83 protein-coding genes, 1 tRNA gene and 13 pseudogenes (2 of these 97 cut by a window edge) are annotated in these 115,343 nt (G+C 69.2%); 35 read left to right on the forward strand and 62 right to left on the reverse strand.

What is annotated here, in order from left to right; translation table 11 throughout:
- The 3 genes from ACN27D_RS02000 to hydA all read right to left on the reverse strand — a co-directional run.
- Positions 1-1,518, reverse strand: the 5' portion of a protein-coding gene (locus tag ACN27D_RS02000) for a hydantoinase/oxoprolinase family protein (RefSeq protein ID WP_421498384.1). 543 nt of this gene lie to the left of the window's left edge; only the first 1,518 of its 2,061 coding nucleotides appear in the window; it begins with the start codon at positions 1,516-1,518; the stop codon falls past the left edge of the window.
- 129 nt (positions 1,519-1,647) lie between these two features.
- Positions 1,648-3,261 (reverse strand): ABC transporter substrate-binding protein, encoded by a 1,614-nt coding sequence (locus ACN27D_RS02005; protein ID WP_421498385.1) that lies wholly within the window; start codon positions 3,259-3,261, stop codon positions 1,648-1,650.
- A 145-nt stretch (positions 3,262-3,406) separates the two neighbouring features.
- Positions 3,407-4,945, reverse strand: coding sequence for a dihydropyrimidinase (gene hydA, locus ACN27D_RS02010; protein ID WP_421498386.1), 1,539 nt, complete (start codon positions 4,943-4,945; stop codon positions 3,407-3,409).
- A 48-nt stretch (positions 4,946-4,993) separates the two neighbouring features.
- Between hydA and ACN27D_RS02015 the strand changes: the two genes are divergently transcribed.
- From ACN27D_RS02015 to ACN27D_RS02025, 3 genes and pseudogenes are all read left to right on the forward strand, one after another.
- Positions 4,994-5,866: a cupin domain-containing protein gene (locus ACN27D_RS02015; protein ID WP_421498387.1), complete on the forward strand. Its 873-nt coding sequence runs from the start codon at positions 4,994-4,996 to the stop codon at positions 5,864-5,866.
- 5 nt (positions 5,867-5,871) lie between these two features.
- Positions 5,872-6,321, forward strand: a complete 450-nt coding sequence (locus ACN27D_RS02020; protein ID WP_421498388.1) for a dimethylsulfonioproprionate lyase family protein — start codon at positions 5,872-5,874, stop codon at positions 6,319-6,321.
- Between the two features lie 203 nt (positions 6,322-6,524).
- Positions 6,525-7,513: pseudogene (locus ACN27D_RS02025) on the forward strand (IS481 family transposase).
- Between the two features lie 23 nt (positions 7,514-7,536).
- Here the strand turns inward: ACN27D_RS02025 and ACN27D_RS02030 are convergent.
- The 3 genes and pseudogenes from ACN27D_RS02030 to ACN27D_RS02040 form a co-directional block, all read right to left on the reverse strand.
- Positions 7,537-8,371: pseudogene (locus ACN27D_RS02030) on the reverse strand (IS5 family transposase).
- A 62-nt stretch (positions 8,372-8,433) separates the two neighbouring features.
- On the reverse strand, positions 8,434-9,435 hold the full coding sequence (locus ACN27D_RS02035; protein ID WP_421498389.1) for a DUF2637 domain-containing protein: 1,002 nt from the start codon (positions 9,433-9,435) through the stop codon (positions 8,434-8,436).
- Positions 9,432-12,485, reverse strand: coding sequence for a BTAD domain-containing putative transcriptional regulator (locus ACN27D_RS02040; RefSeq protein WP_421498390.1), 3,054 nt, complete (start codon positions 12,483-12,485; stop codon positions 9,432-9,434). The genes ACN27D_RS02035 and ACN27D_RS02040 overlap by 4 nt, the downstream gene beginning before the upstream one ends.
- A gap of 681 nt (positions 12,486-13,166) precedes the next feature.
- Between ACN27D_RS02040 and ACN27D_RS02045 the strand changes: the two genes are divergently transcribed.
- The gene (locus tag ACN27D_RS02045) at positions 13,167-13,391 is read left to right on the forward strand and encodes a hypothetical protein (protein ID WP_421498391.1); all 225 of its coding nucleotides are present in this window, start codon (positions 13,167-13,169) and stop codon (positions 13,389-13,391) included.
- Here ACN27D_RS02045 and ACN27D_RS02050 read toward each other — a convergent pair.
- The 4 genes from ACN27D_RS02050 to ACN27D_RS02065 all read right to left on the reverse strand — a co-directional run bounded on the left by ACN27D_RS02050 (position 13,370) and on the right by ACN27D_RS02065 (position 18,976).
- Positions 13,370-14,089, reverse strand: a complete 720-nt coding sequence (locus ACN27D_RS02050) for a hypothetical protein (RefSeq protein ID WP_421498392.1) — start codon at positions 14,087-14,089, stop codon at positions 13,370-13,372. The two genes, ACN27D_RS02045 and ACN27D_RS02050, sit on opposite strands and share 22 nt — an antisense overlap.
- A gap of 255 nt (positions 14,090-14,344) precedes the next feature.
- Positions 14,345-14,974, reverse strand: coding sequence for a hypothetical protein (locus tag ACN27D_RS02055; protein ID WP_421498393.1), 630 nt, complete (start codon positions 14,972-14,974; stop codon positions 14,345-14,347).
- A gap of 167 nt (positions 14,975-15,141) precedes the next feature.
- Positions 15,142-17,088, reverse strand: coding sequence for an AfsR/SARP family transcriptional regulator (locus tag ACN27D_RS02060; RefSeq protein ID WP_421498394.1), 1,947 nt, complete (start codon positions 17,086-17,088; stop codon positions 15,142-15,144).
- A gap of 46 nt (positions 17,089-17,134) precedes the next feature.
- Entirely contained in the window at positions 17,135-18,976 is a 1,842-nt protein-coding gene (locus ACN27D_RS02065; protein ID WP_421498395.1) for an Hsp70 family protein, read from the reverse strand.
- Positions 18,977-19,221: 245 nt separating this feature from the next.
- On the opposite strand from ACN27D_RS02065, the gene ACN27D_RS02070 reads away from it, so the two are divergent.
- Positions 19,222-20,130, forward strand: coding sequence for a DUF6745 domain-containing protein (locus tag ACN27D_RS02070; protein ID WP_421498396.1), 909 nt, complete (start codon positions 19,222-19,224; stop codon positions 20,128-20,130).
- A gap of 192 nt (positions 20,131-20,322) precedes the next feature.
- On the opposite strand, the pseudogene ACN27D_RS02075 reads toward ACN27D_RS02070, so the two are convergent.
- The 15 genes and pseudogenes from ACN27D_RS02075 to ACN27D_RS02145 form a co-directional block, all read right to left on the reverse strand.
- Positions 20,323-20,927, reverse strand: a pseudogene (locus ACN27D_RS02075) (GmrSD restriction endonuclease domain-containing protein).
- Positions 20,928-22,815: 1,888 nt separating this feature from the next.
- The gene (locus ACN27D_RS02080) at positions 22,816-23,295 is read right to left on the reverse strand and encodes a hypothetical protein (RefSeq protein WP_421498397.1); all 480 of its coding nucleotides are present in this window, start codon (positions 23,293-23,295) and stop codon (positions 22,816-22,818) included.
- A 3-nt stretch (positions 23,296-23,298) separates the two neighbouring features.
- Entirely contained in the window at positions 23,299-27,555 is a 4,257-nt protein-coding gene (locus ACN27D_RS02085) for a polymorphic toxin-type HINT domain-containing protein (protein WP_421498398.1), read from the reverse strand.
- Between the two features lie 54 nt (positions 27,556-27,609).
- Positions 27,610-28,116, reverse strand: a complete 507-nt coding sequence (locus tag ACN27D_RS02090) for a LamG domain-containing protein (RefSeq protein WP_421498399.1) — start codon at positions 28,114-28,116, stop codon at positions 27,610-27,612.
- Positions 28,113-28,589, reverse strand: a complete 477-nt coding sequence (locus ACN27D_RS02095; protein ID WP_421498400.1) for a hypothetical protein — start codon at positions 28,587-28,589, stop codon at positions 28,113-28,115. Before ACN27D_RS02095 ends, ACN27D_RS02090 begins: the two co-directional genes overlap by 4 nt.
- Positions 28,590-29,271: 682 nt before the next feature.
- The gene (locus tag ACN27D_RS02100) at positions 29,272-30,105 is read right to left on the reverse strand and encodes a DUF4240 domain-containing protein (RefSeq protein ID WP_421498401.1); all 834 of its coding nucleotides are present in this window, start codon (positions 30,103-30,105) and stop codon (positions 29,272-29,274) included.
- 609 nt (positions 30,106-30,714) lie between these two features.
- A complete protein-coding gene (locus ACN27D_RS02105) occupies positions 30,715-30,960 on the reverse strand; it encodes a hypothetical protein (RefSeq protein WP_421498402.1) in 246 nt (81 codons plus the stop codon).
- A gap of 237 nt (positions 30,961-31,197) precedes the next feature.
- Positions 31,198-32,193, reverse strand: a complete 996-nt coding sequence (locus tag ACN27D_RS02110) for an RICIN domain-containing protein (RefSeq protein WP_421498403.1) — start codon at positions 32,191-32,193, stop codon at positions 31,198-31,200.
- Between the two features lie 2,239 nt (positions 32,194-34,432).
- Positions 34,433-35,605 (reverse strand): annotated as a pseudogene (locus ACN27D_RS02115) (NF041680 family putative transposase); the annotation flags it as partial.
- Between the two features lie 685 nt (positions 35,606-36,290).
- Positions 36,291-37,652 (reverse strand): MFS transporter, encoded by a 1,362-nt coding sequence (locus ACN27D_RS02120; protein ID WP_421498404.1) that lies wholly within the window; start codon positions 37,650-37,652, stop codon positions 36,291-36,293.
- A 41-nt stretch (positions 37,653-37,693) separates the two neighbouring features.
- Positions 37,694-38,248, reverse strand: a complete 555-nt coding sequence (locus tag ACN27D_RS02125; RefSeq protein ID WP_421498405.1) for a phosphoribosyltransferase family protein — start codon at positions 38,246-38,248, stop codon at positions 37,694-37,696.
- Positions 38,245-38,985 carry a ribulose-phosphate 3-epimerase gene (locus tag ACN27D_RS02130; protein ID WP_421498406.1) on the reverse strand — a complete coding sequence of 247 codons (741 nt, stop codon included), beginning with the start codon at positions 38,983-38,985 and terminating at the stop codon, positions 38,245-38,247. The genes ACN27D_RS02125 and ACN27D_RS02130 overlap by 4 nt, the downstream gene beginning before the upstream one ends.
- Positions 38,969-39,982, reverse strand: a complete 1,014-nt coding sequence (locus ACN27D_RS02135) for a ribose-phosphate pyrophosphokinase-like domain-containing protein (protein ID WP_421498407.1) — start codon at positions 39,980-39,982, stop codon at positions 38,969-38,971. The genes ACN27D_RS02130 and ACN27D_RS02135 overlap by 17 nt, the downstream gene beginning before the upstream one ends.
- Entirely contained in the window at positions 39,979-40,614 is a 636-nt protein-coding gene (locus tag ACN27D_RS02140) for an HAD family hydrolase (RefSeq protein WP_120569097.1), read from the reverse strand. The genes ACN27D_RS02135 and ACN27D_RS02140 overlap by 4 nt, the downstream gene beginning before the upstream one ends.
- Positions 40,611-41,261 carry a TIGR00730 family Rossman fold protein gene (locus ACN27D_RS02145; RefSeq protein WP_421498408.1) on the reverse strand — a complete coding sequence of 217 codons (651 nt, stop codon included), beginning with the start codon at positions 41,259-41,261 and terminating at the stop codon, positions 40,611-40,613. Before ACN27D_RS02145 ends, ACN27D_RS02140 begins: the two co-directional genes overlap by 4 nt.
- 119 nt (positions 41,262-41,380) lie before the next feature.
- On the opposite strand from ACN27D_RS02145, the gene ACN27D_RS02150 reads away from it, so the two are divergent.
- Together ACN27D_RS02150 and ACN27D_RS02155 are read left to right on the forward strand one after the other, a co-directional pair.
- The gene (locus ACN27D_RS02150) at positions 41,381-42,358 is read left to right on the forward strand and encodes a LacI family DNA-binding transcriptional regulator (protein ID WP_421498409.1); all 978 of its coding nucleotides are present in this window, start codon (positions 41,381-41,383) and stop codon (positions 42,356-42,358) included.
- A gap of 70 nt (positions 42,359-42,428) precedes the next feature.
- Positions 42,429-43,296: pseudogene (locus ACN27D_RS02155) on the forward strand (IS5 family transposase).
- A 56-nt stretch (positions 43,297-43,352) separates the two neighbouring features.
- On the opposite strand, the gene ACN27D_RS02160 reads toward ACN27D_RS02155, so the two are convergent.
- Genes ACN27D_RS02160 through ACN27D_RS02175 form a run of 4 tightly spaced genes read right to left on the reverse strand, consistent with a single transcriptional unit; the run spans position 43,353 to position 54,454 of the window.
- On the reverse strand, positions 43,353-43,886 hold the full coding sequence (locus ACN27D_RS02160; RefSeq protein WP_421498410.1) for a hypothetical protein: 534 nt from the start codon (positions 43,884-43,886) through the stop codon (positions 43,353-43,355).
- Between the two features lie 6 nt (positions 43,887-43,892).
- Positions 43,893-50,873 (reverse strand): polymorphic toxin-type HINT domain-containing protein, encoded by a 6,981-nt coding sequence (locus ACN27D_RS02165; protein ID WP_421498411.1) that lies wholly within the window; start codon positions 50,871-50,873, stop codon positions 43,893-43,895.
- A 2-nt stretch (positions 50,874-50,875) separates the two neighbouring features.
- Entirely contained in the window at positions 50,876-53,578 is a 2,703-nt protein-coding gene (locus tag ACN27D_RS02170) for a LamG domain-containing protein (protein WP_421498412.1), read from the reverse strand.
- Between the two features lie 33 nt (positions 53,579-53,611).
- Complete coding sequence (locus ACN27D_RS02175) at positions 53,612-54,454, reverse strand: hypothetical protein (protein ID WP_421498413.1); 843 nt, start codon at positions 54,452-54,454, stop codon at positions 53,612-53,614.
- A gap of 1,138 nt (positions 54,455-55,592) precedes the next feature.
- On the opposite strand from ACN27D_RS02175, the gene ACN27D_RS02180 reads away from it, so the two are divergent.
- Entirely contained in the window at positions 55,593-55,973 is a 381-nt protein-coding gene (locus ACN27D_RS02180; RefSeq protein WP_421498414.1) for a hypothetical protein, read from the forward strand.
- 49 nt (positions 55,974-56,022) lie between these two features.
- Here the strand turns inward: ACN27D_RS02180 and ACN27D_RS02185 are convergent, their stop codons facing one another.
- The 3 genes from ACN27D_RS02185 to ACN27D_RS02195 form a co-directional block, all read right to left on the reverse strand.
- Positions 56,023-56,373, reverse strand: coding sequence for a hypothetical protein (locus tag ACN27D_RS02185; RefSeq protein ID WP_421498415.1), 351 nt, complete (start codon positions 56,371-56,373; stop codon positions 56,023-56,025).
- Between the two features lie 239 nt (positions 56,374-56,612).
- Positions 56,613-57,089, reverse strand: a complete 477-nt coding sequence (locus ACN27D_RS02190) for an integrase core domain-containing protein (RefSeq protein ID WP_421498416.1) — start codon at positions 57,087-57,089, stop codon at positions 56,613-56,615.
- Positions 57,043-57,357 (reverse strand): IS3 family transposase, encoded by a 315-nt coding sequence (locus ACN27D_RS02195; protein WP_421498417.1) that lies wholly within the window; start codon positions 57,355-57,357, stop codon positions 57,043-57,045. Before ACN27D_RS02195 ends, ACN27D_RS02190 begins: the two co-directional genes overlap by 47 nt.
- Between ACN27D_RS02195 and ACN27D_RS02200 the strand changes: the two genes are divergently transcribed.
- The gene (locus ACN27D_RS02200) at positions 57,358-57,495 is read left to right on the forward strand and encodes a hypothetical protein (protein ID WP_421498418.1); all 138 of its coding nucleotides are present in this window, start codon (positions 57,358-57,360) and stop codon (positions 57,493-57,495) included.
- Entirely contained in the window at positions 57,489-57,722 is a 234-nt protein-coding gene (locus ACN27D_RS02205) for a hypothetical protein (RefSeq protein WP_421498419.1), read from the forward strand. Before ACN27D_RS02200 ends, ACN27D_RS02205 begins: the two co-directional genes overlap by 7 nt.
- Before the next feature lie 132 nt (positions 57,723-57,854).
- Here ACN27D_RS02205 and ACN27D_RS02210 read toward each other — a convergent pair whose 3' ends face one another.
- The 7 genes and pseudogenes from ACN27D_RS02210 to ACN27D_RS02240 form a co-directional block, all read right to left on the reverse strand.
- Positions 57,855-58,484 carry a 3'-5' exonuclease gene (locus tag ACN27D_RS02210; protein WP_421498420.1) on the reverse strand — a complete coding sequence of 210 codons (630 nt, stop codon included), beginning with the start codon at positions 58,482-58,484 and terminating at the stop codon, positions 57,855-57,857.
- 12 nt (positions 58,485-58,496) lie between these two features.
- Positions 58,497-59,195, reverse strand: a complete 699-nt coding sequence (locus ACN27D_RS02215) for a hypothetical protein (protein WP_421498421.1) — start codon at positions 59,193-59,195, stop codon at positions 58,497-58,499.
- A 544-nt stretch (positions 59,196-59,739) separates the two neighbouring features.
- On the reverse strand, positions 59,740-60,258 hold the full coding sequence (locus tag ACN27D_RS02220) for a nucleoside-diphosphate kinase (protein ID WP_421498422.1): 519 nt from the start codon (positions 60,256-60,258) through the stop codon (positions 59,740-59,742).
- Positions 60,258-61,283: a thymidylate synthase gene (locus tag ACN27D_RS02225; protein WP_421498423.1), complete on the reverse strand. Its 1,026-nt coding sequence runs from the start codon at positions 61,281-61,283 to the stop codon at positions 60,258-60,260. Before ACN27D_RS02225 ends, ACN27D_RS02220 begins: the two co-directional genes overlap by 1 nt.
- A gap of 11 nt (positions 61,284-61,294) precedes the next feature.
- Positions 61,295-62,340: pseudogene (locus ACN27D_RS02230) on the reverse strand (hypothetical protein).
- 190 nt (positions 62,341-62,530) lie between these two features.
- Positions 62,531-63,148 carry a GNAT family N-acetyltransferase gene (locus tag ACN27D_RS02235; protein ID WP_421498424.1) on the reverse strand — a complete coding sequence of 206 codons (618 nt, stop codon included), beginning with the start codon at positions 63,146-63,148 and terminating at the stop codon, positions 62,531-62,533.
- Positions 63,149-63,162: 14 nt separating this feature from the next.
- Positions 63,163-64,379, reverse strand: a pseudogene (locus tag ACN27D_RS02240) (APC family permease); the annotation flags it as partial.
- 170 nt (positions 64,380-64,549) lie between these two features.
- On the opposite strand from ACN27D_RS02240, the gene ACN27D_RS02245 reads away from it, so the two are divergent.
- Both ACN27D_RS02245 and ACN27D_RS02250 read left to right on the forward strand, forming a co-directional pair.
- Complete coding sequence (locus ACN27D_RS02245) at positions 64,550-64,813, forward strand: barstar family protein (RefSeq protein WP_421498425.1); 264 nt, start codon at positions 64,550-64,552, stop codon at positions 64,811-64,813.
- Positions 64,814-64,991: 178 nt separating this feature from the next.
- Positions 64,992-65,348, forward strand: coding sequence for a hypothetical protein (locus ACN27D_RS02250; RefSeq protein ID WP_421498426.1), 357 nt, complete (start codon positions 64,992-64,994; stop codon positions 65,346-65,348).
- Positions 65,349-65,661: 313 nt separating this feature from the next.
- Here ACN27D_RS02250 and ACN27D_RS02255 read toward each other — a convergent pair whose 3' ends face one another.
- The 9 genes from ACN27D_RS02255 to ACN27D_RS02295 form a co-directional block, all read right to left on the reverse strand.
- Entirely contained in the window at positions 65,662-66,333 is a 672-nt protein-coding gene (locus tag ACN27D_RS02255; protein WP_421498427.1) for an N-acetyltransferase, read from the reverse strand.
- A 161-nt stretch (positions 66,334-66,494) separates the two neighbouring features.
- Entirely contained in the window at positions 66,495-67,385 is an 891-nt protein-coding gene (locus ACN27D_RS02260; RefSeq protein WP_421498428.1) for a hypothetical protein, read from the reverse strand.
- Between the two features lie 119 nt (positions 67,386-67,504).
- Positions 67,505-68,146: a class I SAM-dependent methyltransferase gene (locus ACN27D_RS02265; protein WP_421498429.1), complete on the reverse strand. Its 642-nt coding sequence runs from the start codon at positions 68,144-68,146 to the stop codon at positions 67,505-67,507.
- A 61-nt stretch (positions 68,147-68,207) separates the two neighbouring features.
- The gene (locus ACN27D_RS02270) at positions 68,208-69,353 is read right to left on the reverse strand and encodes a class II histone deacetylase (protein WP_421498430.1); all 1,146 of its coding nucleotides are present in this window, start codon (positions 69,351-69,353) and stop codon (positions 68,208-68,210) included.
- A 42-nt stretch (positions 69,354-69,395) separates the two neighbouring features.
- On the reverse strand, positions 69,396-70,604 hold the full coding sequence (locus ACN27D_RS02275) for a histidine decarboxylase (RefSeq protein WP_421498431.1): 1,209 nt from the start codon (positions 70,602-70,604) through the stop codon (positions 69,396-69,398).
- Entirely contained in the window at positions 70,601-71,371 is a 771-nt protein-coding gene (locus tag ACN27D_RS02280; RefSeq protein WP_363732204.1) for a hypothetical protein, read from the reverse strand. Before ACN27D_RS02280 ends, ACN27D_RS02275 begins: the two co-directional genes overlap by 4 nt.
- A 232-nt stretch (positions 71,372-71,603) precedes the next feature.
- Positions 71,604-73,049: an APC family permease gene (locus ACN27D_RS02285; RefSeq protein ID WP_421501097.1), complete on the reverse strand. Its 1,446-nt coding sequence runs from the start codon at positions 73,047-73,049 to the stop codon at positions 71,604-71,606.
- Positions 73,050-73,060: 11 nt separating this feature from the next.
- Positions 73,061-73,348 carry a hypothetical protein gene (locus ACN27D_RS02290; protein ID WP_421498432.1) on the reverse strand — a complete coding sequence of 96 codons (288 nt, stop codon included), beginning with the start codon at positions 73,346-73,348 and terminating at the stop codon, positions 73,061-73,063.
- A 212-nt stretch (positions 73,349-73,560) separates the two neighbouring features.
- A complete protein-coding gene (locus ACN27D_RS02295) occupies positions 73,561-74,439 on the reverse strand; it encodes an N-acetyltransferase (RefSeq protein ID WP_421498433.1) in 879 nt (292 codons plus the stop codon).
- A gap of 339 nt (positions 74,440-74,778) precedes the next feature.
- Between ACN27D_RS02295 and ACN27D_RS02300 the strand changes: the two genes are divergently transcribed.
- Positions 74,779-75,381: a hypothetical protein gene (locus tag ACN27D_RS02300; protein WP_421498434.1), complete on the forward strand. Its 603-nt coding sequence runs from the start codon at positions 74,779-74,781 to the stop codon at positions 75,379-75,381.
- On the opposite strand, the gene ACN27D_RS02305 is transcribed toward ACN27D_RS02300, so the two are convergent.
- Positions 75,371-75,817 carry a hypothetical protein gene (locus ACN27D_RS02305; protein ID WP_166457771.1) on the reverse strand — a complete coding sequence of 149 codons (447 nt, stop codon included), beginning with the start codon at positions 75,815-75,817 and terminating at the stop codon, positions 75,371-75,373. The genes ACN27D_RS02300 and ACN27D_RS02305 overlap by 11 nt on opposite strands.
- 36 nt (positions 75,818-75,853) lie before the next feature.
- On the opposite strand from ACN27D_RS02305, the gene ACN27D_RS02310 reads away from it, so the two are divergent.
- Positions 75,854-76,438 (forward strand): metal-dependent phosphohydrolase, encoded by a 585-nt coding sequence (locus ACN27D_RS02310; protein ID WP_421498435.1) that lies wholly within the window; start codon positions 75,854-75,856, stop codon positions 76,436-76,438.
- A complete protein-coding gene (locus ACN27D_RS02315) occupies positions 76,435-77,406 on the forward strand; it encodes an aminoglycoside phosphotransferase (RefSeq protein ID WP_421498436.1) in 972 nt (323 codons plus the stop codon). The genes ACN27D_RS02310 and ACN27D_RS02315 overlap by 4 nt, the downstream gene beginning before the upstream one ends.
- Positions 77,407-77,477: 71 nt before the next feature.
- Here ACN27D_RS02315 and ACN27D_RS02320 read toward each other — a convergent pair whose 3' ends face one another.
- Positions 77,478-77,732, reverse strand: coding sequence for a hypothetical protein (locus ACN27D_RS02320; RefSeq protein ID WP_421498437.1), 255 nt, complete (start codon positions 77,730-77,732; stop codon positions 77,478-77,480).
- Between the two features lie 106 nt (positions 77,733-77,838).
- On the opposite strand from ACN27D_RS02320, the pseudogene ACN27D_RS02325 reads away from it, so the two are divergent.
- Both ACN27D_RS02325 and ACN27D_RS02330 read left to right on the forward strand, forming a co-directional pair.
- Positions 77,839-78,097: pseudogene (locus ACN27D_RS02325) on the forward strand (helix-turn-helix domain-containing protein); the annotation flags it as partial.
- A gap of 1,111 nt (positions 78,098-79,208) precedes the next feature.
- Positions 79,209-79,877, forward strand: a complete 669-nt coding sequence (locus ACN27D_RS02330; protein ID WP_400324206.1) for a 2'-5' RNA ligase family protein — start codon at positions 79,209-79,211, stop codon at positions 79,875-79,877.
- Positions 79,878-79,951: 74 nt separating this feature from the next.
- On the opposite strand, the pseudogene ACN27D_RS02335 reads toward ACN27D_RS02330, so the two are convergent.
- Positions 79,952-80,135: pseudogene (locus ACN27D_RS02335) on the reverse strand (XRE family transcriptional regulator); the annotation flags it as partial.
- A 630-nt stretch (positions 80,136-80,765) separates the two neighbouring features.
- Here ACN27D_RS02335 and ACN27D_RS02340 point away from each other — a divergent pair.
- The 3 genes from ACN27D_RS02340 (at position 80,766) to ACN27D_RS02350 (ending at position 83,432) form a co-directional block, all read left to right on the forward strand.
- Positions 80,766-81,170 carry a hypothetical protein gene (locus ACN27D_RS02340; protein ID WP_421498438.1) on the forward strand — a complete coding sequence of 135 codons (405 nt, stop codon included), beginning with the start codon at positions 80,766-80,768 and terminating at the stop codon, positions 81,168-81,170.
- Positions 81,171-81,300: 130 nt separating this feature from the next.
- Complete coding sequence (locus ACN27D_RS02345) at positions 81,301-81,984, forward strand: hypothetical protein (RefSeq protein ID WP_421498439.1); 684 nt, start codon at positions 81,301-81,303, stop codon at positions 81,982-81,984.
- Complete coding sequence (locus ACN27D_RS02350) at positions 81,981-83,432, forward strand: hypothetical protein (RefSeq protein ID WP_421498440.1); 1,452 nt, start codon at positions 81,981-81,983, stop codon at positions 83,430-83,432. Before ACN27D_RS02345 ends, ACN27D_RS02350 begins: the two co-directional genes overlap by 4 nt.
- A 68-nt stretch (positions 83,433-83,500) precedes the next feature.
- Here ACN27D_RS02350 and ACN27D_RS02355 read toward each other — a convergent pair.
- Positions 83,501-83,832, reverse strand: a pseudogene (locus ACN27D_RS02355) (thiopeptide-type bacteriocin biosynthesis protein); the annotation flags it as partial.
- Positions 83,833-84,669: 837 nt separating this feature from the next.
- Here ACN27D_RS02355 and ACN27D_RS02360 point away from each other — a divergent pair.
- The 3 genes and pseudogenes from ACN27D_RS02360 (at position 84,670) to ACN27D_RS02370 (ending at position 88,931) form a co-directional block, all read left to right on the forward strand.
- Complete coding sequence (locus ACN27D_RS02360) at positions 84,670-87,132, forward strand: DEAD/DEAH box helicase (protein ID WP_421498441.1); 2,463 nt, start codon at positions 84,670-84,672, stop codon at positions 87,130-87,132.
- A 329-nt stretch (positions 87,133-87,461) separates the two neighbouring features.
- A pseudogene (locus ACN27D_RS02365) lies at positions 87,462-88,520 on the forward strand (IS701 family transposase); the annotation flags it as partial.
- Between the two features lie 261 nt (positions 88,521-88,781).
- Positions 88,782-88,931, forward strand: coding sequence for a hypothetical protein (locus ACN27D_RS02370; RefSeq protein WP_186466469.1), 150 nt, complete (start codon positions 88,782-88,784; stop codon positions 88,929-88,931).
- A gap of 24 nt (positions 88,932-88,955) precedes the next feature.
- On the opposite strand, the gene ACN27D_RS02375 is transcribed toward ACN27D_RS02370, so the two are convergent.
- The 5 genes and pseudogenes from ACN27D_RS02375 to ACN27D_RS02395 all read right to left on the reverse strand — a co-directional run bounded on the left by ACN27D_RS02375 (position 88,956) and on the right by ACN27D_RS02395 (position 94,140).
- Positions 88,956-89,675, reverse strand: coding sequence for a PaeR7I family type II restriction endonuclease (locus ACN27D_RS02375; RefSeq protein WP_145755568.1), 720 nt, complete (start codon positions 89,673-89,675; stop codon positions 88,956-88,958).
- A 3-nt stretch (positions 89,676-89,678) separates the two neighbouring features.
- Complete coding sequence (locus ACN27D_RS02380; RefSeq protein WP_145755569.1) at positions 89,679-91,355, reverse strand: Eco57I restriction-modification methylase domain-containing protein; 1,677 nt, start codon at positions 91,353-91,355, stop codon at positions 89,679-89,681.
- Positions 91,356-91,586: 231 nt separating this feature from the next.
- Positions 91,587-92,169: pseudogene (locus ACN27D_RS02385) on the reverse strand (TRM11 family SAM-dependent methyltransferase); the annotation flags it as partial.
- A 124-nt stretch (positions 92,170-92,293) separates the two neighbouring features.
- Entirely contained in the window at positions 92,294-93,793 is a 1,500-nt protein-coding gene (locus tag ACN27D_RS02390) for a hypothetical protein (RefSeq protein ID WP_421498442.1), read from the reverse strand.
- A 170-nt stretch (positions 93,794-93,963) separates the two neighbouring features.
- Positions 93,964-94,140 carry a hypothetical protein gene (locus ACN27D_RS02395; protein ID WP_186466470.1) on the reverse strand — a complete coding sequence of 59 codons (177 nt, stop codon included), beginning with the start codon at positions 94,138-94,140 and terminating at the stop codon, positions 93,964-93,966.
- A gap of 844 nt (positions 94,141-94,984) precedes the next feature.
- On the opposite strand from ACN27D_RS02395, the gene ACN27D_RS02400 reads away from it, so the two are divergent.
- Both ACN27D_RS02400 and ACN27D_RS02405 read left to right on the forward strand, forming a co-directional pair.
- Positions 94,985-95,251 carry a hypothetical protein gene (locus ACN27D_RS02400; protein WP_421498443.1) on the forward strand — a complete coding sequence of 89 codons (267 nt, stop codon included), beginning with the start codon at positions 94,985-94,987 and terminating at the stop codon, positions 95,249-95,251.
- A complete protein-coding gene (locus tag ACN27D_RS02405; RefSeq protein ID WP_421498444.1) occupies positions 95,248-96,930 on the forward strand; it encodes a recombinase family protein in 1,683 nt (560 codons plus the stop codon). Before ACN27D_RS02400 ends, ACN27D_RS02405 begins: the two co-directional genes overlap by 4 nt.
- Here ACN27D_RS02405 and ACN27D_RS02410 read toward each other — a convergent pair.
- Positions 96,912-96,995: transfer RNA gene (locus tag ACN27D_RS02410), tRNA-Leu, on the reverse strand. The genes ACN27D_RS02405 and ACN27D_RS02410 overlap by 19 nt on opposite strands.
- Positions 96,996-97,195: 200 nt before the next feature.
- Here ACN27D_RS02410 and ACN27D_RS02415 point away from each other — a divergent pair.
- From ACN27D_RS02415 to ACN27D_RS02445, 7 genes and pseudogenes are all read left to right on the forward strand, one after another.
- Positions 97,196-97,369, forward strand: a pseudogene (locus tag ACN27D_RS02415) (hypothetical protein); the annotation flags it as partial.
- A 2,280-nt stretch (positions 97,370-99,649) separates the two neighbouring features.
- Positions 99,650-101,044 carry a hypothetical protein gene (locus ACN27D_RS02420; protein WP_421501098.1) on the forward strand — a complete coding sequence of 465 codons (1,395 nt, stop codon included), beginning with the start codon at positions 99,650-99,652 and terminating at the stop codon, positions 101,042-101,044.
- Between the two features lie 197 nt (positions 101,045-101,241).
- Complete coding sequence (locus ACN27D_RS02425; RefSeq protein WP_364809165.1) at positions 101,242-103,806, forward strand: fibronectin type III domain-containing protein; 2,565 nt, start codon at positions 101,242-101,244, stop codon at positions 103,804-103,806.
- A gap of 21 nt (positions 103,807-103,827) precedes the next feature.
- A complete protein-coding gene (locus tag ACN27D_RS02430) occupies positions 103,828-104,823 on the forward strand; it encodes an AAA family ATPase (protein WP_013287288.1) in 996 nt (331 codons plus the stop codon).
- A gap of 2 nt (positions 104,824-104,825) precedes the next feature.
- On the forward strand, positions 104,826-105,980 hold the full coding sequence (locus ACN27D_RS02435) for a DUF58 domain-containing protein (protein WP_421498445.1): 1,155 nt from the start codon (positions 104,826-104,828) through the stop codon (positions 105,978-105,980).
- Entirely contained in the window at positions 105,974-108,265 is a 2,292-nt protein-coding gene (locus ACN27D_RS02440; protein WP_421498446.1) for a transglutaminaseTgpA domain-containing protein, read from the forward strand. Before ACN27D_RS02435 ends, ACN27D_RS02440 begins: the two co-directional genes overlap by 7 nt.
- A gap of 91 nt (positions 108,266-108,356) precedes the next feature.
- A complete protein-coding gene (locus ACN27D_RS02445; RefSeq protein ID WP_030500373.1) occupies positions 108,357-109,631 on the forward strand; it encodes an MFS transporter in 1,275 nt (424 codons plus the stop codon).
- 15 nt (positions 109,632-109,646) lie between these two features.
- Here the strand turns inward: ACN27D_RS02445 and ACN27D_RS02450 are convergent, their stop codons facing one another.
- Both ACN27D_RS02450 and ACN27D_RS02455 read right to left on the reverse strand, forming a co-directional pair.
- Entirely contained in the window at positions 109,647-110,453 is an 807-nt protein-coding gene (locus ACN27D_RS02450; protein ID WP_421498447.1) for an SDR family oxidoreductase, read from the reverse strand.
- A gap of 1 nt (position 110,454) precedes the next feature.
- Positions 110,455-111,429, reverse strand: a complete 975-nt coding sequence (locus tag ACN27D_RS02455) for an LLM class F420-dependent oxidoreductase (protein ID WP_114920899.1) — start codon at positions 111,427-111,429, stop codon at positions 110,455-110,457.
- Between the two features lie 144 nt (positions 111,430-111,573).
- On the opposite strand from ACN27D_RS02455, the gene ACN27D_RS02460 reads away from it, so the two are divergent.
- A complete protein-coding gene (locus tag ACN27D_RS02460; protein WP_120569061.1) occupies positions 111,574-112,785 on the forward strand; it encodes a low temperature requirement protein A in 1,212 nt (403 codons plus the stop codon).
- Positions 112,786-112,832: 47 nt separating this feature from the next.
- Positions 112,833-113,672 (forward strand): DUF1028 domain-containing protein, encoded by an 840-nt coding sequence (locus ACN27D_RS02465; RefSeq protein WP_252447707.1) that lies wholly within the window; start codon positions 112,833-112,835, stop codon positions 113,670-113,672.
- Positions 113,673-113,679: 7 nt separating this feature from the next.
- Here the strand turns inward: ACN27D_RS02465 and ACN27D_RS02470 are convergent, their stop codons facing one another.
- The gene (locus ACN27D_RS02470) at positions 113,680-114,351 is read right to left on the reverse strand and encodes a maleylpyruvate isomerase N-terminal domain-containing protein (RefSeq protein ID WP_421498448.1); all 672 of its coding nucleotides are present in this window, start codon (positions 114,349-114,351) and stop codon (positions 113,680-113,682) included.
- 6 nt (positions 114,352-114,357) lie between these two features.
- On the reverse strand, positions 114,358-115,239 hold the full coding sequence (locus tag ACN27D_RS02475) for a phosphatase PAP2 family protein (RefSeq protein WP_252447705.1): 882 nt from the start codon (positions 115,237-115,239) through the stop codon (positions 114,358-114,360).
- Between the two features lie 93 nt (positions 115,240-115,332).
- On the opposite strand from ACN27D_RS02475, the gene ACN27D_RS02480 reads away from it, so the two are divergent.
- Positions 115,333-115,343 carry the start of a DUF3159 domain-containing protein gene (locus ACN27D_RS02480; RefSeq protein ID WP_421498449.1) on the forward strand. 679 nt of this gene lie beyond the right edge of the window, so the window shows 11 of its 690 coding nt (coding positions 1-11); the start codon lies at positions 115,333-115,335; the stop codon falls past the right edge of the window.

The following is a 115,343-nucleotide window of genomic DNA, read 5'->3' on the forward strand; positions in this document are numbered from 1 at the left end:
CAGTTCCTCGTCGACGTCGTCGAGAGGGCGCACCAGCGACCGGTTGGCCTCGGCCCGCACACCTGTCGAAGCGTCACCGTAGGCGCAGAGCACCCCGGGCGACTGCGGGATCACCACCGGCCAGGAGCCGAGAAGCTTGGCGAGCGCGTTGACGTGCAACGGGCCGGCGCCACCGAAGCCGAATAGCGCGAAGCGCCGGGGGTCGTAGCCGCGCTGCACCGAGACCAGCCGCAGCGCGCCGAGCATGTTCTCGTTGACGATGTCGATGATCGCGGCGGCGGCGGCCTCCACCGATACCCCTAGCCTGCTCGCAACGGTGCCGACCGCCGTGCGGGCCTTCTCCACGTCCAGCGGCATGGCGCCGCCGAGCAGGGCGTGCGGCAGGTAGCCGAGCACGACGTTGGCGTCGGTGACGGTGGGCAGTTCGCCGCCGCGTCCGTAGGTCGCCGGACCGGGCAGGGCACCCGCGCTGGCCGGGCCGACCCGCAACGCACCGGTCAGCTCGGGGACGTGGGCGATGGAGCCGCCGCCGGCGCCCACGGTCTGTACGTCGATCGACGGGGCGCGGACGGCGAGGTCGGCAACGGTCGTCTCGCGCCGGATGGCCGGGGTGCCGTTCTCGATCAGCGCTACGTCGGTGGAGGTACCCCCCATGTCCAGGGTGAGCAGGTCCGGGTGGCCGGCGGCCGGGCCCAGTGCCACGGCGGCGGCGACCCCGCCGGCGGGTCCGCTCATCAGCAGACTGACCGGGATGTCCTCGGCCCGCTCGAAGGTCATCAGTCCGCCGTCGGAGCGCAGCACGCGGCGCTCGCCCAGGAGTCCCTCGGCGACCAGTTTCGCGCTGAGGTTGCTCAGGTAGGAGCTGACGCCGGGGCGGACGTAGGCGTTGGCGACGGTGGTCAGGGTCCGCTCGTACTCCCCGAGCTCGGGCAGGACCCCGGCGGAGGTGGAGACCGGCACGCCGGGGGCCTCGGCGGCGGCGATCTCGGCGGCCCGCTGTTCGTGGGCGGGGTTGGCGTAGGAGTTGACGAAACCGATGGCGAGGGCGTCCACGCCCTGGTCGACCAGCTGGCGGACCGCGGCCCGCACGGCCGCCTCGTCGAGGGGCTCGACCTGCTCGCCCCGAGCGTCGATGCGGCCCCGGACCTCGCGGACGTCTTCGAGCGCGACCATCTCGGCCGGCCGGTCCCAGACGATCCAGCCGCCCAGGCCGCCGGGAACGAACGAGCGGGCGATGTGCAGGACCTGCCGGTAGCCGACGGTCACCACCAGGCCCACCCGGGCGCCCCGGCGTTCCAGGACAGCGTTGGTGGCCACCGTCGTGCCGTGCAGGAATTGGCGGACGTCCGCCGCACGGGCGCGGGCGTCGGTCAGCACCCGGGTGACGCCCTCGATGACGCCGACGGACTGGTCCTGAGGCGTCGAGGGCACCTTGGTCCGTCGGGTCTTCCCGGTCGCCTCCTCGATCAGAAGAACGTCCGTGAACGTGCCACCGACATCGACTCCTAGGCGGTACATCAGTGCACATCCTGCTTTCTCGAGTGCCAGCTCTTCTCGGGTTGCCGTTCTGCGTCGTCGCGGCGTGGTCCCCCGGCTCGGGGGTGCCCACCGCGCCGGGATCACGGCGCTGGTGGAACGCCGGCGAGGTCAGGAGCCGCTGATGTCGTAATAGTTGACGTGGCCCTGGGAACGGCTGACGAACCCGGTCACGCCCTTCTTGAAGACGTAGTACTTCTGGGAATCGACCAGCGGGATGGCTGGCATGTCACCCACCAGGAAGTCGTTGACCTGCTTGATCAACGCGTTGCGGTCCGGACCCGGCTGGGTCTCCAGGATCCTCCGGGACAGGTCGTCGAGGGTCGGCGAGCTGTAGTTCTGCAGATTGGTGAGCCCACCTGTGGAGTAGAAGACCTGCAGGTAGTAGGCGGGGTCGGGCACCAGCGGGGTGCTGGTGGCCAGCCAGCTCTGCAGCTTGCCTTCACGCTTGGCGGTGTCGAAGTCCGCGCCGGAGGCGACGTTGTTGAGCTTGACCTGGATGCCCACCCTGGCCAGTTGGGAGCGCAGCAGGACGGCGACCTGCTCGCTGTGCGCTCCGACGTTGGCCGCGTTGTAGGCCAGCTCCATCGGGAAGCCGTTGGGCAGGCCGGCTTCGGCCAGCAGTTGCTTGGCCCGGTCGAGGTTCTGCGCGAAGGGCTGGCTGGCCGCCGGAGCACCGAAGTCGTCGTGGATGAAGTCGTTCGAGGGCACCGAATAGCCCTGGTACGCGGAGTCGACGATCGCTTTGCGGTCGACGGCGTAGGAGATGGCCTCGCGGACCCGCTTGTCGTCGAAGGGCTTGGCCTTGAGGTTGGGCACCAGCACGTCGATGTTCGGGTAGAGCACACGCTCCAGCCGGGCCTGGTCGCTCTCCTCCAGCGAGGAGAGCTGGTCGAACGTCATCGCGGTGGCGACGTCGACCTGCCCGCTCTGGGCCAGCTGGAGCCGGTTGGAGGTGTCGGGGACGGCGCGGACCACCACGTCGGTGACCTTGGGCTTCCCGCGGAAGTAGTTCTCATTGGCGGTGAGCCGGACCTCCTTGCCAGGGTCGAACGAGCGCACCTGGTACGCCCCGAAGGTGGCGGTGTTTTCCCCGAGCCACTTGTAGGCGTACGGATCGTCGGCGGTGGCGTGCTTCTTGGCCTCCACCGAGTCGTAGATGGTCATGAAGAAGGTGCTCAGGATCGACACGCTCACCGCGTTGGGCTTGGCGACGTTGATCGTGAACTTCTTGTCGTCCGTGACGGTGATCGGGTTGGCGGTGTCCCAGCCGCCGACGCCCATCAGGATCTTGGCGATCGGCACGCCGGTGCTGTTGACCATCCGGTCCACCGACCACTTCACGTCTTGCGAGGTGATCGGGTTGCCGAACTGGCTCTTGGCCTCGCGCAGCGTGAACGACATCTTCCTGCCGCCGTCGTCAAGCGTCCAGGACTCGGCGAGCTCGGGCTCGATCTGGTCCGGCGTCTGAAGTTTGGTAGCGCCGGCCTCGGGCTTCTTGAAGCGCACCAGGGTCCCGGCGGTGTTGGGGAGCAGGTCGATCGAGATGAAGCCCTGGTAGCGCTCGGAGTCGAGACTCGACAGCACCCCGGGCGCGGCGATGGTCAGTGCCTGGCCGGTGCCGGCGTCAGACTTCCCTGCATCGTCGGCGCCGCAGGCCGCGAGCGCCACGCTCGCCACGGCGAGCACTGCCACGGCTCGCACCTGCACGGAACGTATTCCCATGCCAACACCTCCAAATTGTGTGCAAGCTTGAATAGTTCTAGCGCAGCAACCCCGGCGGGGCGGCCAACACGAGCGATGCTTGTATACAAGTCTGGCCCTGTCAAGGCTCCAAGCAGCCATATCCCGCAGTCAGCCGCGTCGACGCTCACGCCCGGCGACGGACCAGAAACCGACCGGCGTCATGCCGACCGACAAATCGTCCACGCCGGGCGATCAGCTCCCCGCGCAGATAGACCGCTTCGATCCGGCCGGGCACGTGCCACCGCTCGAACGGCGTGTAGTCACAGTTCTGCGTCATCGTCCGGGCGAGCACCACGGAGGCCGCCTCCGGGTCGAGCACGACCAGGTCGGCGTCGGCGCCCCGCCTGATGACCCCTTTTGTCGGATACAGCCCGAACCGGCGGGCCGGCTCGGTGCAGGCCACCTCGACGAACCGCGACAGGCTCAGCCGCCCGGGGCGTACACCGTGGCCGTAGAGCAGGGGAACCCGGTGTTCGATGCCCGGCGCTCCGTTGGGGATCCGGCGAAAGTCCTCGGCCCCCAGGCTCTTCTGCCCGGACATGCAGAACGGGCAGTGATCCGAGCTGACGACACCGAGGATGCCTTCCCGCAGCCCTTGCCAGAGCGCCTCCCGGTGCTCGGCGGTGCGCAGCGGCGGGCTGACGACGTACTTGGCCGCCTCGAACCCGGGCTGGTGGTAGAGGTCGGCGTCGAGCAGAAGGTAGTGGGTGCACGTCTCGCCCGCGACCGGGCGGCCGGCCCGCTGGGCCTCGGCCACGGCGGCGACCGCGCCGGCGGTGGACAGGTGCACGAAATACAGCGGGGCGTCGGCCAGGTCGGCGAGCGTGATCGCGCGGCGTACCGCCTCCACCTCGGTCTCGGGTGGCCGCGACAGCAGGTGCGCCAGCGGTCCGGTGCGGCCGGCCCGAACCAGCCTCTCGGCGAGGACGTCGATGACGTGACCGTTCTCGGCGTGCACGCAGAGTGTGGCGCCCAGGCGGGACGACTCGGTGAGGATGGAGAAGAGCTCTCCGTCGTCGAGCATGGCCAGCCCCTTGTAGGCCATGAACACCTTGAAGCTGGTCACGCCGTCGGCCACCACAAGCGCCATGTCAGCCACCATGCCCGGGTAGGGCGAGGTGACAGCCAGGTGGAAGCTGAAGTCGATGGCGGAACGACCGTTCGCTCGCCCGGCCCACCGGGCCAGCACCTCCGGCAGACGCTCACCGGCGCGCTGAAAGGCGTAGTCGACATACGTCGTGGTGCCGCCGACAGCAGCGGCCCGGCTGGCCGAGGCGTGGTCGTCGGAGGTGACCGTCCCCATGAAGGGCGTATCCATATGTGTATGCACGTCGACGCCACCGGGAATGATGATCTTTCCTCGGGCGTCGACCTTCTCGACATCAGCCGATGGCGGAATCCGGCCGACACTCTCGATGCGGCCGGAGTCAACGAGCACGTCAGCGCGGTGGACGCCATCCTCGGCGACCACCGTGCCTCCGACAAGACCAAACCTTCGGGGCATCTCTTCCCCGTTCGCTGCAGATGGAGAAACGCGAATGACAGGCGGGCTAGGCAGTGGACCGTATACAACTCGACGGGATGGCACAAGGAGTCGACTCAACCCCCGACCCGACGCCGACCACGGGGGCACGACTCCCGTCGCCAACCCAACCATGGCCATTTTGCATACACTGGATCTCGCTGAAGTCAGCGGTGGTGGCGGACGTAAGTGCTCAAGGCCGAACGTCCGCGACGACACCTAGACGAGCTGCGCCAGATTACATACAGTCTGGCGCAACCGAAGGAGGTCGCCATGGCTCATTCCGGCAAGCGACGGGTTACCATCGAGCAGGTATCCCAGCGGGTGTGGCGGGCATCGGGCCTGCCGTTCGGCCTACTCGTGCGGCAGATCAACTCCGACCCTCAGACCGGCGCACAGACGCTCGTCGTCGACGTTCCACCCGGCTGGCAGATGCCCGAGCACTGGAACAGCGCCGACATCGAGCTCCTGGTCCGCGACGGCGACCTGAGCATTGCCGGACGCCAATGCCGGCGCGGGCACTACCTCTTCCTGCCCTCCGGCACCGAGATCGGCCCGGTCTCCTCGACCCAAGGCGCGACGTTGATCTTCTGGACGGACTCGCCGTTCGAGGTCCGCACTGACGAACGACCCCCGCCGTCGAAACCGCTCGGCGAGACCGTCGACCTGTTCGACGCGGCCAACTGGCGACCCGTCCAGGAGGCTTTCGCGGGAGTGACCGACACCAGCAGCCACGGTGACCTCGATGTGCCCACGCAGTGCATCCGGTTGCGCAAGGTGGAGGAGACCGGCAAGGACACCATCCTGTTTGTCCTGCCACGCAACTTCGCCAAGACCGCGTTGGAGTTCCACCACAGCACGGAGGAGATCTTCTTCCTCGGCGGCTGGTGCGCCACCGACCCGGAGAACGTCTACCGTGCCGGGGAGTACCTGTGCTGGGAGCCGGGCGTCATCCACGGCGTGGTGACCGGCTGGGAGGCCATCTGCCTGTCCAAGCATCACGGACCGCTGACCAGCCCACAGATCCCCCTCGGGGCGACAAGCGTGGACGCCGAGCGGTGACGGCATTGCCCGTCCGTGGACGCCGGATCGCCGCCGGGGACGCCGGGGCGGGCGCCGTACGCCCGGCCTTCGTCGTGCACCGCAACGAACTCGCCTACGAGCTGATCTCCAGCCTCAACCACAACACCGACGACGAAGGGCTGGTGCACCGCCTCGTCGACCAGCAGCTCACCGGCGACCCGGACTGCGAGTTCCTCACCGGGATCTACCGCATGGAGCCCGGGATGACCCACCCGCTGCACCTGCACGCCGACTCGGCCGAGTTCTACTACGTGCTGTCCGGCACCGCGCTGTTCCGGGTAGCCGACGAGGAATTCGAGGCGGGCCCGGGCACCGCGATGTACATCCCCGCCGGCGTCACCCACGCCATCACCACCGGCGTCGGGCACGCCATGGAGCTGCTCTACTCCTTCAGCACCCCGGACCTCAAGGAGATCGGCACCCGGTGGCTGTAGCCGCCGGCTGCGGATCGGCTCCCCCTGCCCACGTTCACCACCGCCTTCCACTCGGCCGCCACCGTCATCGTGCCCCTAGGTGTACTGCCCAGACAGGTTGGTTGAGGTCGTGTGACGACACGGCGTAGATAGACGTGATGACGAAGGCCTCCGGTTGTGGAGTGGAGCTGTCTAGGAACCGCTCCGGCAACCAGGAGGCCTTCGTGTCCCACGCTAACGCCGCTTTGACTCCTCGTGCACGTCTTCGCCTCGCGCGTCTGATCGTGGAGCAGGGGTGGCCGGTCGCTCGCGCGGCGGAACGCTATGACGTGTCCTGGCCGACGGCGAAACGGTGGGCGGTGCGCTACGCCGACCTCGGCGCCGACGCGATGGTTGACCGGTCGTCCCGGCCGCACCGCAGCCCCACTCGCACGCCGCAACCGGTCGTTCGCAAGGTCGTGCACCTGCGATGGAAACACCGCCTCGGGCCGGTGCAGATCGCCGGCCGCCTCGGCATGCCCGCCTCAACGGTGCATGCGGTGCTGACCCGCTGCGGGGTGAACCGGCTGTCACACATCGATCGGCGCACCGGCGAACCGGTGCGCCGATACGAACACGACCACCCGGGCGCGATGCTGCACGTCGACGTCAAGAAGCTCGGCCAGATTCCCGACGGCGGCGGGTGGCGCTACGTCGGTCGGGTCCAGGGCGAGCGCAACCGGGAGGCCACCGCCCGCCGCACCGGCACCCGTAACTACCGCTGGGAACCGCGGGTCGGGACCGCGTTCGTGCACACCGTCGTCGATGACCACTCACGGGTGGCTTACGCCGAGATCTGCGACGACGAGAAAGCCGCCACCGCTATCGCCGTGCTGTCGGCTGGTTCGCCGACCGAGGCGTGGTCGTCGAGCGGGTGTTGACCGACAACGGCTCCGCCTACAAGTCCTACGCCTGGCGCGACGCCTGCACCGAACTCGGGGTCACCCCGAAGAAGACCCGCCCCTACCGGCCCCAGACCAACGGCAAGGTCGAACGCTTCCACCGGACCCTGACCGACGGCTGGGCCTTCGGCCGGTTCTACTCATCCGAAGCAGCCCGGCGGAAGGCCCTGCCCGCCTGGCTGCATCACTACAATCACCACCGGCCCCACACTGCTACCGGCGGCAATCCGCCCATCACCAGGTTGACCAACGTCCCTGGGCAGTACACCTAGGGCGTGTCTTCAAAGGTTCACAGTCATTGGAGTAGCGCGGCGATGGTGACGGTGGCCTGGTATGACGTTGCAGTCGTATCGGGTGGCGACGCTGCGGCACTGCTTGAGCCGGTTGAAGCAGCGCTCCACGACGTTGCGCCGCTTGTAGAGCTGCTTGTCGAACGCCGGTGGCCGGCCGCCTCGGCAGCCTCGCCTGCGGCGGTTCGCCTGCTGGTCGGCGCGTTCGGGGATCGTGTGTGCGATGCCGCGTCGGCGCAGGTCGGTGCGGATGGCCTTGGAGCTGTAGCCCTTGTTGGCGATGACGTGGTCCGGGCGGACCCGAGGTCTTCCGGGGCCCGTCCGCTCGACGCGGATCGCGGCCATCACCTGGGCGAATCGGGTGCAGTCGTTGACGTTGCCGCCGGAGAGCACGAACGCCAAAGTTCGCCCGAGGCCGTCGCAGGCGAGGTGAATCTTGGTGGTCAGTCCACCTCGACTTCGACCGATGGCGTGATCTTGTGGTTCGTCCGATTCTCGCCGCCCCCCTTTAGCGCCAGCGGCATGCTGGTGGGCGCGCACGATCGTGGAGTCGACCGACACCAGCCAGTCGATGTCCCCGGCCGCGTCGGCCTGAACCCCAGCGAGCATCCGCTCGAACGTGCCATCCAGGGCCCACCTGCGGAAACGGGTATAGATCGACTGCCACGACCCGTAGCGGGCAGGCATGCCCCGCCACGCTGCTCCAGCCCGGATCTTCCACACGATCCCGTTGAGCACCCGCCGGTCATCGACCCGCGGCCGACCACCGGTCACCGCCGACGGCAGGTACCTCGATAGGGCTTCCCACTCGACGTCAGACAACTCGTAGCGACGACCCACGCCCTAGATCATCCGACACCAAGATTCTTTGAAGACACCGCCTAGGCGCATTCCCCTCAGGTTTACGGCGCCCGAGGATGGTCGGCATGCGGGCCGCGATGGTGAGCGTTGGACCGCTGCAGTTTTGCCGGCGGCCAGTACCGGCGCACGGTGCGCTCGGATCTGCCGATCCGCTCAGCGACCTGGGCGGGGTGCATCGACGGATCCCGCTGGTACCAGTACGCCACGGCCGCCGGAGTGGCCGCGGCGATCTGAGCGGCGCTCTCGTGGCCGGAAGGGATCGTTGCAGCAGTCTTCGCATCGTCGTCCCGCGCCCCGCCTACCGGACGGGACCCCTCGGAATCGTCACGGGCGTCATCGCGGTCAGGCTCGGGTGGGTGGCCTGGTGGCCCGGCGCCTTGTGTGCTCGCGGCCTGTACTCGCAACGAAGCCCGGGTAGACACGGCGGTAGGCGACGCGGAGGTGGCAGTTGGCTCGACCTCGGTGACCGCCTTGGTGAGGCGGGGTGTTCGCCGCTTGGTCGTCGGGTCGGCGCCGGTCCTTGGGGCAGGGTGTCCTGGTCGGTCCTGAGGGGCCGTTGGTTGCTGTGTGGGCGTGGGCCGGCTGGTGCTGGCGCGGATCCTTCCGGTGATCTCGACGAGGCTGATGCTGGCGACGACGACGAGGCCGTCCACGGAGATCGGCAGCAGGTAGGAGGCGCCGGCGTCGATCTCGCCGTAGCGGGCGGCGACGCCGACCATGTGCCAGTAGCTGACCCAGCCGGCGATGCCGGCGATCGCGGCGGTGGCCAGCAGCCGTAGGGCGGCCAGGGACCTGCGGTGGCTGGGCACCCTGGAGATCAGTTCCACGGTGAGTAGCAGCGCCAGCGGCGGCCAGGCAGCGATCAGCTGGCTGATGAGGTTCGGTCGGGCGTGCAGCACGTTCGCCGCGATCGACGCGGCGACGCCGAGGGTGAGCACGGCACGCACCGCCCACCGCAGCGGCCGTAAACCGGTCAGCTGGTCACGGGTGGCCGCGTTCGGATGGTCAAGGTGCGAGGACGGCGAGGTGGAGATGCCGGTCATGCGGTGGCTCCGTCCTCGTCGCGGGTGTGACGGTGCGCTGGCGGGCGGGGGCGGGGGTGCTGCTGGGCGGCGATGAGCTCGTTCGCGAGGGCGAGGGTGTCCTCGTGGGGTTCGGCGTCGATCTCTGCGAGAGCCCGTGTCAGTGCTCGGCGCAAGGATCGGATCGCGTCTGTCTGGCCGAGGGCGGCGCGGGCGCGCATGGCGTGCTGGTAGAGCTCCTCGGTGTAGGGGCTGTGGCGGATCGCCTCGTCGAGCACTGTCAGCTGTTGGGCGGGATGGTCGGCGAGGGCGTCGGCGAGCGCGAGATAGGTGTCGAGGGCTTGCTGCCGTACGGCCTCGCGGTAGGGCTCGATCCACTCGTAGTCGACGCCGTCGGCGAGGTGCCCGCGGTAGGTGTTGACGGCGCGCCGTAACGCGGCGACCCGCACTTGCGGGTCGGTGGCGCGTTCGGCGTCGCGGACCGCCGCGCGCATCCGCCACAGGTCGACGTCGACGATCGCGGGGTTGAGCGTGTAGCGGTTCTGGGGGTGGGTGAGGTAGTCGCCGGGGCCTCCCGTGTGCCGCATGACGGCGCGGAGGTTCGACACGTAGGTGTACAGCCGGCCTGGTGCCTTGCTGGTCGGGGCGTCGGGCAGGAGGTCATCCAGAATGGCGTCCACGGTTGCTTCCCCGTCGTGGACTGCCAGGTACACGAGCACCTCGAGGGCCTTGGCGCGCAGCGGCGGATGGGACGCGGCGTCGGTGATGCTGGGCAGGCCGAGCACCGATACCTGCACGCGGCTGGGCTGCCGCTGCTCGCCGTCCACGGCGGGGGGCACGGTTTCCCGCTCTGCGGAGGGTGCGGCGTCGTGACCACCGGCGTCGGCCCCGGTGTGCGCGATGGCGACCGGATGGGGCCGGGTGTCGACGATGTCGGTCAACCCGGCCGACGCGTCGGGGTGGGCGGTAGCCGGGTTGTGGCCGGTGGCCTCGACGGGGGCGGGTGACGTGCTGGCAGTCGTCGGGGTGGGCGTCGCGGCCGTTCCTGGCGTCTCGTCTGGAGTCCTGCGGCATGCCTTGGTCGAGTTCGCGGTGGCCGGTGGCCGGTCGGCTGACTGCGGCGCGGCGTCAAAGGGCGCCGGTGGTTGGCCGGTATGTGACTCGGCGAGGACGCCGAGCAGGGCGAGGGTATCGGCCGAGGTGAGCACGGCCAGACGCTCCACTGGGACGCGGTGCTCGCTCTGGTCGGTGCGGGCGTCGGCGAGGGCTGTGGTGCCGTCAGCGGCGACTGCGACGGTGTCACCGTCGGGCCAGGCGCCGAGCAGCACCCCGTGGATGTCCAGGCGTGTGCCTTGGGTGAGCAGCGCGGCGATGCGGGTGTCCTGCCGGGCTGCGGTGGCGTGGGTCAGCAGCAGCACAGGCGGCAGCGGCTCCCCCGCAGGGTCGAGTGTCCGCAGGTCGGCCACCGTGTCAGCGTCGCTTGCGTCAACGAGACGGCTGCGATGGAGGATCTGCGCTTCGATGAGGTCGAGGGCCTCCTCGGCGGTCGTGGTGACCGTCAGGCGCGGGGTGTGGGGCAGTGTCGTGGTGTCCGTGTCGAGGAGGGTCGTCGCGGTTGTCGCTGGCATCACCACCTGGGTGCGTTCGTGTGGGGCGTCGAGGCCGCCGGCGGCGAGCGCGGCGGTCAGGAAGCCGCGGGCAGCGGCGTCGGCGCCGGGGCCGGTGAGCCCGAGGCCTGCGGGCGGCCAGTTCTCGGCCAGTGGGTGCGCCAGGGACGGCACGGCCGGGCGCGGCACAGGTGTCGGGTCGCCGTCGGTGTGGTCTTCACCGTCGAGGGCGGACGCGTCTGGGCCGGTGTTCCCGTCGCTTGGGTCTGGGGACGCGTGGAGGTCGTGGCGTTGGTGGCCGGTGGTGGGGGGTGTGGCGGTGCGTGGTGCGGTGCCGCGCAGACGGCGGCGGATGTGCGTGACCACGGTCGGCATCGGTGCGGTGTCGGGGTCCTCGACGTTGGTAGCCGTCGAGGGCGGGCGCGGGCTGTAGCGGCGACGCCGGTGCGCCCAGACCAGCGCGGCGGCTGCGGCGATCGCCGCAGCCAGGCCGATGTCCACCCAGCTCCCGCCCGGCACGTCGATGCCCGGGGACCGATGGGGTGTGGGCAAGGGATCGCGGGCCGGCGGCTGCGAGGCGCCGCGGGATGGCGGAGTCACACGGGCGGTGCCCGGTGCGCTCGCGGCGACGTCGGGGCCAATTGAAGGTGGTTCGGTCGCGAGTGCTGTCGGGCCTGTCGTGGTGGTCGTGGGTGTCGGTGTTCCGGCCGACGAGTCATGGTTCGTGGGTGGTGCCGGGGCGTCCGGGCGTCCGGGATCGGTACGGGGCTGCTGATCGTGGCGCCGCGGCGGAGCATGGTCGCTCCGGTATGTGGCGTCGGCTGGCAGGCGGAGAACCCAGCCTGGGTAGATGAGGTCGGGGCTGCGCAGGGCGCCGCCGACGTGGGGGAAGCGGGCGCCCCGGTTGAGAGCGAAGATTTCCGGCCACCGGTCGGCGTCGCCGAGGGTTCGGGCAGCGATCTCGCACAGGCTGTCGCCGCGGCGCACGGTGTAGGTGGGCGGCGGCGCGGCCGGCTGATGGCTCGCAGCGGGGCGGTGGGAGGCGGGTGAGGCGGTCGCTTGTCCGGCCACGGCGGGTTCATCGGACGTGGTGGTCGCGGGAGTGGCGTGTGCGACCGCGCCGGTGGCGGTGGTGACGGCGGTCGCGCCGAGCAGCGCCGCGGTGAGGCCCTGGACCGGGCCGGGAAGGCGTAGGGCGGGTGCCCGGCGCCGCCGGCGGGCCAGCGCCGCATACGCATGGGTAAGGACGGCAGTGGCTAGCAGCAGCCAGAGCGTCACTGCCGCGGCTGCGGCGAGGACGGCGATGACGCCGCTGGTCATCGGGGCGGCTATCCACTGCCGCATGGTGGTCGGCGCCGGCAGGTGCGGAGTCCAACCGCTGTGCATCACCATGACGACCGTGATGGCGGCGGTGGACAGGACGCTGGTGGTGACTGCGGCGGTGCGGGCTCCTGGGGATGTCACCTTCCTCCTCCTGCTCGCCGTCCACACCCAACAGGGCTGCTGGTGGGGGCGATGCCGTGACGCTATGACCCCAGCACGGCACGGAGGGCAGGCCCGCAGCTCACGGCACCTCACGGCACCTGACACGGCCTCACAACAGCAGGTCAGCGACGGTTGACGGATACTGGGCCTATCAACCACCGGGCTTGGAAGCTGGGCGTCGATACCGGTTCTGGCGCGCACGCCTGACGCTGCCGCGCCGCCCAACGCCGTGACCAGCGTTACGCGGCTACCAGCTGCCGAGACCTGACTGGCTGAGGCCCTCTGCCCAGGTGGGGAGAGGGCCTCAGCCAGTTGGGGTTTCGCGTTAGACGCGCTGGGTGATGGTCGTGCCCGGGTGACGGGCGGCAGTGGCCGCGGTGACGAACCGGCCGGTGCTAGCGCTGCGGTTGACGGTCTGGTTGTTTCTGGTGCCACGACCGACGCGCTCGGTTGTGGTGGTCCGCGGCGAGCGAGCCGCGGTGCGGCTGCTGACGAACCGGCCGGTGCCGGCGCTGCGGGACACGCTGCGGGAGCCGCCTCGAGCCATGTGGATCATCTCCTTCGGTTCGGCGGTCTCGGTTGGACCGCTCTTGCCGTAGGCGTATGTGCTGGTGGGCTGATTACCCGCCACTCTTTCTACCGGTTTTTCGGCTGAGGCTGGTGCTGGTGGTCCGGGCCGTGGTGCCGGCTGCCCGGGCGACGATGGCGCGGGCGGTCGCGGTGGAGGTGCGGGCGCGCATTGCGCGGGCGTCGGCGGTGCCGAGCGAGGATCGCTCGATCTTGGCTTGGATGGTCGACTTCGCTGACCTGGCGGTTGCTGAGGATGATTGCGGGTTGTTCGGGGCGGGCTGTGGCATGGGCGGTCATGCCCCCCTTCGGGTCTGAGCGGGTTGGCGGTCGGGCAGGCGGGTCAGTCGGGTGCGGTAGTAGGACAGCGCCTTCTGGACGGCATTCTCGGTGAGGTTCAGCAGGTCGGCGACCTCGGCCTGGGTGTAGCCGGCCCCGATGAGCGCCATCATGGTGCGGGTGCGCGGCGGAGCGTCGGCGAGCAGGACGTCGACCTCTTGGCGCAGCGCGACGAGCTGAGCCGGGTCAACGGGCCCTCCGCCGGTGGCGGGCTGATCGAAGACGGCGAGTTCATCGACGAGCAGCTCCTGGTGGTGCACCTCGGTACGTAGCCATGCGCGGTAGATGTTCGGGAAGCGGAATAGACATTGGCCGATGAAGAACGTCTTCAGTGAAGCGCCGCGGGCGGGGTTCCAGCGGTCGGGGATCAGCACCGTGTTGCGGAAGGACCTCAGCGCGGTGGCCACGGTCTCGTTGGCGAGTTCCTCGGCGGCGTCGGGACGGTTGAGCGCTCCGGGCGGCGGCTCGGGCAGCCCGGCGCCGCGTTCGCGGCACTTGCCGAAGATGGCGCCCTTGCGGATCCAGGCCACCGTGACGGCGTAGCCGTAGCGGGCCAGCTCGGTGGCGAACAGGTCGTAGTCGCTGCCGGAGAAGTCGGACCGGCGCAGCCAGTCGACCAGGTCGGCGTCCTCGGAGAGGCGTTCGCGCCGGCGCAGCGCCCGGACAGTCTCGTCCAAGTCGTGATCTTCGCGGGTGTCGGCGAAGTCGGCGAGCCAGGAAACGGGGACAGCGACGTCGCGGCGGGGCGGTTCCCGTTGTAGTTCCGATCCCGCCACTTCGTCCGTCGGCTCCTCGGCTTCCGGGTGCATGAGGCTCTTTCTCGGTTCGGTGTGTCCGCTGAAGGAACCCACCGGACGTCCTCTCCTATGTGCGGCCACCCCAATTACCCGCCACTCCTTCTTCAAGATTTTTTGGGCGGGTGTTTGTGCAGGTCAGCGGTGGCTCAATAGCGGAGCGACCTTGTCGATCAGGCTGCTGATGACCAGCTGGGCAGCCGGGGAGATGTCGTAAGCGCTCAGCGCGCTGAGCACGACGTCGCGATCGAGCAGGCCCGCGCCGGCCATGTCGGCAAGCACCCGGTGGGCGCCGTCGCGGCCGTACCCGCGGGCGTAGCCGTTGTTGCCGTAGCGCACCAGCTCGTTCAGGTGCTCGTGCAGCTGCGGGTCCAGTGTGGTGGGCTCACCGGTGTCGAGGTCGAGCGCGCCAACGACGCCGGCCCAGCCGGCTAGCCGCCAGGGGCTGGGGTGCTCGACGACGACCAAGGCGTTGCCACGAGCCAGCCGGGTGGCCACCTCGAGCGCCCCGGGAGTGGGTACGTGGGCAATCACCGCGCCCGGACGCACGTTGACGCGTGGGGAGCGCGGCGAGGCGTGCCGGCCGTTGAGGTACGGCTCGAACAGCGCCTCGCCGTGGTACTCACCCTTGCGGTCGGTGACCAGCACTGCGGGCAGGCCGCGCCGCGCGGCCTGATCCTCGGCCCAGCGCATCGCCGCTACCGCAGCGGCGGCGAACTCCCGGCCCAGCTGGTACGGCACCCACGCTGCGGTGAAATCAGAAACCACGACTGCCAGGGTAGGCGCACGGTATGACAACATTCCCGATCGAGGCACGCGATCAAGGAACGCGCTCGAGCGCGGTTCGCCGCGAAGCAACGGCGTCGAAGCACCCCTGTTCGGTACCCGATCTGGGTGCCCACTCTTCCGCCGCAACCGGTAGACCTCCTCGGGGTCTAGCGAGCAGTGCTTATGGGTCGCTCGAGGATGCCGGCGAGGCGCAGGCGTTGCCGGTGGGTGTGGAGAAGGTCCGCAGCTGCGGCGGAGTCGCGGAGGGCGTTCAGTTGGTCGGCGGTGAGCTGGTGGAGCTGCTGGTTGTAGGGGTCTATGCGGATCGCCGCTTGCAGCAGCCGTAGGCGCTCGTGCGGGTCGGTTTGTGCTGCCGCGGCGTTGGTGTAAGCGTCGAGCACTAGGCGGCGTGTGGCCTCACGGGGTGGGTCGATCCACGGCCAGATGTGGCCAGCGGCGAGGTCTCCTGTGTAGGCGTCGATCACGGCCTGCCAGCTGCCAGGTACGTCTGTGGTGGCGCTGTGGTGGGCGGCGGCTTGCAGTCGCCACAGGTCCACGTCGGTGCGTGGGTCGAGGTGGTAGCGGTCCTCGGTGTGGACAACCACCTGGTCGGCGGTGGTGGCGCGGATGGTCGAGCGGAGGTCGCTGAGGGTGGTGTAGAGGCGGCCGGTGACGGTGTGGGCGGGTAGGCCGGGCCAGAGGGCTTGTACGAGTTGCGTGGTGGTGGCGCCGTCGGGGTGCACGGCGAGGAAGACGAGGATTTGCAGGGCGGCGCTGCGGCGGATGGCGACCTCTTTGCTGTCGATGAGCAACGCTGGGCGGCCGAGCACCCGCAGCTGGACAGCGGTCGCTGTGGCCTCGGTGGGCCGCTGCGGTGTGGGCGGTGAGATTCGGTTGGCTTGGCGGGGGATCTTTGCCTGTGCACGGTTGATCGGCCGGGCTGGTGCGGACGCGGCGGGGTCGGATGCTGCGGTGGTGGGTTGGGCCAGGACGGCGAGTAGATCCGCTGCGGCGGTGCTGTCGAGGACACACATCCGTGGCCGTGGTTGGCCGGTCTGGTGGTCCACGGTTTGGCCGTTGCAGTCGACGCGCCAGGTGGGTACTGGTACTGCGGCGTCGAGGGTGACGACTCGGGCGCCCGGGAGGTTCAGCGGTGCCGCCGTCGCGGGTCCGGCGGTCAAGACGAGGCTGGGTATGCCGTGGTCGGCTGTGGACGACGTGCTGGACGCAGGTAGCAGGGTGGCGGCATGGTCGAGGGTGTCGACGACGTGTAGGCCCGGGATGGTGGTGACGGTCTCGGCGACGCTGGGCAGGAGCCTGGTAAGGGCGTTGCTGGTGACGATCACCGGGGTCGTGTCGGTCGGGTCGCGCAGCGCGGTGAGGAGCCGGGTGACGAGTAGACCTCGGGCGGCGTGGTCGGCCCCGTCACCGGCGAGACGTATGCCGGCCGGCGGCAGCGGCGCCGGCATGGCGCCGGTGGTGGCTGCTGGTGGCAGTGGTTGGTCGGCGATGGCTGCTTGGACGGCGGTGACGGTGGCGGGCAGTGGTGTCAGCTCGGTGGCGTCGGTGTCGGGTTGGCCGGGTTGGTGGGCGCGACGGCGGCGTAGCCACACCAGGGCCGCTGCGGCGGCGATGTGGTGGGCGGTGTCGTCGGGTAGCCAGCCGCCGGGCACGACCACCCCGCCCTGCTCGGTCTGGGGCGTAGCGGAGGGGTGCTGGAGTTCGTCGGCGGTGACTGGTGTCGGTGGGTTCGGCGGCTGGGTGGTGGGGGTGTGGGCGGTGGTGATGGCGGCCGCGCCGGCGATGCTGGTGGCGGCAGCCTGCCATGGGGTGGGTAGCGGCAGGTGGCGTACCCATCGGGCGCCGGCGCGCAGTCGGCGGGCGGCTGTCACGGTGACGGTGTAGGCCACGCCGAGCCACAGCAGCCAGGCCACGGCGATGAGTCCCGTGGCGAGGGTTGCCGGGGTCAGCGGGTCGGTGAGCCAGTCGCGTAGCTGCGTGCCGGTCGGCCAGCCGGGCAGGTGCGCTCGGGTGAGGGTGGTCAGCAGCCACGGCGGTATCGCCAGGACGGCGAGCACAACGACGGCGCCTGCGAGTCGCCGGGCCCCGTTCACCGCAGCTCCTCCCCCACGTGCGTCGGGTGGCATCCGGTTGGTGGGGTCATTGCGGCGGCCGGTGAGGGTGGTGGGGGCGCAGCAGGTGGGTCCACATCTGGCGCAGCCACCAGGTGGTCACGGCGATGGCGTAGATGGCGCCGAGGATGCCGGAGGCGGACCAGGAGACCAGGGCGGCGGTGATGACGGCGAGGGGTGCGCTGAGGATCAGGCGCAGGATCGGCTGGGACACGACGGCCATGACGGTGCCGATGCCCAGGAGCAGGCCTCCGGCCCGGCCGGCGAGGTCGATCCAGAGGATCAGGTGGGGCCACCGGTCGGCGGTCAGGCTGTACTGGATGAGCAACATGCCGGCGGCGGCGGTGATGACGGATCCGGTGGGGAAGGCGAGCAGTTTCGACCATCCGCCCGCGGGGGTGCGCCATTGCCGGGCGGCGATGAGGGCCATGACGGCGGCGGCGGTGATGGTCGGGGTGATGGGTAGCAGTGTCCAGCGCAGGAAGCCGTTGACGGGGTAGCCGACGTAGAGGCTGCCGACGACGGCGTACATGCCGCTGACGGCGACGCCGAGGGAGGCCGCGGCGAGGATGCCGGTGCCGGTGTGGATGCCGGGGCTGGTCGGGGTGGTAGTGCGGTTGGCGATGGTGGAGGCGAGGACGGTGCCGGCGCTGAGGCAGGCGATGACGGCGAAGACGGCGGCTATGGTCAGCTCGCCCCAGTTGAGGATCGCTTCGCGGTACATGAGGGAGCCGCGCCACTCAGGCGTGAGCAGGAACTGGGAGACCAGGGCGAGGGACGCGAAGCCGGGTAGGGCGATCGCGGCGGCGCGCCGCACCGGCGGCACCGGTTCCTCGGTCGTGGTGGGTTCGGTGGCGTTGGTGGCGCCTGCGTCGGCGGCGCCTCGGGCGGCGGCAAGGGTGGGCTGGTCGACCAGGGTGGGGGTGATGCCGGCGTCGGTGAGGGTCTTCGCCAGCAGGGGCAGGCGGGCGGTGCCGCCGACGCAGTAGACGCCGGTGAGGTCGCGGGGTGTGAGTTCCGCGGCGGTGATCGCTTCGGTGGTGAGGTGGGCGATGCGGTGCAGGACGGGCTGGGCGGCTTGGTCGAGCAGGCCGGTGTGGAGCACCACGGCCGGCCCGTCGGGTAGTGGCACGGTGACGGCCGGATGGTCGGTCAGGGCGTGTTTGCCGGCGCGGAGGCTGGCCGTCGCGGCCCATCGTTGCCCGCCGGTGCCGGGTGGGCTGGTGGTGAGTGTGGTGGTGAGGGCGTCGTCGATGGCGGTGCCGCCGGCGGTCGGGTCGGCGAGAGTGGCGAGGACTTCGAAGCCTGCGGGGCCGCGACGTAGGACGCTGACTTCGGCGGTGGCGCCGACGTCGCAGACGGCGATGCAGGCGCCGACGGGCAGCTGCAGGCCGGTGGCGAGCAGGTGCCCGGCGACGGCGGTCGGCGCGTCGAACAACTGTGGTGGTGGGAGGCCGGCGCGGTGCGCGGCGTGGCGCATCCAGGTGCGGCGTCGCGGGCCCCAGCCTGCCGGGACGACGAGCCGCACGTCGTCGATGCCGGGCCCGGCGAGCTGGTGGGCTTGCTCGGCGACGTGGCGCAGGGTCGCGGCGACCAGGTCGAGCGGGTCGACGTCGGTGTCGGCGACGGTGAGGCGCTGCTCGGAGGGTTGGCGGGGGTGCGGGATGAACCGGTGCGGTGTGACCGGCGCGGCCCGCCAGGCGTGGTGGCCGGTCACGGTGGTGCCGTCCCCGCTGAGGAGGACGGCGCTGGGCAGGGCGGGTTCGCCGTCGAAGAGCAGCGGCGTCCAGGTGCCGTCCGGCCATGCCAGTACGGCGGTGGTGTCGGCGCTGCCGTAGTCGATCGCCAGCCTCGCCTGCCCCGATCGCATGAATGTCAGTCAAACATGAAGATCTCATTCACGTCATCCCTGAGTCACTCACCGCAACCGGCCACGGCGCCCGGCACGGTCACAACAGTGAACGCCGGGACTGACGATCGGCCGTGCCACCTGCTGGTGGCGTCTGGCCACTTGACCTGCAGCGGCATCGTCAACGGCATGCCGCACCATCGATGATCCGTCAGGAGGACACCATGCATAACTCCACCAATCCGATCTCAGCGCACGGACAAGCCGTGGCAAACCGATGGACGCAGGCGGCGTTGTCCTGCGAGCCCGCGGACCAGGCGCGCGCGGAGGCAGCCGTCCGCCTCGCCTACCGCAGCGCCGGGCATCCCGAGCCGTCACGGTTCCTGTGGTGCCCCTCTCCCCCGGCCGCCCTGCAGCAGGTGCGGCAGCTCCTCGACGACGGGCACCCGTCGCTGGTCACCTCGGTCCGCCGCGACGCCCTCAACAATGCGCTGGCAGCAGCACGAGCCCCGATCTGGGAGCAGACCAGCGACCACGACCGGTTCACCGCCTTCGGCGATTTCCACGACTTCATGGAATGGCACGGCTACTACGGCGAGCAACGCTACGACGGCTTCGAGGCCCGCTACAACCTGATGGAGCACCGGTACCTCTGCAACCCGGTCACCGAGGGCGAGCGGTCCGCGCTCACACCGGTGCTACAGGCGGTGCGGCAGGTGTACGAGCAGGTGCTGGGCCCGGTCTGGGCGGCGGTCGACCGTACCCTCACCGGCAGCTACATCATGCGGTTCGCCTGGTGTTGGAGCGACGAGCAGACGATCGTGAAGCGCAACGACGAGGGACGCGCCGTGATCCGTTACTGCCTGAATCCTCGCGACTGGTTCTTCGATCCGGCCTGGAACCACTTCCCCGACTGGCTTGTGCTCGCCGCGATCGACACCTACCAGCAGGTACTCGGCACGGCACCCACCCCAGGGTGGGAGGGATGCCGTGACGTGGCGCTGGCGGCCGGGCCGTGGTGGCCCCTATCGGGGGTGGCCGTGATGATGCAGCGCCCCACCGTTCTGCGAGTCACCGGCGACGGCCTGCTGCACGGCGTCGACGAGCCGGCCGTTGTCTGGCCCGACGGCAGCGCCCTGTGGGCCCGTGACGGTGCCGTCGTTCCACCCGGTTGACCGCCCCGCCGGCGGCACGTACGCCCCTTCCGATTGCGTCTCGGCCCTGGAGGGCGGGTCCGGTGTGGCGACCCGCCCTCCAGGACGTCGGCCCCGCCGTCCGCGGGCGCACGGCGGGGCCAATGACGGATGGCTCAGGCGTTGCCGCGCGCCGGCGTTCGCGCGGTCAGGCCCCGGAGCCGGTGCAGAAGGTTAGGAGCTGCAGGTGTTCAGCATGCTCTGCAGGGCGGACTTCTCCGACGACTGCAGACTCAGCCCCCAGTTGTACTTCACAGTGATCCACATCTTGCTGTAAGTGCACCGGTACGACGACAACGACGGCTGCCGCGCCGACGGGTCCTGGTCACCCTGGGACTGATTCACGTTGTCAGTCACCGCGATCAACTGCGGGCGGGTCAGGTCGTTGGCGAAACTCTGCCGCCGGCTGGTGGTCCGCCGCTGGCGCCTGAACGCCACGCCTCGGCCAGGGGTACGACGTGGTCGATGTCGACGTCGGAGGCGGCGGACCATGTTGCGCCGTCGTACGGGCTGTACCAGCGGCCCGAGGTCGACGCGCAGCTGCTGTCGGTGACCACGGACGTGCCGTCGCGCTTGAGGACCGTCTCGCGGGTGTTGCAGGCACCGCTGATGGTGATCCAGTGCGGGAACAGATCCCGGGAGTACCCACTCGTCGACCCCTCGCTCTTGACCGTCAGAGCGTTGAGCTGCGACTGGGCGCTCGCCTTGGACGGAATACCGGGAGGTGTCGCCGAAGCCACCGAGGCGTCGACGGCGACCAGGCCAGCGCTGGCGACCATCACGGCCGCCGCGCCGGTCAGGGCACGCCGCGCTAACGCAGACGTGTGAGCCGTCGGGTGATTCGCATAAGGGCCTCCTCGGGCATCAGTCATGGACAGCGACCATCTCGCCCCATCATGTCGATCGACGGTCACCACTGTGAAGAGTCGGGAAGGCTCCCACGAACACTGATCACCGCCGTTGCCTGTCCACACCACCGCCCCGGGTGAACCCGCCGGTCCACTGCCCCGCCGCCGAGCCCCGTCTGTCGAGATGGCGGCAAACCGGCGATCAGCGACGATCCGACGTCCTAAAGTGCGACTCTCAGGCTGGCACGACACCTGCAATTCCGGGAGCGACGGTGGCCAACGACCTGATCGTCATGACATGGAACGTCGAGAACCTGTTCCCGCCCGAGGACACTCCTTCCTCCGCCGGCCGCTGCGACTGTCCTTGGCCGGAAGAGCAGTCTGCACCCTTGGCGTCATAACCGCTGCCGGCGCCCGCCGGACCGGTGGATAGAGGATGAGGGCTATGCCCCTGACCGACCCCGTCCGTCAGCTCGCCGCGGTTCTGGGGAAGCTTGCACAGCCGTACGGCCGGAGGAGCTGCCACCGCCGGTCTCGCTAGACGAGCCACTCGACGATATCGCCCCCGGTTACGCCGAGCTCCTCCGCCTCGCCGACGGAGCTGCATGCAGACGTACCGGCGACATCCGGCTGCGGTCCGCAGCATCTGCACGCCAGACGCCGTGGATGGCTGATGACCTGCCAGGCGGTGATGCGCGGTGGTGCGGCGCCGCGGATATGCTACAGAACCCTGTCTTCGTCGAGCGTGCAACCGGCGAGATGTGGTGGTTATCCGAGCTGAATATCGTCTGGTACGCCGAACCGAGCTTGCCAGTTTCGCCGAGTTGGCTGAGGACGTTGCCGGATTCGTCGACTACTTCATCCGCGGTCCTGGGTACGTCCAGCACATTTCGGGCGGGCAAGACGACCCGTGGCTGCAGGCGCCGTCGAGCAGTGAGGCACGCCCGCACGGCTGACCTCGAGGCGCTCTCGCGCGGGCGCCGACTTGACACTCGGCCGAGTGCTGATAGAGGCGACTCCGTGGACATATTGCTGAAGGTCCATGACAAGTGCATCGACGGTGCCGAGGCCACCGTCGATGCCCGGGTCGATCACTCAGGCTCTGACCGGAATGGCGTGGCCCGCATGAGGGTCGCCGTTCCGGATCTTGGCCAGGTCATGTCGGCCGACCTGGGCAGGTGGCTTCAAGATCACTCCGCGCCTGTTCCGCGACCTGCGACAAACGGCGGCCTCCGGTGACCCACAGCTGCACACCTGCTCTAATTGAGCGACGCGTGTATTGCGAGCCCAGATGGCATTTCGGCTGCGCATTGAGGGGCCGCCGGCAGGATTCGAGCCTGCGACACACGGTTACCAACCGTCACCCTGCCGAGCAATCCATCGCTGATCACATTTTGGCGTTAACCTGCACAAATGCTGCCCTACATCTATCGCCGCTTGTCACTCGTAGTCAGCTCCGAGGAGGTTTTTTTGGGGGGTAAACGAGGGCAACCAGCCCAGTGCCGTCAACGAACGGATGCTGGCGCAGGTTGGCGCCCTGGGGTGGGATCCATAGATGCCCGCAGAGTGACGTTCTCGGCCAGCAACTGCTCTTGTGACGGCTGCGGCGGGAATGCGGGCACGACTTTCCCGTCCGATCGGCCGCATTCGGGCAGCAAAGCAGCTCCCACAACTCGTCAGGCGCCCACTCAGAGATCAACCGGTCGTCCACAGTAGAAGTGATCTACCACCAAGGTCAGCCGACCGCCACCTGAGACACGCTCTAAGCATAACGCTGTCGGTGTAGTCGAGTCCGGCCGCCCATCGGCCTGGACATGCCCTATTTCAATTTTTTCGCACTTTCGATGACCTCGATCTCGATTGGCTCCTCGCCGTTCAAGTAGAGGGTATAGCCAGCCTCTTCGTCGTCCAGCATGTCAACCGGGCATACCTCAAGTACGTAGTCGGGTCGAGGAAGGAATCCAAAATCGGCCGGGGGGTCGAATTTTTCTATCCCAACGACTCGCACCTCCGTCGGGGGAATACCGACGAAACACGACGCACCTCTATCCAATTCCGAAGGATCTGGCTCCAGCCTCCATGGCGTATTGCACCAGTCATAGGCGTCAGGGTCACGAGAGAAGCCAACCGTGCCATCCCACGAGTTAGTCGAGTCTGGATCAACTTCCCGCCACGGCCAGGCTATAAGTACACGCTGAGGAGTGGTCCCTACGACGCGCACATCCGTGGCTTCTGATGAGATCAGGAGCAGGTCACCCACACTGTAGCCCAGTGCCCCCGTCAGCCTGACACTCTCCATGGCCTACCAGCCCTCCTGCCAGAACAACGAGAACGGAGTCTTATCCGCTCGCCCGCCGTAGTACCCTGCACCGCCGAATCTCATGCCGTTCCCATTGAGCATCGGGTAGCAAGTATCCCGGCAGATGTTTCGGGACGTGCCACCGAATCCTACAACGTCATCTGGTCCGAGGTTGTTGAGGATCGTCTCCTCTGCGTGCCCCGCTCCCTGCACGAACTTCTCGCCCGAGCGGAGGGTCCACCCACTTGGCATTGCGCCGTCGCCGTTAACGGCGATGTGGTTGGTCCATCTTTTGGTGGCCTTGTTGTAGACGCCCATTACCGAAGTCGTGCCGTGGTTAGCCGCGTTCGGGTAATCATCGCGGAGACCCTGAAGTTCTCCAGCACGACCCCGCGCGAGCTTGGCATCGATCTCAGTTGGACCGCCACAGTTGTGCACGAGGACCGGACTGGTGCCGGCGAGCACAAAGTACGTGTGGATGTCGGCGACCGTGAGGTCGCGCATTTCCTCGTCGCCGGCGTCGTTGATGACCGCGGTGACGGTGAGGTGCTTTCCGGGCCCGCCGCCGCCCATGCCGGCGCCGGTGCCGTCGCCCTCCAGCTTCTTGTCGTCGTGTACGAGCAGTTGGTGGCCGACGGGCAGTTTCGCCGCGTCGACCCAGGCGCCCTCGGTGGCATCCCAGAACGGGTGGTGCTGCGTGGTCTTGAGCGTCGTCGTCTTGCCGGAGTCGTTGTCCTTGACAGTGATGGTGGTCAGGTCATTGTCCCGGTTGTGGTGCAGGGCGGTGACGGGCTCGGCTGCCGTTCGGCCGGCTTTGGGGTCGGTCGCTGTGACCTTGTCCCCGAGGGTGATGTCCTTGATGGCCTTAGTGGATCCGTCGGCCATGAGGACTCGGGTGTCCGGGTCGAAGCTGTGCCGCTTTTGGCATCCGGCGGTTGACAGGTCCCGTTCGTCGGCGCGGGATCGGGGCCGGGCGGCGGGGTTGGGTTCGTCTGCGCCGTGGAGGTTCTTGCCGCGCCCGAGCGAGGGCAGCTTGGAACCGAGGCCAGGGGTGCGGCTGGCCGCGCCGCCGAGCAGCTTGGTGGCGCCGCCGGTGAACTTGCTCATGCCGCCGGAGAGCGCGCCGTCGAGGCCGCCGTCGATCATGGTGCCGGCGAGGCCCCTCCAGGAGAATTTCTCGTCGCCGCGGGCGACGTCGACCATGTAGCCAGCGCCGGAGGACATGGCTCCGGCGACTGCCCCGGCCAGGATGAGACAGCCGACGCCGGTGGCGCAGGGTGCGCCGACCGCGACGGTGGCGGCGATGGCGACCGCGGCGGTGGCCACGAATTTCCACGGATCTTTCTTGATTGCGGCGACAGTAGACTTGACGCTGTTGGCCGCGTGTTTGACGACCTTGCTGGCGGCCTCTCTAGCGCACTTAGAGGTGCCCTTTTTCAGGCAGTTCTTCGTCGCATGGTAGCCATCGACGACCTTTTGTGTCTTTTTCTTGACCCAGCGCTTGGTCGTCTTCCAGGCGAAGTCGGCGCCCTTTCTGAGATCCTTGGTGAATTTCTTCGCACCCTTCTTGGCGTCCTTCCAAGCCTTGCCGGAGGCGACGTAGTGGTAGGTGTCGACAGCGGCGCGGTAGGTGCTGGCGGCCTTGTTGTAGCTGTAGTTGACGACTGACTGGGCGGCGGCGACCGGGTGGGTCACCACGTTCACGACCGACTTCCATTTCGGCCAGCCCCAGTGGCCGGTGGGGTCGGTGGTGGTGAGTGGGTTGCCGTCGCCGTACTGGAAGCGGTTGGCGGTGATGGAGTCGGGAGTGGGGTCGTTGGAGGCGGTGTCGCGGGTGTCGAACTGTCCGGTGGCAGGGTTGTACCAGCGGGCGAGCATGTTGACTCGGCCAGTGGTGGTGTCGGTCCATTCGGACTGGTAGCCGAGGTTGCCGAGCAGCCCGGAGGTGTCGGTGACGGTGCCGAGTGGGTCGTAGGTTCGTGACCCGTTCAAGGTGGTGGCGGTAGCGGTGAACTGTCCTACGACGTCGTCGTGTTGGTCGGTCCAGGTGTAGACCGAGTTCGTGCCGTCGGTGGCGCCGGCGCCGAGTAGTTCGCCGTTGGGGCCTCGGGTGTAGGTGCTGCCCGCGTCTTGGGCGAGGTCGTTGCCGAGGCCGCTGTAGCGGAAGCCAGTCTGGATGGCCCTGCCGAGGGCGTCGTAGGAGTAGGTGCTGGTTCCGGTGGCCGCTTGTTGGGACAGGACCTGTCCGTAGGCGTCCGCGACGGTGGTGAGCGCCCCGGTCGGGGATGAGGTCTGTTTCAGGGTGCCTCGGGCGGTGTAGGTGTATGTCACGCCGCCGCTGGCGGTGCTTAACTGGTTTCGGGCGTCATAGGTGAAGGTGGTTGAATCGGCCTGCGTGCGGTTGCCCGCGCCGTCGTAGGTGTAGCCGGCGGTGGTGCTGCCGTTGTTCCAGGTGGCGAGCCGGTCGGCCAGGTCGTAGGTGTAGGTGTTGGAGCCGGATCCGGCGAAGCCGGTGGTCACCTTCGAGGTCTCGTTGCTGTTGTTGTCGTAGCCGTAGGTGATGGAGGCCAGGGTGCTGCTGCCCGCGGCGTTCTTCAGCATGTCGGTCTTGAGGCGGTGCAGGTGGTCGTAGCCGAGGGTCCGCACGTTGCCGGAGTTGTAGCTGAGGGTGGCGACCTGGGACATCGTGTTGTAGCCGACCGTCAGGTTGATGCCGGTCTTCGTGTTCGCGGCGGTGCGGAAGCGGCCGGCGATGTCGTAGTCGAAGGTGGTGGTGCCGGCGGCGTCGGTTCGGGAGCTGAGGTTGCCGTCGCGGTTGTAGGCGTAGGAGGTGTTGTCCTGTGGGCCGCTGATGGACAGCGGCAGTCCCCGGTCGTCGTAGGTGATGGTGTTGGTGCCTGAGGGGACCGACAGGGAGGTGATGCGGCCGGCGTCGTCGTAGCCGAAGCTGCGGTTGGCGGTGCTCGCTTCGGCGCCGTTGCCGGTTTGGCCGGTTAAGCGGCCCAGGTCGTCGTAGTCGTTGTGGATCCGCACCGCACCGGGTGCCAGTTGGTCGGTCACCCGTCCCGCAGCGTCGTAGACGAGGCTGAAGGTGCGGTCGGCCAGGTTCGGGTACGCGGGGGTGGTGGGCTCGATCTGAGATTCCGGTTTGCCCCAGGAGTTGTAGGTGGTCCAGAAGTCGATGGCGCGACCGTTGGTGAACCGGGTGCGGTTGCTGGCCGCGTCGTAGCCGAACCATGTCTGTATCGACGTGGTGGCGGTGATTGGCTGGGTCTCGCCGGTCACGCGGCCCATCGCGTCGTAGGTGTACGTGGTGGTCGTGGTGCGGGCATCGGTGGTCGAGGTCAGGTTGCCGTTGTCGTCGTAGGCAGCCGACTGGGTGGTCAGCACCGCATTGACGGGGTCGAGCTGCTGCACCTGGGTCTGCCGGCCGGCAGCGTCGTAGGTGACGAGCTGCTTGGTGAGATCCGGGTTCGTGGTTTTGATAACTCGGCCGAGGCCGTCGTTGTCCAGCAGGGTGGTGTTGTTCGCGCCGTCGGTGACGCTGATCGTCTCGCCGACGGAGTTGTAGCCGTAGGAGGTGGCGCCCCCTTCGGGGGTGGTGATTTTTTGCAGCCACGGTCCGGTGCCGTACGCGGCGGTGCCGTAGGCGTAAGTGGTGGTGTTGGTGGCTGGCGTGGGCTGACGCACGACCTCGCTGCTGGTCAGGGTGCGACCCAGCATGTCGTAGGTGGCGGTGGTCTTCGCTCCGGTGGCGTCGACGGACTCGAGGAGGTCACCGACCTTGTCGTAGAGCGCCGTCGCGGATCGGCCGGTGGGTCCGGTCGCCTTCGTGGTATTGCCGAACTTGTCGTATTCGAAGGTGGTGGTCTTGTTCAGCGGATCGGTGCTGGCCGTGACCTGGCCCAGCTTGTCGTAGGTCGTGATGGTGCGGGCGCCCACGATCGGCGCGCCGCCGCCCGGCGGGGCGTAGTCCGGCATGATCATCTGGTGAGGGCGGCCCAGGGCGTCGACCCGCTGCTGGGTGACGTTGCCGAGTGGGTCCTGCACCTCGACCTGTTCGCCGAAGGTGTTGTAGCCGATCCGGTTCACCGGGCGGGCGTCGACTTTCTCCGCGCCGTAGGACTCGGTGGAGACGGTGGGGGCTGTTGTCTGGACGGGCTGGTCGGCTTCGTCGTAGTCGTAGTTGGTGATGTTGTCGCGGGGGTCTTTTACGGCGGTGGTGAGTCCGCGCTTGTCGACCGTGTTGACGGTGGTCATCTCGTTGGCCCATAGCGCCGCGGCGGCCCGGCCGTTGCCGCTGTTGTAGAGGGCCTACACGTCGGCTGCGGACAGTGCCCGCTGGTAGGCCTGCACGTTGTCGACGGAGCCGACGAAGGTACTGCCGCCGGTTTTCCAGGTGTTGCCGCCGATGGGGAGGCCGGATGTGGAGGCCAGCGGGGTGGGATTGGTGACCGACGTGCCGGCGACGTTGTTGACGTAGAGCGACATCCGCTTGGTCGCGGCGTCGAACACGGCCACCATGTGCACCCAGGTGTTCGCGGTGACACTGGTCGTCGAGGTCGCCGAGTAGGTCGTTGACGGCGAGGCCGTGTCCGTGGCTGGGGCGCTGAACGCCCACTTCGCGAGGCTGCTGTTGTATTGCAGGGAGAACGCGGCGTTGTTGGTGCCGCCTTGACCGAGGGCGGTCTGCGTGGCGGTCAGGCTCCCGGCTTTGACCCAGGCTGACACCGAGTAGGAGGCCGTCGTGTCCAGCACCTTGTTCGGGGTCTGCATCTTCCCCGCGGTGGTGAACGTCGCCGCGCCGCCACTGGTGGTCACGTCGGAGGCGAGGACTCCATGTCGTTGTGCGACGGGGACGAGTCGTAGCTGATGAACGGGCGTAATCCGAGGAAGCCAGCGTTGTCGTTGTAGCTGGTTTCGTCGAGTTTCCACCAGCCGACCGGGCCGCTGTCGGCGCTCTTGCCCACGCTGCTGGAGGTCGGCCGACCCATCGGGTCGTAGCCGGTGCGGGCGGTGGTCAGCACGGTCCGCTTCGCGCCGGACATCGTGCGGGTTGGCATCTGCCACTCCTCGCTCAGTGCAGCAAGGGCGTCCTGGATCAACTCATCGGCGAAGAGAATCCGATAGACGCGCGTCTCTCGAAATCCACGCCTGGCCTCGGGACCGCTCAGCCGCACGGCAGACGCCGCCTGCGCGGGAAGGTCACCGAAGCACGCCCGGAGCTCAGGCTCATCCGGCAGGTCGGCGTCGCAAAGATCCCAGTAGAACGCCGCCGCCGCTGCCCGGCCCACGGGCGTTACTCGGGCCCGCAGCGCCTGGTCCGACGCCGGGCTCCCGGATCAGCCCGCCCCGACGCTCGCGAGTTCACTGGCTCCAGCCTGGGGCCTCCGGCGAGCCGTGCCGTGGCCGTGCGCCGTCGTGGCGGGAAATTCACGGGTGACGAAGACTTTTTGTTGCGCGGCAGGCGGCCGACAGCTCACCTGCTCTGCACTACTACGTAACTCACGACGGCGCCGGCGAGCCGGAGGGCCTGCTGGTTGAGGAGTTCCTGCTCGCGGCGGACTACTCCTCGGCGGGGCTGGTGAGCGGCGGCTGGAATCGAGAGGAGCGCCAGTGGCGCGACACATTGGCCACCAGTCGGCGCCTCCGCGTCGACGCGCGGAGGCCAAGATTTGCTGAAGGTGTTGTTCAACCGTGGGGCGTGAATTGGTACGTGCTGGCGCACGGGCACCTGCTCCGCAGGCGGCCCGTGCGGTTATGATCTCCAAATTCACGGTCGCAATCCGCCCGGGACTGCCCAATCGCGCCGACTAGCGATGATGGTGCGGTGACTCCTGTTTCGCTCTTGCAAGGCTTGGTGCCGAAAGTGAGCCCTCGTGGAGCGAAGTAACGACGCCATGCCGTGCCTTGCCGGACCGTTCTGGCGCTGAGCCCGCCAGAAAGCATCGCACAGCGCGTCATCAACTACGTTTCCTACGGGCTGGGCAGGGGCGGCATTTCCGGCAGCCCGAGCCTCGACTGCACGTACCCGAGCATCGCCCATTGATGCTCGGCCGCGAGGCGTGGCAGATCCTGAACGGGTGTAGCGTGCAGGACCGCCGCTTCGAATCCGAAGCGGACTCGCACCTTCTTCCGGCCCTTACTCAGACGCGGTTTCGGGACAGCTTCCCATGTATAGAACGGAAACGTTTCCAAATCTGGTACGCCGGAGGCGTCCCACCATGACCGCCAGGCGGGATTCCCGTCGATTACCGCTTCCAGCGCATATGACGCAGCATCGAATTCGACGCGTTCGGCTTTGACGTCATACATGTGCCCACACATATACCAGTTCCACCACTTGTGATCGCCGTCGGCCTCGGCTCGGGCGCTGTCGCCGTCAAGTGGCCTGTCGAAGACGAGATCGTCGTCCCAGTCCAGCCCGGTGGCGCGCCGATACGCCGCCGGCACCACGTCCAACAGTCCTTCGGCGTCCGCGACCCGCCAGCGGCCCGACATCGCGGCGGGGTCGGCCAGGACCGCCTGCCATGTTCCCTGACCGGCGGCGACAACGGCGAGCCTGGCGTAGAGGAAGACATCGTCGGACATGAGAAGCGCCGGCGCGGTGGCCGGCTCCGACACGTCCCAGACCGCTTGCGACTGGTGACGGGGAGCGAAGGCGCGCACCGCTTCCACGAGATCGTCGGCGAACTGCCGCACATCCGCCGCTCCCGCTGACGCTAGCGACTCGGCCAGGCGTCCGCATCCCTCCGGAGTCACCGCACCACCGAGCACGTCGATGTACGACCAGAACTTTTTAGAGATCACCGGCGCTCCTTCGCATGCTGATGCTCTGCAGCCTAGTCAAGACCAGAAGGGCCATGCCGCTCCTGCCAGCCGTATGTGGGCAAGAGCGGCACGGCGTTGGCCGCTATCTCATCGTCGTGGTCCGGCCCGCTCGGGTCCCACCTGTCCGCTCATAGGCAGCTGGGGTACTGACACGGTGGGCAGTGTCCGTGTCGCAGGTAGCACGTCGTGATGCAACCGGCTCCCAAGAGACCGGGCGTTGGACCAGCCGGTGACCCGGTTCTTGACCACGTAGCGGCACCTCGCCTTCATGCTGGTCTGGCATCGACTGATCTGACCGGACGGCCGCGACGTGCCCACCCGCGAGATCCCGTGTTTCCAGGCACGCCAACTGCCGCGCTTGAGGTAGGAGATCTGGTAGACGATGCACTTCGACAGGCGGAACCGTTTGAGACTCGGCGCCTCGATGCTGGGCCAGGGATGCGCCGGGCGGCCGGAGCGATCCCACAGCCGCTGATGACACAACGACCGACGTCATAGACAGGTGCAAGGATGATTACGACAACGATGATGTCCACCAAGAGGGTGCGATAACGCAGGGACCACATTTCCCAGAGATGTCGGTCTCGTTTACCGGATCGGCGCAGACGTAGTCATATGGATTGCAACCACCGTCGGCACCGGGTCCACTCGCAGGAATCTGCCGAGTGATGGGCTGTAGAGGCGGACACCCATAAGGATTGCGCCGCCGAATGCCTCGGCGGACCGTTGCTTGCCGCCCAACCAGCCGTAACGCTGATCGGCTTGACCGGCTGCTGGGGCTCCAAGCTCCTCGAAGTTGCAGAAGTCCGGCTCGACCAGCGCGGTGTCGATCATGACCGAGACGTCTCCGTGCAGTAGTACTCTAACGTCACCTGGCCTCGGCGTTGGGCGTGGCGCGGGCATGAAGACGGCCACCGCATTGATCATCCATGGTTTGTGAGGACAACCGAAGATCGTGCGGTGGCCGCGTGCCACAACGTAGACCCGCCGAGTTGCGGGTCATCCTGGATGAGGTGGTCCGGTCTCAGGGGGTCACTTCAGACACCCGCCGCCGACCCTCCTGGGCCTGGGTCACTCATGCGGTTCTCTCCTGCCAGGTTGTCCGGGGTGCAGGCGGGAACGGGTTGTCGGCTGCAATAGGAACACTTGGTCCAGGGCCCCGGTACATGCTGTTTGAGCGACCTCGGCTCCGTTGTCTACATCCGCCAGCCCGCCCAGAATGCCCAGGCAGAGCCCACTGTGGGTTGGTCGAATCCGGTATCCGGTCGACGACGGTGTCTTGGTTGGCTCCAGCTGGTATCGCTGGTGCGCTGCCCCGGTGCACTCAGTAGGCGCTACCAGCGTTTCGTCCTCGGTGAGCGCCTCGTCGACCGTGAGGCACCCGACGCCTTCCACTGGATGGTGCCACCGGATCTCGTAAACCCCTCCGATGCTCGTTGCAGCGAGGTACGTGGCCGGAACGATCGCGGCACAGGAGCGTTGGACGGCGAGAGGCCGATCGGTACGACGGTTGCGCTCACGGCCCTCGCCAATGCAGAAGCCGTGGTCAGGAATATGGGCAGGCTGGATGAGGAACCAGCCCTCAGCCAGCAACCCAGACGGCAACTGAGGCTCAGCGACGGCACCTTCATGTTGGCTGCCAGTCGGTTTGAACAGCACAGAGGCCGCGACGCTGATCACTAGCCCGAAAGCGGCCAAGCCCAGCACCATTGGTCGCAACTGGCGGCGTCTCGTCACCTGGGGATTCGCTGGCGTCTGCTCGGTCCCGCTGTCGGACGGTGGTTCCAGTTGCTCGGGCGATCTCCATACCGGGTGCTCGGATCCCACGGCGATGCTGTTGCGCACCGCGGTCCACCGGTCAGCGGTGTCCTGATCGAGGCCACAGGCCAGGACGAACGTCGCGATCAGTGGGGCGCGTGGCAAGGTGTTACGGCCAAGCATCGAGGTGATCGTGCTCGGCGGGAGCGATCCTCCTAATGCCTGCGCCTTCGCGGCCAACTCCCGGTACGACAGCCCCGACCACAGGCGTAGAGCCCTCAGGGCCCCAACGAACTCTCCGGCGTTCATGGATGGATCGGGTTCCGGTGATCGCAACACGGGCCACTCCCTCACTTCCTAGGCGCTTCGATTCAGTTGGAACTACCAGCATTCAGACAGCTAAACATCCATGTTTTCAGATCTCCGGCCTTGAAACTTGTTATGACTGCCATCACTCCGCCCCCTCCCGGCAGCAGGCAGCCGTCGAGGCGGCGTGAGCGAAACTGTTCCGCACAGCTCACACCCTGTTCCGCCTCACCAACCGCAGTTCAGACTTGCCCCCAGATCGATGCGGTCGAGCAGGACAACCTCCGTCCAGCAGGCCGCCATCACGGGAGGAAGGCAAAGGGATGAACGTCTCCATCAAGCAGAGAGCCTCGGCAGCTCTGGCGGGCCTGGTCCTCGTGGGAGGCCTGGCGATCACGTCGGCCGCACCCGCGATTGCCGGCCCCGACGCCGCACGGGCAGCAAGCAACGCCATCCCTGCGGGCGGTCTCGCCCTCCTATCCCCCGCTACGGCCAGTGCCAGCCAAGGTGCCGCACCCACGGCGGCCGCCGTAGAATCCTCACGCCCGTGGGTGGCGTGCTACCTCTACGTCTCGGATCGGTTCGGGTACTACAACGTTCGCACCTCGAAGTCCGCCACTGCCACCCTCATCGTCAAGTACACGGGTACGCGGTTGCCCGTCTGGGACCGCTGCGGAGGGGAGACCGGAGGGTCTTACCGATGCACAAGCACAGACCCGGCCGACAACTGGTGGCAAGCAGTCAACTACAAGGGGCGCCTAGGGTACGTTGCTGCGGAGTGTGCTGGTGGGCTCGGCGCTTGATCCCGTAGAGGTCCATTCGGCAACCGGTCACCACCGCGACAGTCGCCACCGCGCGGCGAGTACCCGGCTCCTTCGGAAATTGCTGGCGGCATCGTGTTGTTCGTCGACGCGTACCCCGCCGCGCACCTGTTCTCGGCTCGGAAACTACTGGCAGACCTGCCAATTTCTTCACTCACGAGGAGGTTGCCGCGCATGCGACGATTTATTGCCGGCCTAGCGACTCTATTGGTTCCGCTCACTGTTGGCACCTCGCCAGCCAGCGCGGCAACGACCACATTCGAAGCCACCCCACTCGCTTGCCAAAACCCAACTCCGAATCTCGATACACCTACCAATGGTTCCGTGATCAGCGAAAAAGCGCCATTGCGGATCGGCCCAAACGAGGGATGCCACGCTTCCGCCATCATATACAAAGGGGCAACCCTGATCTATTACTGCTACGTGACGAACAGTTCCGGAAACACCTGGACCTTCGTGCAAAATCCGCGCGTTATGGCATATGGCTGGATTTGGGATGGACACTTGAGTGGACACGGCAGCCCGCATTCGTGCTAAGAGTTTTCTCTAACTGCCCCCGTCACCTACCACTCATCGCAGGTCGGCGGTCGACCGCCACCCGGCCGAGCAACCTCCGGCCAGCCCTGGACGTCGGCGGCGGTCGCGTGGGCGCCTCGGGCGGCTGCCCGCCGCGTCGCAAAGGTTGCAGAGCGGCCACGCCGCCGACGGCCCAGGTGACATCGAATCGCCGCGCAACACTCCGGCCTACCGGCCCCACCGCCCAACAGAACTTGACGCCGGCCGCGATCCGCGGCCGGCGTCTTCGTCTCCGCCATTCAAAGGGCCATGACATGCGCCCTGCCCTGCCTACTACACCTGCACCACCGGCCGCCGGAGTCGCCGTGACGTCACCGCCTCTCCGCGATCGTTACCTAAAACGTGCCCGTTCCACGACGACGGCTTATGGGCGACCTGAAGGCCAACGCCCCGGGCGGAGCGGGAGGCGGCGGTCGCCTTCGACCGCGCTATCCGCCACGGGTCCGCACGGGCCAACGCAACGGGCACGCACTACGAGGGCAGTTCTTCCTCCATCCGGCGCGGGCACCGCTCGACGAAGTAGTGCTGCGTCCCGTTCCCAGCCGGGAAGCACGCCGCCGCATTCAACAGCGCGTTCAGTGACGAGGGCGTCGGTGACCGCGCGGAATGGCAGAAGCTCGGTGTCGGCACCTACATCTCCCCCGCCGGCTGCCCGAAGGAGACCCGGCCGCCGAAGCTTGCGATCTCGGATGTCTTCACCGAGATCCGGAAGATCGCCGCGATCTTCGGGCTGACCGATCAGGCCGAGGCGTTGATCGCCGACCAGCAGGCCCGCATCGACAAGGCAGCCGGTAACGCCAACGGCAACGGCAACGGCAACGGCACCCGAATCATGTGGTGGGACGGCGGCAGCGACGCGAGGCGGCGAGGATCATCCAGGTCCATCGGTCGGCTGGTTGCGGGGTGCGGATCTTCGGGCAGGTCCAGCCTAGGGTCTGTTTGAACAGGCGGAACGTGTGTTCGATGTCGAAGCGGCGCAGGAACGTCTGCCACGGCCGGTCGACGTCGGCGGTGGTGGCGTCGACGCCGGACCACCAAAGCCAGACCAGCTTCGGGGTCGCGCCGCTGGGCAGATGGTCGACCTCCAGACGGATGACGGTTCCCTCGATGACCGGCAGCACTGTCGCCGCAGCGGTCCAGGCGGACCGGTGGGTCAACCGAGGGTGCAACCGGTCCCAGGCGCGGGCCCACGCCGTGCCGTAGAGACGGATGTCGGCGACAGTGGCCGCGTCCGGCTCACCCCAGGTGGCGGGATCGCCAAAGACGAACTCGCCGCCGTGGCGGGATGGACGACCGACCGTTCCCGACCGCCGGGGCGGCACTGCCCGACGCAGCACCCGATCCGAGCGCATCCGCGCGAGAACCTGCACGGGCAGATCAGCCAGGAGGAACGCCAGTCGGGGCTCGTCGTAGCCGGCGTCAGCCACGACCAAGATCTCCAGGTCCCCGGCCTGCCACTGCCCGGCCGCGACCAGACGCCCCACGACGTCTCGCAGCTGCCCAGCGGTGACTGCGGCCGCGTCATCACCCGGCGCCAGCCGCACCGCGTCCAACGGTGCCGTCCATGAACTACGGCCCGACTCCAGGGCCACGACCATCGAATACGGCCAGCCCGGGATCATGATGCTCTGATCCTTGCCGCGTCCGTAGGTGTGACACAGGATCCGCTGCGGCGAGGTGTGCGCGTCCGGCCGCAGCCAACACGTGATGTCCACCGCCAAGACGAGACGGCCATCGGCCGCCCGCGGCAACGGCACCGCCGCGAGAGCGATGCGCAACCGGTCGATGTCCAACGTCCCGCAAGCGAGGGCGTCATACAACGCCCCGTGACCCCGACGGTGCTCACCCACCAGCGACCACTCCACCAACGACCGGACCGGCCCGTCGGCGCACAACACCGCATCGGCCAGGTCGAACCACGCGTCAGCCCGAGCAGTCAAGCAGCCGTAGAACACCCGCCGGAAACTGCCCAGGTCCCCGACGGCATCAGCCGGACCACAGTCATGCGCACTGATCACCAGAACAGCCCCTGGCTATTGATGCTCTTCCCTAGACAAGAAGATCATCGACCAAGGGCTGTTTCCGTGATCGTGCGGGGTACCCACGGAACCTCAGGAGGTTAAAGATCAAGTTAGCTGTGGCATCTCGTTTTCCCAGCTCAGGGGCGGTGCGCCGTCCTGGTTCACAGTGGAGTGCTCAGCCGCTTCGGGCTTCAGTCGACCGCTTTCTATGTCGCCTGGCAGGAGAGTATGCGCAGGCCAGGGCGGTAAGGGCTGCTGGAAGGCCGGAGCTCGCAGGTGGGGGCAGATCGGGTGCAGGTTGGCGAAGTAGTCACCGCGCCTCGAACGCAGCGTTGGCAGACTGACACAAGCGGCCTTTTTTCGCAGACGACGACTGGCGCAGGAATCTTTATCGTCTGCTTACGAAGCCCGCGCTTGTTCACCATCCCCCGGCCAGCCCTCGCGGTCACCCGTCCCACTCACCAAGCTAACGGAGATCAACTAAATGTGCGCGGTCCTGGGTATATCTCCTTCCTCGTCAACGTCGGATCACCTGGATCGGCATCATCCGAGAGCGACACGATGGAAATCGTCCTGAATTCGACGGCCGCCGGCGAGGTAGCACAGATTCTCGAAGGCGGACCGCACGCGCCGGATGCAGCCGCGTCTGATGTCCGATCGGTGTGTTCCGGCGCCGCTGAAATCACGAAGCATCCGCTCCCACGTGCCGGTCACGTGCCACAGTGGCCGGATCCGAGTGCTCAGGCGGCTTGCGCTCGCGAATCGACAGGAGCATGGCGCACACACCACCGGCCAGCGCTGCCCCGGCCATCAGCGCCACCCGGTAGCTGTCGGCTCCGGTCACACTCTGACCGGCGAGGCTCAGCAAGGCCAGGCCGAGGGCGACACCGAACTGCTGCGTGGTGACCAGCAAGCCACCGGAGAGCCCGTGCTCGTCGGCACCGAGTGTGCTGCTCGCCTGGATACTGGCGACGACGCCAACGAGGACGAGCCCATAGCCGACAAGGCACGTTCCGGGCACGAGCCACAGGATCGCGCCCCCGCCGACGGGGGGGCCGGCCAGCGTGAGCATCCCCGCGGCGATGGTTGCCATGCCCAGATAGGTGGTGCGGGCAGCGCCCCATCGCGCGGTCAGCGCGCCCGCAGTCTGCGCCCCGGCCGCCGCGGCCGCAGCGTCGGGCAGCAGAAGGAGTCCGGACGCCGTCGGTGACCAGCCCAGAGCGGACTGGGTGAAGGCGGTGACGAAATAGACCATGCTCCCGCCCGCGGCCGCGGCTCCCGCACCGGCCAGGTTCGCTACGAGGATGGCCCGGCGGCCGAGGAACCCCGCAGGAACGAGGGTGAACGTCCCTCGGCGGCGCCGCACCAGCACGCTCGCGGCGATCGCCGTCGCGGCACAGAACCACAGCAGCACCGGTAGGGGCCGGGTGCCGACCCGCGCCAGGCTGGTGCAGGTGGCGACGACAGACGCGGCCACGACGCCGATCTGGGCGGCGCCGATCCAATCCGGTGGCTTCGTCAGCGACGCCGGTATGGGGGGAATGACCCGCACGACGAGGACCAGTGCGGTTACCGAGAGAGCCGCGCAGGCGACAAAGACCGCACGCCAGCCGGCCGCCGCGTTCAGCACGCCGCCGAGGACCGCACCCATCGCGAAGCCCAGCGACGCGCCCGCGCCCCACCAGCTCAGCGCCCGGATCCTGGCCCGGCCGGTGAACAACGTCGTCACGGCCGCCAGCGCGGCGGGCGTGGCCAGCGCCGCGAACGCGCCCTGACCGACACGGCAGGCCACCAGCATCCAGAACGTCGGTACGACCGCCGCCGCGAAGGAGGTGACGGCGAAGCCCGCCAGACCGACCAGCAGTACGCGGCGCAGCCCGGCGGAGTCGGCCAGCCGGCCCCCCGCGAGCAGGCCCGCGCCGAGCGCCACCGCATAGCCGGAGAGCACCCATTGCAGATCCACGCCGCCGACCTGCATGCGTGCCGCCAGGTCCGGCAGAGTGACGTTGACGATCGAATACTCGAGTGCGACGAGAACCTGCACGAAGCAGAGGGTCGCGATGCGAGCGTGGGGGCGCACCGACGTCACGGCCGCGCGGCGGCGCCGGCGCGCGGAAAGACCGGAAGGTGGCAGAGCGCGACTACGTCCAGCCGACGGTCGCCCTCCGTCGCGACCGCCAAGGTCTGCACGACGTGGGCACCCGCCTCGTGCATGAGCCTTCCGAGCGCGACGAGTGTGCCCCCGCTGCTGACCACCTCGTCAACGACCGCCACGGCCCGGCCCCTGATGACGGCGGCATCGTCGTCGCCGAGCACGAGCTGTTGCGCGGTCGCGGTGCCGATCGTTTGGACCGGGACCGTGAGCGGTGAGGTCATGTTGGGACGGACCTTCTTGCGGACGACGGCGTACGGCCGTCCGGTCTTCTCCGCCAGCTTGTGGGCCAGCAGAATGCCCCCCGTCTCCGGGCCCACGATGACCTCCGTCGACGGGTCAAGAAGCGCGGCGAGTTCGTCCGTGGCCGCGTCGACCAGGGGAAGGTCTCCGTAGAGCTTGAGGAACGCTATCGCGATTTCCGGGTCGACGGGCACGATCGGAAGGTCACGCGCGAGGCCGCCGATTGTGATGCGGTGGGTGTTCACGATGAGGCTCCTTGCCGGGTCGGATGGTGCGAGGCGTTCGTGAGGGCTTGTCTGAGTTCGGCGAGACGGGCACGATTGGGCACCCGGTCCGGGAAAACGGTGCTGCCGAGCACGAGCTGATCTGCTCCGGCCCGTACCAGCTCGGGCGCGGTGACCGGGCCGACGGCTCCGTCGGCCTCGACGCGGTCGACGGCGCCGGCGGCGCGCAACCGGGCGGCCTGGCGCAGGGTCCCGAGGGCGTCCCGGCGAAACGGTCTGCCCGCGCCGCCGGGGACCACACTCATGACGGTGAGGTAGTCCGGTTCGAGGGCGACGACGGTCTCGTCGTCGACGTGCTGTCCCGGGTCGAGGGCGAGCCCCACGCGGACGCCCCGCCGGGCGACGGCACGCAGGGCGCGGATCACCGCGCCGGTCATGGTGCGCTGGTGGACGCAGATGGCGTCCGCGCCCCGGTCGGCTATCTCGGGCAGAAGCGGGTCGGGGTCGGTCAGCATCACGTGGACGTCGATGGGCAGGCGGGTGGTTCGCCGCAGGTCGCCGAGCGTCTCCAGCGGAAGTCCCAGTGCCCCGCCGAAAGCGGGCTCGGTGATGTCGATATGCAGACGGGAGAGCCCCATGCCGGACAGGGCGTCGATGTGTTCGCCCAGCCGGGTCTGGTCGACGCAGACCACCGACAGTGACAGCGCTGGAGTGGCGGCACCGGGCGGTATGAGCACCGGTTCAGAGATTGCTTGCATGGGCTGTCCTTAAACGAGAGGATTCGGTCATGAATGCGGCGGCGACGTGGTCCGCGACGACTGGAAGGGCGCCGACCACGGTGAGCCCTCGCGCGCCCGTGCGGTGCCCGGCGGAGTCGGTGACGTGCAGGCCCGCCAACGCGCCGGACTGGAACAGCTGGTCGAGGCGGCGAAGACCCGTGGCGGTCGGGCGCAGGTGCGTCGCGACGGCCGATATCCGCAGCGCGGGTGCACGCGACCGTAGGGCCGCAACCGTGGCCTCCAGCGTTCCCGCGCTGGTGACCAGGTCGTCGACGACCACAGCGTGTCCGCCGGCGGGCACGGTTGCCGTTCGTGGCACTATCGCGCGCACCTGGTCGGGCCCGAGACGATCCTTCGCGAGTGCGACAGTGGGCAGTCCGAGGGCCTCGCCGAGCTGGCGGACGTGGGAATACGCGCCTTTGTCGGGGGCCACCAGACACGTCGCGGGTGTGCCCAGCCGCTCCAACAGGTGACGGTGCAAGGGCAGGGCCGAGATCAGGGACAGTTTGGGGCTGTGGAACAGGGCACGCAGCCGCTCCTCGGCACCGGACGCGATGGCGATCAGATGGCCCAGGCCGGCGGCATTGGCCAGGTCGGCCAGCAGGCGCACGAACAGGGGACGGCGCTGGCTCGGGATGAGCCGGTCGTGCCGGGCATAGGCGAGATGGGGGACGAATCCGCACACCGGCCCTGCACCGTGGTCCTGGTAGGCCCGTGCGGTGGCCAGCAGCGCCATAAGGGCGGCGTCGGGGTCCTGGCCGGGGCCGGTGAGCGACTGCGCGATCAGGACCGGCCGTCCGCGGCCAGGCTCGGGAAGGTCGACGCGCAGTTCCCCGTCGGGGAATCGTCCATCGACGCAGTGGTGGACGTCCACCCCAATGCCGCGCCTGGACAGGGAGTCGGCGATGTGGTCCCGCTGCCCGGGGAAGTCTTCGGCGAAGGCTCGGCACGTCGCCACGATGATCGAGCCGGTCATCGCCGTACCGCCTCGGCACGGGGCCACACCAGGTCGAGCGCCTGGTTGATGTCGACTCCGTCGTAGCGGTGGGCGGCGACGGCGGCGAGATTCGGCGTGCTGTTCACCGCCACGGTGTGGTGCAGATAGCCGAACAGCGGGAGGTCGGAGTCGGAGTCGCCGAACGCGATGATCGCGTCGGTGTCGATGCCCAGCTTCGTCTGCAGTTTACGGACGACGGACGGCTTGTCCTCGGGGTTGAGGATCCGGGTCGGGTAGATCGATCCGTACGCGTGATCGAACCCGGGAAAGCACTCGGCGAACTGCCGCGGCGCCATGGTCACCAAGCAGGTCACGACCTCGTGCGCCCGGAGGCGGACCAGGGCCTGCTCCACGCCGCCGATCTTGGGTGCAGCCGCGAAGGCCCGTTGGTAGAGGCTCTCGCCGGCGTGGGACCAGGACCGCAGTGCGCGTTCGGCGAAGGTGGTGCTGTCGATGAACCCGGCCCGGTAGTCGCGCTCGAGGTTCTCGATGGTGAGCAGATCACCGGCGGCGGTGGCTATCTGCTGGCAGGCGGTCGTGCGCGGCAACAAGGTGCCGTCCAGGTCGAAGACGGCCAGACGGATCCGCCGGCCGCTGTCCGGAGAGATCATGCTTCGACGCTCACCGGAGCGAACAGGTGCGGCAGCGGCCGGTACGCGGTCAGGCGCCGCAGGGCCTCGTCTGGGGCATCGCACACGGCGATGTTGTCCAGGAAGCGCCGGTGAACGAAGCCTTCCTCGGCCGCGTGGCGCAGGAAAAGCAGCAACGGGGTCCAGTACCCGGCGACGTTCAGCAACGCACACGGCTTTTCGTGGAGGCCCAACTGGGTCCATGTGAGGATCTCGAAGGTCTCCTCCAGGGTGCCGAATCCTCCCGGCATCACGACGAAGCCGTCGCCGAGCTGCGCCATGAGGGCCTTGCGCTCGTGCATCGTGTCCACGATGTGCAGGCCGGTCAGGCCACGATGTGCGATCTCGTGTTGCACCAGGCCGCGAGGGATGACACCGACGACCGGCGCTCCCGCCGCCAGAGCGGCGTCCGCCACTGCGCCCATCAGGCCAGTGGACGCTCCTCCGTAGACGAGGCCGTATCCGGCCGCAGCCAGCGAGGCACCGAGCGAGACCGCCGCCTCGCGGTGAGCGTCACGATGCCCGGGGGATGCACCACAGAAGACAGTAAGGTATCGCAATAGTGCACTCCTGACTGTGAACGGACATGCGGCGCTGCCGCCACATGTCCCCTTGGTTGAAGGCATCATACGTATGACCTAGCCGCCTCAACAGCCCCAAGTAGCTGGCCGGGCACTCTGAGTGCCTCCTGACCTGCCGAAAGATCGGAATATTCATGGCAGCCGAACAACCCCATAAAGTGACCGCAATGGACGTCGCACGCGCCGCGGGCGTCTCGCAGAGCACCGTCTCTCTGGTGATGAACGACCGGTGGCGCGGACGCGTGGGACAGGTCGCTGCCGACCAAATCCGCAGCATCGCCGAAGAGTTGGGCTACCGGCCGAACATCACGGCCCGCAATCTTCGGCGCGGCCTCACCGGCTCGATCGCGCTCGCCGTACCCACGCTGACGAACCCGTTCTTCGGCGCCGTCTACGGCGGTGCCGCTCGCGCCGGCGAGGCACATGACCTCGGGCTTGTCGTCTTTCCCATGGCCTCGGACGACGACCCCAACCCCTTCCGATCACCGCATCAGGCCATCGACGGTCTCCTGATCTGCTCACTGTCGGAGCACATGGCCCGGGCGATGAGTTCCGGGCTGCCGTTCGCCCTTCTCGACACCGCATCCGAATCGGGGATGCCGAGCGTCACCTTCGACCTCGAAGACGGCGTCGCCCACGCGATCGCTCACCTCTACGCACTGGGCCACCAGCGCGTTCTGCACGTCCGAGCCGACCGAGACGCGTGGACGTTTCACTGGCGGTCGACCGCGTTCCACACAGCGGTTCGGCGTCACCCCGGCATGGTCGCCACCGAGATGCTTTGCTCGTTCAGCCTGCCCGAGGCTCGCGACACGATAGTGACGGAGCTGAACCGTCACCCTCGGCCGTCGGCGGTCCTCTGCGACGACGACAACATCGCCGTCGCGGTCTATGCGGCCGCCGCCCGGCTCGGGCTAGCCGTCCCGAATGACCTGTCCGTCATCGGAATCAACGATTTGCCGATAGCGGTCCTGATGACACCAGCTCTGACCACGATCGCCCTGCCCGGCCAGGAACTCGGCAGGCTCGGCATACAGATGTTCCTCAAACTCCGCGACGGACAGACGGCCGAATCGGTCACCCTGCCGACGTCACTCCGAATTCGCGAGTCGACGGCCCCGCCACGCCCGGAAACGGCTCCGTAAAAAAGCAGAACTTCGGTTCGACTTAGTGCGTGTTCGAGAGGGTCTGATGTGGACGGCGTGGCGGCATGACATCGGCTGCCGCGGCGGGCACGGTGGCGCGGTGTCTGCGCGTCGCGGTTACCCCTCGGACCTGATTGATGCCCAGTGGTCGCTGATCGAGCCGCTGTTGCCGGAGCCGAACACGGACGGCCGGCGGGAGAAGCATCCGCGGCAGGAGATCGTCAACGCGATCCTGTACGTCGTGCGGTCGGGTGCCCGTGGCGCTATCTGCCGGCTACCTGCCGCCGTGGCAGACGGTGTACTGGTACTTCACCCGGTGGGAAGAAGCCGGCGTGACGGAGAAACTCCTGGCCACGCTGCGGATCAAAGGCAGGGGTGCAACAGGGCCGCCAGCCGGAGCCGTCGGCGAGGATCATCGATTCGCAGAGCGTGAAGGGCGCCGACACCGTCGGCCGGGACAGTCGAGGCTACGACGCGGGCAAGAAGATCAACGGCCGGAAACGGTTCATCATCACCGACACCCTGGGACTGCTGGTCACCGTCACCGTCACCGTGCTCGCCGCGAGCTAGCAGGACCGCGACGGAGCCAAGACGGCCCTCTCAGCGCCTACATGGTCACCCCGATCCGGCACGTCTTCACCGACCAGGGCTTCACCGGCCGGTTGATCGACTGGACCCGCGACACCCTGCGCACCACGCTGCAGATCGTCCGCAAACCCGCCGACCAACGCGGCTTCGCTGTCCACCCACGCCGCTGGGTCGTGGAACGCACCCTGGCCTGGCTCACCGCCTGCCGCCGGCTCGCCCGCGACTACGAACGGCACCCAGCCAACTCCGAAGCCCTTATCCGCTGGGCCGCGATCGCCGGCATGACCCGCCGCATCACCCGCAGCCAACCCGCACGCCGGCAAGCCCGCCGCACCTTCACCTGGACCTAATCAACCCCATCTCAACACGCTCTAAGACTGACGTGAGCCTGAACATGTGACGGCTTCTATTCGGTTACGTGATACTCATTCCAGCCCACGGAGGCCAACAGGCGGGCTCCACGCTTGGCCATCTCGCGAGCACCCGCAGTATAGTAATGACCCCTTGCGTCCTGCCTCGCCCCAGTCACGGGATTGACAACTATCGAGCCGTTAAGCATTGACTTCTTGGCCCCTGCAATTATCGCTCGCCACGTCTTGAGGCTTTCGCGATGATCCGTCATCGCACCAATAACCGTCTCACGCAGTTCATCCTGAGATTGGGCACCTAGCGACACCGTGAGAACATCTGGATTTGCCCTAAGGAAGCGAATTGACGAATCGACCGCTAAATCCATGGGAGTCAGATTCAGAACGACTCGGCTCATGTCGGGCAGATCACGGATCGCGTCCAACGCCGCATCCCTCTCGCACGGCCGCACGCGGTATCCAGGAATGAATACTTCAACAGCGATTGCCAGTTGGAACTCTTCAACCCAATGAGCTACCCATGAGGCAACCTCGGCCTGCGTGGCGTGGAATTGCATAGAAAGTTTCGTCATAGTGCCTCAATTGTAAGCCACGAAGTGCATCTCGACTCCCGCGCCCTCAAGGTCAGAGATGGCCTCCGCTTCGCGCTTGATTGGCGCACCATTCGCAGCCTTCTTCCCCACGTTGATGCCGTAGATTGAGCCGTCTTGACGACGTACAAGGATGTCAGGGCGTCGAGTCCCCTTGAAACCCCCAGGCGTTGCGATAGCTCGTTCCGGCAACACACCACCGCCCGCGATGATCTCTCCATCGACAACAGACCGGCCAACGGCCTCGATTTTAAGATTATGCGGCCCGGTTCCTGCCGGCTTGGGACCCCGCTTCGCGCCCTTCGGGCACGTATTATGAACCAAAACCGGGGTGTCACCAACAAGAACGTAGTACGTATGAAGGTTGGCAACCGTCAGGTTGTACGCCGCCTGGGAGCGAGAGTCCGCGCCAATCCCTCTAATAACCAGCTGCCTACCGTCATGGGTGAGAAGAGCATCACCCGCATCGAGTTCCTCCGCGGGCTGCCACTCGCGTTCACCTGCATTCCAGAACGGGTGGTCGTTGGTCGTCGCTACCGATCCACCATCGAGGGACAGAAGGCGCAGCTCGTCTTCGTGGATCCAGAGGTTGGTAATGCCTTCGGCACCACTTTCCCCGGTTTCCGGGTCGGTTGCAGCAACTATGTCCCCGACCCGCAGGTCTTTCATCTTCTTTTTGGTGCCGTCGGCGAGCAGGACTTCTGTGTCGCCGGAGAAACTACAGGCGCCGCCAGAGGCACCTCGGCTTCCCCCAAGCGCCGGTGATCCACCAGATCCGCCGTCCGCCGCCGCCTTGGCACTCGGTCGAAGGCCGATCGCTCCGGGCATGCCTGGTAGGTCATCCAGGCCGCAGACCTGGGCACAGACGGAGTCGGCACGACCATCGAACAGCTGATTGTACCAATCACCGCATTCCGATCGGCCAATTTCATCGCATACGAGTAGTGCTAGCTCGATTTCGGCTTGCAGCATGAATTCGGGGGAAACTTCCCATCCGCCGCTGGCTGCGGCGAAGTGGGCTCCACGGTGGTTGTTCCACGCTCTGGTGAACTTGTCGATGTCGACATAGACGGGAACGCTGACATTCTTGGCGGGCGATCGCGGGTTGGTGCGTGGTCTTTGAGGCGCGCTACCAGTAAGGTGCCGAGATTTGCCGTATGCCTCGTTTTCGCTCGAACCGCATCCGCCGGGGCAGTCTCCCTTTGCGACGTCGTAGCCGTAGCAGTCGAAGATCGCGCAGTCTTCTTCGATGAGGCCGCTGGGGTCACTGCGAGTGATGGGACTGTTGCTGGCGTAGCTGTAGCCGTGCCATTGCTGGGGGTTGGTGAGGTCTTGCAGTGGGTCGACGCTGATGAATCGACCGAGTCCTGGGTCGTATTCGCGGGCGCCGAGGTGGGTGAGTCCGGTGGGGTCGTTGTCGCCGCCGACGAAGCCCTTGGGGTTTGCCCAGGGGATTTGTGATCCTCGGGGGTTGCCGTAGGGGGTTTGGTAGCGGCGGGTGACGGTTTGTGTGCCGGAGTTGCTGATGGTGGTGTGTTGGGTGCCTTGGTGGTCGGTGATGAGCCAGGTGAGTGCGGTGGCGGTGCGTGAGGCGATGAGTCGGCCGGCGAAGGTGTAGTAGCGGGTGGTGTTGCGGGTGGTGCCGTTCCAGCGGATGTCCATGCCGGGTAGGTAGAGGGTGGTGCCGGTGGCGTCGCGGCGCAGGAGTCGGTTGCCGTCGGCGTCGTAGATGTTGCTGCCGGCGCTAGGGGCGTCGCCGGAGATGCTGCTGAGGCGGCCTTCGGGGTCCCAGGACAGGTTCTGCGATGCGTTGCCCGGGGGGCAGGTGTTGGCGGCGGGGCCGGTGGGCCGGCAGGTGGTGTTGCCGGCGTCGTCGTAGGCGTAGGCGTTCGTGACGGCCGGCTGCCCGGGGGCTTCGGTGAGAACGGCGGTGGCGGCGTGGGGGCGGACGACGTTCTTGCCGCCGATGGGGACGGTGTAGGTGCGTTTGGTGTCGCCGGCGCTGGTGCGGGCGGTTTCGGTGAGCCGGTTGCCGACCTTGTCGAAGGTCCAGTCGTGCCAGTAGGGGGCGGGACCGCCGAGGTTGGCCGTCGTGGGGGCGGTCTGACAGTCGACGCCGGCCTTCGGGGTCCAGGCGCTGGTGAGCCGGCCGAGCAGATCCTGGTTGAAGCATTGGGTGTCGGTGGGTCCGACGGCGGGTTGGTCGGCGATGGAGGTGATGTTGCCGGCGTCGTCGTAGCTGTAGGTGCGGTTGGAGACGGTGCCGGTGGCGGTTTCGGGTTTGATGTAGGTGTTGGTGAGCCGGCGGGTGGTCAGGTCGTAGGCGTTGGTCTCTTCGACGTAGTTGCCGGCGCTTTTGCGGGTGAGCAGGGTGGGTTCGCCGTAGGCGGTGTACTGCTGTCCGATGACGTAGCTGTTGCCGTAGGCGGAGCCGGTGGTGAGGGTGACGGGCAGGCCCGAGGTGGAGTTGTAGCCGGTGGTGATCGTTTCGCTGCCGGTGAGGTCACCCGCGACGGGCATGGTGACGCTTTCTGGTGAGCCGTCTTGTTCCCGGTAGCCGTAGCCGATTTCCCAGGTGATGTTCAGACCGGTCTCAGAGGAGGGAATGACGTAGTGCACCGCGCCGGGCTGGTAGCGCTTGGTGAAGGAGAGGTACCGGATCTTGTAGGCGTGGGTGGATCCGGGCGGGTCGAAGCGGGTGGTTTCGGTGAGCTGACCGCGGACGGCTTCACCGCCGAACATGATGTCTGCCTTGTCGAACTTCCAACTCGCCCGTTTGGTGGCAGGGGAGATGGTGTCGTCGTAGAGCCCGATCTTGCGACCGAGGTTGTCGTACTCGTAGGCGAGGACCTCACCGCGGTTGTCTTCAGTGGCGGCGAGGTCGTCGGTGTCGGTGTAGGTGCTGCTGGTGGTGCCCTTGTCGGGATCCTTGGCCGAGATCTGGCGGCCCTTGACGTCGAAGATGTAGACCCACTCGTTGCCGTCGACATCGGCAACGGCGACGAGCTGGCCCTTGCGGTTGTAGGTGTATTTGGTGCCCTGGTAGGCACCGGTGACGCCCTGGCCGGTGGTGTGCTGCCGCAGCTCGACAGTGCGGCCTCGAGCGTCGGTGACGGTGGTGGTGGGGGTGCCGCCCGCGGGCGGCGTGACGCTGGTGCGGTCACCGAGATAGGTGGTGGTGCTGCGCCACTTCTCGACCTGGTTGATGATCCCGTCGGTGCCGAGCAGAATGCTGGCGGTGGGACGGGAGGCGTCGTCGTAGATCGTGCGGTTCACCGTCGGCACCGACCACTCGGGCTGCCCCCACAGTATTCCTGACGGGGCGCCGATCTTGCCGTGGACGCCGTAGGTGGCGTCGACCCGTCCGGACTTGTCGTAGATGGTGTCGGTGATGACCCGGTCGCCGTTGGCGCCGGTGGACTGGGTCTGTCGGGGCCGCAGCAGCGCGTCGTAGATCTGGTAGGTGGTCAGGATTCCGTTGCCGGCGTTGACGGTCTTGGTCTGGACCCAGGGATACGCGTTGCGGTTCGGCGCGTAGGAGTACGTGTAGGCGGCTGATGGGATGGATTCGCGGTTCTTGCGGTCCCAGCCGACGGCCCAGACCTTCGCGACCCGGCCCAGCGGATCGTAGGTGCTGTCCTTCACCCGGCTGTTGGGGTCAGTCGTCTTGACCGGGACGCCCCAGTAGGGGGCGTTGGTAACGCTGGTGGTCCACGCGGCGCCGCCGTTGGGGTCGGGGCTCGACGTGTTGATCGAGGCGATCGGGCCGGTGGCCGGTGTGTATGTGGTCGTGGTGGTGTTGCCGCGCGCGTCGGTGGCGGTGGCGATGCGGCCGAACGCGTCGTAGGTGCTCTGCGCGGTGGTCTGCCAGACGGTTCCGGCGGACGGGGACCAGTCCTTGAGTTTTTCGACCTTGGTGACCGCGCCGTAGGTGGGTGCGGTGTTCGGGCTGGCGGCACCGTCGTAGCTGTTGCGGGTATCGGAGATGACGTCCGCAGTGCTGGTCGGTGCGGTGCCGCAGGCGAGGGCGGTGGTAGTTGTCTGCTTGACCGTGCCGGTGATGTTCGCGCCGGTGTTGCGGTTGTAGGTCAGCTCGGTGCACTGCTCGTCACCGGTGGCGGGCCACTCGCCATCGTCCTGGACCCGGTCGACGGTGCCGTAGGTGTTGTTGAACATCGACTGGGTGCGGGTGGTACGCCAGCCGCCCTGGCCGTCGACGCCGAGCGCGGTGGCCTGGTAGGTGGTCTTGGTGTTGACGAAGCGGGCGGTGACGATGTCGCCGTTGATGGTGCGCGACGCGGTTTCCGGGGAGCGCCAGGGAACGTTGACGGTCTTGCTGACCGGCTTGCTGGTGGTGCCGTTGTAGACGACCTTTTCGCGGATCATGCCGGCGAACTGGTCCTCGTCGTAGACGGTCTCGGTACCGAGCGAGGCGCCGATGGTGACGGTGCGGGTGCCGCCGGTGGGGTTGAGGCGGTCGCCATGCATGCCCTGCAGGTAGGTGGTGTGGGTCAGGGTCTGCCTGGGGGCGTCACCGGTGCGGGTCTCGACGGTGCGGTAGCCGCGGAACTGGCTCCAGGTCTTGCGCTTGGGCTTGATGAGTCCGTCGTCGTCGGCGTAGTGCCAGGCCGGGTCGCCGAGGTAGTCGTAGAAGGTGTTCTGCACTGGCGCCTGATAGTCGACGCCGTCCACGACTGCTGGGATGTCGGACTGGGAGACCTTCCGGACGACGTACTTGTGCCACCACTCGGTGATGTCGGAACCGCCCGGGTTGTAGGGGTCGGGGCCAATGACGGGGTAGCAGAGTTTGGTGTTGGTCTCCGGGGCGGAGGGCAGGTTGCTGGAGGAGCATTCGCGGTCGCTGTAGGTGACCTGGATCTTGGATCCGGTCTCGGTAATGATGTTGCCGATGCGGTTGCGGTTGTTCGTGGTGTTGTGCGAGGCGAGAACACGGTTCTGCAGGGCCGTGGGTTCGAACGTCACCGGCGGCATCACGACCGGGTCCAGCGCGGTGGGGCCGGTGGCGGTGGTGTTGGTGACCAGGCCTGTGTGCACGATCGAGGCGAGCCACATGCCGGCGTAGTCGCTGCCGTCACCGACCGACGGGTACGTGTGGGTGAGCGTCCAGGAGTCGACGTCCTGCCAGGCGGGGGTGGTCTTGGTGGTGTCCCAGACCCGGGTGGTCACCTTCGCCAATCGCTTGGTCGACCAGAACGTCGGGGTGTTGTTGGTGCCGCAGTCGGCATCGTTGGAGGTGCATTCCTGGTCCCAGGGGACGTCTTTCCAGCTGACGCCGGGGCTGTGGTTGGTGCAGTTCGACTCGCAGCGGTCCAGGGCGGTGAGGGCGACCTGCCCGGTCGGGGTGATGGAGCGGCCGGTCGGGCGGTCCCAGGTGCCGTAGTCGATGCGGCTGAGCGTGCCGCCGCGGGTGTAGACGGCCTTGTCGGTCGCCTTGTTGTTTCTGCCGTACCGGTTCGTCTCCGGGGCGTACCAGTAGGACATGGTGTTGCCGCGGGGGTCGACGACGTAGTCGAGGTTCCACCGCCACGCCTGGTCGCAGAACGACGTCGCGAAGGTGGACTTGTTGCAGGGCTCGCCGGTGTGGTTGCCGGCCACCGGGACGGTCCAGGTGGAGTTCGTGGCGGCGCTCTGGCCGGGCGGGTTGTTCAGGCCGAAGAAGTACTGGGTGCCGTCGGTCGTGGTGACCTTCCAGTGCTCGCCACCGTTGGCGCCGTTGCTCGCCCCGGGCAGCTTCTCGATCTTCGAGCCGTCCTCGTCGCGGGAGTGCCAGCCCTTACTGGCCTCGAAGACCAGCTCGCTGCCGCCGCCGTTCAGCGACATGGTGGCGTTGTAGGAGCGCCAGCACAGGTCGCCGGTCTTTACCGTGTTGTTGGCCGAGCCGGCCATGTCCTCGCTGCACGGCACGTAGCTGCGTTCGATGAACCCGGGCGAGAAGTCGAAGCCCTCGCCGACCCACGACGGTTGGCTGTTCTCCGCGCTGGAACGCCCATCGACGGCACCCGAGGAGTAAGCCAGGGACACCTTCGGCGCCAGCCCTGCTGCCGGGGGCACGCGCATGTCGTAGGACCAGGTGAAGTTGCCGGTCGATCCCCCGGAGGACCAGGTGGATGAGGCGGCCAGCGGCGTGGCGGAGTAGTCACCCTGAACACCAGTGGCACCGGCAGCGAGGGCCATCACGGTCCCGGCCGGAGCTGCGGACACCCGCGCGCTCACGGTGCCGTCCGCGACCGAGTTGACGGACTTGACCGGCGTGGCCCGGCACTCAGACGCGACCGGGGTCGTCAGGGCGCACGCCGGGAGAGTCCACAGTTTAAGCCGCGAGGACCAGTTGCCGCCGAAGGCATGACGGAACGCCTTGTAGTCGACGGTGACATCCACGTCCGCCGGCCCGGCGGCGCCGTCGGGCCGCAGAGTCAGCAACAGCCCATCACGCCACGCGCTGGGGCTCTTTCCGCGGTCGTGGACCTCGACGTTCACGCCGGTGACCGCACGCCCGGAGGGCGTCGCTGAGCGGGAGACTCGCACCGGCAGGCTGCCGGCGCGTACCGGAGCGGCGGTGGTTGCGCGGGCGGTGGCCGTCGGCAGGGCGACTCGGGCGCGGCCCGGCGCCGGCCACACCGGCTTGTCCCACGTGGCGGTCTTGGCCGCCTTGGTGGGTAGCGCCTTCTGCTTCGCCGGGCCGCCGATGGAGTCGAGCTTCTCCGGCCGCACGCTCGGGAGCGACGGGCGGGGCTTGGCCTGCGCCGGAGGGACGGCGAGAACGCCGGCGCCGAGGACCGCGGTCACCGTCGCCGCGATCAGCCGACGCGTCGTGGACAGCAGACGAAGCCGGCGGGGGCGGTGGGGGCGGCGGGTCAGAGTTAGCACCGTGAGCATCCCATCTCGGGTGGTCCTCCGGCGCGGCGCCGGCTTCTGATCGTGGCGGTGAACAGGCTTGTCGGCGGGCATGGTCACTCCTCGCCCGTCTGGTTGACCTGGGTGTTGTACAGCTCGCGCACACCGCCATCGGTGAACGCGCCCTGGTAGGCGACCACGTCGTCGACCCCGCCGGTGAGCCAATCGGTGAACCCGGCGGGCTGGTCAGAGCGGCCCACGACGAACGGGCCGGTGGCGTTCCACCGCTGCCACGCCGAGACCATCGCCGTAGTGGCCTTGAGCTCCCCGTCGACATAGAGGCGGATCTGCCGGCGCTCGGCGTCGAGCACCCCGGTCAGTTGATGCCACTCTGTCGGATCGACTGCGGTGGTCGCGGCGGTGGTGATCGCGGTGGTGTTGGTTGCCGCGGCGCGGACGGTGAAGGCCCATTGCCCGCCGGAGGTGTCACGGAACTGCAGGTCAAAACCGCTGTAGCCGGAGCCGTGATCCTGCGACAGGACCGTCTGCCGACCCGTCGCCGCCTCCACCCGCGCCCATGCCGAGACCGTGAACGACGCGTCGGTGCGCACCACCGCCCCGTCACTCCAGTTCGGGGTGGCCTCGTCGCCGAGGTTGTCCTGGGCGCGCCCGTACTCCTGGGTCACCTGGTTGTAGTGCGGGTCGCTCGGGTCCTCGACGAAGTGTGTCCCGTCCAGCAGGAGTGCCTTGTTGCGCTGCCCGTAGCCGACCCAGCTGCCGTCGGTCAGGGCGAGCCGTCGGCTGTAATCGCCCGCCTCGCTCACCCGGCAGGCCGAGGAGGACGGGTCGGTGCCGGCCTCATAGCAGGGGTAGGCGTTCTTGAAGTCCCACGCCGATGTCCTCGGCGCGCTGACCATGCCGGGCTCGTTGAACGGGTATGCGTCCGTCGCGAGGCTGCCGGTGAAGTCCTGCGCCACAAGGACCCGGTCGTAGACCTGCACGTCGGCGATCGAACCGGTGAACCACTTCGCCGGTGCGGCGTTGAAACCACGGCCGATCGAGAAGACCCCGGTCGCCGCCCACGGCGCGGCAGCCCGGTCGGCGTCACCGACCAGGGTGCCGTTGACGTAGAGCAGCATCTTGCCCGACGGCCGGTCGAACACCCCCGCGAGATGCGTCCACTTCCCCACATCCGCCGACGTCAACGCGGCGACCCCAGCTGCGGAGCGAGTCGTGCTGGCCTGATCCGGGGTGTCCTTCATGACGAACGCCCACCGCGGCGTCAACGGCGACCCCGCCATCCGGACACCGAGCTGGAACCCGGCGGCACTCGTACCGTCCTGGCTGACCGCGACGTTGTCCTCGCTGGCCGGCAACGCCGACAGGCGCACCCACGCGGCCACACTGAACGACTCCGTCGTGTTCACCACCGACTGGTGGTAATTCACCGCCGAGGACGATCCGTTGAACGCCGGGCTCGACGCACCCGGCAGCCGCAGGCCCGGGGACCAGGTCACCCCGGCCGGGGACAGCGGCGTGGCGATCGTTGCTTCAATTCGCTCGTCGGTCAGCGCCTGGGTCTGGGTGACACCCGGACGCAGTTCGAGTTTCCACCAGTTCGTCGGCGGCGCCGGCCGGTCCACGATGAACCCCACCGACCCCTGCCCCTCCGTCTGCGCCGAATTGATCGCCGAGACGAACAGGATGTTCTCACCGTACTTCGGAGCCGTCAGGGTCACCGACGCCGTGCGGACGCCAGTGCCCGTCGCGGTGACCTCCGTTGTGGGAGGGAACGTCCAGCCGTAGCGGAACTTCACCACCGTCGACGTGTTCGACGACAGGGCGAACACGCCCTTCTCCCCCGGCCCACCCGGCGTGGTGGTCACCGTCGCGGTCACATCGGGGTAACTCACGTCGGTGGTGAACTCACACCACGCCGACCACACGCTGGGCAGGTTGTACGGTGCCGGGTCGGTGGCCATCGCCCTAAACGCGTACGACTTGCCGTTGACCAGCCCCGACAACGCCGCCGTCGTCGACCGGCCACCCGCCGGCACCGACGCCCCCGCCGGCGCGGTCTTCCGCGGGGTGCTGTCGTTGTAGGTCCCCGACGCCGGAATCTCCAGCCACTCCCACTTGGTTCTCAACGCCTGCGTGCCATCCGCGTCCGGGAAGACTCCCGACAGCGTCGGCGCCAACGTGCCGATCACCGAGCGGACACCTGGCGAACAGGCGGCGCCTGTCGTCTGCAACCCGTACGGCTGCCCGGGGTAGGAGCTATAGTCCACAATCAGCTTCACACTGTTCGGGAAGAACTTCTTCCACCGGTCCTGAGTGGTCTCACCGCTGCCGTTACCCGCGCACGCGCACAGCGCCAACGTGATGTACGGAGCTGAATTCGCCGCATGGTCCTGAATTTTGCTGGTAATGACCGAGCTTTCGAAGTTCACGGTCATATCCGGGTCCTTCGCCCCACACCCGTCAGCCTCGTTGCCATGCGAATAGGCGTTCTCGATCGCCTGCTTCATCACCGGCGACCACTTCGTGCGCGGAGTCGATGAGATCGGACCCGCGTGCCACAGGTAGGTGATCGTGTCACCGCAGGACCAGGAGTGATCCAACGTCGCCTGCACATACGCCTTCGAGATGAATTTCTTCGCGATGCCCACGAGCGGGAAGTCGAAGAACGACCGGTACAGCACCCCCGTGTCCGGGTTCTTTCCGACCCGGGCGACGCTGACATCCGAGTTCGTAGAGTTGTTGTTCGTCGCGTACGCCCACCGGCTCTTACCCGTCGACCACGGCGGGTCGATGAACACCGGAAACACCGCCCCTGGGCCGGTCAGCAGCGCCTAATCTGGGTGCAACACCACATCACCGCCGCTGGTTACCTCCGTGCGCACCGGCGCGGTTACCGCCGCGTCCCCCGGACCGACCGGGGACGACTCCTTCTGCCCCGCTTTCGTCCCCGCTGTGGCGCGACCAGCGATCTGCGGACGCGGCGCGGAACTGGGCGTCGAGTCCCACATCGTCGCCGCCGCCGACTCCGCCAACACCTCGCCGCCAGCGACGGCACGCAGCTCCCCATCCCCAATCCGCACCGCCCCCGCGTCCCCGCCAACCTCGAAGCGAAGCTGACGCAACGCCGGATTCGCCGCCGCCTGCGGGCTCTTCACCACCAACACATGAGAGAAACCCGTCCACGTGGCCCGCACCACCAGGTCCACATCCGGCAGCACACCCGGATACGTCGCCGAGTCCCCGACGACCGCCGGTGCCGGCAACGAACCGCCCTGCCACGACAGGCTGAAACTCTTGCCCCGACGCACCAACGTCACCATCGGCCCGCTACCACCAGCCGAGAAGCGCACGTCAGCCACCGACACCGCCGGCCGCCACAACCCGTCACCACCCCGCGTAAGAGACAGATCCAGCGGCGCCCACGAACCATCCGCGCGACGCGCACGCTGCGGCACCACCGCCGACTCCTGCTGGAACCCGCCATCCGGCAACGCGAAAACCTGCGTCAACTCCGAACGCCCCGCACCGACCTCCACCCGCTGCCCGGTCTCCTGCGCCAACCGCGAGGCCGCCCCCGCATCCCTGGCCACCAACGGCGCCATCGGCACCGACGTCGCCGCCGACACTGAAGCAGACGGCACCACCACGACGCCGGCGAGTAGCGCCGTCGACAACAGCGAAGCCCACCGCCGCCGCGGCCAAGGAACAGCCGAAAACAAACTGACACGACGTCGGGCAGCAGTCACCGCAGGTCCCCCGTTGATCACACGTGATGAAGTGGCCGAACTGTAGAGACCCGGATCGACAGATGTAAAGATCTATCACATACCGTGAGGACGAATCGGACAACGAGCTTCGGGACCGGCAGGCGCCTCACCCACCGTAAGCAGCCCGCAGCATCAGTGGCCAGGGACCACCAACCCCTCAATCGGTCCTGCCTACTGTCCGCCGACATCCCACCAAACGCGTGCCAGATTCCGCCTTGCCGACCGCCCCGCCCGTCGCCTCTCCGCAAGCCCGGCGGCGTGCCGTCTGCTGCGTCAAACACGCCGTCCTCATCACCTAACGAAGACCAGCCAGAAGTCCGACTGCCGACAGGGGCCCGCCCGCAGCGGCAGAAGCTGACCACTCCGTCCCGCCCAAGAGGCCACCGCGCAGGAAACCCTGGTCAGCGCGTTGCTGCTGGGAGTCGAGTCTCAGTCCTCGGCACCACATCGACGCCAGCGCGGCGGGAGCAAGTGCCATGCGTCGACACGGCCGGACCCTTGTCGACCCCATCACGCTGGCGGGCGCCCGAGGCACCCGCTGTGTCGCGGTCTAGCGCTGGCAGACTGGCTACAACGTGTCCGTCCAAGATACAGGACCTAGATAGCGAGAACTACCGCAATCTATCCATGTTCCCACCTTCCGCCCCGAAGACGAAGACGACATGGGCTACGGCCGCGTGATCAGCCACGTTCGAGACCCGGCGGAAGCGTCGGAACTGGCGGAGCGGGAAACTGTGGCCTCTCCGAACCGGCGGGGTCAACGACGGCGTTGCCGGAGAGGACTATGCGGACTTTGCGTTGGCGAGGCCAGTTCTAGCCTTCGCCGTCAGGCAAGGTGCCCACTCTCAGTCTGTGAATCGTCATGATCCGCACCGCCAGTGAAAGACGCGACCGGTGCCCTGAGTAGACCCCACAGGACGCGGCACCCTTCAAGGGGTTCTGTCACGAAGAAAACACCCGCTGTCAATGAGCTGGGCAAGCAGCCATGAGGCTGGCTCATTCATCGCGGAGCACTAACTCATGATCACTGGGATAAGATCCGCCGATGAAGCGACCCCTCGCCACGGGCCTGCTAGGTGCCGCCCTCTTTCTCCCCGCCTGCAGCGACGCCAAGCCGCAGGGAAACCGTCCCAGCCCCGACCAGTACAGCCGCAGCGGCTGCATCTTGCTGGCGCAACGGTTGAAGGAGAATGACCATGGCTGGATCCTGAATGGCAGTGTCGCGACCCGGGCTGTTCGCTCGACAGACCCCGCGATAAGCGCCGCCGGCAAGGAGTTGGTGCTGGCCGTGAAGGAGGCTGGCGACCTGGACGTGGGCAGCAAGGGCAAAGCGGACATGACACAGGCCGAGGCCCGGGTCACCGAAGCTCAACAGAAGCTGAAGACAGCGTGCCGCGACCTGCTAGGCGAAGAACCCTGGTCCTGACCACACGGCCGTGCCGTGTCCCGCACCGCGGAACCTTCACGCCCTGGGCTTAATCGATGGCGCCTCGGCTCGAACGTGCAACCTGCGCCACAGCTTCGCTGTCGCCGCCGGGGAGATCGGCGGACGCCCGGGACGTGTAGCCGTTGGGACGGCCGAGCAAGTCGTTCGGATCCGTGTCCTCGTCCTGCACCGTGCCATGGGTGAGGCCGATCTTCGCGGCGTTCAGCTTCATCAGCACCGCCGTCGCGTCCAACGGAACGGCGGGTGGCGCCGGAGCCTTCTGAGCGGCACTGGTGGCGGCCGGGCCGGCGCTTTGGGGGCTGATAGGGGTGTCGTTGCCGCAGCCGGTGAGGGCGAGCGTAGCGGCAGTCAGAGCTGCGAGGGTGCGTCGAAGCCGCATCGGTCGATCATGCAACTGCCGCGGCCCGAGCGGGATGCCGCGACGGGCGGGCGGGTGTCGGGTGGACGACAGGACAGGCATAAACGGATTGATCCGAAGGGCCCTGCCCTCGGCGACCTGCGGCCTGGTCGCCGCGGTTGGAGGCGGACCGGACGGGAGTCCCACCCGAGTTACTTCCTGCGGCGGCCAAGGCCGCGCGGCGAGGGCTGGTGAAGTGACCCCTATGGGCCGGACACTCCTCATCTGTTGGTTCGAACCACCTCGCGGGGCTGGGGTTGAGCGTAGAACATCGATTCGTATTCGGCCGGTGGGACGTGGCCGGTTGCGGAGTGCAGGCGCTGGCTGTTGTGCCAGTCGACCCACTCGGCGGTGGCCAGTTCGACCTGGGCGAGGCTGCGCCACGGGCGGCGGGGTTTGATCAGCTCGGTTTTGTAGAGGCCGATGGTGGATTCCATCAGCGTGTTGTCCAGGGCGTCGCCGACGCTGCCGATGGAGGCGTCGATACCGGCGTGGAGCAGGTGGGTGGTGAAGAACGAGGTGTACTGGGCTGCCCGCGTCGCTGTGGTGCGCCAGGCCCGCCCCGATCGGCTGGCCGGCGCGGTCGCGGCGCCACAGCCCCATGTCCAGGGCGGCGAGGACCAGCGGGGTGCGTTTGTTCGTCGCCGCGGACTAACCGACGATCGCCCGGGAGTAGACGTCAACGACGAAGGCGACATAGACGACGCCGGACCAGGCGGCCACGTGGGTGAAGTCCGCGACCCAGAACCGGTTCGGCCGGGCGGCGGTAAAGTCCCGGTTGAGTAGATCAGCGGCACGTTCATGCCCAGGATCGGCGACGGTGGTGCGGATCTTCTTGCCGCGCACGACGCCGGCAAGGCCGGCGCCACGCATCAACCGCTCGACCGTGCACCGGGCCGTCGGATGTCCTTGGCGGTGCAGCTCGTGCCAGATCTTGCGGGCCCCGTAGACGCCATAGTTCGCCACATGGATCTCCCGTCGTACCGGGTGGGCTTCCGCCGCGGTGACGCGCTGCTCAACGTGATGGGGCGCTTCCGCATGGAGAACTACACCGACACGCTCGGTGCGGATGCCACGCACTTCGACCGCCCGACTGGGTGCTGATCGTTACCGACGAGCAGCACCACAGCGGCCGGTACCACTCGATCGACCAGATCGTGCAGAAGGACGTTCCGGTCTACACCTGGAACATCAGCGGCTACAAGGTCGGCGCGAACGCCTCGGGCGCGGGCACCAGGCACACCGTTGGTGGCCTGACTGACCACGCGTTCCGGCTCGTGTCGCTGATGGAGGCTGGTCGCAACGCTGACTGGCCCTGGTTGGTCGCGTAAGCCGACCCCGCGTCAGCGGTACTGCGAAGCGATGGGCCCGGAGGTTCACCCCCCTCCGGGCCCTTCGCCGTCGGCAGGTGATCGTTGAACTGCCGGGGCGTGCGGTCGAGAGCGTCTTCGATCGGCAGCCGTTCAGAACAGAGCTGGCTGTGATGTCGCGTCGGTCATGGGGATGCCGGCCGCGGCCAGCAACTCGGTGGCGCTCGGCGTACGTCCCCAGTGACGTTGGACAAGCGCGGGGAGCAGAATCGCGCAGGCCGTAGCATCCCACAGCGCTCGGTGCGGCTGGCCGCCCGGCACGATGGCATAAATGTCTCTGGTGAGGCTCAGATCGTCCAGGAGCACGGTGAGACTTCGCCGGGAGGCGCCCACCGCGCGGGCGAGCCGAAGGGTGTCGATGAGGCCAGCCGGCGCGAGGTCGGGAACTCGGCGCTTGATCAGCCGCCAGTCGACAGCCACGTTGTGACCGACGAGGTAGCGGCCATTGATCATGTCGGTGAGGCGCTGCGCGACCTCGTTGATGGTCGGTGCCTGGTTGAGGGCGGCGTTGGTGAGCCCGGGTGAGAGCCATGGGTGCCGGCCGATCGGCCTCTGCGGGTTGATCAGGGTTTCGAAGCTATCTGTTAGATGAGGCAGCCCGGCCACGAGGGGTACGAGCGCCACCTCCAGGATGGCCTCGTCGTCACGGTCCTGCGCGCCAGAGCCTTCAAGATCGACGGCGACGAGGTTCGCGTTGGTCCAGGTGACCGGGCTGCCGTTCATGCTGTTCCCCTACTAGTCGTCATCCCCATACTGAACCGCCGCGATCAGCTCCGCACGTACCTTGTTGAACTGGGCGGCGACGGCGGGGTCGACGTCGTGGCCGAGGAGCTGTCGGCCGTGGGCGCCCGGAAAATGCGGCTGCCGGGAGTCCCAGAACTGGTGGCGCAGAGCGTGCTGTAGAGCGCACCGCTGCTGCTCGTTCAGGCCGCGCCTCCAGACGTACCCGGGTTCGATCAGGAACGGCGCTTCGAAGTCGAATATGGCCAGGGTGCTGCTGACCTCGTCGGGGTCGGGATCCCGGTAGTCGGCGATGCACAGCGCCTTCTGCGCCTCCGGGCAGATGTCGCAGATCTCCCGGACGCCCCAGTGGCCGTTGTAGTCGGCCACGCCGTGCACGAATGCGACACCGCAGCTCGTCTTGCGGAACAGCGGGGTGGTGATGCCGGAGTCCCGCCAAGCGCCGACGACGAGGGCGTCGACCTCGGCAGGCAGAGTCTTGCGGCGGGCGTAGTCGTCGGCGTACGGGACCTCCACGCCGAGGGCGCGGAGGTACGCGGCGTTCTCCTCCTTGTGGTAGTAGCCGGTGAACACCGCGGCGTCGACGTCACCGGCAACCTCCAGCACGTGCGCGATGGTGGCCGGGTCGGTGTTCCAGCCCGGCACGATCGGCCGCCAATACAGCACGACGCCGGTGCGCTTCTTGTGGGCCATGGCCGTGTAGATCGAGTTGATGGTGATCGCGGACTTCGTGATCGGCTCGACGCGGTCGTCCTGGATGCCCGAGTAGGTGAACAGCAGCGTGACCTTAGGTGCTGCAGTTCCTCCAGGGCGACCATGTCCGCCGCGGTCACCTTGAATCGGGTGATGACCAGCACGTGGTTGGTGAAGCCGCGCGCGTCGAGCGCGCGGAGCACCTGCATGAGGTGCGGCCTGACGCCCGGCAGCATCGGGTCGGTGGCCTTGTTGAAGAGCTGCAGCGGCGTGACGTGCGGCCGGAAGTGCGGGTGGTCGATCAGGTCCTGGATCGCCTTCTCGGTGGTGACGAGCAGGTGCGGCGTCTTGTCGTCGAAGTTGCCCCAGAAGTGCCGTACGCAGTAGCCGCAGTCCAGCGGGCAGCCGACGATGTGGTTGAGGGACAGCCCGGACTTGCGGTAACCGATGTACTGGGCGATGTACGGGTCGAGCGCGGCCTGCTGCTCCACCGGCATCAGGGTGAGTTGCCGGCGCCCGCCGGTCAGGTCCGTGAGTGCTCCGGTCATCGTCTGCTCCTCACTGGCGAGCGCACCAGGTGCGCTTCCGCCGAGCCGTACCAGATCCTGAAGTCCCGCTCGACCACGCCGCTGTGGTCGGAGGTGTGCACAACGTTGTCGACGAGTCGTCCCTCGGCCATGGCCTTGTTCAGCGAGTCCGCGGCGAAGCGACCCCGTAGGGTGGTCAGCGGCGCGATGGCCGGGTCGGTGGGGCCCACGATGGCGCGCAGCCGCTCGGCGGCCTGGTCGCCGTGGCCGAGCGCCACAGCGGCGTGCTTGCCGACGAAGATGCGGCACAGCTCCGCCGGGACGTTGCGGCCGATCTCGGAGGACAGGGGCAGCATGTCGTCGTAGTGGGCGAAGACCTGCTCCTGCGTCGGGTAGACGGTGCGCAGGTCGACGACGTCGATGACCTGCCGAATCCACTGCATGACCTCGCCCGTGATGCCTCTGCGGACGCAGTCGGGCTTGAGCAGGATGACGGTCCACTGCGTCCAGTCGACGCCCGCGAACTCCGGCGTCATCACGCACCGACCGCGTCGGCGGTGGCGGGCACGCAGAACGGCCAGCGGACCGCGACGAGCCAGCGGTGGCCCGGGTGCAGCTCCGCGAGGCTGTCCCGCGATACCGACGTGTCCGGCGAGTGCTTGATCTGCCGGTACACCTCGAACAGCGCGAGGAGCCTGCGCCAGTACGGGTCCAGGGGGATCTCGTGCAGGCGCTCGGGGGTGAGCCGGTCCTGGTTGAGGCGAAGCCGTTGTTCCCAGAAGCAGACCTCCTTCAGCTCCTCCCACGTGGTGCGGGGCATCGCATCGAGGGGGTAGCGGCGGCCGGGGGTGGGCGAGCCGGCCTCGTTGATGATCGCCGTGACCTTCGGGATGTCGAGCTTGTTGACGTGCATCGACCCGACGTAGTGGGCGTACTGCCCGACCTCGACGCCAAGCTCACGCGCGGCGAACTCCTGGATGAAGGTGAAGGAGAACGTGTCGCCGAGCAGGCCGATCAGGGCGTCATTGCCGCGCATGTAGGCGGTCATGTGCAACCGGTCCTCGCGCAGCATGAACTGCAGCGACAGGGTGCAGGCCACGTCCGGGTTGGCCGGGTCGGTCAGCTCACCCGGCTCCATGATGATCATGGCGGCGCGCTTGCTGTCCGACTCCTCGCGCAGCAGCCGCAGCACCCGCTCGTACTGGCTGCGCCCGTCGGGGCCGGTGGGGCGGAACAGGCGGGGCCCGTAGGCGGTGCCGGTGAGCATGGCCCCGTCCGGGGAGACGTTCCGCAGTGACGGCGCGTAGTAGGCGATCATGTCGAGGTCGTCGCGTCCGGTCAGGTACCACAACGCCTCGGCGAAGTTGAACGGCAGGTTCATTCCCCTGGCGGCCAAGTAGGGCACCCGGTCGACAGGGTCCGCGAGGCTGGACCCGCAGTTGATGATCTCCAGGGCGTCCTTGCCCCGGCCGCAGGTCTGGTAGCGGTAGCCGGTGAGGACCTGCCGGAGCACGGACACGTACGCCGGCTCGAAGTGGGTGAACGGTTGAGGCTGTAGCACGGGTGACTCCTCTACCTTGCGGGGATGCCCAGCGGGTCTCCGATGACCTGCTGGAGGACAGCGACCTGCCGGGACAGGCGCATCTGGTCGAGCCGGCGTCGGCAGCGCCATAGCAGGTCGCCGTGCGCTTCGGTGCCATGGATCCGTTGGAGCATCTCGACGCGGGCCACGACGTCGGCGGCGTCGGCGACGACGAGCCCTGCCGGGACGAACCGTTCGCCGTCGACGACGTCGGCGGGCATCAGCGGTATGCAGCCAGCGAGCACCGCCTCGAAGATCCGCTGGGTGATGTGCCCGGCGGTGCGGTAGCGCTCGGGCGCGAGCAGCACCGTGGCGAGGGCACCGCGGTGGAACTGCTCGACCTCGGGGAATGCGCACCGGCCGGTGAAGTTGACGTGCGGCCACGGCTCGGTACGGGTCCATTTCCCGGCGACCTCGTGCTCGAGGTACGCGGCGGCCGGAGCGAAGAACGTCGCGAAGTGGTCGTCGCGGTCGTACTGGTTTCCCACGTACACCAGCGAGAGGGGCCGCGGTAGGCGGGCCAGCGCGTACGGGTCCATGGCGTCGAGCTGCGCGTCCGGGACCGGGCAGAGGACGGTGGCGGCGCCGGGGTTCGGGCGGGTGGCGAACTCGCATACGCGCACGTTCGGCCGCTGGCGGATCGGCGCGTCGGCGGGAAGCTGCCGGTCGAGGTCCCAGATCACCGTCGGGGGCCCCGGAAGGTGTAGGCGCCGAGCAGCTCGGTTTGCCGGTGCAGGTCGCAGGTGTGCCCTGGCGCGTCGCACGCGGTGGTGTTGCGGCCGGGCAGCGGCCACCGCCACTCCAGCATCAGGACGTCGAGGTCGTCGGGGAACTTCTCGCTGAACGCGAACTGGTCGCGCAGGTCAACGCCGGCCTCGTGCAGGTCGCGGTTGCGCTGCAGCAGGGTGACCCGATGCCCGGCGGCCTGCAGCTCGTCGAGCACGGGCCGGCGGTAGGAACGTGAGCCGTCGGGGGTGTTGATCACTCCGTCGCCGAGGAATCCCCAGCAGCTATAGCCGATGTGAAGTGCTTTCATCAGTGCCTTCCCGAGGTTGACGTGGGTCACGAACGATGTCGGGAAGCAGGTCCCGGCTTGTCGGGGCGGGGCGGGCCCGGCTGCGTGACGCCGGGTTTCTAGTCGCACCCCCTGCAACTAGCGGTCACGCTTCCGGGCCCTCATTCCTGCCGCCGCCAGCGGGCGGCAGGAGCTTCATTCGCGGCGAACGTCAGGGGGTGACGTCGACCGCGGTGGGATCCGGCTGGCTGCGCCACATCCGCCAGAAGGGCGGCCCGGCCTTGGGCAGGAAAAGCCGCGGGCTGGCCTCCCACCCGAGGCGCTTGTACAACCGCATGTTGTCCGCGTTGCTCGCTTCGAGGTACGCGGGAAGCCCGACCTCGTCGAGTTCGGCGTGGGCGTGCGCCAGCAACGCCGTGCCGACGCCCTTGCCTTGGTGGCCCGGAGCGACGGCGATGAACGCCAGGTAGATGTGCTCGATCCGGGGACGGTGCTCCTCGAACATCGCGTCGATCAGGCGGAACCGTGCGAGGTGCCTGCCGGTGGCGTACGCCATGTCGTCCTGGTAGCCGGGCGGCGGGCCGGCCGCGGCCGCCGGCCGCCGGTACCAGATCGCGGCGCCGTTCAGGCCAGCCGTGGTGTCGACCCAGCCGTTCGCCAGCCCCTGGCGCAGCATCAGGCGGAAGTAGCGCTCGTAGATGATGCGCCGTTCGTCGCGGTCCTCGATCAGCCAGTCGGCGATCGGCCCGTCGAGGAACCCTTCCACGAACACGGGCAGGAGGTCGACCGCATCGGCTTCGGTGGCTCGGCGGATTGTTTGCGTGGGCATCGGGACTCCGTGGGTTATGCCGGCAGCCGGGCGGGCGCGGCATGCCGGTGTTGCAGGGATTCGGCTTCGACGCCCAGGCCGATCGCGTCGTACACGTCGGGCCGAGAGCGCCGCAGGTACAGCGCCCATGCGAGGCCGAGGACGGCGACGGCGGCGTACCCGGCGGGGAACAGCCACCGCAGCGGTGAGGTCGGGGCGACGCCGAGCAGCGTGTCGAACTGCTGGACGGTCACGAAGAGGATCGCGCCGAGCACGAGCGCGGCCATCGCGGGCGCGATCACGGCGCGCCAGACGTTCTCGTCGTGCCGCCGCCGAGCGAAGAACGCGACCACGGCGACGGAGGTGATGGTCATCAGGACCAGCACGCCGAGGCCACCGGTCACCGTGATCCAGAAGAACAAGTTGACGATGGGGTCAGCGCCGCTCCACACGTACCCGGCGAGCACCACCGCGGCGATGGCCGTCTGGGTGAGTGAGCCGACGACCGGTGCGAGGGTCCGGCGGCCGGTGCGGGCGAGCGCCGACGGCAGGACGCGTTCGCGGCCGAGGGCGAACAGGTAGCGGGCGACGGTGTGGTGGAACGACAGCAGGGCGGCGAACAGGCTGGTGATGAACAGGATCCTGCCGATGCTGACGATCTCACTGGCGACATACGGGGACACCAGGTTGAACATCAGTCGGTGCCCTGCTCGCCGGCGGCGTTGACGATACGGTCGGGTCCGGTAGCGACGGACATCGCCCAGGCGGACAGTCCGTAGAGCACGCCGGTGACAGTGACTGCGATGTACGTGGCGCGGGCGACGGTGCGGCGTGGGTCCTTGACCTCTTCGGCGAGCACCGTCGTGGCCTCGAAACCCACGAAGCCGGTGATCGCTGTCACCAGGGCGGCGCCGATGCCTGCAGCGAGCAGATGGTCCGGGGCGAGGGTGTCGAAGCTGACGGTGTTGCCCGCCGGGTGGGTCACCATGACCGCGTCGTAGACCAGTGCAATGGCGATCTCTCCGACAAGCATGGCGGCGAGGATCTTGCCGTTCAGGTCGATGCGCAGGACGCCGAGCACGGCGATGACCGCCAGTGCCGCGTAGGCGCACGACCACCACGGAACGTTGATGCCGGTCCGTGCGGCCAGGTCGCTTTCGAGGATCGGCCCGAATCCGCCGTACAAGCCCACCTGCATGGCGTTGTAGGCGGCCAGGGCGAGGAACGCGATGGCGACGCCGAGCGGTTTGCCAGGGTAGTTGCAGCACCAGGGAGATCGCTAACGAACGTTGACCGTTGGGCAGGTCACGTATCCCTGTCGCCCCGTGTTGACCGCTGTGTCGGGCACGGATCGGGCACGGGCCTGGCACAGACGAGACGCGCGTCGGTGGCGTAGCTGCCAGCAGGGACGGGTGAGGACACGTGCTCTTGAAGATCGACGGCCGCGAGGTGCGAACCGAAACCGACCTTCACCAACTCCTGGCCCGTGCTCTCGACTTCGGGCCGTACTACGGTGCGAATCTGGATGCTCTGTGGGACCGACTGAGTATGGATGTTCCCCGTCCGGTCGCCGTGGTCTGGACTGACTGGCAGGCCAGCGAGAGGAGTCTCGGAGCGAGAGCGTTTCGAAAGGATCTGTGGCCTCCTGCGAGCCGTGGAGGCCGAGGACCAAGAGGCTGGCCATGAGGAGAGGTTCACGTTCGAGCTGCGATGACGTCTTCGTCCTGAAGGAATGCTGTATAGCGAGCAAGCAGCGCCCGAAGTAGGGCTGGGCTTTTGCGACTGACCGAGGTTGACCGCCGCCGTCCGCGGCTGCTCGTCAGGGTTGTCACTCAGTTAGTCACTTAGGACCGTGGCCCCCGCCATGACGATCAAGCACTCCTTCTCCGAAGGCAATGGCTTCCTCGGCCTGGAGATCAGCGGCGGCCAGGTTCGTGGCGGCGTTGCGCGCTTGCTGCGTCGCAGCCTCAAGGTTGCGAATCGTTTCATTCGCCACTGCTACGAGATTCGGTCGCCCCATGGCCTCGGCCTCACCCCGGAGGCGGTACGCCTCTTTGAGGAGCCGCGCGCCTTCGGGGTCGTTCATTGTCTGCTGAAGCTCTGCTGCGGACTGCTTGCCGGACTCCTGGCGCTGCTTCAACCTCGCGACGCCTGCTCGAAGGTCATCCTCTTGTGTCATGAGATGAGGATAGTGACGGCTCGCGATCTTGGACGGATCTGATGCCGTGTCTTACCGCGAACGCCGGGCGCATGGTGGGCTCTCTGGCTGGCCATCACGCGGAGGGCGGCTCCCGCCCGCTCCCGCAACTCCTGCGGATACAGCTACGATGCTGCCATCTCTCGATCCTTCCCAAGGGGGCAAGTGATGTTCCCCGGGTTCGGTGGATCTCTACAAGATCCGGGGCGGTTCAGTCCGCATGCTGGGCTAGCAGCTCCAGACATGAGGAGAAAGAGTCATGGCCGGCGTAGGCAACACGCAACCGCCTCATGGCACGTCCAATCACTTGTGCAGGAGGCCGGCTGGTCGGTGCGTCTTAGGCACATCCATGGTTCCGGGTCAGGCTCGGGGGTCGTGACGGCGGCCAGCCGGGCGGGCGGAGCGCTGCGGTGGCGGTCTGGTCGCGCTGGCCGGGGCGACGGCACATCGCTTGAATGGTGACGTCCTCGGCCAGGCGCGCGATCGCGTGGTCAGCGTCGTAGCCGGCCTGGGCGAGGAGGTGTTGCCCGGCGGGGAGGGTGAGTGTCCAGGACGACAGTTCGATGAGGTCGAGCCGACAGCGCAGGTGCTCCGTCAGCGCCCGGCCCCGGCCGGTCCGCTGGTACGTGGGGCGCACGGCCAGAAAGGCGAGGTGGTAGTGCGCCGTAGTCGGTTGCCGGCTGTCCATGATGTCGTCCAGGAGACGGAAACGCTCGGCGTGTGGGCCGGCGGCTGTGGCGAGGCGCGTGGCGTAGTCGGCGGGTGGTGGAACGGGCCCGTATTGGTGGAAGCAGACGGTGGCGGCGGTGAGGTCGCTGGTGACGTGGACGTCGCCGTAGAACATGGCGTGTTCGACCCAGATGGCGGCGACATCGGCCAGGACCCGGCCTCGCTGTTCCTGGTCGGGTATCAGCCAGGCAGCGATGGGAGTGGGTTGGAGGGCCTCAGCGATCACCGTGGCGACGATGTCCTGTTCGCGCCACCGCGCGGCCCGGATGTGGTGCGGCACCTCGTGCCCTGCCTTTCTCTTGCTGCCTTTGTCGTCGTGCTGGTTGGGGTGGCCGGCGGTAGGGGACGGGAGAGCCGCTGTCGCCGGCCACGAGGGCCCGGCCGCTGCGTCTTCCCTTTGGGTGCGGCGGCCGGTCGGCTTGTCATGTCACCGCAGGCGAGTCACCGCTGCGGCCGTGGTAGGTGAGGTGGGCATGTCAGGGCTGCGGGTGCGGGCGTGGGCCAGCAGGAGGGTGTAGGAGTGCAGGCCGGGCCGGCGTCCGCGGTTGATTTATTCGGTCGCGGCGAGCAGGTCGCCGGTGTCCGGGTGGATGAGCAGCATCGAGGTGGATCCGTCGGCGACGATCTGGAAGGACATGCCGGTCCGGCCGGGGAGGTCGGTTGTCGTGCCTTTGTAGGTGAGGTGGGGGCCGCTGCCAGGGCGCGCAGGGTCGTCACTCGTTGCCGTGGGTTGAGGTGCTGGCTGGTGGTCAGTTCGACGATGCCGCTGGTCAGGATCCTGGGGTAGGCGGGCTCGTCGGCCAGCGCGGGCGGCGCGAGCAGTCGGATCAGCTCGCGGGGGTTGGCGGGGATGTCCCCGGGGAGGTGGGGGTGCAGGTCACCGATGCCGTGGTGCAGTGTGTGCGGTACGGCCCGGCTGAACTCCTGGTGCTCCTGCGGTGTGGACTGGTGGTTGAGGCCGTGCAGGTCCGGTGCCCAACGGATGATCTCTCGGCCGGAGCCGTCCGCGTGCCGCCAGCGCCGTACGTCGGTGCGGACGATCGTGGTGCTCGCGCGTGCCCAGCTCTGCAGGTGCAGGTAGGTGTAGGGCAGTCCGTCGGTGGTGTCGGCGGGGGCGGTGCTGATGGTGTCGGCGAGCAGGTTCAGGCGCTGCTGGGCGGTGAGCCCAGCGACGGTGGCGGCTGCAGCTGGTGTGCTGGCGGGGCGCGGTGCGGCGGGCGCGGTGCCGGCCGGTCGTGGATCGGCATGGCAGGCGGTGAGCAGTACGAGGACGAGGCTGCCGCCGAGGAGCGCGACACGTTGCCGGCGGGCCGTGAGGGTCAGGTGGGTCATGGTTGTCGTGCCTCATCTGCGCGCGCGGGCGTGGATGGCCCGGCGTTCGTAGGAGCCCAGGAGTACGCGGGGGTCGGTCATGAGGTCGGCGAACCGGTCAGCGTCCGCGTTGGTGATGTTCAGGCGGGACGCAGGTGAGTGATGACGTCGGCGAGGAGCCGGCAGCCGGGGTCGGCGCCGGTCCAGGTCTCGGTGGTGGTGTGGATGCAGTGCTGCACCATGCCGTGGCTGAACAGCAGGGTTTCGGGGTCGGCGGTCCGGGTCGCGCCATGCGGGCCGGTGAGGGCGCGGTGGGCCTGCTGCAGGACGGTGTGGATGAGGGTGGCGGACTCGTCGTCGGGTGCCCGGTAGATCCGGGGGGCGGTGGTGGTGATGTCGGCGAGGACGAGCCAGCCGCCCGGGCGCAGCCGGGTGGTCATCTGCTCGATCAGGTCCGCGGGGTCGCGCAGGGTGCCGTGGGGCCAGCGGGCGAGGATGTGGTCGTAGCCGGCGGCGTGGCCGGGCACCGGGTCACGGTTCAGGTCCAGCTGGTGGACGTTGATGACGGCGGTGTCGGTGAGGTGGCTGGTGTCGGCGTCGACGGCGGTGACGGACCCGTAGCGGCCGACGAGCCGGGCCAGGAGGGTGGTGCTCTCCTCGCTGGCGCCGACGTCCAGCACCCGCTGGTTGGTGCGGATGTCGAGTCGGTCCAGGACCGTGTGAATGCTCGGGTTCAGCAGTAGGTGTATCGGCCCGGCGTGGGCCGGCAGCGTGGTTGTCATGGCGGTCCTCCGGATGTCGGCGTGGCGGGTGATGCCGGTGGCGTCAGGTGCTGGTGCTGCCTTACGGGGAGCCGGTGATGCTGGTGGCGGCTGGGCTGATCCGTTCGACGAGCTGTGCGGCTGCCGCGATCACCTCGCGCTGGTGGGGCAGGAAGGGCTCGGCGGTGTACCCGGCGACGACGGCGGCGAGGGGGTCGGTGACGTGGGTGGTGGTGCCGGTGAGTTCTTCGAGGAACGCCAGGGCGCAGTAGGGGGTGTAGAAGGGGCTGTAGCCGCCTTCGTGGGCGGCGATGAGCCGGCCGTGGCAGAGCCGGTCGGCGGCGCCGACGAGCAGGCGGGTCATCTCTCGGTAGGAGGCGGCGGTGAGCATCTGGCGTGCCAGGGGGTCGAAGACGTTCGCGTCGAAGCCGTTGGCGAGCAGGATCAGGTCGGGGGCGAAGCGGTCCAGCGCCGGGAGGACGACCTGGTGCATGGCGTTGAGGTAGGCGGCGTGGCCGCTTCCGGGTGGTAGGGGCACGTTGAGGGCGTAGCCGGTGCCGTCGCCGGTGCCGTTTTCGTGGGTCCATCCGGAGTCGGGTGGGAAGCAGCCGGCTTGGTGCAGGCTGATGGTGAGCACGCTCGGGTCGTCGTCGAAGATGGCCTGGGTGCCGTTGCCGTGGTGGGCGTCCCAGTCCACGACCGCGACGCGTGCGAGCCCGAGTTCGGCTTGGGCGTGGCGGGCGGCGACGGCGATGTTGTTGAACAGGCAGAAACCCATTCCCTGGTTGGCGGTGGCGTGATGGCCGGGTGGGCGGACCAGGGCGTAGCCGTTGGTGATGTCGCCGTGGGCGGCGGCGGTGACGAGTTCGATCAGCCCGCCGGCGGCGAGGCGGGCGATGTCGTAGCTGCCGTGCCCGACCGGCGAGAAACCGTCTCCGGCGTCACCTCCCCCGCCGCGTAGGTCGCTTTGGGTCTTGATGTGCTGGACGTAGGCGGCGGTGTGCACGCGTGTCAGTTCGGCGACGGTGGCTCGGCGAGGCTCGATGACCATCAGCTCGCCCAGCAGTCTGCAGGCGTGGATCAGCTCGTGGACGCGTCGCTTCGCGTCGGGGTTCTCGACGTGCACGGCGGGTTGGACGCCGGCGGTCGGGTCGGCGGGTAGCAGGCCGGCGCTGGTGCCGGTGTCGTGCCACAGGTACTCGGGATGGAAGACGTATCCGGTGGTCATGATGGTTGCCTTTCGTCGGTGGGGTGGCTGGTGCTGGTGTGGTCAGCGCGCGTGGGAGCTGGCGGGAGATGCTGTTGCCGGTCTCGGCCGCGGGATCGGCCGGATTGGCGGGCGGGTGGCGGCGATGTCGGCGACGAAGGCGTCGACCTGGCCGGGGGTGATGCCGGGCATGCAGATGAGGTGGCTGGTGTCGCCGTCGGTGGCCAGGAGCCACTTTCGGCGTACGTGCTCGGGTGGGGTGGGCAGGACGACGGTGAAGGCGTGCGGGTGCCGCCAGGCGGGCCAGCCGACGGCGTTGAGCCGCTCGACGGTGTAGGCAGCCAGCCGGCGGGCCTCGCTGGCCCGCCACCGGTGCCCCTCCCGTCCGTGAACGGCGATGGCATGCCACAACAGCGCAGCCGACAGGCCGCAGCGGGAGCCGGTGATGGTGGTGTCCGCCGTGGCGGTGTAGGCCACCCGGGGACCGGCGGCGCGTAGGTGATCGCGGATGAGCACGATGCCGCACGGCGTCGGTGTGCCGAAGAACTTGTGGCCGCTGATCGCGACGCTGCCGATGCCGCTGGCGTCATCGAGGGACAGCCGTCCGTCGAGGGCCAGGGGGATGCCGGACAGGGCCGCGTCGACGTGCAGATGCCCGCCTGCGTGATGGTCGTCGAGGACCGCGCGGATGCGGCTGGTGTCGTCGACCGCCTCGGTCATGGTGGTGCCGGCGGTCGCGACGACGATCGCCGGGAAGCGGCGCCGCCGGTGGAGCTGCTCGGCGAGGTGCGCGTAGTCCATCTCCCCATCGGGGCGCGCGTGGACCAGGATGCCGTGCGCGCCGAGCAGACGCACCACCTTGGCCACGGAGTAGTGGGCGGCGGCCGAGTAGTAGATCCGTGCCGTCGGTTTCCGCCGGTGCGCGGCGTGCAGGGCGGACAGGGTGCCTTCCGTGCCGCCGGTGGTGACGTAGCCCCACCGGTCGTGGGCGGGCATGGCGAGCAGGTCGGCTGTCCACGTGATGACCGCGCGTTCCAGCGCCCGGGTGTGCGCGATTCCGCCCTCGTCGGCGGGGTCGCCGATGTTGTTCCATAGCCTGCCGCAGAGGCGGGTCATGACCTCCGTGTGGTCGAGGTCCACAGCGCCAGGGAACCCGATGCTCGTCGCCGCCGTGGCGTCGGCTTCGCGCACGAGGTGGTCCAGCACGGCCGTGATGTCGATCGGCGCGCGGCTCAGGTCCGCGGCGGCGGCCAGTTTCAGGGTGTGGGTCACGCCGGCCGTCCGCCGTGCAGGTGGGAGGTGAGGGTGTGGTGGAGCGTGCCGAGTCGTCGCCACAGCTCGCGGGTGGCGTCGTCGCCCTGCTCGGTGAGGTTGGCGTGCGGGTTGTGCCAGTAGGCGGGCCGGTCCGGGTCGAGGGTCTTGGTGCAGCGGATCCCGTCGACGCCGATGCGGGCCTGGGGGTCACGGTCCAGGTGCAGGGCGGTGCCGTCGGTCAGCAGCACGTAGCACTGGCCCTTGAGGTCGAAGGCCGACAGGTACCGGCCGCCGGTTCCGTCCCGGAGGGTGCGGGCGACCTGCTGCCAGCGGCCCTGGTCGGAGTCGAGGGTGCTGACCCCGACGCCGACGTAGGTGGCGCCCGGCGGCGGGCTCATGTCTCCGCCGTTGACCATCGAGGCGTCCGGCCCGAGCGGATGCCACCGCCGCCTGGCGGAGGCGGCGCGGGCGATGTTGGTCCGGACCACCTCGGCTAGGTCGGCCAGGAGCCGGGGCAGGTCCTCGGATTCCGGGGAGGCCAGCCACAGCCGGTAGGCGGTGTGCAGGAGATAGCCGTGCGGCTCGGCCGGTGCCTCGGAGACGAAGAACAGCATCAGAGCGTGCGGGCCGAGCGCCTCACGGGTGTCGTGGCGCTGGTCCGCCTCGACCATGTGGCCGGTGTTGAGCCGCCTGCACCGGTAGGCGACCTGCACGCGCAGATCCGCCCACCGCCGCGCCTGTCCCGGCACCTCGTTTCCGTCCTGCGCAGGCTGGTCCGTGGGCATGTCCGGCGGGGGTACTGCCGCAGGCGGGGTTGGAGGGGCCGGGGGCGGCAGCGGCCGGTGGTGCTCCCCCGGCGCGTGGTAGCCGGGCGGGGCGCCGACCGCAGGGGCGCGCGGGCCCGGTGGCGCCGCCGGAGGGTGTTCCGGCCGCCAGCCGGGATGCAGGGGATCGACGCCGTAGCGTCCGCCAGGCGGGGTCATCGCCGTGTGAGTCCTCATCGCTTGCGCCCCTTTGTCAGATGGAGACGTTGATGGCGTCGGGTACGGCATGGGTGCCCGGTGTGCCACGGCCGATACCGGCGTAGACCTCCGGACGGGACCGGCGCACCTGCCCGGCCCACAACCCGCCCACGACGGCCGTGGCGACGAGGATCGCGGGCAGCAGCAGCGGCGCCCGTGACCCCGGCGGGGCGCCGAGCAGGGAGTCCACGTTGCCGACCATCAAGGCCAGCACCACCACCCCGCCCGCCACACCGATCACGGGCGCGAGCCGCCATTCCCACACGCCGGCCTTCGGGCCTCGCAGGCCGGCCGGTGCTCGCACCGCCGCCACCGAGGCGGCCAGGAGCAGGCACAACAAGCCCATCGCGCCCAAGGCCGACAGCCAGGTGAACATCACCGCGACCGGGTCCGCGCCGGACAACGCGAACCCGCCCACCACCACGACGGCGATGCCGGTCTGCGTCAGGGAACCGCCGCGCGGCGCGCTGACGCGAGTCGCGCTGCCGGTCCTTGCGAGCCCGGCAGGCAGCACGCCTTCCCGGGCCATCGCGAACACATACCGGGCGATAACCGAATGGAAGGCCAGCATCGACGTGATGACCGCGCAGATCAGTACCGTCTGCGCGAGCGGTACCCACCAGCCGCCCAGGCGCTCCAGCACCGACAACGGCAGGCCCGCCGCAGGGTCGGCAGCCACGTCGGCGACGGATCGGGGACCGGCGGCGATGCCCATCGCCCACGCCGCTGCCGCATACACCCCGCCGAGGACGAGCACCGCGGCGATGGTGGCCCGGCCGACCGACCGGCGGTCGATGGCCTCTTCGACGAACGAGCCCGGCGCGTCGGTGCCCATGAACGCGGCCACGCAGAAGGCGACCGCACCGCCGATACCGCTGACCGCCAGGCTCGAGGCGTCGAAGCCTTCCCAGGACAACCCGCCGTCCGCCGGCTGCCCGAGACCGGCCAACGTGAACGCGGTGACGATCAGCAGGGATACCGCCAGCACGGCGGCCAGCACGCGGGTTGACAGCACGATCGCCCGCACACCTACCACCCCGACCACGGCCACGGCGATGCCCGCCCACACCCACCACGCGCCGCCGAGCTGCCCGGCCAGCGTCGCGCCGAACAACCCGAACAGGCTCGTCTGGATCGCGTTGTACGCGGTCAGGGCGACCAGACCGGCGGCCACACCCCAGCTACGACCCAGACCGTGCGCCAGGATGCCGTAGTACGCCGCCGCGTGCCCCACCTGCCGGGCCATCGCCGTGTATCCGACCGCGAGCACCGCCACGACGCCGGCCACCAGCACGAACACCAGCGGCAACGCCTCCACCCCCGTGGTCGCGTAGGTGGCGACGATGCCTCCTGCCAGCACCACCATCGGCGCCGACGCCGCCGCCCCGAACACCCACAGCCCGAACGGAGTCAACGTCCGCCGGGCGAGGGCCACCTGCACGTGCGTCGACCTCACCGCTGCCCCCGATCCGGAGAGTCCGGACAGCGCGAGTGCTCCGGCACGTTGGGACAGCCGGGGCGGCGGCAGCCGTCCACCGGGTGACCGTCCACGTCGGCCGCGCTCGCGGGCACGACGTACACCGCCACGGGCCGTACCGGGCCGCTCCGCCAGTAGTCCTGGTCCCGACCGAGCCGCCGCTGCGCGACGCGAGCGTCCGACGCGAACCCGAACAGGTCGTGACTGCCGTCCGGCCACTCCCGCCTGATCGCGTATCCCCAGACGAGCTCGCGCGACGTCACAGCTCCCGCGTCCGTGACGGCGGCGGCGCCGGCGGGCGCAGCACCGAGCCACGCCAACAGCCACCGGCCGGCATTCGGCCGTCGTTGCCGCATCGGGCAACGGGTCGTAGCAGCCAGCATGAGGAATACCTCCTTGCATCGAGGGGAAGGTGTATGCAACCGCCCCGCTGGCCGGCGGCCAGCAGTCGTGTATCCAGGTGCCGAAGCGGCTGTCAGGTCGTGTCGACCCGACCTGGAAACGGCGGCGCCGCCGACGGCCCTGCGCCGGCGAAAGGCGCCGCGGCCCGGTGCAGCCGCACACGCCGGGGCAGGCCGTCACGCCGCTCACCACCACGGCCTGGCCGGTACATCCGCCACAGCACCGGGCCACCGGACCCCAACAGCAACGGTGACCGCGGCAGGTAGCCGAGCTGGCTAAACAAGCTCTCGCGAGGTTCGCTGCCGCACACCTGCGTGTACGCCGGCAGCCGTTCGGCATCCACGACCCGGTGACAGCTCGCCAGCAACGCCCTCGCCGCCGCGGCCTCCCCGGGACGGGCCGCGAACTGTGCCAGATAGTGATGCGGCGTACGCGGCACCACCGCGTGCAGCACCACAAACCGCGCCGCGAACGGGCCGAGCAACCGGCGCAGCTCACACCCCCACCCCGCACCGGTCGGCGGTGGCTCCAGCCGCGAAAACCACACCGCGACCGCGGCACGATCCTCGGTCGTGTCGACCCGGCCGTGCCGCACCGCATACATCAGTACGAACTCGGCATACCGACGCAAAGCCCTAGCGCGCACAGCCGCGTCAGGCACCAGCCACGCACCCAACGATCCGGCCCACAGATTCTGAGCCAGAAGCGCGGCCAGCACAGGAACGTCGTCGCCGGTCGCGCAGACCACCGCCTCATCCGGAACCTGCAAGCCGAGTACCCGACGAACAGAATCGTCACGTCCGTTCGGCCGGTTGGGAACAGACTCCGCACCTCGTACCAGCGGGACGTTCATGCTGTTGATCACCCCCGTCCGCACGTTGTATCGCACCGCTGTCACCGTCACGAGGGCCGGTGTGATCGACAGGAGCAGTAGCATCCTGGCAATGGACACGGCTGACTCTCCCTCAGTAAGGCGACTCGGCTGACCGGTCGGTAACACCTCGGCGGCGCCGCTGACACCGGACACAGCGACTTAAGGCGAGTTCGGTCGATGTCGGCCAGGTTTAGCGGCCGGTCCTGACAATCTGCCGACAATCGCGCGACGACGACCTGACGCGGGCAGCGATGTCAGAGAAATGTCGGAAGCCGATGGTGGCTCTTATCGACATTGGCCTTGTCGGCTTTCGATGCCCATGTCACCGCCTGCGGCCCTGCAGGTGGTGCGGGGCCGTTGGCCGCGGCGCGGCGAGCGGTTTCCTGCGTGTCCACTGCCCCTAGGGAGGGATGCACCATGACCAGTCGATCAATGCCGGCTGTAGCAGACGTCGGCCGCCGGGCCGCCGAGATCCTCGACCGGATGCGAGCACACCCGGCGTATGACCGGCTGCACGGCTCGTCGATGAAGTACTCCAGCTGCTGGGCCACCTTCACCGGCTACCCGGCGATCAGCCGCTGGTCCCTGGAACGCGACGCTGGTCCGCTGCTGGTCGAGGCACTGCGGGTGCTCGCGCTCAAAGCCGCGGTGTTCGAGCTGTCCGGCGGCGACGAGCAGGCCGCCGAGTTGCTGGTGCCGGCGCCGGTGGACGAGATGATCCACGCGGTGCTGGCGCAGTTCACGCTGATGTCCCGGATGCAGGCCGACCTGGGCGTGGTCTTCCCGCACGCGACAGAGCTGGAGGAGTTCACCTACACCCGCGGATGCGTGACCGACGCGTTCTACGCCGCAGCGGGGTGGGGTGAGCAGCCGCTGCGGTACTGGTTGGACTCGGCCGAAGTGACAAGGCGCCTGGACCTGCTCAACGCCCACTATCAGGCGGCCGGCCTCGGCCGCGACGGGCGCAGCCACGACTTCGACTTCGACCAGCCGGAAACGGTCGTGGCAGTCAGCGGCTAGCCAGCTCCACCGACAGCACCCGCCGCAGCGCCGCCACCGTGTGTTTCGCGCCGAACCGCTCGGCGGCCAACCGCTCGGCGCGGGCCACCGCGGTGAAGATCTGCTCCGCGGGCGCGTCCCGCAACACAGCGACGAGCCAGCCTTCCAGATCCACCACATCGGCAGGCAACTCCAGCGCCTGCGGTGTCGGCGTTGGTCGAGGCGCCTGAACGGGGACCGGTGCCCCGGCCGAGGCGTAACGGCCGGGCGGAAGGCCCACCCGGAACGGGTGGACGCACACAGCGACTCCGTCGGCGGTGGCCCGCCAGCCGACATCCGGGCGGTAGGCGAACTCGGGCCCGGGTCGGTCGACCACGTCGAACTGGCCCGGCCCGAGCTGCTGCCCAGGACACACGACACAGGTCTGCTCGCACCAGTGCGGAAGCGGCCCGGACATAGCGCCGATCGTACGGCAATCAGGAGGTATCAGAGTATGACGGTCTTATCGCCTCCCCGCCCCGTCGTCATCGAGCGTGCCCTGCGTGACGCCCGAGCCTGGTGCGCGGGGCACACGATCGATGACCGGCCGGCCCTGGCCCATGCGGTCCGGGTCGCGGTGACCATCGGTGACCACGTGGCCGCCCCGCCGCCCGAGGTGATCGCGGCAGCGCTGCTTCACGACGCACCCGAGCTTGCCCCGGCCTCGCCGGACGTCTACCAGGTCCTCACCACCCGATACGGGCCTGAGATTGCCCGGATCATCGCCGCGCTCCAGGCCGAACACCAGGCCCTCGACCGGCCCCATCCGCCCATCCGTGTCGATGACCAACCGGTGCTGCTCGCCTCCACCGCCGACAAGATCGTCGCGCTGACCTCACTGCTGCGGCGGGCCCGGGCAACCGGGAACGTGACCGGATTCTTCGCCCGTCGGCCGGTGCTGTGCGCGCTGCTCCCGCACTTCCGGGCCTTCCAACACGCGGCGCAACCTCGGGTGCCGGCCAGCATGTCGGCGCACCTCGACGCCGTCCTGGCCAGGCTCGAACAGGTCACCGGCATCCACACTGAGAGTACGCGGTGAACGCCCCCGGGCTCGATGAGCGCCTCCTCGCGCAGCTGCGATGTGACCTGCTCACCGGCGCGCGTCGGGTGCCGACCGGGCGACAGGCCATCCAGGAGTGGGAGCTGTCCGCCGTTGAACGGCTGTTCTTCGCCGACGGCAGCAGCGTGGTCTGCAAGGTCGCCGCCGCGCCGTTCACCGGCGAGGCCGCCGTGCTGCGGGCGCTCAACGAGCGGGAAGCCGCAGTGCCGGTGCTCCACGGCTACGCGAAGCGCCCCGAGACGCTGGGCATGCTGATGGACGACCTCGGCGGCCCGGTCCGGGCGGCGACCGCTGCGGAGGCCGCCGCCGCTGCCCGCTGGGTCCACGCCATCGACGACATCACCGGGCTGACCATGTTCGACCAGGCGGGCCTGGCTCGGCTACCCGGACAAGCACTCGACGCGCTCAACGCGCTCCGCCGGCAGGAACGCTTCCCCGACTCCAGGCCGATCGAGGAATCGCTGAACCGGCTGGCCGCCGTCGCACGCCGCAGGGCCGATGGCGCCGAACGGCCACCCTTTGGGCTGTGCCACGGCGAGTTCCACCACACCTCGCTGCACGTCAGCCGCACCGGATGCCGCCTCGTCGACTGGGCGAAAGCGTTCACCGGCCCAGGGCTGCTCGACCTAGCGACCTGGTTCGGCACCCGCACGCCACCCGAACCCCGTCTGCTCGCCCGGCTCATCAGCACCTATGTCGCTGCCGGCGGGCACCCAGACGCCGAAGCCGACCGGGGCGGCCTTCCGGCCGCCCGGTGGGCGCTGGGCTGGCACCGGGTCTGGGCGGCCTGGTGGTTTCTCACCACTGCCGCCGCTGGCCACCACCGGCCCGACACCGACCGGCGCCACGCCCAGGTCGTGCTACGACAACTCCACGGGGCCGCACAACTGCTCGGAACATCACTGCCCACCAGGTCCACCCGACTACCACTGGGAAACTCATCGTGAAGCACTCCCTGTGGACGGTGCGGCAACGGCTGCCCTTCCGCGGTGGCGGTCGGGTCCGGCTGGCGTGTCGGCTACGTCGACACGTACACCCGCCCGGTCGCCGGCCCGAACGGCCGCCGAATGCTGCCAATCCCCGATGCCAAGGGGTGATCAGCCCGTTCATCGTCATCGAAGGCCCAAACGGAGTCGGCAAGAGCACCATCGCCCACCTCCAGCATTGTCGCCAGACACCACAGCAACTCCGACAGAATTCCGACATCGCCACGCGACCACCGGCAGGCATCGATCAGGACAATGGGCACCTGCCCAATGCGGTAGGCGGCCATGGATGGTGTACAGCTGTCTGACGGGCTTGATGTTGCTCGGCGATCGAGGAACTATCACGCCATGTTGCCGGATTCGGTACAAGCTGTATCCGCCGTGCTCGTGGGGATGGGAGTGAGTAGCGTGGCTGACAGCGACGAGATCAGGACCGCCCGCCGTGCGCTCGGTCGCCGTCTGGCTCAGCTCCGAAGGGCCAGCGGCCACACCCAGCATGAGTTTGCGCAGCTCGTGCAGTACGGGCGCAGTTCCGTGGCGAACACCGAGACCGGTCACCAACATCCCGACCGAACTTTCTGGTCGCGCTGCGACACAGTGCTGCGGAGCGGGGGCGCGCTCGTCGCTGAGTACGATCGCATCACCGAGCTAGACCGCGGCCTACGCCGCGTGTCGGCGATTCAGGAGGGCAGGGCTGCGTCCGGGCCGGTGGCATCTGTCGCCAGTTCCAGTCGCGATGGCCTGGAGGCGGATGACGACGTTGTTCTGTGGGAATACGAGGACAGTGTTGACGCCCGTCGACTGGCGCTGAGGTCCTCAACGGACGATGACGCCCGCCTGGCGTACATCGAATCGGAGGTTCGGCAGGCGATCGCCGACAACGAACGCCTCACCCCGGCAGCACTCATGGCACGCATGCGACCGCTACGCGTCTACGTCGACCAACTCATGGCAGGCAGGCAACATCCACCGCAACGTGCTCGGCTCTACACTGTCGCCGCCCACCTGTCCGGACTTCTCGGCGCGCTCGCCTTGGACCTCGGCGTGTTCGGCTTGGCGCACGCCTACGCCGCCGAAGCGTTCGACCTCGCGGAGGCCGCCCAGCAGCCCGAGGTGCAAGCCTGGACGCGGGCCACGCAAAGCCTGATCGCTTTCTACACCGGCGACTATCACGATGCGCTGGCCTACGCCCAGGACGGTCTGCAGCGCAGCGGCACCGGCGAACACCGCATCCGACTAACGATCAACGGGCAGGCCCGGGCACTCGCCCGCCTCGGTGACCGGTACGGCGTCGACCGCGCCGTGGACCGCGCATTCACCATGCTGTCCGACCGCCCGGCCAGCTCGGAGGTCAGCGCGAGTCTTGCCCTCGGGCCGTACTGCCAGGCAAGGACTGCGGCCAATGCGGCGACCGCCTACCTGGCGCTCGGCCGCACCGCAGGGGTCACCAGTCACCTCGCCATCGCCATCACGGCATTCGACACCGCAGAGCTCGCCGGCCCGCAAGCACTAAGCCGCCTAGACTTGGCCACTGCACACCTGCACGCCAGCGACCCCGATCCGGAGCAGGCCGCCGTGCTGGCAGAGGAAGCGCTCGCCCTCACCGCGGACCAGCGCTTCGAGTCGGTCCACCAACGTACCCGCCAGTTCCTCACAACCGCCCAGCCGTTCGCCCATCACCCGGCGTTACGGCACGTCGCCGACATGCTCGTCGACCGCACACAGGTCGGTACCGCCGCCCGGCCCGCTCTACCATCGCTGCCATGAACAGCCGGGAGCTGGCCAACCTGCACGAGCGTTGGACCGCCTACCAGAACCTGCCCGAACTCACCAACCACTGGTACTGGCGCCCGGGCTGGCGAGCCGGCCGTCAGTTCTACACATGGCACCTCACCTTCGAACGTCAGCCTGAACTCCATCGCCTCGTCACCGACCTGCAACGCCAACTCACTTTGCCCGGACTAGACTTGGTGCCGCTCGACGGGCTGCACCTGACCATGCAAGGGCTCGGCTTCACCGACGAGGTCAACAACAGCGACATCGAGGCGATCGTCGCCGAAACCCAGCGACGCTGTACGAAACTGCCGCCTCTGGAGCTGTCACTTGGCCCGGTCGACCCCGACGCGGAAGGAGTCGGCTTACTCGTGCGTCCCTGGCACCGCGTCGAACAACTCCGCACCACTATCCGCGAGGCCATCGGCGCGGTATGGCAGACCGTGCCGGAGGCCGCCGAAGGTTTCCGCCCCCACGTCACGATCGCCTACAGCGGCTCACAAACACCGGCCGAACCGATCCGCGACCGCCTCAACGACCTCCGCCACCAGCAACCCGCCCGGGTTACCATCCGACAGGCAACGCTGATCGCGCTGCGCCGAGAACACCGCACCTACCAGTGGGCAACCGTGGCTGCCGCGCCCCTCACCGGACAGTGACCTGACTGACCAAGTCGTGACTATCGTCCTCGGCCTACTATCCGCCGGTCTGCCCCTGACGAGCCCCCCCCTGCCGGCCGTGTCCGGTCGGCCTCCTTCTGAGCCTCGCCGTCCGCCGACGCGACGTAATCGAAGACTCGCCGCGCTTCGGTGTCAAACGCGATCGCGCCGGCTTGGTCGCCGCGCCCCGCCGCGACGTGCGCGCCCAGCAATGAGGGCTCGGACGCGGCCGAGCGAGGGCCGGTCGGATAGGGCTAGTACTCCAGCCGTACCTGATGGAGTCGGAGTCTTCGCTGGTAGTGGGCCCTCCTGGCGCGGTACTGGTATCGGTGTCGCCATCGTGACCATTGATGGATGTGGTCGAACGGTCGGGCTGCGGTGATCAGGTGTGCCAGGAGACGTCGGACCTCGCCGAGGGTGAGGGCAATGAGGCCGTCATCGGATTCGGTGCCCCTTTTTGGCCTGGGCGGCGGTGACGGCGAGGTAGGCGTGGGCGCACAGAATGACAATTATGTCTACAGAGAGGTGTACCGATAAGAGTCACTATGGTGTCTTCTCTGAGACGACTCCCCTACTCTGATCCGTGGGCCCAGAGCTCCTATGAGCGAGCACGTGGGTCTGGTGCCTCCGGGCGAGTCGCTGGCCGGTCACGATCTAGATGAACGCTGGCGGCCGACATGCCCCGGGTAACTGGGGAAGCTCGGCTCGCGAGGACGCGGCCAGCCGGCTCGCCATCGTGGCTGGCTTTAGCGCTGGCTCTCCCTTCAGCCCCTCCGGTCAGCCGTGATCGACGTGGTGGTCCTGGTCAAATCCTCTCCAACCTTTGGGGCTGGCGAGTGCGACCGTCGCCACCTCGGAATGTCGGCAGTGTTGGCTAGCATTCCAGCTATGGCGATCACTCCGTCGCGTCAGCGCAATGCAGTCTCCGAGGGCATGGCCCTCGGCCTGATCATGTGCGACCGCTTCACGCTGACGTGGGACAAGGTTGCCATCGACCTTTCCTTCGAGGGCGCCTGGCGGTCGTGGGAGTACCGGCACCGCTTCTCCCAGGTCGACACCGACATCCGCCACGGCAGCGGTGGCGCCCGGGTGATGACCCGTGCCGACGAGGGCAAGCACACCTTCAACTTCTACTGGGACACCAGCGGGCGCGAGATTGCCATACACCCGCGAAACATCTGGTCGGACGGCGAAGTCGACGTCGACCAAGCGGCGGGTTGGATCGACGGTGACGTCCCGGCCGAAGGCTGGCAGGAGCTGGCCAAGGACTTTCTCCATCGCTACAAGAAGTGACCAATAGTCCGAAGCACCCAAATCCGTCAGTCTTTGTCGATCGATTGGCTCCATGACTGTGAATGTTCGGCGTTCTGTTCTCCAACGCCTCGGCAACGGAGTTGCCTCACGATTCGGTCGTCCGTACCTCGTGGGCACCATCTCGCAGGAGACCGGCTGCTCCGAGGCAGAGGTGTGGGAAGCACTATGGAGTCTTGTCGGCGACGGTCTGGTCTACCTAGACACCGTCGGCCAGGGCTCAGGCACTGACAACTGGCAGTGGCGCCTCTCGGCTGATGGGCAACGAGTCGCCAAGGGCGGCAGCTGGGAGCCGCGTGATCCGGATGGCTACCTGGATCGGATCCGCCGCGAGATCCCGGATCTCGACGACCTCATCGAGCTGTACCTCACTGAGGCCCTGCAGTCCTTCAACGGGCGGTGCTACCTAGCCACTTCCGTCATGCTCGGCGTCGCCGCCGAGCGCGCCTTCCTGGTCATGGCCCAGTCCTACGCCACCTCCTTGACGGCCGGCGCCCCGGCCATGGCCAAGGAGCTCGCCAAGCCACGCAGCAACTACTTCGCGCTGTGGACGGAGTTCCGAAAGCGCATCGAGCCGGTTCGACAGGATCTGCCGGACGGGCTCGCTGACGCTCTCACGCTCGACGCCATCGCTGACTTGATTCGCTTGACTCGCAACGAGGTGGGTCATCCGACCGGGCGGCAAATCGACGAGGACACGGCGCGGGTCCACCTGACGATCGCCCCGATGTACTTGCGCAAAATGCAGCAGCTCGCCGTTCACTTCGCTGGTCCGTCTGCCGGAGCTGCGGCATGACACAGCTCCCGATCCCGGTCCACGTCGGGTCTGAGCCACCTGACCACTGGGACGACATCGAGTCCCGGCAGCGCCAGTTTGGTGAGGAAGCAGCACCGAGGCTGCAGGAGCAGCGTCGCCCAACGATCGCCAGTGCGACTCTCGATTGGGCTGCCCACGGATTTGAACCCCGATGGGTGGGGTTCGACACCGCCGACTGTGCAGTGGCTCTGCAGCCGAGTGTCTACTCCGGGCAGGGCGCCGAAGAGTTCAACCGCTTCCGGCAGGGCGCCGAGAGCCGAGGCGAGACCGCCCTAGTGATCAGCCCGATTGGTGACCTCGAAGACAAGCCGCGCAGTGCCCTGTTCCAACACGATGGCTCCGTCTCTATCGGCCAGACCTACACGAGCGTCAGCAGTCGGCCGATCGGCAAGGGTGCCCGGGTACGGGCTGCCGAGGATCTCGGTGACGCCGACGGCCAGCTCGCACTACGGATGCTGAACTGCAACCCGGCACTCCGGTGGCGCAGTCTGTCGCTGAGCGGAGCGACGCTTGAGTCGTACAACGGGCGAGTCCAGCATCCCGCCGAAGGCAGTCTAGTGCCGATCTTAGAAACTGAGCTCGGTGAGCCGGTCGTGGCGGCATGGATCTCGCCGGATGGTGTCGAGCGGCGTTACGTCGTGCCCGTTGAGACGCCGTGGCCACTTCTCCTCGAGTGGTTGCGGGAGCAGGCACTGCCGGAGTTCGTCCCAGGCGCGATGCGTCGGGCGAGGCGTCAACTCGCGACCGACCAGACCTTTATGACCCGCCGTGAACGTGATGTGCGAACGGCGCTGGCTGAACTTGAGGCCGACTACGTCACTCGTCAACGCGCGCTGAAGCGCGATCTCGAGGAAGCCCAGGCTATGGCATCTACGGTCCGTGAGGGGCTGCTTTACGGCACCGGCAAGCAGCTCGTCGTCGCCGTCCGCACAGTACTGGAGTCGGCTGGAGTCGATGTCTTCGACCTTGACGAAGAACTAGGCGGCACCAAGAACGCTGATCTGCTCTGTACGTACGCCGGTCGCACGCGGCTGGTCGAGGTGAAGGGTGTCAGTGGCAGCGCTCCGGAGCGCGCCTATCAGGATCTCGTTCGTCACCTTCGGGAGTGGGAGAAGCTAGCAGGTGTCACTCCAGTGGTGGGCGGCGCCCTGATCCTGGGTCACCAGCTCCGGGTCGCCCCGCAGGAACGGAGTCGGCAGCCATACGGCCGCCCCGAGTTCCTGGCCGCTCAGGCCGAACCGGTGATCACGACGCTAGATCTCTTCGATGCCTGGCGTGAGGAGGACGCCGAGGAGATTCGTCGGCTGCTGTTCGTTCCTGCGGCGGAGAAGCTGGTTCAGCCTCTGACCGGTGACGCGCAGCCGGTGCCCGCGGCGGGGCAGGATGGCTTAGGAGCTGGCTGGCGTCGTTGGTTCCGGCGAGGTTGAGGACGGCTTGGTGCGTCCGCCTTGACAACATTTGCGATATGCCCCTCTCGTCCCTGGTACATCTGACTTCAGCCTGACGAGCGCGGATCAGGCAGGCCGAAAATGGCTTCCTGGGCCGCTTGGGCGAGGGTGGCTTGGGTGGTGGCGGGTAGTCCGAGCCTGTTCCAGTGGAAGATCACATGCAATGCGATTACTGCCCGTAGGCCACGGGCGAGAGTGCCTCTTTCTCGTTGGTGATTTAGGGCTGCGCCGACGTTCTCGAATGCGGCATGCCAATCGCCGGTGGTGCGAGGCGTGCCGAGCAGCAGGCGCCGAACGTCTGCGTGAAGCTCTCCCAAGCAGGGGCATTGGTTGCGGACGCCTGGTTGCGGCGTGCTGCGCGGTGCTCGACGACTTGTGCCATACGTGGGACTGTAAGACGTTCGTTTGACAGACCCCGGCCAGGGGACCGCAGGCCAGAAAGGCGGGCGCCTGATCCAGGCGATAGTGGCTGATCTTGGCTTTGGCTTGGTGTTGGCGTCGGAAGATGGACCAGCGCCCCTTTACCTACGTAGTGGGCTACTTCCCGATCCCCCGCCACTCAAATGCCTACAACGCAGCTCATGCCGCCGAGGCCGCCCGGCAGGGCAAGTTCGAGCCGATGTACGAGAGGCTGTGCGACCCCGCACGGTCTGGCCCACCAGCAGCAGCCGCAGACCACAGTCTTCGAGAGCAACGCCGAGGAACTGGGCTGGACATGACCCGCCACAAGGCCTGACGTCGCTGAGCGCTGGAGAGTGAAGCTCCACGACTTGGCATCCGTCTCACCTGCGCTCGTCACGGAACATCGACTAAGCTCGCTACGCTTTACGCTCGGCTGCTATTGACCAGAAACGACGTCGCCGCTGCCTGGGGCATCAGTCGCAGTCTCTACGCCCTCGTGGAGCAGGGCAAGCGAGCCGCCGGCGCATCCGAAACGGACGCACTCGCCGCGGCTCTGCACGCCCCGGCAAACCAGATCCACCGGGCGATGCCGCCGGCGTGACTGCTTGTCCTGCAGGCGCCGCACCGCAGGACCATTCCCGGGGGCGGCCGGGCTGTGATTCCCTTCAGTGTGGCTTTCACCAAGCGCAAGGTTTCTGCATCGGTGCCGGCATCTCCGGAGGCGCTTTACCCAACCCTCCCTCACGGACCAGATGCTCCACGTGAGCTGTGGTCCAGGCAGGCCGACATCCTGAGGGCTTACCACCCGCTACACGTGTCTCAGGGCGACGTCGCGCTCGAGCTCCCGACCGGAGCTGGCAAGACGCTCGTCGGCAGCCTGATCGCCGATTGGCGCCGGCGCGCGTACGGGGAACGGGTGGCCTTCCTGGCCCCCACCCAGCAACTGGCGCGCCAGGCCGCCACCCAGGCCCGGATCTACGGCATCCCGGTCGCGGACCTGGTCGGGCCTAACCGGAAGTGGAGTCCGGCCGACCAGGCGAGCTTCACCCAGGGCCAGGCCGTCGGGTTCGCCACGTACAGCGCGGTGTTCAACGCGAACCCGCACGTCAACGCGCAAATGCTGGTCCTCGACGATGCGCATGCCGCTGAGGGATTCGTCGCCGGAAACTGGAGCGTGGAAATCGCCCGCGGCTCCTTGGCGTTCGATCTGGTGCTAGCCATGCTCGAGCGGGCCGGCGCCATCTCGCCGATCCTGGCACGCCGGATCCGGCACGAGGATCAGGAGGCTGCCGGTCCCGCCCCGGTCTACGTTGCCGGGGTCGCTGAGCTCGCGGCGGCCGCCGACGACCTAGAGCGCGCGCTGGACCAGGCCGTCGCGCAGGGCGCGCTGCCTGACAAGGCGAAGTTCCCGATCGCGATGCTGCGTGGCCAGTACGCCGCGTGCCTGGTCTACGTCAGCCGTCGACAGATCCTGATCCGCCCGCTGGTAGCCCCGACCAGCTACCACGAGGCGTTTACCGCCGCCAAACAGCGGGTCTACATGTCCGCGACCCTCGGCGACGGAGGCGAACTCGAACGCGCTTTCGGACGACGGAAGATTACCCGTATCCCGGTGCCGACAGGTTGGGAACGGCAAGGCACCGGCCGGCGGTTCTTCTGCTTCCCCGATCTGGTCACCGGCCTCGACGCTGAGGTGAGCCGCGATGCATTCACCGGCCAGGTGCTGACCGCGTTCGGCAAGGGCGTGCTGATCGCGCCGAACAACCGCGCGATGGAGAAGGCGCTGGCCGCAATTGTTCCCGCAGGTGCGCCGATCCTGCGGGCGGAGCAGTTCGCCGAGGCTCCCGACGGCTTCGCCAAGGCTCCGGTGGGACTGCTGGCCCTGGCCAACCGCTATGACGGCATCGACCTGCCCGACGAGACCTGCCGTTTGGTCATCCTGGCAGGTCTGCCTGCGGGTGCCCACCTGCAGGAGCGTTTCCTGCACGAAAGCCTCAGCGCGACGGTGGTCCTCAGCGAGCGGATCCGAACTAGGCTCACCCAGGGCGCGGGGAGGGCGACCCGCAACAGCGCCGACTACGCCGCCGTTCTCGCACTCGGCAAGGACCTCTGGGAGTTCGTGGCCCGCAAGGAGGTGCAGGCCACGATGCACCCCGAACTGCGAGCAGAGATCGTCTTCGGGCTGGACTACTCGACCGGGATCTCCCCGACTGAGGCGGCGGAGAACCTGGCGCACTTCCTGGCGCAGGACGCCGAGTGGCACGAAGCGGAGGAAGGCATTCGCGCCGATCGCGATGCCGCGCCACGAGCCGCCGGGCCGGGTACCGCCGAACTCACGGCCGCTGTAGAGCACGAGGTCGCCGCGATCGACGCCGCCTGGCAGGGTGACTGGCCGCGCGCTGTCGAGCAGGCGAAGAAGGTTGTCGAGGCTGTCGCCGGTGGGCAACAAATCCGTCGATACCAGGCCCTGTGGCATTACTTGCTCGCCAGCTGGGCGGTCATCGCCGGGCGGCGCGACAACCGCGAGCACTGGCTTTCCCTGGCGCAAACCCATTTCGACGCTGCGCGTGCCGCTGCCCATGGAACGAAGTGGTTGTCCGAGCTCACCACCGACGCCGCCAGCTTGGTCAATCCGGCCCCGCCAGACCTGAGCCCGGTCGACCTCGAGGTGGTACTGCAGATCGCCATCAACCCGATGCGAGCGGGCCGGACTAACCAGTTCACCAAACAGGTCCAGACAATCCGGAACGGGCTAGCCCAGACCAAGGCCCCACCGTACGAAGCAGCCCTAGTTGCACTCGGCGAGCTCGCCGGTGCCAGAGTCTTGAAGCGCACCGGTGGCGACGCCGAACCCGATGCCGTCTGGCTTTTTGGTGACGAACTCTGGGTCGCGTGGGAGGCGAAGTCCGACGCCAATCCGGACGGCCAGCTCAAGGCCACTCGCGTCCGTGAGGCGGGCGGCCACCTCAACTTCGCCGCAGCTCAGCAGGGCGTTGCGGCCCCGCTCGGATCGGTCACCCTGATCGTCACACCGCAGAACGCGCTGCATCCGGCGGCCGTACAGGTGTCCGACGCCGAGACCTATCTCGTCACGCCGGGACGGGTTCTCGACCTTGCGGGGCGGCTGATCGAGGCGTGGGAAGCGATTCGGACACAGACCGCGGGGTTTCAGCCCGTCGACGCGGAGCAGGTTGTCGCGGAACTGCTGCGGGCCCGACGCGCCCTCCCCTCGCAGTGGTTGTCCGACTGTACCGAGCGAGCCGTCTCCGACGGTTGATCCGGACGACGGGGTAAGGCACGGTGGGGGGTCGGGACGGCGGGCAGCACCTCGCCAGACAGGGCGGTCGATGGATCCTACGTTCGAGTTATTCGGTGCGCTGGCGCCGGGTGCCAGCGGGCGTACCGGACGCGGCCGTCGCCGACTTTCGGCACCGGCAGCGCGTCGTCGAGTGGCACGTACTGGCCGCAGCTCACGGGGATGGTCAACGTCGGAGTTGGGGCTGCCTTGTAGCTGCGGATGTCGATGCCATCCGGCGGACGGGTGACGTGGTCGCACCGTCTGTCTGTTGTGGTTGGTCGTAGGGCGGGCAGGCTGCCGCGCTTGTGTTGATCGATGAAATTGTGGGCTGGCGAGCGGGTCTGGATGATCTGCTGGCGCGGTTCGCGCACCGGTTTGGCGTGCGGAACCTCGCCGGCCGGCGCTGGCCTACCTGGTCGGGTTGCTGTCGCCGTTGGCGAGCAAGAACGGCTGGACCCTCGCCGAGGCCGCCGGCGACACCACGCCGAATCGGATGCAGCGGCTACTCAACCGGTCCTCGTGGGATCCGGACGCGGTTCGCGACGACTTGTTCGCTTACGTGTCCGAGCACCTCGGCCATGACGACGGGGTGTTGATCGTCGACGAGACAGGGTTCCTGAAGAAGGGGATCAAGTCGGCCGGGGTGCAGCGTCAGTACTCCGGCACGGCCGGACGGACGGAGAACTGCCAGCTCGGGGTGTTCCTCGCCTACGCCAGCCCTGTGGGACGCACGCTGATCGACCGGGAGTTGAATCTGCCCAGCCGCTGGTGCGACGATCTCGCCCGCCGCGAGGAAGCTGGCATTGAGGCGGGCGTCGGCTTCGCCACGAAGCCTGCGCTGGGGCTGCGGATGGCCGAGCGCGCTGTCGCGGCGGGACTGCCGGCGCGCTGGATGACCGCGGAATGAGGCCTACGGGCAGGACTCGAAGTTCCGGACGTGGTTGCAGCAGCAGCACATCGGCTACGTCCTGGCCGTGCCCCGCAACCAGCGGATCCCGACCACGGCCGGCAACTCCCGTCCGGACGTCCTCGCCGCCGCCGCGCCGGCTCTGGCTTGGAAGCGCCACAGCTGCGGCGACGGCGCCAAAGGGCCACGGCTCTACGACTGGGCCGTGGCCTCTCTGCCCGGCACCGCCGACGGATACGGGCATTGGCTGTTGATCCGCCGCAGCATCACCGACCCCACCGACCTGGCCTACTACCTGTGCTTCGGCCCCGCAGGCACGCAGGACGAGGACCTCATCCGCATCGCGGGGACCCGGTGGGCGGTCGAGGAGTGCTTCCAGACCGCCAAGACCGAGGTCGGTCTGGACCACTACCAGGTCCGCCGGTATAACGCCTGGTACCGGCACATAACGCTGCAATTAGGGGAGCCATCCTGAAATGCCTAGCGAACCCTCCTTTGAGGCGAGTTGGTCAGGAGTTCGGGGATCGAGGCGACGGCGGAGGGCACAATCCCTGGTAGGGGCGATGAGGACGTCGGTGACGCCGTCGCCGGTCGCGCCGACGACGAGGTGCCGAAGCACCACTCGCAGCGCTCGCGCAGCGCATGCAGCTTCTACCTGCTCAACAACCCGGACCGGGTCGGCTGCAGACCCTGCACGACAGGCTGAGGTGCTTGTCGGTCAGTGAACGTGGTCGCCGAGGACGGCACCGCCCACGTGGTGAAGCTGTCCAAGCGGCTGCCCACCCGCACGGCGCGCGTCGCCACGGCCGGGGCGGTGCGCCGCACCGACGTGGCGGTCAACGGCCACGGCAACCAGCTTGTGAAGCGCTGATCGCCAGCACGCCAGCGTTACGCGTTACGCGTTACGCAGAGCCTGCTTGGCGAACCTCACGCGAGCCTCGATCTGCGTCCACAAGGTCTCCACGGTGGCCGTCGGGATCGGCTCGTCGTACCCGACGGTCTGGTCGGCATTGACCCAAGTGACGATCATCCAGCCGGCGTCGTAGACCTTCTGCGAGATGAATCGCTCGATGGCGGTCGCGTACTGGGTCGCATAGGTCATGTTTTGGAACGCGGGGTCGATCGCCGGCACGCGCAACTGCCTCGGTGGAACTGGCTTGATCGGTACGCCGCTCTCGCAGTCGCGGTTGAACGTGATGCACCAGGCGGACCAGACCCCGAGCGTGCCGAAGGCCTTGGTCATCTCCTGGACGGTCTTGGCGTCGACGGAGCTGCCGATGGCCTCCTCGATGCGGTTGTTCGCGTTGTTGCCCGGGCTCGACGCCTGCGACTTCAGCTCGACGACGCCTACCAGGTGGCCCTTGTGCATCGCCACGACGTCCCAGTTCTTCGACCGGCGGAAGTAGCCGGGGACGACGCTGTCGATGGTCACCTCGTTCTCGGGGAGCCCTGCGTCGATGAACATCTGGCGGACGAACGCCGCGATGCTCTGCATGTGCCTGGCGTCGCGGGCCTGGGCCCCGGTGTTCAACTTTCCGTCGGCGGCCAGCTTGGCGACGGCGGCGTTCTTCGCCTTCCACCAGTTCTCCAGCAGCGGCTGTACATCACGGGCCATGGGTCAGAGTCCTTCGGTGAGCTCGAAGCTGGAGAGGTCGATGTCGTAGGCCCTGGCTGCGGCCTCCGTGGCCGCAAGGACGTCCCGCCTGCGGAATGCGTCACGGAGCGCGTTGGCGATGTCACCAGGGATCGCCTCGGGTGCCGGCACGCGGATTTGCTTGAGGTACTGCGCCTGGAACCGGAGGGTTCCCCCGCGCATCCGCACGCAGTAGGCCTCGATGAACGCCTGCGCGACCCTGGAGAGTAGCAACCCTCCGAGTACCTCCATGTCCCAAGTGTCGGAGACGACGTAGTAGAGGTTATGGTGCGGGTAGTAGCCGCCGGTTTCCAGGACGGGATGGATATTGGTCTTCATGTCCTGGATCAGTAGCTTCGGCCTGTCCGTAACCGTGGCGTTCACCTTGTCGATGGTCCGGTACCAGGAGCCCGGTGCCTTCTTGGCGACGAAGCGGTCCTTCAGGCCCGGGTGCTTCCCTAGGTACGCCGCCATCCGGGGGTAGTCGGCGAGGTCGACCAGGCGGCCGTCGGCGTCCCACGGGTTCACCAGGTAGTTGCCCTGCCACGCGAACGAGCCAGTTTTCAGGTCCTGTCGCATCGCGAGCGGGAGCATCCGATCCGGCTCGACGGCGTCGTGATCCTTGGTGACGTACGCCTTGTCCGCGCCGGTCGCGATCCCGATAGCCACCCTGGTGCCGGTGGCCGGGTCATGGAGCGGGCCGAACTGGTCGTTGAGCAGCTCGATCAGGGCGAGTCTGGCCGGGGATCCGGTCGGCCAGAGCGATCCGCCGTTGAACCAGTGCGGCAGTCGGTGCGCCTTGACACCGACGTCGAGAAAGTCGTGGAACGAACTGTCCGAGGCGGCCTTCGCGAGTGCGAACGCCTGCGCCGCTCCGAAATCCGCGGTCGTGTCCGCAACGACCGCAGGGCCCTGCGGCCTGTTCGCGAGGACGGTGATCGCCGGGTAGGCGGATACCTGGGCCTCGAACGCATCGACGTCGTGCATCGTCCAGATGTGCTCGACCGAGTAGCGCGCCGCGACAAGCTCACGCAGCGCAGCACCGTACTGGTTGCGCATCCACCTGTCGGCGCAGATGAAGCCGAGTCGGCCCTCCGGCTTGAGCATGGCGAGACAGCGTTCGATGAACCCAACGTAGATGTCCCCACGGCCGCGCATCGTGGACCAGGTCCGGCGGTATGCGGCGGCGGTCACGTCGTCGAGGTCGTCGTAGCGGATGTAGGGCGGGTTGCCGATGGCGACATCGGCCTCGCGGTCTCCCACATCGTCGAGCAGGAAGTCAGTGTTCCGGACCCAGGTCGCGGCCAGCGACGTCGCGGTCGGCTGTGCTGCGCCCGCGGCAACGAGGAGATCCCGGCACAGAGCCCGCGACGTACGAACGTGCTCGGGCTGCAGGTCGTAGGCACGGATCGCATCAGCCAGGGTCGCGAGGTCTCGCCCGTGGGAGCTCGCGGAGGCGATCAGACGCTCGACGGCGGGCCCGAGAAATGCCCCTGAGCCACAGGACGGTTCAATGAGGTAGAGGCCGCCGAGGTCGCGATCAGCCGTGTAGCCCGTAAGGTCGAGCAGCACGTCGACGACCCATCGCCTGGTGAACACCTCGCCGTAACTCACTGGGAAGACCGCGTCGCGCTCCAGAAACACCTGCTCGACTACGCTCACTGTCTTCCTCTGCTCGCCCGATTCGTCACTTCAGCTCGTATACGAGCAATGATCTCAGGTTACCCAGAGGGGTTGACATCGATGGGGAGGCCATCCGTGTCGGAGTTCGTCATGTCCCGCAGCGTGATCCGCAACGGCTGCCGATCACACCCGGATGCGGTGCGGAAGCCGGACGGCTTGCTGTCACGCATCCGCCTCGAGCGACGCGGCCTCCTCGTCAAGGCGGTACAGCAGGCTGCAGGCGAACATGAGTCCCTGGACCGCATGGTGGCGGTAGGGCCCGGCGGTGACGACGACATGCCCGCCGGGCCGCAACAGAGCCCCGCAGCCGGCAAGGATTGCGGTGAACCCGTCGGTGAGTTGGCCTTGGCTGCGGTAGGCGAGGTTGTCCACGCCGCCGTACTTGTGGTTGATCTTGCAGACCTTGCCGCGTCTCGGGCCAGGGGTACGGCCGTGGCCGTGGGTGGATGATCCGTAGGGCGGTGAGGTGATCAGAAGGGAGACCTGATCGTGCAGGCTGGCCGGCAGCGCAGTCGAGTCCCCGTGGTAGATCTCGCCCCGGCCCGGCGCCCCGGTCTGGACGGTGTGGCGGATGTTGTCGGCGCCTTGGCGACCCATTCGGCTTCGTACTCGACGCCGACGCCGTGACGACCGAGGCGCATGGCTTCGATGACGGTGGTGCCGATGCCGGCCATGGGTCAAGGACAACGTCACCGGGATTGGTGTAGGTGCGGATGGCGTATCGGGGGGATGGTCGGCAGCATTTTGCGGGGTGGGTCAACGACTCGGGGGTGTATCGGCCGCGTCGCAGGTCGAGGCCGCCGGCCCATGGCGGCCAGGTAGGCGTTGCTCTTGGCGTTTGACGTGCGCAGGTGCGAATCACCCGGACAGAGACAGACGCCCTCCCGCACGCGACCCGTGGGGGGTGCTCCGAGTGCTCATGGCGTCTCACCGGACGATGCTGCCGATCCCACTTCCAGCATCTTCGCCCAGCCGCGCGCGGCGGCGTCCTGAAGGAGTGGATTGCGAGGCTTCGGCTCGCCGAGATGGGCGGCGTGCGCGGAAGCCACCCCGTTTGCGTCGATGCCGTTAGGGCCCCAGTCGGTCAGGGCGCGGAGCAGACCCGCCGGGTCACCTACCAGGGCGGCTGATACTGCGAATTCCAGTTCGCTCAAGGACAGGATGACGGTTGGGTAGCCGGAGTCCGGCAGCAAGGAGCGGAACATCGGGCTGTTGAGCATGTAGTGCGGCTCCGCTGTGACGACTATGCCGCGGATCTCGGCGCCCGGGTCGATCCCTCGGAAGGCTGGATGCCCGGCCTTGATGAGGTCCGCCGTGGCTTTGATCTGTCGCTTCATCGCTTCTCCGACGTCTTTCTCGACGTCAGCGAGGTACCCATCCATGTCGAGCCTGCCGGGGTGGGCCACGCGGGCCGACTTGACCTCCACGATGATCGTGAGGCCGGGGTATCCGATGACGTAGTCGGAGGCGCGCTGGCCCTTCTTGTACTCGACGTCGTGCAGGAGGACGGGCGGGTTGATCAGGTCGAGCTGCTCGCCGACATAGGCCTCCGTGACCTTGCCTAGGTCCCGGGTGAACTTGTTCTTCCACTTGTCCCAGCCGACGTAGTACAGCGAACCCGGGCTGACCCGCTGCGCAACCAGGTGCACGCACGGGGCCAAGTTGGTGCCGTCGGGCATGCGGACGAACGGCGTCCCCAGCAAAGGGTTCGGGTCGAATCGCCGCAGATGCGGATCAGGGTTGCGTTTCGCTGCCGCCTGGGCACGCACATCGCCGAAGTCGGCCACGAACACCCGGTCAAATACCTCTACAACCTCGGCGGGGACCATGTCGTACGCGTCAAACACCGGTGCGAAGTGCGGCATCGACAGCCAGTCCGGCTCGAATCGTCCACCATTACACAGAGCGCCGACCAGGATGAAGAACGCCGAGCGCATGAACCTCTCCAGCGGAGCGCCCAGGACCTCCTGCCACGCGGCGACGGAGAGTACCTCGCAGTTCAGCGAGGAGTAGTCCCGGTCGAACAGGAGCAGGATGCGCGACAGATCCTCGAAGCGGGAATGAGCGAAGGGGAACTGCTCGAACACCGTGCGGACCATCAACGACTCCACGGCATCAGGCTGGCCAGCCGCGTTGAGGAAGGGGTCGTGCATCTCGTGGTACGTGTTTCGGAGCCGCAGAAGGTCCTTGCGGGTCGCCCTCTGCTGCCGGAACTCGTTGCCATAAGCGATGTTCTCCCGAGCTGCCGCCGCGATGATCCACGCCTGGATCACCTCGTCCGTACGCGGACGGTAGACGCTGCTGCCGCGGAGTTGCTGGATCGATGCCTCCGCCAGCACAGGCAGCATGACCGACGGCGCGACGCGCCGAGAGGCGGCGACGAAGTCCGCGTAGCGCGTGCTCGGAACGGAAGGCACTGCGTCCATGATGCGGAAAGCGGCGAGACATCTCAAACAGTGCGGGCGGCCTGGTAGTGGTTAGGGCCTCCATGGGCGTCCAGCGGTTGCGTTTGGCGAGGCGACGCAGAGCCCGCCCGACGAGCAGCGGGCCACCGACGACGCCAGCGCGGCCGAGGTGCGTGACGAGATCACAGCCTCGGCAGTGGATCGACGCCGATGAGAGTCCGGGCGCGGGTGGCGTTGTCGTAGGTCCACTGCTCGTGGCAGATCAGGTTCCCACCGCCGGGCACATGCAGCCCGCAGGGCTCGCCGACTTGGTAAAGCGCCCGGCGGCGCAGTCGCTGCCACTCCGACCGTGGCAGCACGTCTCGCAGGTTGCGGCCCCACAGCGGCCGTGGAACAAGCTTCACCCGCAGCCGGGCCGGCTCACCGCCGCGGTGTGACTCACCCCCACGATGCCTGATCATCGCCCAACCCGACCAGGGCCAGCCGTCGGAGGAGACGGTGGGCGACCGGCTAGACAACGACACCCGTGGTCGACCGGGTACGCCGCCGTGACGCCGCTGGCGGGGATCTACGAGCATGTTGCTGGGCCGGCAAGGAGTGCCGCGTTTCCCGAGGTTAGGGTCGCGAGCCGGTTGGTGCTGCTCCCAATCTGCTCCCAATTTAAGGGACAACAACGCGAAAGCCCGTTACCGGTGGTTCCGGCGACGGGCTCGCTACCTGCAACTATTTACGGTGGGCGATACTGGGATCGAACCAGTGACCTCTTCAGTGTGAAGAGAGTGCTCTTTCCAGCAAGTTGGCCCACCCGGGCGCACAGCAAGCCGCGCCATCATGCGCTTGCCACCGACCTCGACGGCCGCCACCAACCAGCCTGACGACCGCAGAGACGTAACGCCCCACTGCTCAACGAGCGGCCGGCGCCTGACGGCACCGGCCGCTTCTTCATGTCCGCCGGAGGAACCGGCACCGACCAACCCGAAGGACATCTCCCATGACAACCCACCCATGTGCCACGGCACGAGTCGCCAGCGCTACGAGTTGCAGCCGCTCGATCCCGCCCAACCACGCCACCGATGCTGGCATCGCCCTCCAATCCGCCCCCTCTCACAGAGAACTGACGAGAGAACTGACGGAGGCCAAGGAGCGACCGGTGCACGCCCACCGCAGCGCATGCCGGCCGGGGCGACCGCCGGACGGAGGCGCATGACGCTGCCGCCCGACCACCAGGCCGAACATCACCAAGAGCCGGATTCGACCGCGCCGGCCGACGAGCGACTTGACCAACCCAGCGAAGACGACCGTTCATGGACGGTCGAGACCATCGACAGCAGCGCACCGCCCGGCGTCACCAGCGTGGTGGTACCCGGCCAGCCACCCGAACTGCACCCCGGCGCCGCTGCGGCCCTGCTGAAGCTACTCAGACACATGAACGACCGCCGCACCGACAAATCGAACCAGGAGAACCGATGACTACCCCTCAACCGAAACCCTTCGCCTTCTACGGCCGCGTATCGACCGAGGACAACCAAGACCCCGAGTCCTCACGCAGCTGGCAACTCAGCCGGGCAACAACCCTCATCCAGCCCCACAACGGCCAGATCACCGCCGAGTACTTCGACATCGGCCAGAGCCGTTCGCTGCCGTGGCAGCGCCGCCCGCACGCCAGCCGACTTCTCGCCGCGCTCCGCGACCCCGGACGCGGATTCTGCGCCGTCGTCGTCGGCGAACCCCACCGAGCCTTCTACGGCAACCAGTTCGGTCTCACCGTGCCGCTGTTCGCCCACTACGGCGTCGAACTGTGGGTACCGGAGATCGGCGGCCCGATCGACCCTGACAACGAAGCCCACGAACTGGTGATGTCCGTCTTCGGCGGCATGAGCAAGGGCGAACGCAACCGGATCAAGCTGCGCGTCCGGACGGCCATGGCCGCCCAGACCCTGCTCGAAGGCCGCTACCTCGGGGGGCGTCCCCCATATGGCTACACCCTGCAGGACCTCGGCCCTCATCCCAACCCGGCGAAGGCAGCCGACGGCAAACACCTACGCGGCCTCACCCCGGACCCACGGACCGCCCCTATCGTCCGCCAGATCTTCCACGAGTTCCTCAATGGCAGCGGCCTCTACGCCATCGCCGAAGCACTCACCAGCAACCACGTCCCCTGCCCCTCCGCACACGACCGGGCCCGAAATCCGCACCGCAGCGGCATCGCCTGGTCCAAGAGCGCCGTGCGGGTCATCCTCACCAACCCCAGGTACACCGGACGGCAGGTCTGGAACAAGCAGCGCACCGACGAGGTCCTCCTCGACGTCGACGACGTCGCGCTCGGTCACACCGGAGTCATGCGCTGGAACCCGCGGGACAAGTGGGTCGTCTCCAAGGAGATCACCCACCCACCGATCATCGATGAGGCCACCTTCGAACAGGCGCAGGCACTGCTCGCACGACACCGATTGGGATTGGACATCCCGCAACGGCACCGCCGCGCTCGCAACCCGTACGTCTTCCGCGGCCTGATCTACTGCGCCGCCTGCAACCGCCGGATGCAGGGCCAGTACAACCACGGCGCCGCCTACTACCGCTGCCGCTTCCCCCAGGAATACGCCCTCGCCAACGACGTCACCCATCCCCGCAACGTCTACCTCCGCGAGGAGACCCTCACCGACCCACTCGACACCTGGCTCGCCACCGCGTTCCACCCCGACCACATCGAGAACACGATCACCGCGATGGCAGACGCCCAGATGGGCGACCACCCATCCCCCGCCATCACCGCCGCCCGCGCGACCATCACCGAGTGCGACACGAAACTGCAGCGCTACCGGGCAGCCCTCGACGCCGGAGCCGACCCGTCGATTGTCAGTAAATGGATAGCCCAAACCCAGGCCGAACGGACCCGAGCCGAATCCGAGCTGCACGCCGGAAGCTCCGCCGCACCACGCCGGATGACCCCGGCAGAGATCACCACACTGGTCGAGGCCCTTGGGAACATCGTCACCGCACTCCGCGACGCGGACCCCGCCGACAAAGCCGAGGTCTACCGCCAGCTCGGCCTACGGCTGACATACCACCCTGAAGCGCAAACGGTGCACGCTGAAACCAATCTCAGCGCGCACCGTGGGCCTATGGGTCGTGTCCGAGGGGGGACTTGAACCCCCACGCCCTATACGGGCACTAGCACCTCAAGCTAGCGCGTCTGCCATTCCGCCACCCGGACCTGCACGTACCAGCCTACCCGGTCGACCAATGTGAGCTACTCACCGCATCAGCCGGCCTGGCGGGCCGCACGGGGCATTACTGTACACGGCCCGGAACGATCATGCACATCAGCTCCAACACGGCGCGTTTGCGCAGGTCAGCGGCCACATAGATCGGGTGGGTAGCGCGCAACAGGCCATTCCGGGCAGCATTGCTCCCGTGTCCCACCCCTCCCCGTTGATCGCCACTCAACACCAGGCCCTCGCGCTGCGCTCCGCGGGTGACCTGACAAGCGCCCGCCGCCTGCTCGCCGACGCGATCATCGCGGCCCGCCCGGCGTACGGCGAGGACCACCAGGACGTCCTGGCCACCGGTCACCTGCTGGCCCGGCTGCACCGCGAGGCCGACGACCCGGCTGCCGCCCGGCGCGTACTCGAGGAGGCCTACGCGGCCGGCGAGCGCCGTCGCGGCGAGGCCGACCCGCTGATGCTCGCGCTCAGCTTCGACCTCGCCGGGGTGTCCGAGGAACTCGGCAACCGGCACGAGGCCCGCCGCAACTACAGCCGTGTGGCGACCGCCGGGTCCGCCGTGCTCGGTCCGGACCACCCCGCGGTACGCGCAGCCCGCCAGTACCTCGGCGGCTCCGCCGCCGCTCCCGCAGGCTATGGCCCCTCCCCCGGCGGCTCCGCCGCCGCTGCCGGAACGCACCCCGCTCCGCCCCCGCCCGGCTACCCGACTCCGGGACGCCCCGGGCACCCTTATCCGGCAGTGCCCGGACATGCCGATCCGGCACCGCCGGGGGGCCCTGGCCCGGTCCGGCCCGGCCAACCCGGTCCCGCCTCTTCCGGCTACCCCGGGCACGGAGGGTCCGAGCCCACCGTCTCGCTGCGGCCTGTCCCACCGCCGCACCCGCACGCTCCGGCACCGCCCCGGCCCGTCGCCCCGGGTGCGCCCGTCGCGCATTCGCCGGCGCCCGGTTCACAGTGGGCTCCCCGCCCAGGCCCGGCACCGCAGACGCCCCGCGCCGGGCAGCCACCTCAGGCCGCGCCGATCGTCCCTCCGCCCTCGGTGCCGCCTGCCCCGCCCCAGCACCCTGCCGGCACCGGGCCGAGCGGACCCGCAAATCCGTGGGCGCCGCCCTCGTCGGCTGCCTCAGAGGCGACGACCCGGTTCGCGCCCATCACGGAAGAGGCCACCTCCCGGTTCCCGGTAGTGCCCGTCGAACCCACCGCACCAGCGACACCGCCGGCTGCCGGGGTCGCCCCGCAGACTCCCGGCGTCCGCCCGGTGCCCCCGGCCCACGGTGTCACGCCGGTTCCGTCGGCTCAGGGCGTGACCGCGGTTCCACCGGCTTCGGGCGCCACCTCGCTCCCGCCGGGAACCTACGGTCGACCGGCCGTCGCTCCCGACGTGACGCCGGTGCCGCCCCGCGCCCCGGTTGCCGCACCCCCGCACCCGGCGACCTCCGGCACGTCCGTGCCCCCGCCGCCCCCCGGAGGCCCGGCGGCAACGCCGGGAACACCGCGAACGCCGGGAACGCCGGGAACGCCGGGAACGGCAACCACGGCGGGCGCGCCGGCGCCCGCGAGGCCGACGGTGCCTCCGATGCCGGGCCCGGCGTCCTCGGCCGCCGCAGGGCATGGCGCGCCCGTCTCCGCGCCGCCCGTCTCCGCGCCGCCCGCGCCCGCACGTCCGGTCCCGCCACCACCGAGCATGGCCGGCGCGTCTCCAGTCCCGTCACCACCGGCGCCGAGCGTGGCCGGCATGCCTCCGGTCCTGCCTCCGCCGGTGCCGGGCACCGCTGGGAGACCGCTACCGTCCCCGCAGGCGCCCGGCACTGCCGGCGCCCCGCCGCAGACGCCCGGTCCTGTCGGCGTCTCGCCGCAGAGGCCTGGCAAGGCGACCACGCCGCTGCCGCCCTCACGGATGCCGGGGACAGCCGGCGCGTCCCCGCTACCGCCTCCGCCGGTCATCCCGCCGCCGCCCGCGATGCCGGTCGTCGAGACGCCACCCTCCACCGGAGGCACTCCGGCTTCCCGGACCCCAGCGGCGGGAGTCCTGCCACCGCCTCCTCCGACCGTCCTCCCGCCGGCGTCACGCGTCCCGTCGCCGGAGCGCGGTGTCCTGCCACCCCCGCCGGCCGCTCCGGTCGCCCCGCCGGTCCCCGCGCCGGGGTCGACCCCGTCCGCCCCGCCGCCGGTCACCACTGCGGGCTCGACGGCGCCTCCGGTCCCGGTTGTCCAGCCGGTGGCGGAATCCGCGGCGGCCACTGCCACCTCAGCGGCGCCCACCTCGGCCCCCGTGGCGCCGCGACCGGCGCCGGCCCAACGGGCGACGCCGACGACCGAGGCCGTCCCCGCTCCCCCGCGTCCCGATACGAACCGGGCGGCCGACGCCGAAACGGGCGGGCCCGGCGCCGGTGCCACGCCGCCCGTCCCCGGTGGACCGGGCTGGGACAAGCCGACGATCCAGGTGCAGCAGATCGGCCCGCTGCTGGAAGAGGAGGCGGAACGCAACGCCGCAAAGGCAGCCCGCGACGCTTCGACGAGGCCCGCAGCGACAACCCCCGCCGCCGAACCCCCGGTCAGCGCACCCCCGGCCAGCAAAGCTCCTGCTGACACGCCGTCGCCCGGCTCGTCCGGGATGATCGCTTCCGCAGCGAGCGCACCGCCGGTGAGCACGTCCCCGGTCAGCGGACCGCCGGTGAGCGCGCCCGGTACGAGTAAAGGCGGCTCGGATGGTGCACCGGTCACCGACGCCGGTGCGCCTCCGGCGGGCGGAGCACCGCTGCCCACCGCACCCCACATCAGCGCGCCGCCCGCCAGCGCCGCGCCCGTCAGCGCGCCACCGGTCAGCGGCCCGCCCGCCGCACCGGTCAGCGCCGCACCGGTCAGCGCCGCACCGGCCGTGGGCTACCCGCCACCGGCCGGCGGACCCGCACCCGCCTATCCGCCGCCGATCAGCGCACCACCAGCGCCCGGCCACCCGACGCCGACCGGTGGGCCCACCGTGCCACCCGTCAGCGGCCCTCCTGGGCAGCCGATCAGCGGGCCACCCGCTCCCGGCTACCCGTCGCTGACCGGCACACCACCCGCGCCACCCGTCAGCGGGCCTCCGGGCCCGCCGGTCAGCGCGCCGCCCGGCCCCGGCTACCCACCGCCGATCAGCGCGCCGCCCGGCCCCGGCTACCCGCCACCGGTCAGCGCGCCGCCCGCCGGACACCCACCGGTGAGCGCTCCCCCCGGCACCTATCCGCCGCCCGTGAGCGGACCACCTGCGGCACCGGTCAGTGCCGCGCCGGTGAGCGGTTCCTCCGTACCGCCGTGGGGCATGGTCGCGCCGCCGTGGAGCAGCGTCGCCCCGTCCCAGCCGGTCGACCGGCCCACCGACCCGGAGCCGGAGGAGGACGAACCGGCGCCCGCCGACACGACCGGCGAACCGGAGCGGGACGCGCCGGAGCCGAACCGGCCGATGACGATCTACGAGGATCTGCTGGACTTCCCCGAGTCCACGCGACCGGAGCCGCCGGCCCAGCCGGAGCAGAGCGCGTGGCCGGCGACCCCGCCGATGTTCCACCAGCAGCCGGTCGAGCAGCAGGGCGCGTACCCGATGGAGCCGGAGCGGCCCGGCCGGAACCGGACGGTGCTGGCCCTGGTGGTCGGCGGTGCGGTGCTCGCGGTGGTGGCGGTGGTCGGTGTCGGCGCGGTGTTGCTGAACCGGGAGGCGGCGCCGCCTCCGGCTCCCGCGCCCGCGTCCGGCTCCGCGTCGCCGAAGGTGGCCGGGCCGCCGCCCGGTGACCTGAAGCTGCGCGATGACACCACGACCGTGACGGTGACCTGGACCGATCCGACGAACGGCGGGGTGCCCTTCGTGGTGGCGGGTGGCCGGGCCGGGCAGAAGCTCGGGGTGATGGCGACTGTGGACGCCGGGCAGACCCGGTACACGGTGAACGGACTGAGCGCGAAGCTGGACTACTGCTTCACGGTGCTGGCTGTCTATTCGACCGACTCGTACGCCACCTCGGGCCAGGTCTGCACGGACCGGGAGGGCGGCGGCACGCCGAACTGAGACGACACGCTCGGTGTCCACAGGAGGACGGTGCGGGTTTCACCGGCTCCGCACGGCACCTATGATGGCTCCCGGCTCTGGGGAGGGTCCGTCGTGCTCGGCGGTTCTCCCGCACCGACACGGGGAGGCAGCCGGCAGTGACCACCATCGAGGACGTCACGGGCACCGGGCCGGAGCCGGCCCGCCCACGGTCGCGGATGCGCGGCGGGCTGGTGACCATCGGCACGGTGGCCGCGCTGCTGGCCGCGATGGGCCTGACGGTGCTCGGGCTGGGTGCGGCCGACAACGCGGTGGCGAGCTTCGACGCGTCCTCCTGGTTGTGGAGCACCACCCGCAGCGAGCTGGCCCGGGTCAACGGCGTCACCGCGCGGGTCGACACCCGGATGGAGGTGCCGGGTGGGCGCCGGCACCAGATGCAGGTGGCCCAGACCGACCGGCTGCTGATCCTGCGCGACCTCAACACCGGCCGGGTCAGCTCGCTGGACCTGGCGACGTTGCAGATCACGGCCACCACGCCGACCGCGCCGGGGCTCGGGGTGAGTGTGGCGCTGCACGAGGACGCGGCGTTCGTCGTGGACGCGGTGCAGGGCATCGTCCGGCAGCTCGACCCGCGGGCGCTGACGCCGGTGGGCGAGCCGGTCCGCTATCCGCCGGGCATCACCGGTGGCACGTTCGACGGCGCGGGCAAGCTGTGGATCGCGGTGCCCAGCGAAGGCACCGTCTCGGCTGTGACCGCCGCCGAGCTGCCGGAGACGCCCGGTGACGCGCCGCCCGCCGGGCTCAGCCCGAAGCGGGTCGAGACGTACGACGTGGCCGAGCCGGCGCACGAGCTGGTGGTGTCCACCCTGGACGAGGGTGTCGCGGTGCTGGACCGGACCTCGGCGTCGCTGGTGACTGTGGTCGGCGGTCAGACCCAGCGGGCGGAGCTGAGCATGACCGCGCCGGGGAACCTGCCGACGCGTACCAGCGGGCCGCAGGTGCCGGTCACGGTCTCCGGTGACCGGTCGGTGCACGTGGTGCGGGACAGCCGCGAGGTGAAGCGGTTCACGGTGCCCGGCACCGGCGCCCGGCTGAGCCCGGCGGTGTCGTGGGCCGGCCGGTTCTACTGCGCCGACGAGAACACCGGCACGGTGTACGCCTTCGACACCGAGGGTCAGCTCGTGCAGACCGTGAAGGGCTCCGGCCGCCCCGGCCCGGTCGAGCTGGAGGTGCGCGAGAACCACCTGTTCATCAACCCGCCGGACTCCTCCACCGCGCAGGTGGTCGACGACCGCAACCAGGTCCGTGAGGTCGACAAGTACGCCAACGACGTGCTCGGCGGCGACCCGCCGCCGGTCGCTCCGCCGCCGCCCCCGCCGAAGAAGCCCAAGGTGTCCAAGCCGGGTGCGCCGAAGTCGGTGACAGCCGCCGCTGGTGACGCGTCGGCGCGGGTGAGCTGGCAGGCCGCCGCGTCCAACGGCGCCGAGATCACCCGGTACGTCGTGGAGGGCGCCGGCCAGACCCACCAGGTCGGCGCGAACCAGCGTGCGCTGGAGATCACGGGTCTGACCAACGGTGAGACGTACACGTTCTCGGTGCACGCGGTGAACGCCAAGGGTGAGGGTCCGGCGCGGCGCAGTAACCCGGTGGTGCCGACGGCCGAGGTGCCGGACCCGCCGGCGTCGGTGACCGCCGAGGCACGGCCGGACGGCACGGTGCGGGTGAGCTGGCCCGAGGCCGACGGCCAGGGCAACAAGATCGCGAAGTACGCGGTGACGGCGACCTCGGCCGGCGCGAGCGCCCCGGCCGGCGAGTCGGCGAAGACGGAGCTGGTGGTGCCGGCCGGGCAACTGGAGTACGGCACCCAGTACGCCTTCACCGTGACCGCGGTGAGCGAGAAGGGCGCGGGGTCGAAGGCGTCGCCGGTGAGCAACACGGTGGTGCCGTTCACCACGCCGAAGGCGCCGACTGAGCTGCGGGCGTCCACCGTCGCCGACCAGCCGGGCACGATCGCGGTGCAGTGGTCCCCGGCGGTGGACAACGGCCGCCCGGTGACGAAGTACGTCGTGGAGGCCGCCGGGAAGTCGGTCGAGGTGACCGACGTGCGGGCAACTGTCGGCGGCTTGGGCAACGGCCAGAACGTGACGGTGAAGGTCAAGGCGGTGAACGAGGCGGGGCCGGGACCGGAGGCGAGCACCACCGCGCGGACGGTGGCCGAGCCCCGGATCACGGTGACCGGCTCGTCGGCGGACGCCACGTCGGTGACCGTGACGTTCACTGTGGACGCGGGCGGCGGGCGCGCCACCTGCACGGCGGCGACCGGCGGGAAGACGGCGAGCGGCAGTTGTTCCAGCCTGCGGGTGACCGGGCTGACGCCGGGCACCGCGTACACGGTGACGCTGACCGCGAGCAACGCCGCCGGTAAGGGCACCGCTTCGCGCGCGCAGACCACCGACCCGGTGTACGGCGTCGCCACCTGCAAGAACGGTCCGGACGGCGACCAGCGGACGTACTGCGACAAGGACGTGCCGGGCCGCAACGGCAACGAGATCTTCGAGGTGCCGAGGCAGGACAACGACCGGCAGGCCGGTTGGGTGCCGGACGGCCACCGGCTGCGCACGTACTGCAAGGTGAAGGGCGAGGATGTGGACGCCTGGATCTACAACAACAACAAGCAGAGCACCTGGTGGGTCCAGGTGGAGTACAAGGGCAAGACGTACATCCCGTGGGCCTGGCTCAACCTGGAGGGCGGCGACGACCTCGGCGTCCTGCCCACCTGCTGACCGCACCCGAGAGGCACACCCGTGAACACGCACGAACCGCTGAGCCAGCCGGAGGTGCAGGGCTTCGCCGCCCTGGCCGCCCGGCTGGCCGACAACGTCAACGCGGTCGTGCTCGGTAAGCCGCAGGTGGTGCGGCTGGCGCTGACCGCGCTGTTCGCGCAGGGGCACGTGTTGCTGGAGGACGTGCCGGGCGTCGGCAAGACCACGTTGGCGCGGGCCGTCGCGGCCACGGTGAAGGGGCAGTGGCGGCGGATCCAGTTCACGCCGGACCTGCTCCCCTCCGACGTGTCGGGGGTGACCATCTTCAACCAGGCCAGCCGGGGCTTCGAGTTCCACCCGGGGCCGGTGTTCGCCAACATCGTCATCGCCGACGAGATCAACCGGGCGTCCCCGAAGACGCAGTCGGCGCTGCTGGAGGTGATGGAGGAGCGGACCGTCACCGTGGACGGCGTACGGCACCCGGTGCCGCAGCCGTTCCTGGTGGTGGCCACGCAGAACCCGGTGGAGATGGACGGCACCTACCGGCTGCCCGAGGCCCAGCTCGACCGGTTCCTGGTGAAGCTGTCGGTCGGCTATCCGGACGAGGCGGTCGAGGTGGAGGTGCTGCGCGGCGCCACGGTCCGCTCCCCCGACTCGCTGACCGCCGTCACCGACACCGCCACTGTGGGCGAGATGGTGAAGATGGCCCGGCGGGTGCACATCGCCGAGCCGCTCTACGCGTACGCGGTGCGGCTGGCCGCGGCGACGCGTACCCATCCGCAGGTGCGGGTCGGGGTGAGCCCGCGCGGGGTGATCGCGCTGACCCGGGCGGCGTGCGCGTACGCGCTGATCGACGGCCGCGGCTGGATCATGCCGGAGGACCTGAAGGCGCTCGTCGAGCCGGTGTTCGCGCACCGGCTGCTGCTCACCCCCGACGCGCAGGTGCGTGGTGTGACGCCCGCCGAGGTGCTGCGTCAGGCGGTCGCGTCGGTGCCGGTGCCGCTGCCGTCGGGCCAGGCCACAGCGGTGCACGGCTGAGCGTGGGGATCACCGCCCGTGGCATCGGGCTGCTCGTCGCCGCCCTGGTGCTGCTCGGCGTGGGGTTCCGGTACGCGTACCCGGAGCTGACGGTGCTCGGCGCGGCGGCGGCGGTGGCGGTCGGCTACGCCGTGGTGAACGCGGCCTGGCGGCCCCGGCTGAGCGTGGCACGGCGGGCCGACCCGGACCGGGTGGCCCGGGGTGAGCCGGCGGCGATGGAGCTGACGGTGCGCAACACCGGCCGGTTGCGGGCGGCGAACCTGGTGGCCGAGGACCGCTGCGCCGGGGCGATGGTGCCGGTGCCGCTGCTGCGGTTGCGGCCGGGCGCGGACACGGTGGTGCGCTACGACGTGCCGACGCACCGGCGCGGGGTGGTGCCGGTGGGGCCGCTGCGGGTGGTGCGCCGGGATCCGCTGGGCCTGGTGGCGCTGGCGCGCGGCTACGGCGGCACGGTGCCGGTGTGGGTGCACCCGCGCATCCACCCGCTCTCCGCGGTGCCCACCGGTGCCGGGCGCAGCCTGGACGGGCGTACCGACAGCGTGCCGCACGGGTCGATCACGTTCGACTCGCTGCGGGAGTACGTGGTGGGCGACGAGTTGCGCCGCGTGCACTGGCGCACCAGCGCCCGGGTGGGTGAGCTGATGGTGCGGGAGAACGTGGACACCAGCCTGCCTCGCCTGGTGGTGGTGCTGGACAACCGCGCATCCGCGTACCCGGACCGGGCCGGTGGCGTCGCGGCGTCGTTCGAGTCGGCGTGCGAGGCGGCGGCGTCGGTGGTGGCCGCCGCGGTGCGGGAGGACCTGCCGGTGCACCTGCTGCTCGTCGTACCGGCCGAGGTGGAGCCCGCGGGCGCGGCCGGGCCGCTGGACCGGCTCGCAGCTGTGGAGCTGGCGGACGCCGGGCCGGACGTGCTGCCCGCCGCGACGGGCAGGCTGCGGCGGGACCGGCTCGGCGACACGCTCGTCTTCCTGACCGGGCCGGGTGGCCGCGACGACCTGGGGCACGTGGGCGCGCTGCGTGGCGCGTACCCGTCGGTGGTGGTCGGGATGTTCGGCGCGGACGGGCCGACGCCGGCGGGCGCGGCGGGCCTCACGGTGCTGGACGCGGCCGACGGCGCGGCGTTCGCCGCCGAGTGGGACGGGGTCCGCCGGTGGTGACGCCGCCGCGGGTCGAACCGTCGGCGGACGGGCGCGTGGCCCGGGCGCTGCGGGCCGTGCCGGTCCCGGCCGCGCTGATCGTGCTGGTCGCGCTCTCCGGCGTGGTGCTGGGCCGGGTGTACGCGGACCCGCTGCTGACCCGGCTCATGGCCGGCGCGGCGGTCGGCTCGGTGCTGGTCAGCGTGGCCGCCCGGCGGCTGCCGTCCTGGCTGGTCGCGCCGCTGTCGGTGGCCGCGCTGGCCGGGTGGACGCTGCTGTCGCTGCGGCTGGCCGCCGCGCACGCGGCGCTGCCCGGCGGGCTCGGCGAGGTGACCGCCGACGCGGCCCGCAACGCGATCCCCCGGCTGCTCACCGCGATGATCCCGGTCGAGCCGGCGCCGGACACGGTGCTGGTCCCGGTGGTCGCGGCGTGGCTGGCCGGGCTGACCGCCGCCGAGGTGGCGCTGCGGGCCGGGCGGGTGCTGCTGGGCTACCTGCCGCCGGCGCTGCTCTACGCGGGCGCGCTCTACGTGGTGGGGCCGAACGCCGATCCGGCGATCGGCTCGACGGTGCTGTTCGCGGCCGTCGCGGCGGCCGGCCTGGCGACGCCCGGGCGCCGCGACGGCCCGGCGCCCGATCCGGTCGCCGGCCTCAGTCCTGCGGTACGCGCGGCGGTACGGCTGCGTCTGGTGGCGGCGAGCGCGGCCGGGCTCGCTGTGGTGGTGGCGCTGGCGGCGCTGCTCGCCCCGGTGGTGGCCGCCCGGGTCGACGAGCGGCCGGTCGACCCGCGCCGCTACGTGGAGCCGCCCCGGGTGGAGTCGCTGGACGAGAACCCGCTGATCCGGATCTCCGGGTGGGCGCTCAACCCGGACCAGCGGCTGCTCGACGTGCGCACGAGCGGGGGCGCGGCCGGGGACGGGTCGCCGCGGATCCGGCTGGCGGTGCTCAGCGACTACGACGGGGTGACCTGGCGGGTCGGTGCCACGTACCGCAACGCGGGGCGGATCCTGCCCGCCGCCGAGCCGGCCCCGAACGCGGCCACCGACGAGGTGCGCCAGGAGATCACCGTCGGCGACCTGACCGGGCGGCTGCTGCCGGCGGTGCCCACGCCGCGCGAGGTGACCGGCGCGCGGGTGGCGTACGACCCGGCGACCGGAACGCTGATCCGGCCGGAAGGGCTCGCGCCGGGCCTGCGGTACGAGGTGTCGTCGGTGCGGGAGCGCCCGGACGCGAACCTGCTGCCCACGGCGAACGTGCCCGCCGGTGACGAGGTGGCCCGGGTGCTGCGGGTGGCCAACGGCGCGCCGGAGCCGGTGCGACGGCTCGCCACCCAGCTCGCCGAGTCGAACGGCGCCCCGTACGCGCGTGCCGACGCGATCGCCGCGTTCCTGGCCGAGCACTACCGGGTGACCGCCGACGCGCCCAGCGGGCACGCGTACCCGAACCTGGCGTTCTTCCTGTTCGGACCGCGTAACGGCGGCGGGCAGCGGGGCACGTCGGAGCAGTTCGCCGCCGCGTTCGCGGTGCTCGGCCGCCTCGCCGGCCTGCCGACCCGGGTGGTGGTCGGGTTCGAGCCCAAGGGCGACGGTCCGGTGCGGGCCGCCGACGCGTACGCCTGGCCGGAGGTGCTGTTCGACGGCGTCGGCTGGGTGCCGTTCGACCCGATGCCGCGTCCGGACTCCGAGCCCCGCCCGGTGGAGGAGGACTTCCGGCCACAGCCGGAGGATCCGCCGCCGTCGGAGGTGCCGGCGCCCACCGAGGAGCCGAGCGCCACTCCCCCGGCCGCCGCGCCCGCGCCCGGCCGGAGCGAGCGTGGGCTCGGCACGCCGGTGCTGGTCGGCGGCGGTGCCGGTGGCCTGCTGCTGGTGGTCGGGGCGGTGCTGGCGGTGCTCGTGGCGATGCGCCGCCGGCTGACCCGCTCCCGGTTGGACGCCGGTGACCCGGGCGAGCGGGTCGCCGGTGCGTGGCGGGAGCTGACCGACGCGCTGCGGCTGGCCGGGCACCCGGTCGGGCCGGACCTGGCGGCGGCCGAGGTCGCCGAGCGGGCCCGCCGGACGCTCGCCGAGGCGCGCGCGGCGCGGCCCGGAGAGGGCGCGGCGAGCGGCGACCCGGATGGCGCGGTGGTGGACGAGCTGGCCGGTCTGCTCAACCAGGCGGGCTTCGCGCCGGGCAGCGTCACGCCGGAACAGGCGGAGCGGGCCGCACGGCTGAGCGCCGGCTTCGCCGACGCGCTGCGTTCGGCCCGGTCGCGGTGGCGACAGGTGCTGTGGGCGGTCCATCCGGGGCCGCTCCGGTGGCGACGCTGATCAACAGCCGTAACCGGATCGCCGGGCCGGTACCTCTACGAGCCGTCCTGAGTGGGGCACCGGCGGCCGGCTTACGGAAGTAGGGTGAGCGGTGATCTGGATCAGGAACCGGCGTTTTCGTCTGCTCTGGACCAGTACGCTCTTGTCCAACCTGGGCAATTGGCTGATGATCGTCGCGGTACCGGTCCACGTCTACACGATGACCGGGTCGACGCTCAGCAGCGGTTTCGCCTTCGTCGCGCAGACCCTGCCCGCGATCGTCTTCGCGCCCCTGGCCGGGGTGCTGGCCGACCAGTGGGACCGGCGCGCGGTGATGGTCGGCGCGGACCTGCTGCGCATGGCCGTCGTGCTCGCGCTGGTCGTGGTCGACGATCCGGGCATGCTGTGGCTGCTCTACACGGTGATGTTCTTCGAGAGCGCGATCGGGCACGTCTTCCAGCCCGCGGCCCGGGCGGTGGTGCCCGCCATCGTCGGCCGGGGCGGTGACCTGGAGGCGGCAAACTCCTGGAACACGGTGGCGAGCGGCGTCGTCCGCCTCGCCGGCGCGCCCCTGGGCGGCGCGCTCTACGCCCTCGTGGGTTTCGACGCTCTGGTGCTGATCGACTCCGCGACGTACCTGGCCTCGGCCGTACTGATCTTCGGAATGGGCCGGCTGCGGGTGGCCGACGACGGACACCGGCCGGGCACGTCGTCCTGGCTGGCCGCTTTCCGGGGGCAGATCCGGGAGGGTCTTGCCTTCCTCTTCGGGCATCCCGTCCTCCGCACGACGCTCGGCGTCTCCAGCATCTTCCTGATGGCGAACGCCGCTCTGAACGTGCTTCTCGTGCCGTACGTCATCAGCGTCCTCGGCGGCGACGCCGGCGATGTCGGCGTGCTCATGGCCGCGCTGGGCGGCGGCTTCCTGGCCAGCGCGTACGTCGGCAACGTGCTGTCCCGAAGCGGTCTCCTCCGGCTGTCGTTCACCGGCTGCCTGGCGGCGATCACCCTCTGCTTCGCGGGGCTCTTCCTCATCCACCACTTCGCCGCCGCGCTGGTCTTCATCGCCCTGGCCGGCCTGCCCGGTGGCGCGTTGCTGATGCTGGTCCAGGTTCAGGTCCAGCGCCACACCCCGGACCGCCAGCTCGGCCGGGTCGGATCCGCCTTCTCCGCCGCCGAGATGGCCGCGACCGTCGTGGGTGCCTCGGCGGGCAGCATCGCCGGGCAGCAGTTGCCCCTCATCACCACGGTCTGGCTCGTGATCGGCGTACTGGCGGCCGGCGCAGCAGTCGCCGCCCTCCTGCTACCCACCCGGTCCGGACCGCCGGCGGCGGAGCCGGTGGTGACGGCAACTCCGCCGGCGACAGCCGGAACCGGTGGCGACGGCTGAATCGCCGTCGATCCGTCACGACTGAGGGGAGTTCGCCCGCAGCTTCCGGACGAGCTTGCGCAGCCCGGCCTGCCAGCCGTCCGGGTCCTCGGCGCGACGGCGGGCGTAGTCGGCGACCTCGGGGTGCGGCAGGATCAGGAACCGCTCCTCGGCCAGCCCGGCGACGACCGCGTCGGCGACCTGGTCCGGGGTGAGGATCGTCCCGGACGCGGCGATCACCCGGGCGCCCAGGTGCCCCTCGGCGAGGCCGTCGGCGAGCATCGGGGTGTCCACGCCCTGCGGGCACAGCGCGCTGACCCGGATGCCGGCGTCCCGGTAGGTGATCGCCAGCCACTCGGCGAGACCCACGGCGGCGTGCTTGGTGGCGGTGTACGGGGCGTCGCCGACGGCGGTCAGCAGTCCGGCCGCCGAGCAGGTGAGCAGCAGGTGTCCCTGGCCCCGGCTGAGCATCCCGGGCAGCACGGCGCGGGCGCTGTGCAGGTGCCCGAGCACGTTCACCTTCCAGGCCCGGTCCCAGTCGGCGTCGGGCGCGTCGATGCCACCGCCGGTGGCCACGCCGGCGTTGGCGCAGAACAGGTCGATCCGGCCGTGACGGCGCTCGATCTCCTCGACCAGCGCGTGCACCGCCGCCTCGTCGGTGACGTCCAGCCCGACGCCGCTCGCGACCGGGCCGATCGCGTCGGCCGCCGCGCGGGCCGCGTCGGCGGCCAGGTCGGCCAGGACGATCGCGGCGGCGCCCTCGGCGGCGAACCGGCGGCCCAGCGCCGCGCCGATCCCACCGGCCCCGCCGGTGATCACCACCACCCGGTCGGTCAGGTTCATCTCAGGCCACCTTTCCGGGGCCGAGCCGGGGCAGCAGGTCCATCCAGGCCGCCGCGCCGCCCTCGGTGATCTCCGGCGTGGGCAGCACCGCGATGACCGGCACGTCGACGCCGTTGTCGGCGTACCGGCGGACGGATGCCACGCACTGCTCGGGCGAGCCGTGCAGCACCAGCGCGTCGACCACCTCGTCCGGTACGGCGGCGGAGGCGCCCCGCCGGTCCCCCGCGGCCCAGGCCTCCCACATCGGGCCGAGCGAGTCCTCGCGGCCCAGCCACCTGTGGAAGGCGGCGTACGCGGGCACGGTCAGGTAGCCGGTGATCATGCGGCGGCCCAGTGCGCGGGCGTAGGCGGCGTCCTCGGTGGGGCAGACGAAGATGCGGGCGGCGACGTCGAAGCCGGGCCGGCGCTCCCCCACCTCGGCGAGCGCGGTCGGCACGTCGTCGGCGGCCAGCCAGTTGAGGATCACCCCGTCGGCCTCGGCGGCGGCCAGGCGCAGCATGCCGGGGCGCAGCGCGGCCAGCACGACCGGCGGCGGCACGCTGGGCGGGCGCTCCAGCGTGAACCGCCGGACGGCGAACGTGTCGAACGCCCCGTCGACGGTCTCGCCGCGCAACGCGGCCCGCAGGAACCGCAGCACGTCCCGGGTGCGCTTGAACGGCTCGTCGAACGCGATCGCGTTCCAGTCGCGTACCAGCACCGGCGAGGAGGAGCCGACGCCGAGCGCGAAGCGGCCCGGCGCGGCCTCGGCCAGCGCGGCGGCGCTCATCGCGAGCAGTCCGGGCCCTCTGGTGAACACCGGCGTGATCGCGGTGCCGAGGCGCAGCCGTGGCGACCACGCGGCGGCCAGGGCCAGCGGGGTGAACGCGTCGGCGCCGGCCACCTCCGACGACCAGACGTCGGTGAACCCGGCGTCGTCCAGGGCCGCGTAGACAGCGGCGTGGTCGGCGAGCGGAATTCCGCCCAACGGCACGGTCATGCCCCATCGGTTCGTCACCCGTCGATGGTGCCCGTCCGGCAGCGCCCGGAGCAAGATCCAGGCAGATATGGGTGATCCGCTCCGAGTTGCCGGGAAAGAGTGTTACGACTGCCGCATGAGTCGGACCGGGGACGGGGCCCGGCGGTGAGGACCGCCGAGCCGGCCGCGCTGCGCAGCTCCGGCGGCGGACCCGACCGGGCCACGTTCCTGGAACTCTTCTTCGACCTCGTGTACGTGTTCGCGCTGACCCGGATCTCGGCGCGCGCCTTCGAGGACCTGGTGCTGGAGGGCGGGCAGACCGGCTGGACGGCGGTGACCGGCGGCGGCAAGACACTGCTGTTGCTGCTCGCGCTCTGGGCGGTCTGGCAGGGCACGGCGTGGACCACCAGCCGCTACGACCCGCACCACCTGTGGTTGCAGGTCATCGTGATCACCGCGTTGATCTCGGCGATGGTGATGGGGGTGGCGATCCCGCGCGCGTTCAGCCACAGCGGCCTGATGTTCGCCGCCGCGTACGTGGTGGCCCAGGTGAGCCGGCCGGCGATCCTCGTGCTGGTGCTGCACAGGCAGCAGTACCGCCGGCTCAAGCTGCGCATGTTGATCACGTTCTGCGCCACGGGTGTGCTCTGGCTGGCCGGCGCGCTGCTGCCGGGCAGCGCCCGGGTGGTGCTCTGGACCACGGCACTGCTGCTGGAGTACCTCGCCGCCCGGTTCGGCTGGCCGATGCCCGGTCTGGGCCGCTCGACCGTCTCCCGGTGGGACATCCACGGCGAGCACCTGGCCGAGCGCTACCAGCAGATCTTCCTGGTCGCGCTCGGTGAGACGATCCTGCTCGCCGGCCTGGCCTTCACCCGCTCCCCCACCAGCCCGGGCATGGTCGCCGCGTTCGCCGTCGCGCTCGCGACCTCGGTGCTGCTGTGGCGGATCTACGTGCAGCGGGCCGGGCAGATCCTGGGCGAGGCGGTGACCCGGGCCGCCCATCCGGCCACCGTCGGCCGGTCCGCCGCCGACACCCACCTGGTCATGGTGATCGGGGTGGTCGCCACCGCGATCGGCTACGAGCTGGTCATCGAGCATCCGGCCGGGCACAACGAACTGCCCTGGCTGGCCATGATCCTCGGCGGGCCGGCCGTGTTCCTGGCCGGCCGGGCCCGCTTCGAGTACGAGGTGTTCGGCCGCGTCTCCCCGTCCCGGCTGGTGGGGATCGCCGCGCTGCTGCTGCCCGCACCGCTGCTGGTGCGCCTCGCGCCGCTCGTCGCGGCGATCCTCGCCGCGCTGGTCCTCACGGCGGTGGCGGTGGCCGACGCGCGCCGCGCCTGGGGCCGCCCGCCGGAGGAGGCGGCGACGCCGTTCTGAGCGGCGACGCCGGTGCGGCCACACCGCTACCGGGCTACGATCCGCGCGTGACCTTCTCGCTCGTCGCCCGCTCCGCCGACGGGCACCTGTACGGCGTGGCGGTGGCCAGCCGCTTCCTCGCCGCCGGGGCGCTCGTGCCGGCCGCCGAGGCACTGGTGGGCGCGGTCGCCACCCAGGCGCACGCCAACCTCGCCTACCGGGCGCAGGCGCTCGCGTTGCTGCGTACCGGCGTCAGCGCCACCGACGCGGTGGCCGGGCTGGTCGCCGCCGACCCCGGCCGCGACGACCGGCAGCTCGCCGTGGTGGGGGCGACCGGCGACGGGGCCACCTGGACCGGACCGCGCTGCCACCCCTGGGCGGGCGGGCAGGCCGGCGACGGCTGGGCCGCGCAGGGCAACATCCTGACCGGCCCGCAGGTGATCGACGCGCTGCGCGACGCCTGGCTGGCCCGCGACGACCTGCCGTTCCCGCAGCGCATGCTGGCGGCGCTCACCGCCGGTGACGCGGCCGGCGGTGACCGGCGCGGCCGGCAGAGCGCCGCGATACTCGTGGTGCAGCGCCACGGCGGCTACGCCGGCACCGGCGACGAACTGGTGGACCTGCGCGTGGACGACCACGACGACCCGGTCGCCGAGCTGCGCCGCCTGCTCGGCATCCACCACATGCTGTTCGGCCGCCCCGACCCGGCCACGCTGCGGGATCTCACCGGTCCGCTCGCGGCAGAGGTGGCGGAGCTGCTCGCCGCCACCGGTCACCCGGTCGGCCCGGCCGGCCTGGACGACGCGCTGGCGGCCTGGACCGGCCTGGAGAACCTGGAGGAACGCTTCGTGCCCGGCCGGATCGACCCGATCGTGCTGGATCACCTGCGGCGGTGTGCCGGGCGCTGAGCGGAGGTCAGCCGCCGAACGCGAGCCGGCCGATGCCGGCACGGGCCAGCTCGGCCTGCTCGTCGCCGGTCAGCGGCAGCCGCCCGGTGGCCTTGCGCAGCACGGTGAGCGCGTCCCAGCGCAGGCCCGGCGGCACCGGCGCGCCGCCGGTGAGCACGCCGGCCGCCACGGCCGCCGCGGGCGGGGTCAGCCACGGCGGCCGGTCCAGCGCGTCGGCCAGGTCCAGGCCGTGCACCGCGACCTCCACCACGCGGGTACGCAGGAACTCCGGCAGCGCCATCGCGTCACCGTGGCGGGTGCGTACCACCCGGCCGGGCGGCGCGGCGGCGACCGCCTCGTCGGTGGCGCGCCAGGCCCGGGCGAACTCCCCGGCCACCTCGGCCGCGCCCGGGTGCTCCCGGGCGGCCCGGCGGGCCGAGTCGACGCGGTCCCGGTCGACCGGCGGGCTGAACTTGGCCGCGCCGAAGTAGGCGGCGGCGTCGACCTCGGCGCGGGGCGGCGCGGGTTCGGCGAGCATCAGGGCCAGGCGCCCGGCTCCGGTGCTCACGTGCGCGATCAGGTCGCGTACCCGCCAGGGCGGGCACGGGGTGGGCCGGTCCAGCGCCGCGTCGTCCAGGTCGCGCAGCACCCGTTCCAGGCGTTCGCACTCGGCCCGGAACGCCGCCCGTACGGTCTGCACCGGCGGTCAGCCCTTCCAGCGGGGCACCAGCCGGTGCACCACGACCAGCACCAGCGCGGCCACCACGGCGATCGTGCCGGCGATGCCGGCCGCGCTGCCCGCGTACCCGATGAACAGCGGACGGCGGCCGAGCGCCTCGACGGGGACTGTGGAACGGTCGACGAGCCAGGACAGCGCCACCGCGGAGGCCAGCAGGGCCACCACGCCGGCGCCGCCGAGCACGGCGCCGGCCACCCGGTGCGCGTCGCCCGGCTCCACCACCGCCTGCTCGCGCTGGAAGAACAGCAGCACCAGTCCGGCGACCGCCGCCCAGGCGCCGACCACCAGGTACGCGGCGACCGCGTCGCTGGGCCGGTGCCAGCCGGCGGAGAGCGTGGCGACGCCCGCGGCGGCGGCGTACCCGGCGCCGAGGAACGCCCCGGCGACCCGCAGCTTGCGCGGCAGCACCAGGATCAGCGCGACCGCGACCGAGGCGGCCACCGTGGTGTGCCCGCTGGGCAGGCTGTTGCCGGCGGCGGCCCGTTCCGGGTCGATGCCGAAGTCGGGCCGGGCCAGGTAGTGCTTGAGCAGCTGGGTGGTCACGTTGGCGCCGGCGATCAGCAGCGTCGCGGTGACGGCGAGCGCCTTGCGTCCCCGGATCAGCGCGATGAAGCCGATCACGGCGGTCGCGGCCAGCAGCGACACCACCGACATGGCGTTGAGGAGTGTGTCCACCGGATCGTCGATGCGGTCCTGGCCGATCCGGTTGCCGGTGAGCGCCACCGTGTCCAGCCACTGGCCCAGTTCGGTGTGTACGGCGAAGCGCCACACCAGCCCGAACGCGGCTGTCTGGATCAGGGCCAGTACGACCAACCAGACCGCCGTCCAACCCCTCGCCGTCTCCCGCACCCGGACAACTTAACGGTAGGTCCGCTCCGGCGCGCGGCGGAGCGCCATCGGCGGCGGCGTACGGTGAGGCGGGCGATTTCGAGGAGGTGGCGCGTGACCGGCAC

Origin of the sequence: Micromonospora sp. WMMD1274, assembly GCF_049179035.1 — a bacterium.
GTDB classification, from domain to species: Bacteria; Actinomycetota; Actinomycetes; order Mycobacteriales; family Micromonosporaceae; genus Micromonospora; species Micromonospora tulbaghiae.

What these genes read in the sequence shown, in the direction of transcription:
- ACN27D_RS02005 (WP_421498385.1), bottom strand. Translation starts at nt 3,261, where the DNA reads ATGGGAATACGTTCCGTGCAGGTGCGAGCCGTGGCAGTGCTCGCCGTG.
- hydA (WP_421498386.1), bottom strand. Translation starts at nt 4,945, where the DNA reads ATGGCCATGGTTGGGTTGGCGACGGGAGTCGTGCCCCCGTGGTCGGCG.
- ACN27D_RS02035 (WP_421498389.1), bottom strand. Translation starts at nt 9,435, where the DNA reads ATGACCGGCATCTCCACCTCGCCGTCCTCGCACCTTGACCATCCGAAC.
- ACN27D_RS02065 (WP_421498395.1), bottom strand. Translation starts at nt 18,976, where the DNA reads ATGCGATCGGGGCAGGCGAGGCTGGCGATCGACTACGGCAGCGCCGAC.
- ACN27D_RS02080 (WP_421498397.1), bottom strand. Translation starts at nt 23,295, where the DNA reads ATGGAGAGTGTCAGGCTGACGGGGGCACTGGGCTACAGTGTGGGTGAC.
- ACN27D_RS02085 (WP_421498398.1), bottom strand. Translation starts at nt 27,555, where the DNA reads ATGACCACCGTCAACACGGTCGACAAGCGCGGACTCACCACCGCCGTA.
- ACN27D_RS02105 (WP_421498402.1), bottom strand. Translation starts at nt 30,960, where the DNA reads ATGATCGACACCGCGCTGGTCGAGCCGGACTTCTGCAACTTCGAGGAG.
- ACN27D_RS02110 (WP_421498403.1), bottom strand. Translation starts at nt 32,193, where the DNA reads ATGAACGCCGGAGAGTTCGTTGGGGCCCTGAGGGCTCTACGCCTGTGG.
- ACN27D_RS02130 (WP_421498406.1), bottom strand. Translation starts at nt 38,985, where the DNA reads ATGCAAGCAATCTCTGAACCGGTGCTCATACCGCCCGGTGCCGCCACT.
- ACN27D_RS02135 (WP_421498407.1), bottom strand. Translation starts at nt 39,982, where the DNA reads ATGACCGGCTCGATCATCGTGGCGACGTGCCGAGCCTTCGCCGAAGAC.
- ACN27D_RS02140 (WP_120569097.1), bottom strand. Translation starts at nt 40,614, where the DNA reads ATGATCTCTCCGGACAGCGGCCGGCGGATCCGTCTGGCCGTCTTCGAC.
- ACN27D_RS02145 (WP_421498408.1), bottom strand. Translation starts at nt 41,261, where the DNA reads ATGATGCCTTCAACCAAGGGGACATGTGGCGGCAGCGCCGCATGTCCG.
- ACN27D_RS02150 (WP_421498409.1), top strand. Translation starts at nt 41,381, where the DNA reads ATGGACGTCGCACGCGCCGCGGGCGTCTCGCAGAGCACCGTCTCTCTG.
- ACN27D_RS02160 (WP_421498410.1), bottom strand. Translation starts at nt 43,886, where the DNA reads ATGACGAAACTTTCTATGCAATTCCACGCCACGCAGGCCGAGGTTGCC.
- ACN27D_RS02165 (WP_421498411.1), bottom strand. Translation starts at nt 50,873, where the DNA reads ATGCCCGCCGACAAGCCTGTTCACCGCCACGATCAGAAGCCGGCGCCG.
- ACN27D_RS02180 (WP_421498414.1), top strand. Translation starts at nt 55,593, where the DNA reads ATGAAGCGACCCCTCGCCACGGGCCTGCTAGGTGCCGCCCTCTTTCTC.
- ACN27D_RS02185 (WP_421498415.1), bottom strand. Translation starts at nt 56,373, where the DNA reads ATGCGGCTTCGACGCACCCTCGCAGCTCTGACTGCCGCTACGCTCGCC.
- ACN27D_RS02190 (WP_421498416.1), bottom strand. Translation starts at nt 57,089, where the DNA reads ATGTCGCCTTCGTCGTTGACGTCTACTCCCGGGCGATCGTCGGTTAGT.
- ACN27D_RS02200 (WP_421498418.1), top strand. Translation starts at nt 57,358, where the DNA reads ATGGATCTCCCGTCGTACCGGGTGGGCTTCCGCCGCGGTGACGCGCTG.
- ACN27D_RS02210 (WP_421498420.1), bottom strand. Translation starts at nt 58,484, where the DNA reads ATGAACGGCAGCCCGGTCACCTGGACCAACGCGAACCTCGTCGCCGTC.
- ACN27D_RS02215 (WP_421498421.1), bottom strand. Translation starts at nt 59,195, where the DNA reads ATGGCCCACAAGAAGCGCACCGGCGTCGTGCTGTATTGGCGGCCGATC.
- ACN27D_RS02220 (WP_421498422.1), bottom strand. Translation starts at nt 60,258, where the DNA reads ATGACGCCGGAGTTCGCGGGCGTCGACTGGACGCAGTGGACCGTCATC.
- ACN27D_RS02235 (WP_421498424.1), bottom strand. Translation starts at nt 63,148, where the DNA reads ATGCCCACGCAAACAATCCGCCGAGCCACCGAAGCCGATGCGGTCGAC.
- ACN27D_RS02250 (WP_421498426.1), top strand. Translation starts at nt 64,992, where the DNA reads ATGACGATCAAGCACTCCTTCTCCGAAGGCAATGGCTTCCTCGGCCTG.
- ACN27D_RS02260 (WP_421498428.1), bottom strand. Translation starts at nt 67,385, where the DNA reads ATGACCCACCTGACCCTCACGGCCCGCCGGCAACGTGTCGCGCTCCTC.
- ACN27D_RS02265 (WP_421498429.1), bottom strand. Translation starts at nt 68,146, where the DNA reads ATGACAACCACGCTGCCGGCCCACGCCGGGCCGATACACCTACTGCTG.
- ACN27D_RS02270 (WP_421498430.1), bottom strand. Translation starts at nt 69,353, where the DNA reads ATGACCACCGGATACGTCTTCCATCCCGAGTACCTGTGGCACGACACC.
- ACN27D_RS02280 (WP_363732204.1), bottom strand. Translation starts at nt 71,371, where the DNA reads ATGCCCACGGACCAGCCTGCGCAGGACGGAAACGAGGTGCCGGGACAG.
- ACN27D_RS02300 (WP_421498434.1), top strand. Translation starts at nt 74,779, where the DNA reads ATGACCAGTCGATCAATGCCGGCTGTAGCAGACGTCGGCCGCCGGGCC.
- ACN27D_RS02305 (WP_166457771.1), bottom strand. Translation starts at nt 75,817, where the DNA reads ATGTCCGGGCCGCTTCCGCACTGGTGCGAGCAGACCTGTGTCGTGTGT.
- ACN27D_RS02310 (WP_421498435.1), top strand. Translation starts at nt 75,854, where the DNA reads ATGACGGTCTTATCGCCTCCCCGCCCCGTCGTCATCGAGCGTGCCCTG.
- ACN27D_RS02320 (WP_421498437.1), bottom strand. Translation starts at nt 77,732, where the DNA reads ATGGCCGCCTACCGCATTGGGCAGGTGCCCATTGTCCTGATCGATGCC.
- ACN27D_RS02330 (WP_400324206.1), top strand. Translation starts at nt 79,209, where the DNA reads ATGAACAGCCGGGAGCTGGCCAACCTGCACGAGCGTTGGACCGCCTAC.
- ACN27D_RS02340 (WP_421498438.1), top strand. Translation starts at nt 80,766, where the DNA reads ATGGCGATCACTCCGTCGCGTCAGCGCAATGCAGTCTCCGAGGGCATG.
- ACN27D_RS02350 (WP_421498440.1), top strand. Translation starts at nt 81,981, where the DNA reads ATGACACAGCTCCCGATCCCGGTCCACGTCGGGTCTGAGCCACCTGAC.
- ACN27D_RS02375 (WP_145755568.1), bottom strand. Translation starts at nt 89,675, where the DNA reads ATGGCCCGTGATGTACAGCCGCTGCTGGAGAACTGGTGGAAGGCGAAG.
- ACN27D_RS02400 (WP_421498443.1), top strand. Translation starts at nt 94,985, where the DNA reads ATGACGCTGCCGCCCGACCACCAGGCCGAACATCACCAAGAGCCGGAT.
- ACN27D_RS02405 (WP_421498444.1), top strand. Translation starts at nt 95,248, where the DNA reads ATGACTACCCCTCAACCGAAACCCTTCGCCTTCTACGGCCGCGTATCG.
- ACN27D_RS02425 (WP_364809165.1), top strand. Translation starts at nt 101,242, where the DNA reads ATGCGCGGCGGGCTGGTGACCATCGGCACGGTGGCCGCGCTGCTGGCC.
- ACN27D_RS02450 (WP_421498447.1), bottom strand. Translation starts at nt 110,453, where the DNA reads ATGAACCTGACCGACCGGGTGGTGGTGATCACCGGCGGGGCCGGTGGG.
- ACN27D_RS02455 (WP_114920899.1), bottom strand. Translation starts at nt 111,429, where the DNA reads ATGACCGTGCCGTTGGGCGGAATTCCGCTCGCCGACCACGCCGCTGTC.